At 64.0% G+C, this 115,343-nt stretch carries 94 protein-coding genes, 1 tRNA gene and 3 pseudogenes (2 of these 98 cut by a window edge); 42 read left to right on the top strand and 56 right to left on the bottom strand.

The features are described from left to right. From AABE10_RS03465 to AABE10_RS03430, 8 genes are all read right to left on the bottom strand, one after another. Positions 1–768, bottom strand: the 5' portion of a protein-coding gene (locus AABE10_RS03465; RefSeq protein ID WP_342931873.1) for a pilus assembly protein TadG-related protein. 489 nt of this gene lie to the left of the window's left edge; only the first 768 of its 1,257 coding nucleotides appear in the window; the start codon lies at positions 766–768; its stop codon lies off the left edge, out of view. A gap of 38 nt (positions 769–806) precedes the next feature. Beyond that, positions 807–1,109 (bottom strand): hypothetical protein, encoded by a 303-nt coding sequence (locus AABE10_RS03460; protein ID WP_342931872.1) that lies wholly within the window; start codon positions 1,107–1,109, stop codon positions 807–809. A gap of 21 nt (positions 1,110–1,130) precedes the next feature. Further along, positions 1,131–3,080: a type II and III secretion system protein family protein gene (locus AABE10_RS03455; RefSeq protein ID WP_342931871.1), complete on the bottom strand. Its 1,950-nt coding sequence runs from the start codon at positions 3,078–3,080 to the stop codon at positions 1,131–1,133. A 100-nt stretch (positions 3,081–3,180) separates the two neighbouring features. Beyond that, a complete protein-coding gene (gene cpaB, locus AABE10_RS03450) occupies positions 3,181–4,020 on the bottom strand; it encodes a Flp pilus assembly protein CpaB (RefSeq protein ID WP_342931870.1) in 840 nt (279 codons plus the stop codon). A 62-nt stretch (positions 4,021–4,082) separates the two neighbouring features. Beyond that, positions 4,083–5,510, bottom strand: coding sequence for an ATP-binding protein (locus AABE10_RS03445; protein WP_342931869.1), 1,428 nt, complete (start codon positions 5,508–5,510; stop codon positions 4,083–4,085). Between the two features lie 119 nt (positions 5,511–5,629). After that, a complete protein-coding gene (locus AABE10_RS03440; protein ID WP_342931868.1) occupies positions 5,630–6,178 on the bottom strand; it encodes an A24 family peptidase in 549 nt (182 codons plus the stop codon). Between the two features lie 120 nt (positions 6,179–6,298). Then, positions 6,299–6,484, bottom strand: coding sequence for a Flp family type IVb pilin (locus AABE10_RS03435; RefSeq protein ID WP_342931867.1), 186 nt, complete (start codon positions 6,482–6,484; stop codon positions 6,299–6,301). 2,581 nt (positions 6,485–9,065) lie between these two features. Beyond that, positions 9,066–10,028, bottom strand: coding sequence for a GlxA family transcriptional regulator (locus tag AABE10_RS03430; protein ID WP_342931866.1), 963 nt, complete (start codon positions 10,026–10,028; stop codon positions 9,066–9,068). Between the two features lie 185 nt (positions 10,029–10,213). Here AABE10_RS03430 and AABE10_RS03425 point away from each other — a divergent pair, with 185 nt between their 5' ends. The 4 genes from AABE10_RS03425 to AABE10_RS03410 all read left to right on the top strand — a co-directional run bounded on the left by AABE10_RS03425 (position 10,214) and on the right by AABE10_RS03410 (position 13,224). Further along, positions 10,214–11,404: an MFS transporter gene (locus tag AABE10_RS03425; RefSeq protein ID WP_342931865.1), complete on the top strand. Its 1,191-nt coding sequence runs from the start codon at positions 10,214–10,216 to the stop codon at positions 11,402–11,404. A gap of 54 nt (positions 11,405–11,458) precedes the next feature. Further along, positions 11,459–11,884 (top strand): cupin domain-containing protein, encoded by a 426-nt coding sequence (locus tag AABE10_RS03420; RefSeq protein ID WP_342931864.1) that lies wholly within the window; start codon positions 11,459–11,461, stop codon positions 11,882–11,884. 1 nt (position 11,885) lies between these two features. Then, a complete protein-coding gene (locus AABE10_RS03415; RefSeq protein WP_342931863.1) occupies positions 11,886–12,347 on the top strand; it encodes a carboxymuconolactone decarboxylase family protein in 462 nt (153 codons plus the stop codon). Between the two features lie 214 nt (positions 12,348–12,561). Next, positions 12,562–13,224 carry an HD domain-containing protein gene (locus AABE10_RS03410; RefSeq protein ID WP_342931862.1) on the top strand — a complete coding sequence of 221 codons (663 nt, stop codon included), beginning with the start codon at positions 12,562–12,564 and terminating at the stop codon, positions 13,222–13,224. A gap of 42 nt (positions 13,225–13,266) precedes the next feature. On the opposite strand, the gene AABE10_RS36360 is transcribed toward AABE10_RS03410, so the two are convergent. Next, on the bottom strand, positions 13,267–13,506 hold the full coding sequence (locus tag AABE10_RS36360) for a DUF4863 family protein (RefSeq protein WP_428983253.1): 240 nt from the start codon (positions 13,504–13,506) through the stop codon (positions 13,267–13,269). Here AABE10_RS36360 and AABE10_RS03400 point away from each other — a divergent pair. Beyond that, positions 13,475–13,606: pseudogene (locus tag AABE10_RS03400) on the top strand (IS6 family transposase); the annotation flags it as partial. The gene AABE10_RS36360 and the pseudogene AABE10_RS03400 overlap by 32 nt on opposite strands. 384 nt (positions 13,607–13,990) lie before the next feature. On the opposite strand, the gene AABE10_RS03395 reads toward AABE10_RS03400, so the two are convergent. Then, on the bottom strand, positions 13,991–14,881 hold the full coding sequence (locus AABE10_RS03395) for a LysR family transcriptional regulator (protein WP_342931861.1): 891 nt from the start codon (positions 14,879–14,881) through the stop codon (positions 13,991–13,993). 145 nt (positions 14,882–15,026) lie between these two features. On the opposite strand from AABE10_RS03395, the gene AABE10_RS03390 reads away from it, so the two are divergent. The 7 genes and pseudogenes from AABE10_RS03390 (at position 15,027) to AABE10_RS03360 (ending at position 22,353) form a co-directional block, all read left to right on the top strand. Further along, positions 15,027–16,154: a TauD/TfdA family dioxygenase gene (locus AABE10_RS03390; protein WP_342931860.1), complete on the top strand. Its 1,128-nt coding sequence runs from the start codon at positions 15,027–15,029 to the stop codon at positions 16,152–16,154. Between the two features lie 64 nt (positions 16,155–16,218). Beyond that, entirely contained in the window at positions 16,219–17,103 is an 885-nt protein-coding gene (locus AABE10_RS03385) for an isocitrate lyase/PEP mutase family protein (RefSeq protein WP_342931859.1), read from the top strand. Between the two features lie 65 nt (positions 17,104–17,168). Continuing rightward, positions 17,169–18,551, top strand: a complete 1,383-nt coding sequence (locus tag AABE10_RS03380) for an MFS transporter (protein ID WP_342932247.1) — start codon at positions 17,169–17,171, stop codon at positions 18,549–18,551. 46 nt (positions 18,552–18,597) lie between these two features. Further along, positions 18,598–18,786 (top strand): hypothetical protein, encoded by a 189-nt coding sequence (locus AABE10_RS03375; protein WP_342932274.1) that lies wholly within the window; start codon positions 18,598–18,600, stop codon positions 18,784–18,786. 195 nt (positions 18,787–18,981) lie between these two features. Continuing rightward, positions 18,982–20,024, top strand: a pseudogene (locus AABE10_RS03370) (CoA-binding protein); the annotation flags it as partial. Between the two features lie 197 nt (positions 20,025–20,221). Beyond that, complete coding sequence (locus AABE10_RS03365) at positions 20,222–21,517, top strand: MFS transporter (protein WP_342931858.1); 1,296 nt, start codon at positions 20,222–20,224, stop codon at positions 21,515–21,517. Between the two features lie 53 nt (positions 21,518–21,570). After that, a complete protein-coding gene (locus AABE10_RS03360) occupies positions 21,571–22,353 on the top strand; it encodes a substrate-binding domain-containing protein (protein ID WP_342931857.1) in 783 nt (260 codons plus the stop codon). A 40-nt stretch (positions 22,354–22,393) separates the two neighbouring features. On the opposite strand, the gene dctA is transcribed toward AABE10_RS03360, so the two are convergent. The 4 genes and pseudogenes from dctA to rpoD all read right to left on the bottom strand — a co-directional run bounded on the left by dctA (position 22,394) and on the right by rpoD (position 27,504). Then, complete coding sequence (dctA, locus tag AABE10_RS03355) at positions 22,394–23,701, bottom strand: C4-dicarboxylate transporter DctA (protein WP_342931856.1); 1,308 nt, start codon at positions 23,699–23,701, stop codon at positions 22,394–22,396. Further along, a pseudogene (locus AABE10_RS03350) lies at positions 23,698–24,655 on the bottom strand (LysR substrate-binding domain-containing protein). The gene dctA and the pseudogene AABE10_RS03350 overlap by 4 nt, the downstream one beginning before the upstream one ends. Before the next feature lie 516 nt (positions 24,656–25,171). After that, positions 25,172–25,259, bottom strand: a tRNA-Ile gene (locus AABE10_RS03345). A 199-nt stretch (positions 25,260–25,458) separates the two neighbouring features. After that, positions 25,459–27,504, bottom strand: a complete 2,046-nt coding sequence (gene rpoD, locus AABE10_RS03340; RefSeq protein ID WP_342931855.1) for an RNA polymerase sigma factor RpoD — start codon at positions 27,502–27,504, stop codon at positions 25,459–25,461. A 61-nt stretch (positions 27,505–27,565) separates the two neighbouring features. On the opposite strand from rpoD, the gene AABE10_RS03335 reads away from it, so the two are divergent. Then, positions 27,566–27,913 (top strand): hypothetical protein, encoded by a 348-nt coding sequence (locus AABE10_RS03335; protein ID WP_245763414.1) that lies wholly within the window; start codon positions 27,566–27,568, stop codon positions 27,911–27,913. Positions 27,914–27,937: 24 nt separating this feature from the next. On the opposite strand, the gene dnaG is transcribed toward AABE10_RS03335, so the two are convergent. The 4 genes from dnaG to AABE10_RS03315 form a co-directional block, all read right to left on the bottom strand. Beyond that, positions 27,938–29,821 (bottom strand): DNA primase, encoded by a 1,884-nt coding sequence (gene dnaG, locus AABE10_RS03330; protein WP_342931854.1) that lies wholly within the window; start codon positions 29,819–29,821, stop codon positions 27,938–27,940. Between the two features lie 118 nt (positions 29,822–29,939). Further along, positions 29,940–30,386, bottom strand: a complete 447-nt coding sequence (locus AABE10_RS03325) for a GatB/YqeY domain-containing protein (RefSeq protein WP_342931853.1) — start codon at positions 30,384–30,386, stop codon at positions 29,940–29,942. A gap of 310 nt (positions 30,387–30,696) precedes the next feature. Beyond that, positions 30,697–30,909: a 30S ribosomal protein S21 gene (rpsU, locus tag AABE10_RS03320; RefSeq protein WP_012403240.1), complete on the bottom strand. Its 213-nt coding sequence runs from the start codon at positions 30,907–30,909 to the stop codon at positions 30,697–30,699. A gap of 76 nt (positions 30,910–30,985) precedes the next feature. Continuing rightward, positions 30,986–32,221: an NAD(P)/FAD-dependent oxidoreductase gene (locus AABE10_RS03315; RefSeq protein ID WP_342931852.1), complete on the bottom strand. Its 1,236-nt coding sequence runs from the start codon at positions 32,219–32,221 to the stop codon at positions 30,986–30,988. Between the two features lie 135 nt (positions 32,222–32,356). Here AABE10_RS03315 and tsaD point away from each other — a divergent pair, with 135 nt between their 5' ends. Then, positions 32,357–33,382, top strand: coding sequence for a tRNA (adenosine(37)-N6)-threonylcarbamoyltransferase complex transferase subunit TsaD (gene tsaD, locus AABE10_RS03310; protein ID WP_342931851.1), 1,026 nt, complete (start codon positions 32,357–32,359; stop codon positions 33,380–33,382). 106 nt (positions 33,383–33,488) lie between these two features. On the opposite strand, the gene folE2 is transcribed toward tsaD, so the two are convergent. The 4 genes from folE2 to AABE10_RS03290 all read right to left on the bottom strand — a co-directional run bounded on the left by folE2 (position 33,489) and on the right by AABE10_RS03290 (position 37,639). Continuing rightward, the gene (folE2, locus tag AABE10_RS03305; RefSeq protein ID WP_342931850.1) at positions 33,489–34,295 is read right to left on the bottom strand and encodes a GTP cyclohydrolase FolE2; all 807 of its coding nucleotides are present in this window, start codon (positions 34,293–34,295) and stop codon (positions 33,489–33,491) included. 153 nt (positions 34,296–34,448) lie between these two features. Beyond that, entirely contained in the window at positions 34,449–36,347 is a 1,899-nt protein-coding gene (dxs, locus tag AABE10_RS03300) for a 1-deoxy-D-xylulose-5-phosphate synthase (RefSeq protein ID WP_342931849.1), read from the bottom strand. Positions 36,348–36,443: 96 nt separating this feature from the next. Beyond that, on the bottom strand, positions 36,444–37,325 hold the full coding sequence (locus AABE10_RS03295; protein ID WP_342931848.1) for a polyprenyl synthetase family protein: 882 nt from the start codon (positions 37,323–37,325) through the stop codon (positions 36,444–36,446). Beyond that, positions 37,322–37,639 carry an exodeoxyribonuclease VII small subunit gene (locus AABE10_RS03290; protein WP_342931847.1) on the bottom strand — a complete coding sequence of 106 codons (318 nt, stop codon included), beginning with the start codon at positions 37,637–37,639 and terminating at the stop codon, positions 37,322–37,324. Before AABE10_RS03290 ends, AABE10_RS03295 begins: the two co-directional genes overlap by 4 nt. A 286-nt stretch (positions 37,640–37,925) precedes the next feature. On the opposite strand from AABE10_RS03290, the gene AABE10_RS03285 reads away from it, so the two are divergent. Both AABE10_RS03285 and AABE10_RS03280 read left to right on the top strand, forming a co-directional pair. Continuing rightward, complete coding sequence (locus AABE10_RS03285) at positions 37,926–39,032, top strand: aromatic ring-hydroxylating dioxygenase subunit alpha (RefSeq protein ID WP_342931846.1); 1,107 nt, start codon at positions 37,926–37,928, stop codon at positions 39,030–39,032. Positions 39,033–39,142: 110 nt separating this feature from the next. Beyond that, the gene (locus AABE10_RS03280; protein WP_342931845.1) at positions 39,143–40,012 is read left to right on the top strand and encodes a sulfurtransferase; all 870 of its coding nucleotides are present in this window, start codon (positions 39,143–39,145) and stop codon (positions 40,010–40,012) included. A gap of 213 nt (positions 40,013–40,225) precedes the next feature. Here the strand turns inward: AABE10_RS03280 and AABE10_RS03275 are convergent, their stop codons facing one another. From AABE10_RS03275 to polA, 3 genes are all read right to left on the bottom strand, one after another. Then, entirely contained in the window at positions 40,226–41,098 is an 873-nt protein-coding gene (locus AABE10_RS03275; protein WP_342931844.1) for a dienelactone hydrolase family protein, read from the bottom strand. 245 nt (positions 41,099–41,343) lie between these two features. Next, positions 41,344–42,693, bottom strand: coding sequence for an NAD(P)/FAD-dependent oxidoreductase (locus AABE10_RS03270; protein WP_342931843.1), 1,350 nt, complete (start codon positions 42,691–42,693; stop codon positions 41,344–41,346). 245 nt (positions 42,694–42,938) lie between these two features. Further along, positions 42,939–45,686 carry a DNA polymerase I gene (gene polA / locus AABE10_RS03265; RefSeq protein ID WP_342931842.1) on the bottom strand — a complete coding sequence of 916 codons (2,748 nt, stop codon included), beginning with the start codon at positions 45,684–45,686 and terminating at the stop codon, positions 42,939–42,941. Between the two features lies 1 nt (position 45,687). Here polA and AABE10_RS03260 point away from each other — a divergent pair, with 1 nt between their 5' ends. Next, positions 45,688–46,431: a TIGR00730 family Rossman fold protein gene (locus AABE10_RS03260; RefSeq protein WP_087735609.1), complete on the top strand. Its 744-nt coding sequence runs from the start codon at positions 45,688–45,690 to the stop codon at positions 46,429–46,431. Positions 46,432–46,481: 50 nt separating this feature from the next. Here AABE10_RS03260 and AABE10_RS03255 read toward each other — a convergent pair whose 3' ends face one another. Beyond that, the gene (locus AABE10_RS03255) at positions 46,482–47,477 is read right to left on the bottom strand and encodes a transcriptional regulator GcvA (RefSeq protein ID WP_342931841.1); all 996 of its coding nucleotides are present in this window, start codon (positions 47,475–47,477) and stop codon (positions 46,482–46,484) included. A gap of 98 nt (positions 47,478–47,575) precedes the next feature. On the opposite strand from AABE10_RS03255, the gene AABE10_RS03250 reads away from it, so the two are divergent. Together AABE10_RS03250 and AABE10_RS03245 are read left to right on the top strand one after the other, a co-directional pair. Next, positions 47,576–48,184: a chromate transporter gene (locus AABE10_RS03250; protein WP_342931840.1), complete on the top strand. Its 609-nt coding sequence runs from the start codon at positions 47,576–47,578 to the stop codon at positions 48,182–48,184. Further along, positions 48,181–48,714, top strand: a complete 534-nt coding sequence (locus AABE10_RS03245) for a chromate transporter (RefSeq protein WP_342931839.1) — start codon at positions 48,181–48,183, stop codon at positions 48,712–48,714. Before AABE10_RS03250 ends, AABE10_RS03245 begins: the two co-directional genes overlap by 4 nt. A 60-nt stretch (positions 48,715–48,774) precedes the next feature. Here AABE10_RS03245 and AABE10_RS03240 read toward each other — a convergent pair whose 3' ends face one another. Next, a complete protein-coding gene (locus AABE10_RS03240) occupies positions 48,775–50,301 on the bottom strand; it encodes an AMP nucleosidase (RefSeq protein ID WP_342931838.1) in 1,527 nt (508 codons plus the stop codon). 244 nt (positions 50,302–50,545) lie between these two features. On the opposite strand from AABE10_RS03240, the gene AABE10_RS03235 reads away from it, so the two are divergent. From AABE10_RS03235 to AABE10_RS03215, 5 genes are all read left to right on the top strand, one after another. Next, complete coding sequence (locus AABE10_RS03235) at positions 50,546–50,953, top strand: hypothetical protein (RefSeq protein ID WP_342931837.1); 408 nt, start codon at positions 50,546–50,548, stop codon at positions 50,951–50,953. Positions 50,954–51,202: 249 nt separating this feature from the next. After that, positions 51,203–52,198, top strand: a complete 996-nt coding sequence (locus AABE10_RS03230; RefSeq protein WP_342931836.1) for a homoserine kinase — start codon at positions 51,203–51,205, stop codon at positions 52,196–52,198. After that, positions 52,189–53,001, top strand: coding sequence for a BPSS1780 family membrane protein (locus AABE10_RS03225; RefSeq protein WP_342931835.1), 813 nt, complete (start codon positions 52,189–52,191; stop codon positions 52,999–53,001). Before AABE10_RS03230 ends, AABE10_RS03225 begins: the two co-directional genes overlap by 10 nt. A gap of 160 nt (positions 53,002–53,161) precedes the next feature. Then, complete coding sequence (locus AABE10_RS03220; RefSeq protein ID WP_342931834.1) at positions 53,162–53,617, top strand: MarR family transcriptional regulator; 456 nt, start codon at positions 53,162–53,164, stop codon at positions 53,615–53,617. Positions 53,618–53,694: 77 nt separating this feature from the next. Next, positions 53,695–53,964, top strand: coding sequence for an FAD-binding domain-containing protein (locus tag AABE10_RS03215; protein WP_342931833.1), 270 nt, complete (start codon positions 53,695–53,697; stop codon positions 53,962–53,964). Between the two features lie 133 nt (positions 53,965–54,097). On the opposite strand, the gene AABE10_RS03210 is transcribed toward AABE10_RS03215, so the two are convergent. Continuing rightward, positions 54,098–54,274: a DUF3563 family protein gene (locus tag AABE10_RS03210; protein WP_342931832.1), complete on the bottom strand. Its 177-nt coding sequence runs from the start codon at positions 54,272–54,274 to the stop codon at positions 54,098–54,100. Between the two features lie 106 nt (positions 54,275–54,380). Next, positions 54,381–55,565, bottom strand: coding sequence for an extracellular catalytic domain type 1 short-chain-length polyhydroxyalkanoate depolymerase (locus AABE10_RS03205; protein WP_342931831.1), 1,185 nt, complete (start codon positions 55,563–55,565; stop codon positions 54,381–54,383). Between the two features lie 355 nt (positions 55,566–55,920). Here AABE10_RS03205 and AABE10_RS03200 point away from each other — a divergent pair, with 355 nt between their 5' ends. The 4 genes from AABE10_RS03200 to AABE10_RS03185 all read left to right on the top strand — a co-directional run bounded on the left by AABE10_RS03200 (position 55,921) and on the right by AABE10_RS03185 (position 58,922). After that, positions 55,921–56,631, top strand: coding sequence for a phosphatase PAP2 family protein (locus AABE10_RS03200; protein ID WP_342931830.1), 711 nt, complete (start codon positions 55,921–55,923; stop codon positions 56,629–56,631). Between the two features lie 108 nt (positions 56,632–56,739). Further along, positions 56,740–57,519: a molybdate ABC transporter substrate-binding protein gene (gene modA / locus AABE10_RS03195; protein ID WP_342931829.1), complete on the top strand. Its 780-nt coding sequence runs from the start codon at positions 56,740–56,742 to the stop codon at positions 57,517–57,519. A gap of 25 nt (positions 57,520–57,544) precedes the next feature. Beyond that, the gene (gene modB, locus AABE10_RS03190; protein ID WP_342931828.1) at positions 57,545–58,219 is read left to right on the top strand and encodes a molybdate ABC transporter permease subunit; all 675 of its coding nucleotides are present in this window, start codon (positions 57,545–57,547) and stop codon (positions 58,217–58,219) included. A gap of 1 nt (position 58,220) precedes the next feature. Next, complete coding sequence (locus tag AABE10_RS03185; protein WP_342931827.1) at positions 58,221–58,922, top strand: ATP-binding cassette domain-containing protein; 702 nt, start codon at positions 58,221–58,223, stop codon at positions 58,920–58,922. A gap of 57 nt (positions 58,923–58,979) precedes the next feature. Here the strand turns inward: AABE10_RS03185 and AABE10_RS03180 are convergent, their stop codons facing one another. Continuing rightward, on the bottom strand, positions 58,980–59,813 hold the full coding sequence (locus AABE10_RS03180; protein ID WP_342931826.1) for a TOBE domain-containing protein: 834 nt from the start codon (positions 59,811–59,813) through the stop codon (positions 58,980–58,982). 94 nt (positions 59,814–59,907) lie between these two features. After that, positions 59,908–60,291: a tautomerase family protein gene (locus AABE10_RS03175; protein ID WP_342931825.1), complete on the bottom strand. Its 384-nt coding sequence runs from the start codon at positions 60,289–60,291 to the stop codon at positions 59,908–59,910. Positions 60,292–60,387: 96 nt separating this feature from the next. Here AABE10_RS03175 and AABE10_RS03170 point away from each other — a divergent pair, with 96 nt between their 5' ends. The 3 genes from AABE10_RS03170 to AABE10_RS03160 all read left to right on the top strand — a co-directional run bounded on the left by AABE10_RS03170 (position 60,388) and on the right by AABE10_RS03160 (position 63,006). Then, complete coding sequence (locus AABE10_RS03170) at positions 60,388–61,239, top strand: LysR family transcriptional regulator (protein WP_342931824.1); 852 nt, start codon at positions 60,388–60,390, stop codon at positions 61,237–61,239. 631 nt (positions 61,240–61,870) lie between these two features. Then, entirely contained in the window at positions 61,871–62,308 is a 438-nt protein-coding gene (locus AABE10_RS03165; RefSeq protein ID WP_342931823.1) for an MbcA/ParS/Xre antitoxin family protein, read from the top strand. Further along, positions 62,305–63,006 carry an RES family NAD+ phosphorylase gene (locus tag AABE10_RS03160; protein WP_342931822.1) on the top strand — a complete coding sequence of 234 codons (702 nt, stop codon included), beginning with the start codon at positions 62,305–62,307 and terminating at the stop codon, positions 63,004–63,006. The genes AABE10_RS03165 and AABE10_RS03160 overlap by 4 nt, the downstream gene beginning before the upstream one ends. Positions 63,007–63,069: 63 nt before the next feature. On the opposite strand, the gene AABE10_RS03155 is transcribed toward AABE10_RS03160, so the two are convergent. From AABE10_RS03155 to AABE10_RS03140, 4 genes are all read right to left on the bottom strand, one after another. Beyond that, on the bottom strand, positions 63,070–63,807 hold the full coding sequence (locus tag AABE10_RS03155; RefSeq protein WP_342931821.1) for a metallophosphoesterase: 738 nt from the start codon (positions 63,805–63,807) through the stop codon (positions 63,070–63,072). Between the two features lie 315 nt (positions 63,808–64,122). Then, positions 64,123–65,610, bottom strand: a complete 1,488-nt coding sequence (locus tag AABE10_RS03150; RefSeq protein WP_342931820.1) for a cytochrome c — start codon at positions 65,608–65,610, stop codon at positions 64,123–64,125. An 18-nt stretch (positions 65,611–65,628) separates the two neighbouring features. Then, positions 65,629–67,230, bottom strand: coding sequence for a GMC family oxidoreductase (locus AABE10_RS03145; protein ID WP_342931819.1), 1,602 nt, complete (start codon positions 67,228–67,230; stop codon positions 65,629–65,631). Positions 67,231–67,387: 157 nt separating this feature from the next. Then, positions 67,388–68,104 (bottom strand): sugar dehydrogenase complex small subunit, encoded by a 717-nt coding sequence (locus AABE10_RS03140; RefSeq protein ID WP_428983252.1) that lies wholly within the window; start codon positions 68,102–68,104, stop codon positions 67,388–67,390. 483 nt (positions 68,105–68,587) lie between these two features. Here AABE10_RS03140 and AABE10_RS03135 point away from each other — a divergent pair, with 483 nt between their 5' ends. From AABE10_RS03135 to treY, 8 genes are all read left to right on the top strand, one after another. Further along, complete coding sequence (locus tag AABE10_RS03135; RefSeq protein ID WP_342931818.1) at positions 68,588–69,253, top strand: DUF1345 domain-containing protein; 666 nt, start codon at positions 68,588–68,590, stop codon at positions 69,251–69,253. Positions 69,254–69,784: 531 nt separating this feature from the next. Next, positions 69,785–73,234 (top strand): maltotransferase domain-containing protein, encoded by a 3,450-nt coding sequence (locus AABE10_RS03130; RefSeq protein WP_342931817.1) that lies wholly within the window; start codon positions 69,785–69,787, stop codon positions 73,232–73,234. Beyond that, positions 73,224–76,679, top strand: coding sequence for a maltose alpha-D-glucosyltransferase (treS, locus tag AABE10_RS03125; RefSeq protein ID WP_342931816.1), 3,456 nt, complete (start codon positions 73,224–73,226; stop codon positions 76,677–76,679). Before AABE10_RS03130 ends, treS begins: the two co-directional genes overlap by 11 nt. Then, complete coding sequence (glgB, locus tag AABE10_RS03120; RefSeq protein ID WP_342931815.1) at positions 76,672–78,897, top strand: 1,4-alpha-glucan branching protein GlgB; 2,226 nt, start codon at positions 76,672–76,674, stop codon at positions 78,895–78,897. Before treS ends, glgB begins: the two co-directional genes overlap by 8 nt. A gap of 806 nt (positions 78,898–79,703) precedes the next feature. Continuing rightward, positions 79,704–81,917: a glycogen debranching protein GlgX gene (gene glgX, locus AABE10_RS03115; RefSeq protein ID WP_342931814.1), complete on the top strand. Its 2,214-nt coding sequence runs from the start codon at positions 79,704–79,706 to the stop codon at positions 81,915–81,917. A gap of 104 nt (positions 81,918–82,021) precedes the next feature. Next, positions 82,022–83,926 (top strand): malto-oligosyltrehalose trehalohydrolase, encoded by a 1,905-nt coding sequence (gene treZ, locus AABE10_RS03110; protein ID WP_342931813.1) that lies wholly within the window; start codon positions 82,022–82,024, stop codon positions 83,924–83,926. 29 nt (positions 83,927–83,955) lie between these two features. Next, the gene (gene malQ, locus AABE10_RS03105) at positions 83,956–86,112 is read left to right on the top strand and encodes a 4-alpha-glucanotransferase (RefSeq protein WP_342932245.1); all 2,157 of its coding nucleotides are present in this window, start codon (positions 83,956–83,958) and stop codon (positions 86,110–86,112) included. After that, the gene (treY, locus tag AABE10_RS03100; protein WP_342931812.1) at positions 86,109–89,066 is read left to right on the top strand and encodes a malto-oligosyltrehalose synthase; all 2,958 of its coding nucleotides are present in this window, start codon (positions 86,109–86,111) and stop codon (positions 89,064–89,066) included. The genes malQ and treY overlap by 4 nt, the downstream gene beginning before the upstream one ends. A 557-nt stretch (positions 89,067–89,623) precedes the next feature. Here treY and AABE10_RS03095 read toward each other — a convergent pair. Then, positions 89,624–90,967, bottom strand: a complete 1,344-nt coding sequence (locus AABE10_RS03095; RefSeq protein WP_342931811.1) for a hemolysin family protein — start codon at positions 90,965–90,967, stop codon at positions 89,624–89,626. Positions 90,968–91,081: 114 nt separating this feature from the next. Further along, positions 91,082–91,882, bottom strand: coding sequence for a HAMP domain-containing sensor histidine kinase (locus tag AABE10_RS03090; RefSeq protein ID WP_342931810.1), 801 nt, complete (start codon positions 91,880–91,882; stop codon positions 91,082–91,084). A 127-nt stretch (positions 91,883–92,009) separates the two neighbouring features. Here AABE10_RS03090 and AABE10_RS03085 point away from each other — a divergent pair, with 127 nt between their 5' ends. Both AABE10_RS03085 and AABE10_RS03080 read left to right on the top strand, forming a co-directional pair. Continuing rightward, positions 92,010–92,351, top strand: a complete 342-nt coding sequence (locus tag AABE10_RS03085; protein WP_342931809.1) for an FKBP-type peptidyl-prolyl cis-trans isomerase — start codon at positions 92,010–92,012, stop codon at positions 92,349–92,351. Positions 92,352–92,392: 41 nt separating this feature from the next. Beyond that, the gene (locus AABE10_RS03080) at positions 92,393–93,163 is read left to right on the top strand and encodes an AraC family transcriptional regulator (protein WP_342931808.1); all 771 of its coding nucleotides are present in this window, start codon (positions 92,393–92,395) and stop codon (positions 93,161–93,163) included. Between the two features lie 75 nt (positions 93,164–93,238). Here AABE10_RS03080 and AABE10_RS03075 read toward each other — a convergent pair whose 3' ends face one another. From AABE10_RS03075 to AABE10_RS02990, 18 genes are all read right to left on the bottom strand, one after another. Beyond that, a complete protein-coding gene (locus AABE10_RS03075; protein ID WP_342931807.1) occupies positions 93,239–94,429 on the bottom strand; it encodes an O-succinylhomoserine sulfhydrylase in 1,191 nt (396 codons plus the stop codon). Between the two features lie 301 nt (positions 94,430–94,730). Then, positions 94,731–96,281, bottom strand: a complete 1,551-nt coding sequence (gene purF, locus AABE10_RS03070; protein ID WP_342931806.1) for an amidophosphoribosyltransferase — start codon at positions 96,279–96,281, stop codon at positions 94,731–94,733. 132 nt (positions 96,282–96,413) lie between these two features. Then, positions 96,414–96,908, bottom strand: coding sequence for a CvpA family protein (locus AABE10_RS03065; protein WP_342931805.1), 495 nt, complete (start codon positions 96,906–96,908; stop codon positions 96,414–96,416). A gap of 7 nt (positions 96,909–96,915) precedes the next feature. Further along, positions 96,916–97,842, bottom strand: coding sequence for an SPOR domain-containing protein (locus AABE10_RS03060; protein ID WP_342931804.1), 927 nt, complete (start codon positions 97,840–97,842; stop codon positions 96,916–96,918). A gap of 26 nt (positions 97,843–97,868) precedes the next feature. Beyond that, the gene (gene folC / locus AABE10_RS03055) at positions 97,869–99,179 is read right to left on the bottom strand and encodes a bifunctional tetrahydrofolate synthase/dihydrofolate synthase (protein WP_342931803.1); all 1,311 of its coding nucleotides are present in this window, start codon (positions 99,177–99,179) and stop codon (positions 97,869–97,871) included. A 132-nt stretch (positions 99,180–99,311) separates the two neighbouring features. Further along, entirely contained in the window at positions 99,312–100,184 is an 873-nt protein-coding gene (gene accD / locus AABE10_RS03050) for an acetyl-CoA carboxylase, carboxyltransferase subunit beta (RefSeq protein ID WP_342931802.1), read from the bottom strand. Between the two features lie 85 nt (positions 100,185–100,269). After that, positions 100,270–101,082 (bottom strand): tryptophan synthase subunit alpha, encoded by an 813-nt coding sequence (gene trpA / locus AABE10_RS03045; protein ID WP_342931801.1) that lies wholly within the window; start codon positions 101,080–101,082, stop codon positions 100,270–100,272. Between the two features lie 37 nt (positions 101,083–101,119). Further along, on the bottom strand, positions 101,120–102,031 hold the full coding sequence (locus AABE10_RS03040) for a site-specific DNA-methyltransferase (protein WP_342931800.1): 912 nt from the start codon (positions 102,029–102,031) through the stop codon (positions 101,120–101,122). A gap of 11 nt (positions 102,032–102,042) precedes the next feature. Continuing rightward, complete coding sequence (gene trpB / locus AABE10_RS03035; protein WP_342931799.1) at positions 102,043–103,236, bottom strand: tryptophan synthase subunit beta; 1,194 nt, start codon at positions 103,234–103,236, stop codon at positions 102,043–102,045. Between the two features lie 58 nt (positions 103,237–103,294). Beyond that, complete coding sequence (locus AABE10_RS03030) at positions 103,295–104,050, bottom strand: phosphoribosylanthranilate isomerase (protein ID WP_342931798.1); 756 nt, start codon at positions 104,048–104,050, stop codon at positions 103,295–103,297. Then, positions 104,047–104,859: a tRNA pseudouridine(38-40) synthase TruA gene (gene truA, locus AABE10_RS03025; RefSeq protein ID WP_342931797.1), complete on the bottom strand. Its 813-nt coding sequence runs from the start codon at positions 104,857–104,859 to the stop codon at positions 104,047–104,049. Before truA ends, AABE10_RS03030 begins: the two co-directional genes overlap by 4 nt. Then, positions 104,859–107,210 carry a FimV/HubP family polar landmark protein gene (locus AABE10_RS03020; RefSeq protein ID WP_342931796.1) on the bottom strand — a complete coding sequence of 784 codons (2,352 nt, stop codon included), beginning with the start codon at positions 107,208–107,210 and terminating at the stop codon, positions 104,859–104,861. The genes truA and AABE10_RS03020 overlap by 1 nt, the downstream gene beginning before the upstream one ends. 147 nt (positions 107,211–107,357) lie before the next feature. Next, entirely contained in the window at positions 107,358–108,479 is a 1,122-nt protein-coding gene (asd, locus tag AABE10_RS03015; RefSeq protein ID WP_342931795.1) for an aspartate-semialdehyde dehydrogenase, read from the bottom strand. Positions 108,480–108,785: 306 nt separating this feature from the next. Beyond that, positions 108,786–109,853, bottom strand: a complete 1,068-nt coding sequence (gene leuB, locus AABE10_RS03010) for a 3-isopropylmalate dehydrogenase (protein ID WP_087735653.1) — start codon at positions 109,851–109,853, stop codon at positions 108,786–108,788. A 79-nt stretch (positions 109,854–109,932) separates the two neighbouring features. Further along, on the bottom strand, positions 109,933–110,586 hold the full coding sequence (leuD, locus tag AABE10_RS03005; protein ID WP_342931794.1) for a 3-isopropylmalate dehydratase small subunit: 654 nt from the start codon (positions 110,584–110,586) through the stop codon (positions 109,933–109,935). 73 nt (positions 110,587–110,659) lie between these two features. Then, positions 110,660–110,824: an entericidin A/B family lipoprotein gene (locus tag AABE10_RS03000; RefSeq protein ID WP_342931793.1), complete on the bottom strand. Its 165-nt coding sequence runs from the start codon at positions 110,822–110,824 to the stop codon at positions 110,660–110,662. Then, positions 110,821–112,230 (bottom strand): 3-isopropylmalate dehydratase large subunit, encoded by a 1,410-nt coding sequence (leuC, locus tag AABE10_RS02995; protein ID WP_342931792.1) that lies wholly within the window; start codon positions 112,228–112,230, stop codon positions 110,821–110,823. Before leuC ends, AABE10_RS03000 begins: the two co-directional genes overlap by 4 nt. 192 nt (positions 112,231–112,422) lie before the next feature. Then, complete coding sequence (locus AABE10_RS02990) at positions 112,423–113,667, bottom strand: DUF1479 domain-containing protein (RefSeq protein WP_342931791.1); 1,245 nt, start codon at positions 113,665–113,667, stop codon at positions 112,423–112,425. Positions 113,668–113,814: 147 nt separating this feature from the next. Between AABE10_RS02990 and AABE10_RS02985 the strand changes: the two genes are divergently transcribed. Further along, positions 113,815–114,777, top strand: coding sequence for an AraC family transcriptional regulator (locus AABE10_RS02985; RefSeq protein ID WP_342931790.1), 963 nt, complete (start codon positions 113,815–113,817; stop codon positions 114,775–114,777). A 77-nt stretch (positions 114,778–114,854) separates the two neighbouring features. Here the strand turns inward: AABE10_RS02985 and gltA are convergent, their stop codons facing one another. Next, on the bottom strand, positions 114,855–115,343 hold the 3' portion of the coding sequence (gltA, locus tag AABE10_RS02980; RefSeq protein ID WP_342931789.1) for a citrate synthase. The gene runs 813 nt beyond the window's last position; the window shows 489 of its 1,302 coding nt (coding positions 814–1,302); its start codon lies off the right edge, out of view — the gene reads right to left on this strand; its stop codon occupies positions 114,855–114,857.

The raw sequence follows: 115,343 nt of genomic DNA, 5'->3' as shown, positions 1-115,343 counted from the left end.
GTAGATACCGAAACGGGTGTTCCAGGCGTCGTCCATGCTCTGGATGTTGCCGGTCTTGCCGACCTGCGTCCCGAGTGTCGGCAACGTGCACTGTCCCGAACCCGTGAGGAGCGCTTTCATGTCCGGCACACTCTGACCGGGATACGCGACCCACATGAAGTTGCCGGTCAACTGATTGTCCGAACCGACCTTGCTGGACATCCAGTCTCCAACGTTGTAAGAGCTGCCGGCTGCCGGCTTGCAGATGGCAACCGGCAGCGCGCAGGTCGTCTGAGATTGCGTAGTCGACGCCACGGCGGTCGCCGCAACCGCCGATGTGCCAAGCGTGGCGTTGACCACCTGCATGAACCAGTTCGCAATACCCGTGCGGCTCACCGTACAGCGCACGTAACCGATGTTTGGCACGTCGGCCGGCGTGAACTTGCCCTTCGTCTGATAGGTCCCGGCGAACTGCGTGCTGAATGTGACCTCGACGTTGGACACGTTTTCGCTCTGCAGCAACACGCGGTTGCTCGCCGCCACGGTCATCCCTGCCGCCTCGGGCGCATCCAGCGACGCGGCTTTCGTCAGGTCGCGCGCCGCTGCCAGAGCGCACGCATCCGCAGCGTTGGACAGTTCGCTTTTCGCGACGTATAGCTTGCCCAGATCGAGCGCAATACCGGCGAAAGCGACAAGCACCGCGAGTGTGAGTGCGACGATGATCGCCACGATGCCGCGCTCACGCCGATGCGCAGCACCGTATGCACCAGAACGATTGACGCGACGCATGACGATCTCCCGAAGCTGTTGTGATGGGGCCGCCGCTGTTATTGGCCCACGGTGCCATTGCCTACGCCGATCACGAATGCATTCGGCGTCGGCACGACTTCCTTGAATGACTTGTCGTAGTTGGCCATCGCCGATGCCGCGGACTTGCCATCCACGCCCTGCGCCGACGGCGCGTGCTCTGCCGCGTGCGGGTCGATGATCTGCGCCTGAGTGACCGTCTTCAGCGCTTCACCCATATGCGCATCCCAGATCGGCGTGCTGGACATGCATCCACCCAACGCGCCACCGAGCGACACCACGAGCGCTACGCGACGCGCGAAAACAATATGTTCGAGTTTCATGAGATTCCCCTTGGCGTGACTTCAGTGGTCCAGCGCATGGCCTGAAGCATCAGTGACCGTGACACCCTGCCCCTCGCGTGCCGCGATCCGGCTGGCGGCACTCTCGATGCGGGCAATCCGCGCGGCCTGTTCGTCCGTCAGCGGAACCTGCGCTGAACGTTGAGCCGGAGGCTGAGCTTTCTCCGCCGGCGCTCCGGCGCCGGAGAAGGCCGGCTGCGCGGGTGAACTCGACGTGGCCTGCGTGTCGTGCGGCGGCAGTGCATTCGTCATGGGTGCCGCGGGCGCCTGAGGTACAGGCGCGGGTGCGGGCACAGGCGCTGGCGCTGGCGCATGGCCCGGCTCGGTCGCGGCGGGCGCGGCGGAATACTTGCCGTGGCGGCCTTCCATGTTGCCCGTCGCGTACACGTCGACTTCATTCGTTTGCGAGAACGAGTCCGTCGGCAGCGGCAGGTTCGCGGTTTGCAGCGGCTTCACGAGATGCGGCGTGACGATGAACACGAGTTCCGTCAGATCTTGCTGGAACGACGTGCTGCGAAGCAACGCGCCGAGAACGGGCACTTCGCCAAGTCCGGGAACGGCTTTCAGCGCGCCCGTCACGTTGTTGCTCAACAGTCCGCCGATTGCGAACGACTCGCCGTCGTGCATCTGAACAACCGTCGAAGCGCGGCGCGTGTTGATCAGCGGCAGGATCGAAAAGCTGCTGTTGGTGGACGACGAGACCGTTACGCCCGTAGGTGACAGTTCCGACACTTCCGGCGCGACCTTCAGGTTGATACGTCCTCCCGCCAGGACGGTCGGCGTGAACTTGAGTCCGACGCCGAACTCTTCCTCCTGCAGCGTGATGCTCGATACGCCGTTTCCACTGCTTTGCGGAATGGGAATGAAGATCTTGCCGCCCGAAAGGAAGGTCGCTTCCTGACCGCTGATCGTCACGAGGTTCGGCTCGGCTAGAATCTTGATCAGGTTGTCGGTCTTTTGCGCATCGACGGCCAGATTGAACGGACGGTTGTTGGCCTTGCTGACGGCGAATGCGCTCGTCACGCCGGCAAGCAGGTTGCTCACCAGCGCACCCGTCCACGACCCGAAGCCGCCCTGGATATTGACGGCCGCGCCGAGCTGGTTGATCAGCGACTTCGACACTTCCGCCACCTTGACCTCGAGCATCACCTGCTGTGGCGTATCGACGGACATCATGTTGATCACGCTGGCCGGCTTGCTCGTGCTCGAACTCTGCTGACTTATGCTCGATGCCCCGTTGCCCGAGTTTGCCGAGGCCAACTGCTGTTGTTGCGTGGGTTGCGAGTCCGCGAAGGCCTGCGCGATCTGCATCGCCTGTTGCGCAGCGGGCGCACTCGACACGTGACCGCCGAGCACCAGGTTGCCGGCAGCCGTCGACACGCGGATGCCCCGCTCTTCGGGCATCAGCTGTCCGAGTGCCTGCTGCAACCCATTGGCGTCGATATTGACGATCACGTTGATCATCTGGCAGCCGCCGCTCTTGCCTTGCACGATCATGTTGGTCGTGCCGATCGTCATGCCGACGACGTAGAGCGTGCGCGGCGACACCAGCGCGGCCTGCGCGATCGTCGGATTGCCGAGCGTGCGGTTGCGCGCGGGCTCCAAAAGGGGCACGAGAACCGATTTGCCGACGGGCACGTTGACCGTCGTTTCATCGCGGATTTCGCCTGTGCAGCTTGGGCCGCGCAGAGGCAACGGTCCGTTTGCCATGCCCGCGGCGCCTGCAACGCCAGCGGGCCCACCCATCGCGAGTGTCATCGGCATCGCGCCGCGGCCTGCCGGCAACGGCGGAGTCGCGCCGCGCTTCGCCATCGTCGGAAATTCGAACACCTCTTGTGCCTGGACAGTCTGCGCACCGACCAGTCCGAGGCAAACCATCGCAGCGATCGCCTTGCTGCCCAGTGAGCAACGCTGCTTGATGCCGCAGGAAGAAAATCCTGGTTTCGTTTTCATTTCGTCATGCCCCCGTTATCTCGATGCGAACAATCGAGAGTTGCGTTCTTGCCTTGTTTTTGCCCGTCGCGGCGCCCCGGTCAGAACAGCCGCAACCGGTCTAGAAACATTCGACGCTGCCCAGCACGCCCGACAGCACGCCTATGCAGTCGCGCGGCGCAGCCGGACGTGCCGCGTAGTGCGCGCGCACCGGGCGAACGGGTGCGGGTGCCGAGGCCGTCGCCGGAGCCGAAGCACCGAGCAGCGTGAATTTGGTCGCGCCCGTCGTCGGCAGCGTTGCCGTGTCGACCTGGTTGCGCAACACGAGCGACAACGTCCCCACACTGCGCGCCAGATCGAGCTTCTCCGCCTGTTCGGGCGTGACTTCGAGCGTGACGGCGTTGACTACTTTCGGCTTTGTCTCGTCGCGGCCGACTTCCTGAGCAACAGCCAGCACGAGGATCTTCTCGAGCACGATCTTCGAAATGCTCTCGTCCTTCGAGCCCTTGTCGCTGCCTTTGTCCTGCTGCGTGCTGACGATGATGTCGACGTAGTTGCCCGGCAGCGCGAAGCCCGCGACGCCGATCACGTCGTTCACACGCACTGTGATGGCGCGGCGACCTTCCCCGATGACGGCCGAGAGTCCGCCCTGCGTGCCGACGGGCGTGAGTTTGCCTTCGAGAATCGGCTCGCCCCGCAGCACGCTGTTCTTCATCACGCGCCCGTCGAGCACCTGGCCATCGGTGAACGCGCCGGGCGGCACACTGCCAGATGGCCAGTCCACCATCTTGATGAATTCGGTATTCAGCCGTTGTCCGAGGTTGATGTCGACGGCCGCGACAGCAACCTTGGCCGTCATGCCCGACGACCTGTCCATCAGCCAGCGCGATGCCATTGCTACCGCACCGAGCCCGGCAACTGCGGCAACCAGCAGCATCACTAAAGCGCGTATGTTCTTCATGACGAATCTCCCGATACCTGACCTGTTTCCCGCTTAGGGTTTCCGGCCGTTTAACCGGTCCATTAACCGGCCGCTGATTTTTTTGCGCCCCGCTCCGCGGCGCCCTGCTGTTGCGGCGGCGGCGCATCGTGCTCGCCGGCGACCGCGAAATAGGCGTTCCACGCGCGCAGCAGATTCAGCGCATCGGCGACGGGCGGCTGATCCAGATACTTCGCGTTGGCGAGCACGATCCGCAGAAGGTCGCCTGGATAACAGGCGAGCAACGGCCGGCCCGACGTCATGTGCAGGTGATGGACGAGATATGCGAATGCATCGTCGTCCGAAACGACATCGAGCTCTTCGCAGCGACGCTCATACACGGCCCGGTACTCGGCGACATCGAGCGGACCAACGTAGAGCTTGCAGCCGAGGCGGCGGAAGAAAGCCTCGTCGCCGAGATCGCCCGGCGCGAAGTTGCTGGAGAACGCGACCCAGACATCGAACGGCAGCGAGAAGCGCAAGCCCGTATGCAAGGTGAGCATGTCGCGGCCGCGGTCGAACGGCACGATCCAACGGTTGAGCAATTCGGCCGGCTCGACACGCTGACGTCCCAGGTCGTCGACCACATACAGCCCGCCGTTTGCCTTCACGTGCGGCGGCGCCTGATAGAAGCCGCTCGCTGCGTCGTAGCGCAACTCGAGCATGTCGAGCGTGAGCTCGCCACCCGACACCACCGTGGGACGGCGGCAAATCTGCCAGCGCGCATCGGTGGGCGCGCCTGACCCGGAGTCGTGAGCCGCGCCAGTGACGGGTTCGTGAATCAGCGGATCGAAAATCTGGATCACTTCGTTCTCGACCGCGATCGCATAGGGCACGGCAACGCGGCCCGGCAACAGCTTGCCCAGTCGCTCGGCTAACGAAGTTTTTCCGCTTCCCGGCGGACCGAAGAAGATCACCGGCTTGCCGCTGTTCACGGCGCCGCCGATATCGTCGAGCAAGGTCGTTCTGACGATCAGGCCCGCGAACGCCGCGCGCACCTGATGACATGTCACGTGCATCCGACGCACCGATTGCCGTTGCAGCATCGCTTCGTACGAAGCGAGCGACACGGGCGCCGGGCCGACGTACCGGCAGCGGCTCATGAACTCGGACGCGCGCTGGCGCCCGCCATCCGTCAGCTGCATGTCGACGTCGAGGTCGCTTGCGCCGCGCCGGACTATTTCAAGAATCCGCTCGCGCACGCCAAACGACACGACGCTATCGAGCACGCTCGCGCCGAGCTTCAACCGCTGCACCAGTTGGGACAGCGACACCTTGCCCATCACGAATGCGGACTTGGCAACGAGTTCGAGAAGGAAGGTCTGGTCGAGGCCCGTTTCAGCGATGGTCCGCGGCGCGCGGACCAGCAGGCTCGTGCCGGCATGGTCTGCATCCGACCGTGCGCGGCTTGCGTCATGGAGGCGCGTCACGTCGGCCGACGCTTGCGGCGCCGTTGGTTGTTCGTCTTTCACGTTGTACCCCCGAATGGGTCTCGTGCATTGCACGAAATCTTTCTGCCTGCTATCTGTTCTGCTGTCTCTTGGTTCTCTTGCCCCTCGACGTGGGCTCTCTTTCTGAATCCGGCCGCGTATCAACCGAGGCTCTGCGCCGAGTGCAGGGCCATGATGCCGAGCGTGCCCAGCGCAATCGCAACGCCATAAGGCAGCGACCCGACCGAAGGAAATGCGGCGTCCTTTCCTGTTTCAGACAGCCTGCCGCTCAGCTCTCTCCCCGAAAGCAGAATGGTGAGCATGTTGGTGGCGGTCGACTTCAATGCGCGCTTGAAGATCACCACCGTCAGCCCCCAGACGCCGCCGACGATGCAGGTCACCAGCACGATTTCCAACGCCGGCTGCGGTCCGACGAACGCGCCCACGGCCGCCATCAGTTTCACGTCGCCTGCACCCATGCCGCGCAACATATAGAGCGGAAGGAACAGGCATCCGCCCGTCAGCAAACCTAGCCCCCAGGACACGTACCCCTGAGCTGCGCCGTGCTGCCACCACTGCACCGCAAGCGCGAGCGTCAGCCCCGCCAACACCAGCCAGTTAGGAATGCGGCGCGAGTGCAGATCTGTGCCTGCAGCCGTTGCCACCAAACCCAGCAGACACACGCCGACCGGAAATTCAAAAGCGTTCATGGCGTTCCCCTGTTTCCATTTCGGCGTTGGTTAAGAACGAGCAGCCCTGAATCAGGCAGGGACTGCTCTTTGAATGGGCTACTAGTGCCGCGACTTCTCGATGACCAGATCGAGCGGCCTTTACGGATTGGCGGCTTTCAATTTGCCGCTGATGTAGTCGAACGTACTGCTGATTTGTTGTCCCAGAGACGTGGCAGCCAGAATGATGCCGCACGCAATCAGCGAAGCCAGCAGGCCATATTCGATTGCCGTCACACCGTCTTCATCACGCGCAAAGGCACGGATCAGGTCGAGAGTTTTTTGCATTTGAAGCTCCTTTGAAAAAGAAGTTTTTTACTCAGGTACACTAAATATGCCCGCTGCGGGACCGGACATTGGTGAAGGCTGCAAACTGCACAGCCGGTTTTGGCCTGGCTGACCGGTTCGGTACTGGAGCGCCTCGCTAACGATGCGCTCCAGCCCGCCCCCTCCCCAACGCCACTCTCTTCGAACCGAATGCCGATCCAGACAGGCATTACAGTTCCTCGAACTTCGCCACCATCGGCAAACAAAACCGAAAGTGCCGAAGTTTTCCGACGCTACAGAACCTAACTCCCCCGTCAGCTGTTCTGCGGCACCGCAATCCGGACGCTGTTATTGCCAGAATCATGTGCGTCGCCGGTGCGGGACATATAGCCAGAACGGTGCCATCGCCGGCGAAAGGCTTGCTGGCATTGGTTCATTCAGCCAAACGAACGACCTCTCAGTGCGTCCGCCACGACGAATGTTTCACAAGTGAAAATGCGCAGAGGCGCGGCGTTGGTGAATCGCGCAGACACCAATGTGAGGAGGCGAACAGAAAAAGTCTGAGGAAACGCTCAGACAGCGCGCAGGTAGTGGCTTGCTGCCGAGGCAGTTCGCGCATCTGTAAAGGCCGAACCCAGCTATTGGGGGCGAGGAACGGCGGCAAGAAAAGTCCCGTGCCGGGACGATCGCGAAAAAGCCTCAAAGTCACAATTTGTTACAGATCCGATACGCAAACCTAGTCGCAAAACGTGGGATTGCGCCGGGAGTAGTTAACATTTCCAGGTACTTATTACCTGAAAACGATATGGCAGCGCTTCCAGTTGGTATGATTATTGGTAGTTACACCGATGAATACGCGTTTTCATGCCTGAATACACCATGTCGACCTTGCGCCGTCACATTTCGTTACAGGGTTGATACACGAAAGGTAATCCTTGCTGTTTAGAGCCGGAACTCACAATAGGCCGTGCACGATTTACCGGAATGCTTAAATCGTATGCCGGGCGGGGCTCAAGGCGTTCAGGCGCGATTGAGGCCTGGTTTGGCGAAGTGAATCGATTCGGTATGCGATGCCGATTGAAGCGAACGGGAAAATTCAAGATGGCAGTTCTCTGGATCGCACGGAGCCCTCTCAGCATCCCCGGTTTCGGCTCCCGCCCCTTCTCGATGCCCGCTCTCACGTGAACCGCGGAACGAACTTCGCCCTGATCCTCGCCGCGGCGAAGCGCGCGCAGGTGGCACACATCATCGACGCAGCGGCTGCGGGCGACGTGTACGAAAGCACGGCTGAGGTCCGCACGTGGGCAACACCACTCGTATCCGCGGCATAGCGTGGAGCGCGTTCTGCTCGATCCGCTGGACGAGCGACAGGTCTATGTTCTGCTGGCGCGCGGGATACACCGTGATGGGCGCGATCGTTATCCCTCTGCCAGAACCCTTTGGCAATAACGGGTACGGCTCGACGAATTGCAGTCGATCGGGTTTCCGAACCTGCGCTCATTGGTGCCGAGACGCGGGCACAATGAACGCCCCGAGCCAAGCATAAGAACGGACCATGTCGCTGTTCTCAGCGGCACCAGACCTGATTGCATCCGCATGCATCGGATGAACGAGATGGCCCGACAAACAAAAGGCGTTATTTACGCCGAGCTCGACAGGAGGTGAAGCATTCCCAAGGCCGCGTGCGAACTGATACGCACACACGTTGATTCCCGCATCGATGCAAGCCGAAATAGCGGGCTGAGCAGCTCAGTAACACGCTGTTGGGTTCTTCGATTGGCAAAAAATGATTCTGCCATTCCCATTCAAACGAATAAGAATGCGCATAGATCAATAACCGTCGCCCTCATGGAATCGAGACGTGCACGGGCCTAAAAGTGGATTGCGGGAATGATCCAGGTTTGCGGAAATCTGTTTGTGCCGTTAGCTCAAAGGCGTCCGCGGATTAAAACAATAAGCTGGCCGTTCATAGGGCTCAGGCGGCTCGCTGAGACCTCGTCGAAAAGCATAAATTGGCCAATCGGTCGGAACTAAAGCATAAGTTGTCTAAAGGAATATCTCGCTACGCAGCAGGGGCATTTTGCCAGGCAAAGAACGCGTGAAGCCGCACCGGCATTGCTCAAGGCAGCGAAGAGAGCCGACTTCCCGCTTGGATGCGCCGCCAGCGCCTAACAGTTGGCCGCGAGCGCCTGTTCAAACTTGCGATGCTCGTCACCTCGCCTTGGATTGATGAAGCTTGACGTCGAATTCTCTTCTTCGGCGTTAGCTCCAGCGGAAGGATGACAGTGTATTTGGACTTTACACGCCCGAAGGAATTCCGACGAACACCACAAGTGCAGCAGGAAGGACCCGTTGATGACGCCGACTCCCCGTCACGCGCTCGCGGCAACGCTTTTGACGCACAGCACGCGCCCCCAAACGAGAGACTCATCGAAACCGTCCTTCGAGCGACCGCGATACGCACGTTAACGCTCTTGCATCAATGCTTCCAAAAATCGCATTTCCACTTTTTGTGCCGTAGCTGCCACCGAAGCGAACCGCACCTGCTCAGGCATACGCAGCTGTGAAGGGACCCGAGCATATCGTGCGGGAGCCAGTACGGTCATTGTCGAGTGTGTTCCATCGACCCGCGGTTCTTCCTGCCGAACCGACGGACCACCTGGGGCGGTTGCCCAACAGTCCGCAGGAACGCTCGCCTCATTCGCTCCCGATCAGAGAAGCCGACCTGGTCCGCGATCACGTCCAACGATAAACGTCCTTTTTCCAACAGCAGCCTCGCCGCTTCCACGCGCAAATGTTCGACGGCTTTAGCAGGCGATTGCCCCGTTTCAGCACTGAAAGCGCGACTGAACTGACGTGGGCTCAGGCCTGCGACGTTGGCCAGCTCCTCGACGGTCAGTGCATTGCGCAGATTGGCGTTCGCATAGTCGATCGCCTTCTGGATCCGGTCGGACTTGGGCTCGAGGTCGAGCAACGTCGAGAACTGCGATTGCCCGCCGGCACGGCGATGATAAACAACGAGTTTGCGCGCCACGGCGCGTGAGACTTCCTGGCCATGATCCCTCTCGATCATCGCAAGCGCCATGTCGATCGTGGCCGTCATGCCTGCCGACGTCCAGACGGGTCCATCGACGATGAAAATCTGGTCGTCTTCGACCGCTATCGTGGGAAAACGGCGCTGCAGATCGTTGGCAAAGCGCCAATGCGTCGTCGCCCGACGACCGTCCAGAACGCCTGCTTCGGCGAGAATAAAAGCGCCTGTGCATGGCGCCGCGATGCGCCTCGACGTTCTCACGGCGCGCCTGACGAATGCAGTCAATGCGGCAGAGACGATGTCGATCTCGACGCCAGAGCCGAACATCACCGTGTCGAACCCGGCGTCGCTGAACGGCTGCGTTTCGACACGGACGCCTGCCGAAGACATGACGAGTCCGCCCTCTTCGGACAGGACTGTCACTTCGTATGCCTGCTCCCCAAGGACAACGTTCGCCAGTTCAAAAGCAGTCACTGCCGCGAAGCCCAACAGATAGAAGTTCGGGAAAACCACGAAGCCGATCGTGTGCATAGCTCGCCCAGGTCATGACATGAATTGCGGGTATATATGACATTTGAGACATGGTCAACGACGATTATTCTCTTCCCATACCGTTCCGGCGCGAACAGCAGTCCGGGCTGACGGAGGCTTCACGCCAGTCAGTTCGCGGCGCGTATTCGAGCTGAACCTCAACCGCTTGTCGCAAGAACGTTCGTATGGATCGTCGACTGTTGATACTGGCCGTGGGCATGTTCGCAATGGGTACCGACAACTTCGTTGTCGCGGGTATCCTCCCTGGCGTCGCTGCATCACTGAATACATCCGTCAGCCTCGCTGGACTGATGGTCACCTTCTACGCGTTGACCTACGCGGTGGCAGCCCCAATGATGGCAGCACTGGCGGGCGGATGGCCGCGCAAGCTTCTGCTGGTTTCCGCGCTCGGCGTTTTCGTCGCCGGTAACGCGCTCAGCGCGGTCGCCATGGACTTGCACTGGGTGCTCTTCAGCCGGGCGCTGTCGGGGTTCGGCGCAGCGCTGTTCTCCCCTACCGCATTGGGCGTTGCCTCTGCGCTTGCATCGCCTGAAAAACGCGGCCGTGCGTTAGCGGCTGTGACAGCTGGATTGACGGGTGCAACAGCACTCGGTTCGCCGATCGGCACGTTTATCGGCGGATTCGGAAGCTGGAGAACGACACTCTGGTTCGTCACGTTGCTCGGGGTTGTGGCCATGATCGGCGTCTGGGCGATGCTGCCGTCCGTTCCCCGCCCTGCATCCATCACATTGCGTGAACGGCTTGCACCGGTGCGCGACATGCGCATCGCGCTAACCTTGCTCACTTCGTTGTTCGCGTTCGGCGGGTTCCTGATGGTCTACACGTATGCGGGCGTGGTGCTACAGCGTGTAACGCACGGCGACGAACGCATGCTTGCCGCCCTGTTTTTGCTTTGGGGCGTCGCGGCGACGGCCGGGAACGTCCTGGCAGGCCAGCTCGTGGACCGCTTCGAAAGTCGCAACATCATCAATGCAATGCTGTGGGTTGCCATCGTCAATTTCTGTGCGTTGCCGTGGGCATCTGCACATGCGTTCAGCGCTGCCGCCGCGCTTGCGATCTGGGGCGTATGCGGATGGCGGCTCATCGTTCCCCAGCAGCATCGGCTGGTACAACTCACGCCGGGCGTAGCACCACTGCTGCTCGCGCTCAACAATACGGCGACGTACATCGGACTCGCCTGCTCCGGCGTGCTTGGCGGTGTCGTGCTTCCGTCGATTGGCGGACGGTACCTCAGTCTTGTTGCGGCCGCGCTGATTGCAATTGCTTTCGTGCTCGCCGAAGCCGCGCATCATCGGATGAGCATGTCATCCATACAGCAACCCGCGACAGCCAATCGCGAGACAGAGTCCGCCTGATCGGACACGAACACCCTGGTAAAAACCATCGTCGCCTGAACGGCCCTTACTGTCATGAACACACGATCTTTCATTGGTGCGGCGTGCGCCGCGTTTGCCTTATTTGCCGCCGTGCCGGCTACCGCACAAGGTACGGGTGAAACAGTCACACCGAACTTCAACCGAGCAATACCCAACATCCCCGGCAAGTCGCTCGTCGCGGTCGTCGTCGACTATGCGCCGGGTGGCGCTTCTCCGCCGCACGTTCACGCCAGCTCGGCGTTTATCTACGGTTACGTCGTCTCGGGCGCGATCGAATCGCAAGTGAACGATGGGCCTGTACGCGTCTATCGCGAAGGCCAGAGTTTCTATGAGTCGCCCGGCGCACGTCATCGCATCAGCCGTAATAACAGCAAGACGCGCCCCGCCAGGCTGCTTGCGGTATTCATCGTCGATACCGACGATCAAATCCTGACTACACCCATCAAACATGGAGAGTGACATGAAACGTCTCGACTACAACCGGGTTGCACCAGCCGGCATCAAAGCCCTTGGAGGCGTGTACGGATACGTGATGCAGAGCGACCTTTCACCGATACTGGTCGATCTCGTCTATCTGCGGGTTTCCCAAATCAATAACTGTGCGTACTGCCTGGATATGCACACCCGCGATCTGCTCAAACGCGGACAAAACGTGGAGAAGCTCGCACTGGTACAAGCATGGGCCGAAGCCGGCAAGCTCTTCGATGAACGCGAGCGTGCAGCCCTGGCGTGGGCGGAAACTGTGACGCGTGTCGCTGACACGGGCGTTCCCGATGACGCATACGAAGCTGCACGAAAGGTATTCGACGAACGCGAAATCGTGGATCTGACGATCGCTATCGGCTTGATGAACGCATATAACCGCATGGCAATCAGCTTCCGGAACACGCCGCAGGCCGCGCTGGATGCGGGAAAATCGTGAATCTTGTGCCTGTTTTATGACCTGAGAGAAGCGCAGGATCTTCGATATAAATCGGCCAATCGGTTCATCCCGAATCAAAAGTTTTTGGTGTAACGATTCAGAACCGAAATACACGATCAACTTATCTGGTGTGCGCTTCTCACTCAGGTGTTCTGCTTTAACGCACAAGAGATGTTCGAAGGATACGCCAGCCCTCCATAGATGGACTGACCAGATGAAGAAAGATAGAACTGTGCCAACGACCGGAATTTCTGGCGTCACGGTCCCTGACAGCAAATTGGCGCGCGAGGTCACGCAGCTAATTCGCGACACCGAAAGTGAATTGCTGTTTAACCACTCCACTCGCGTGTACCTTTGGGGCGCTCTGCTCGGGAAACGAAAGGGCCTGACCTTCGATCCGGAGTTGCTTTACGTCGCAGCTATGTTCCACGATATCGGTCTGACATCGATCTATCGTGAGAGCCAGCTTCGCTTCGAGGTGGATAGCGCGAACGCCGCGCGCGACTTTCTGCGAACCCATTACATCTCCGAGGGAGACATAGATAACGTTTGGACTGCCGTTGCTCTCCATACGACCCCGGGTATCCCAGAACACATGCACGGAGAAATCGCCCTGGTGCATGCCGGAGCGGGAATGGACGTAGCTGGACGTGGCTTTGAGCACTTCACGGACGAACAACGCGACGCAGTGATTGCTGCCTTTCCCCGCGGCACCGATTTTGCCACCAAGATGATCGATGCTTTCTATCGCGGCATGAAGCATCGACCCGGCAGTACGTTCGGCACGTTCAACGATGATTTCCTCGCCCGCAAGGATCCGGCGTTCGAGCGAGTGGACCTGTGCAGCATCATCTTGAACTCAAATTGGGAGCATTGAACTTCCCGCTCAACGCCCCGAGTTTGAGAGCTTTGGCGTTGTTCATCCATCGCAATGGACATCCTGGATGTCGTATGAAATGCGTCCAGACGGCAAGAACAGGAATGCGATCAACGCGCCACCCTTGGCATCCGGGTAAAGATGGCTACCTGGCGCCGGCGCGATCCAGCCAGCATGCCTCCACCCGAGTCTGGCGTTTACCCACTTCTTAAGAGTCGCCAGCTTATTCGCTTTGCCGAAAGCCCTTGAAATCGGGCATGGGGATTTTCGTGGTGCCCGCATTCTGTTGAGCGGCATTGAGCCCATGCACATGATCGCCAAGGGCCAAATGGAAGACTGTGGCGCCAGATACTCTCATGTCGAGCAGCTTTACTCGCTGGCAGCAAAAGCAATCCTACTCATTGGCACGCTCAGAGATGAACAGGACCGGATCAGTGCTGCGCTCGACCGTCTATTCGGCGCGTACTGATCCCACTTGATCATGTCCATAACGAGAAGGACCGCCGGACGCACGTCGGTGGCGCTGCGCTTGCTGCCGCCCTCGAACGACGTGCAGGATCAGGCAAACCTCATTTTTCCTCTGTCTGCAGACAACCGGGCGTCCGAACTGCCGCGTTCCATGTGCCGCGCAGGCAGCATCGGAGTTCGGCGGCCGAGCAATCCTTGGGTGACATCCGACGCATTCTCGCCGCACGCAGGGCGCCGTCCCTCATAAGCCCTACACTTACGCACGAGCGACATTAGCGATCGGATTGTCTGGACCGGACTACCTGTCGATCGGCCATAGGTGGTGGCCTCGTGTTCTCACGACGTGCTCCATCGCCTCGCGCAGCGCAAGCAGGCCGCGATGGTCCGCATCGTCCTTGCGGGTGACCACTGAGATCTGCAGCGAAGTGCCGAGACGCAAAATCTTGACGGGGTACATCTCGCATACGCCGGGGTCCATGATCTGCACGACCGACACGCCAAGCCCTTCGCTTACCATCGCGACAATGGCCGTCACGCTGTCGAGTTCAAGCGCGCTGCGCTTTGCCGGCATCAGCCGGCGCACGTAGCGCGCGGCCATGGCGCCCGTCGTCGTTTGCCGGTCATAGCGAATCCAGTCGTAGCGGGAAAGGAGATCCTGGGCCGTCGCGCCCCGCTCCTCCGGCGGTGCAATCAGCAGCAACTCGCGCGTGAGAAGCGGCGACCATGAAAGCCCTGCCACGCGCCCCGTCTCCGGCTGTGCGACCACGGCGGCGTCGAGCTGACCCGCCTTGACGTCGTCGGTGAGACCGGAACTGCGCCCGCGGCGCGGGCGCACTGCGAGTCGCGGATGCAGATCGCGCAGCCGGCGCATGGTGCCCGGCAACAGCACGGGCTGGATTGACTCGATGAGGCCAAGCCGCAGCGTGCCCTCCACCGCCGTCGTGTGGCGCCTGCGCATGGCGTCGATCTGATGGAGCCCGTCACGCATGGCCGCCATCACCTGATGCGCCGCCTCGGTCGCGCGCACCTGCAAGCCTGAGCGATGAAATAGCGGCCGACCGAGATACTGCTCGAGATGCTTCATCTGCATGCTCACCGCGCTGGGCGTGAGATTCATGACAGTCGCCGCGGCCGCGAACGAGCCTTCTGCGAGCACCGCTTCGAGCGTCGAAAACGCTTCGAGCTTCATCAAAAATCCTTATGAAAGCCTTGAAATAACGTCACTTTTGCTTACTATCCGCCGCGCCTATAATTTTTTCAAGACTTGCGCGGCCGGGCAGACCTGACAACGGTTCGGCCGCGCGCCCATTCCGGAAACCATGGAGACAGCGCCGTTGAATTCCTCTTCTCGACTTTCGAACCGTCCCACGGCATGGCTTGCCGCCGACGCAGAGCGTGAGACCTCGTGGATTCAGCGCCTTACCGCACAGGAGGTCGACGGTTTCGAAGCCGCCCTCGCGCACGCGAGCAAGCTGAACCGCCCGCTGCTCGACATGACACCCGACGACTTTCCGCTGGGCGACGCCGCACGCAACGCACTCGAACGCGCGATTGCGACGACGCAAGGCCGCTGGGGCATGTGCCTGCTTAAGGGTTTTCCCGTCGACCGCTGGACCGAAGAAGAAACGCGGCTCGCTTACTGGGGGATGGGCCTGCACATGGGCGTCGCGCGTACGCAGAACCGCGCGAGCGAGGTGCTCAACGACGTGCGCGATGTCGGTTCGACCTACAAGACGACGAATGGCCGCGGCTATAACACCAGTGCCTCGCTCGACTTCCACATGGATTCCAGCGACGTGGTGGGTCTTCTGTGCCGTCGCACCGCACGCAGCGGCGGCGAGAGCAAGGTTGTGAGTTCACTCGCCATCTACGACGAAGTCATGCGGCGCCGTCCGGACCTTGCGCAAGTGTTGCGCGGTCCGTTCTACTACAGCTATCAGGGCGCGCAAGATCCGGCACAGCGCCCGTGGTACTGCTGCCCGATCGTCGGCAGTGAGCCCGAATGGTTTGCCATGCGCCTGAACCGCAAGAACGTGATTGCAGCGCAGAGGGATTTCAATGACGTACCGCGTCTGACCGCCGCGCAAACGGAAGCGCTCGACCTGCTCGACGAGCTGATGCCCGATCCACGCTTCTGTTTTTCAATGTGGCTCGAACGCGGCGACCTCCAGTTGCTCAACAACTACGTCACCATCCATTCACGTACCAGCTTCGAAGATCACGAAGATTTCGACATGAAGCGGCATCTGCTGCGCCTGTGGCTCGCGGTGCCGGGCGCGCAGCCCTTACCACCCAGCTGGCGCGAGTATTTCGGCGACGTGCGGGCAGGCGCCGTGCGCGGGGGCCTGCGCGGCAGCCATCGCACGTCCCAGTTCGAAGCGTACGAAAAGCGCCAGGCCGCGTACATGAACATGACGCTGTCCGAATGGGCGCCATTTGAACGTGAGCCACAAACCGCCTGACTCGCGCAAGCCGCAATACCACTCGCGCGACTCACCGCGCGCGGCCACCAGGGAGGCAGTGACCTTGAACGAATCGCGAGGAGGCCGGGCCACGAGCCGGCTGCGACAGATGCTGAAGGATGGGCCACTCCTGGCTGCGCCTGGCGTCTACGATGGCATCACCGCGCGGCTCGCCGAACAGGCAGGCTTTCGTGCTTTGTACATGACGGGCGCGGGCACTGCGGCTACGTACGGCCTGCCGGATTACGGCCTGCTCACCATGACTGAGATGGCGGCGAACGCCGCGCGCATCGTCGCATGCACGTCCGTGCCGCTGATCGCGGATGCGGACACTGGCTTTGGCAACGAGCTCAATGTGACGCGTGCCGTGCACGCATATGAACAAGCGGGCGTCGCCGGAATCCACATCGAAGATCAGGTGTCGCCGAAACGCTGCGGGCATCTGGACGGCAAGGAGCTGGTTTCCGTAAAAGAGTTCGTTGCGAAGATCCGGGCGGCACTTGCCGCGAGGCGCGATCCCGACTTCGTCTTGATCGCGCGTACCGATGCAAACGGCGTGAATGGCCTCGACGACGCCATCTCGCGCGTGAATGCGGCACTCGATGCCGGCGCAGACCTGGCCTTTGTGGAAGCACCGCACGATCGCGACCAGATTTCGGCGATTGCGCGCTCCGTAAGGGGGCCCTGTCTCTTCAACGTCGTGCGTGGCGGCAAGAGCCCGGACATCTCTCTCCTGGAGCTCGAAGAACTCGGCTATCGTCTCGCGATCATGCCGAGCCTCTTGCTGGCGAGCGTCATGCAGACATGTGAGCGCGAGCTTGCCGCTCTCAGGGAAACTGGCGTTCCGCCTGCCTCAAGCACGGCGCTCACGGCAAAAGAGCGCTTTCGGCGCATGGGCGCCGAGGAGTGGGATGCGCTGCGCACGCGCTTTCTCGACCCACCTCGCTGAAGAGCTAGCCCGATACGACAATACAAGGACAGGAGACAAATGTGATTTCACCGGCATCTATCGGCATGCGTCTGGACGCATTGCCGATCAGCGCGTTCCACCGGCGCATGCTGTGGCTGATCGCAGCCGGCATGTTCTTCGACAGCTTCGACATCACGCTTGCCGGCTCGGTGCTTGGTGCGCTCGTACACAACGGCATGTCGAGCCTGACGCTCAATGGCTATTTCATTTCGAGCACGTTTATCGGCATGGCGGTCGGCGGCACGCTCGCCGGCCTGCTCGGCGACCGCTTCGGGCGACGCTTCACGTATCAGGCCAATCTCCTTGTGTTCGGGCTTGCGTCGATTGCGGGTGGTCTCGCCACCTCGATGAACTGGCTCATCGCGTTCCGGTTCATCATGGGCATCGGACTCGGCGCGGAGATCGTTGTCGGCTATTCGACCCTCGTCGAATTCACGCCACCGCGCGAACGCGGTCGCTATTCGGCCCTGCTTTCACTCGTCACGAATACGGCGCTATTTGTATCGTCTCTCACCGGCTATTTCCTGATTCCGCTTGCAGGCTGGCGCTCGATGTTCTTCATCTCCGGCGCGGGCGCCCTGCTCGTGTGGATTGCGCGCAAGTCTATGCCGGAATCGCCGCGCTGGCTTGCGACCGAAGGACGACTCGACGAAGCCGATCGCATCGTCACGCAGATTGAAGAGCAGGCGCACGGCAACGGTTATCGCGCGTCTGGGTTTGCGCAGACGGCGGCGGATGGAAGTGAGCCCGCGCCTCCGCTCTCGGTGCTCTTCACTCGCGAGGTCAGAACGCGCACGCTCGTAGGCTCGACGATATCTATCGTAATCGGCATTGCGATCTATAGCTTTGTCACGTGGGTGCCGACATTCCTGCTCAAGCAAGGGGTGAGTCTTTCTTCTTCGCTTGGTTACAGCATGGTGATGTCATTGGGCGGACCGGTAGGTGCGGGCATCGGCGTCCTGTGCACCGATCGGTTTGGGCGTCGGCGATGCGTGGCGATTGCGTCGCTTGCGGGCGCGGTGATGGGTGTTTGTTATGCGCTCTCGACTTCGCCGTGGATTGCGGCGGTAATTGGCTTTTTGCTGTTTTGCTGCCTTTACACGATTGTAGCGTTGGCCGTGGCCTGCTATATCCCGGAGCTGTTCGGCACGCGATACCGGTTGCGAGGCAACGGATTTTGCGCTGTGCTCGGCCGGATCGCTTCTTTTTGCGCGCCTGCGATTACATTAATGACTTATGAGGCCGGGGGCATCCGTTATGTTGCCTTCAGCGTAGCCACGTTGCTCGTGCTGCAGGCACTGGTCGTCATGGTGTTTGGCGTGGAGACGCGGTCTCAGTCGCTTGAAGTCATCGAAGATCGGAATACGGCTGAGCGTGCTGGGAATTGCGCTACTGCGGAGGCTGCCGTATCAGCTTCACGCCAATAGATCCAGTTACTCGCGCCGCGCAGGGCACTGTCAGGTTATTGGAGACGTGACGGTAGAACAAAGCGATGAAAAAACGAAATCGCTTGTTCACGGCCACCGCTTCCCTGCTGTCAACATCAGCTGCGCGGTTCGCAGGTACTTCCGGTTCAGCCTGAGTCAGCGCGACATCGAGGAGTCTTTGCTCGAGCGTGGCGTCGTGGACACGTATGAAACGATCTGCGTAAGCGCGCTGTGATCGCATCGTCCGCGTCGCCGCTTTCGCCGCTCCCGTGTGTGGACCCTCGACGTTGTGAGCGTCGCCTGGAAGATGCCGCGGCGCATATCACCACCCGGATGGCCGTCTCCCAAGCAGAGAAGGGCGCGAGCGACCTGTCGGCTTCACGGCTCCCTCCTCACGCTATCGCGACCTTCTCGCCGGATCGCGAATGGCTCGGCAATCATCCGGTGGCTGTCGTGCGGCCCAGGCCATCCGCGTTCGGAAGCAGTACTCGCGGCCATCACGACGACGCTCGCGTGGGGCCCGCTCATGCGCAAGCGCATCTCGCACCTGACGGCGGAAAGTCTGCCGTGGTGGATGAAGCTCTTCGGCACCATGATCGGTGCCTCGGCGGACGCATCGCGCCACGGTCCCGACGGCTTTTGCGGCTTTGCCACCGAAGCGTTGCTCGGCGAACGCACCCTGACCGAGATCGCCTTTGCGACACTCCTCAACCTGAAACCCACGGCCGACGATCTGTTCGCCTTCAAGACCCTCGTCGGCTTGTTGCTGACAAACGGACCGGGTGCGATCTCGGCACAGGGCGCGAAGGGGGCGGTATCCGCCGATGGCCCCGAGAGTCCCGAGCGCGTCCAACTGAACAAGGCGCTGGTGGGGTTCCTCACACACACTGGCTATACGCATGGCGGCAACGGTTACGAAGGGATCGCGTTCCTCAACGAGGCATTCCGCGGCAGCGACCTCGATGATCCTTCCGATGCGCACCACACCGTCGACCTCGAAGCGCTCGCGCGGAGCTCCGTTGAGCGCTACGCGCAGTACAAGGCGCGCCAGAAGCACGTGGGAAGCCTCGATATTGCCAAATTCCCGGGTGTCAATCATCCCGTCTTCAAAGACAAGCCCGTGAATCACGACCCGCGCGAAATCTTCATCGCCGACCTCTATGAAGCCCGTGGCGAGTACAACGTGTTCCATGCTTATTACCGCGCACTGGTGCAGGCGCTTTTCGACGCCGGAGTATCGCGTAACGTCTATTGCGTCAATGTCGACGCCTCATCGCCGCGCTGCTGCTCAAGATGCTGTGGGAGCCGCTCAGGCGCGGAGAGTTCAGCGAGGCGGATCTCGAAACCGCCGCGTTCACGATCTTTCTCTATCCACGCATGCTCGGCTGCGCCGCGGAAATCGACGATCACTTGAACCGTGGACGCAATATGGATACCCGCACGGCCGCTTCGCAGTGCCACTTCGTGGCGTGACCAAAAGTCTGTGACGGGCCGCCGCCGCGTGCTCGCGTTACAAGCCGCGGTGGTGTCAGCGGGCCCTCGATTGATAACGACCGAACATCAATCGTTCCGAAAATTGCACTTATCGTTTTACCGGGGCCGGGCGAACATTGCCAAAACCACAATCGACCGGACCACCGCGTATTTTCTGGATCTCAGGAGACATCTTGATGCACCCATCGTCTAGCCTTTCGACCGGACGTTCGAAGGCCGCTGCGGTTTTCCGCGTAACGGCCGGGAATTTTCTGGAGCAGTTCGACTTCTTTCTGTTCGGCTTCTACGCCACGCAGATCGCCAACGTCTTCTTTCCGGCATCGAGCGAATTTGCTTCGCTGATGATGACGTTTGCGGTCTTCGGCGCCGGCTTCCTGATGCGGCCGCTGGGCGCGATCGTGCTTGGCGCCTACATCGACGATGTCGGCCGCCGCAAGGGCCTCATCGCCACGCTCTCCATCATGGCAAGCGGCACCATCCTGATCGCGTTCGTACCCGGCTACACTACGATCGGACTTCTGGCACCCGCGCTCGTGCTGCTCGGGCGGCTGCTGCAAGGCTTCTCGGCGGGCGCCGAACTGGGCGGCGTGTCGGTGTATCTCGCCGAGATGGCCACGCCCGGCCGCAAGGGCTTCTTCACGAGCTGGCAGTCCGCGAGCCAGCAGGTGGCGATCGTTGTCGCTGCGGGCCTCGGCTTCGCGCTCAATCAATCGCTGAACGCGGCGGCGATCGCGGCGTGGGGATGGCGCGTACCGTTCTTCGTCGGCTGCATGATCGTGCCGTTCATCTTCATGCTGCGCCGCAATCTGGAGGAAACGCACGAGTTCAAGGCGCGCCAGCATCGTCCTGGCATGAAGGAAGTGTTCGGCACGCTGGTCCAGAACTGGGCCGTCGTTGTCGCCGGCATGATGCTGGTGGCGATGACCACCGCGAGCTTCTACCTCATCACGGTCTACGCGCCGACCTTCGGCAAGTCGGTCCTGCACCTGAGCACCGCCGATAGTCTGCTCGTCACGCTGTGCGTCGGCGTGTCGAACTTTGTGTGGCTGCCGGTTGGCGGGGCACTCTCCGACAAAATCGGCCGCCGGCCGCTCCTTGTCGGCATGACGGTGCTCGCCATCGCGACGGCATACCCGGCACTGTCGCTGCTCGCTCACGCGCCGAGCTTCGTCAACATGCTGCTCGTCCTCCTCTGGCTCTCGTTCATGTACGGCATCTATAACGGAGCGATGGTCGTCGCGCTCACGGAAGTGATGCCAGTGCAGGTACGCGTCGCTGGCTTCTCGCTCGCCTACAGCCTCGCTACCGCCGTGTTCGGAGGCTTCACGCCCGCGATCTCGACGGCTCTCATTCACATGACGGGCGACAAGGCGGCGCCTGGCTACTGGATGAGCCTGGCCGCATCGTGCGCCCTTTTGGCGACGTTCGCACTCTATCGCCGCCGCGCAGTGACGCTGACCCCGGCGCACTGATGCGCATCTCGTTGCGCAAGCGTCTATCACCGCAATCCGACACGACTCCGATCATGAGAAACCTGCTTCTGAAACTTTGCGCGGCAGCGCTCGTTGCAACCTCGGCCGCTGCGGCGAACGTACAGGCCGCCGACCTGCACGTCATGAGCTCGGGCGGCTTCACCGCCGCGTACAAGGTGCTCGGTCCCAGGTTCGCGTCCCAGACGAACAACACGCTCGACACCGCGCTCGGGCCCTCGATGGGTAAATCGCCCGAAGCGATCCCCAACAGGCTCGCGCGTGGCGAGCCTGCGGACGCCGTCATCATGGTCGGCTACGCACTTGACGAGCTGATCAAGCAAGGTAAGGTCATCCCCGGATCGCGGGTCGAGCTGGCCGATTCGCGCATCGGCATGGTCGTGCGCGAAGGTGCGGCGAAGCCCGACATCGGCTCGGCCGAAGGCCTCAGGCAGACCCTGCTGCATGCGAAGTCGATCGCCTACTCGGACAGCGCGAGCGGCGTCTATATCGAGCGAGAGTTGTTCAAGAAGCTCGGCATCCAGGACCAGGTCAGGTCGAAGGCGAAGATGATCCCGCGGATTCCAGTGGCGTCGGTGGTGGCGAACGGTGACTACGAAATCGGCTTCCAGCAGGTGAGCGAGCTGCTGCCCGTACAGGGCGCGACCTTCGTCGGGAAGATTCCCGAGTCTCTGCAGTCCGTTACGCGCTTCGCCGCCGGCATCCCCGTCGGCGCGCAGCATCCCAAGGAAGCGAAGGCGCTGCTCGACTATCTCGCTTCACCCGATGTCCAGGCAGAAGTGAAATCGACCGGGCTCGATTCCGTTTCCGCGCATTGAGGCAGCACCATGGGAAGGCTCGCCCCAGCCAGCCTTCGCGTCACCCTGCGGTGTCCGTCGCGGCGTCGTTGGCACCGTCCGGGCAGCCTGGCTCGACCACCCTGAGCATCTGCGCGAGACGCGCACGATCGCACGCGCCTTCCCACAGCGAAACAAAGATCACTGCGCAGGCGTTGCTGATCACGCTCGTCAGGGCACGCGCCTCGGACATGAAGCGGTCGATGCCCACCAGAAGCGCCACCCCGGCAACGGGCAGATCGGGAATCGCGGTGAGCGTAACGACGAGCGCGACCAGCCCGCTGCCGGACACGCCGGCCGCCCCCTTTGAAGTGAGCAACATGACGGCGAGCATCGTCGCGATCCGCGGCGCGGAAAGCGGCACATCGCACGCCTGCGCGATGAACAGCGAGGCGAGCGTCAGATAGATTGCGGTGCCGTCCAGATTGAACGAATAGCCCGCAGGCAGCACAAGCCCCACGACTCCCTTGTCACAACCGAGCGCCTCAAGCTTCGCGATCAGGCGCGGCAGTACCGGCTCCGTCGACGACGTCGCGAGTACGATGAGCAATTCCTCGCGCATGTAGCGCAAGAGTCGCCAAAGCGCGAAGCCGTGCAGCCGCGCGAGGGGCGCGAGCACCAGCGCAACGAATAACAGGCATGCCACGTAGAAGGACACCATCAGCATGCCGAGCGAGCCGACCGAGCGGATGCCAAAGCGCCCGACCGTGAAAGCCATCGCACCGAATGCCCCGAGCGGCGCGAGTCGCATGATCATCGCGAGGATGCGAAAGAGCATCTGGGCGACGCCGTCGATAAGGGCTAGCACTGGCCGGCCAGCCCGCGGATATGAATTCAGCGAGAACCCGAAGAGCAGCGAAAGCATCAGCACCGGCAGCACTTCGCCCTTCTCGAAGGCGCCTAGCATCGTCTCCGGGATCATGCTCAGCCCGAACGCAACAAGCCCAGGCACCTGCGCGTGCTTCGTGTATTGCGCGAGGATGCCCGAATCCAGATGATGCACGTCGATGTGCATGCCGGCGCCAGGTCGCAGCATGAACGCGGTGACGAGTCCGATCGCGAGCGCGACGGCCGTCAGAAGATAGAAAAGTGCCAGCGCCTGGATGATCGTGCGCCCGATGGCCTTCCCGCTGGTAAGCGACGTGATGCCGGAGACGATCGTGCAAAAGACGATCGGTGCGATCATCATCCGCACGAGGCCGACGAACGCGTCGCTGAGGGGCTTGAGCAGCGCACCCGCTTGCGGCCAGAAATGGCCGAGCGTCATGCCGAGCACCATGGCCAGCACGACCTGCACATAGAGCAAACGAAGCGGTCTTGCCAACCTCACGATGCCGTCTTCCTTCTTGTCTTCGCCGTGGTCGTCGCAGTATTGGCCACGGCATCGCCGCTTGCGACGCCCCCGCGCTTCGTCTCGATGATGATCCGGTGAAACTCCTGTGCGGCCGGTGTAAGCGGCCGTCCGCGCCGCCTCACGATTCCCACGCGTCGTTTCACCACCGGTTCGACGAGCGGCACGCTCGTGAGGATGGGATGCTCATGTCCGGGCATGGCCATCGACGGCACCGCGGCGACACCGAGCCCCGCTTCGATCAAACCGAGCATCGTCGTGACGTGCCGCGTCTCGCAGACGCTCGGCGCTCGCGGCGCCACCGCCGAGAGCGCCTGGTCGAGCAACAGGCGGTTACCGGAAGTCTTGTCCACCGAGACGTATTCGTGCTCGTAAAGCTCGTTCCAGGTCACGCGCTTCTTGCGCGCGAGGGGGTGGTCGCGGCGGCAGGCAGCAACAAACCGCTCCTGGAGCAGCACCCTCAGCCTCCTGGCTGCCCATAAAGCTCACGCCGAAATCAGCCTCGCCGCTGATGACGGCGCCAAGCACCTCGTTCGCGCTCGAATCAAGCAGCTTGACCCTGATGCGTGGGAAGCGGCGATGATAGTTCGCGATGACGTTCGGTAGAAAGTAATACGCCACCGAAGGCACGCACGCGATGGTCACATGACCCAGGCGGCTCGATGAAACATCGCGGATGCCGAGCAGCGCGACGTCGAGATCATCGAGCAGTTGCTCCGCGCTCGGGGCGAACACGCGGCCGACGCTGGTGAGCGTGACGCTGCGCGTAGTGCGCTCGAAGAGACGCACGCCGAGCGCCTCCTCGAGCTTGTCGATCCGACGACTTAAGGCAGGCTGGGAGATGCTGACCGCCTCGGCGGCCTTTCGGAAGCTTCCCAGCTCAACCACCGCGCGAAACGCCTGCAAGTCATTCAAATCGAAGTTAACGCCCACGGGCCGGCCTCCGCATCTTGAATGCCGAGTATTTTGCATGATTCAGCCGAGAGCGCCCATCGAGGACCACGCCCGTCTGCGCAGCCCTTGATGGGTACCACGGACGCGAGGCGCGCCGGGCCGGTTTCACACGGTCGGCCGTCATTCGTTGTTCGGGACGCAGCTGTCTCTTCATGGCCGATTGCCGCCCGACGAGGTTGTCCGGAACCTTATAGCCGCAAGCTAGCTTTGGTCTTCTGCGACAGTGGCCCGAGAAGTTCTGCAGACGTCAGCAGCAGCATGCCGTGCCTCCAATCGGTCGCAAGGTACCAGCTCACCGAGTCCAAAAGAAGAAAAGCCGACAAACAGCCGGCTTTTTCAACGTCACGTCCACATCGGTATGACGCGGACAAAACTTTCTGCCCTGTCATCGCATGCCGATAACGCATAACGTGGCCCATCGGACAATAAAGCATAACCCGTCCAGGTGGCCAACTTATGCTTAACGGCATATATTCGCGGGAGCCTTGTGGGGCTTGGTGGGCCGGGTGGGATTCGAACCCACGGTGTCCTTTCGGAGGCGGATTATGAGTCCGCTGCCTGCAACCAGCACGGCGTCCGGCCCAACGATGTTGCTTCGCGACGGAAGCTGGAGGGGACCAACAAAAAGACCCGGTCTGAAGGCCGGGCCTGTTTGTTGATTGGCCGACATACTACACGAAAAAAGGGCTTCCGTGATCGCTTCGCTGAACAAAGCGATCGGGAAGCCCGATGCGCAGATCAACTCAACCAGCAACCAACGTACGCACCTCGGTGCACGTCGATCAGTTGCCTTCGAGGAACGACTTCAGCTTGTCCGAGCGGCTCGGGTGACGCAGCTTGCGCAGCGCCTTCGCCTCGATCTGCCGGATACGCTCACGCGTCACGTCGAACTGCTTGCCGACCTCTTCCAGCGTATGGTCGGTGCTCATTTCGATGCCGAAACGCATGCGCAACACCTTCGCTTCGCGCGGCGTCAGCGAATCGAGCACGTCCTTCACGACATCGCGCATGCTCGCGTGCAGCGCGGCGTCCGATGGCGCAACCGTATTCGTATCTTCGATAAAGTCACCGAGATGCGAATCGTCGTCGTCGCCGATCGGCGTTTCCATCGAGATCGGCTCTTTCGCGATCTTCATGATCTTGCGGATCTTGTCTTCCGGCATCTCCATCTTCTCGGCCAGCGTCGCCGGATCCGGCTCGAGGCCGGTTTCCTGCAGAATCTGACGCGAGATGCGGTTCATCTTGTTGATCGTTTCGATCATGTGCACCGGAATACGGATCGTGCGCGCCTGGTCCGCGATCGAGCGCGTGATGGCCTGGCGGATCCACCACGTCGCGTACGTCGAGAACTTGTAGCCGCGGCGATATTCGAACTTGTCCACTGCCTTCATCAAGCCGATGTTGCCTTCCTGGATCAGATCGAGGAACTGCAGGCCACGGTTCGTGTACTTCTTCGCGATCGAGATCACGAGACGCAGGTTCGCCTCCGTCATCTCGCGCTTCGCCTGACGGGCCTTCAGTTCGCCCGCCGCCATCTGACGGTTGGTTTCCTTCAGGTCCTTCAGCGGCAGCACCACGCGCGCCTGCAAGTCGAGCAGACGTTGCTGCTGTTCGCGGATAGCGGGCACGTTACGCGACAGGATCGCGCTGTACGAGTGATTCTCGGCGACGATCTTGTCGGCCCATTCGAGGTCCGTCTCGTTGCCCGGAAAACGCGCGATGAACTCGGCACGCGGCATGCCACACTTGTCGACCACCGTATGCAGGATCTGACGCTCGACCTGGCGCACTTCGTCCACCTGCGCGCGCAGCGTGTCGCACAGACGCTCGACGGTACGCGCGGTGAAGCGGATCATCATCAGCTCATCCTGAATCGTTTCCTGCGCCTTCAGGTAGGACTTCGACTTGTAGCCTTCCTTCTCGAACGCGCGGCGCATCTTGTCGAACCATTCGCTGATCAGCGCGAATTTTTCGAGCGACAGACGCTTCAGTTCTTCGAGTTGCGCGGCGTTGGCCGTCGCTTGCGCAGAGCCGTCGTCGTCTTCCTCTTCTTCCTCGTCGGCCTCTTCCTCTTCTTCGTCTTCGTTTTCGATCGCTTCGGCTTCCTGCTCGGAGAAGCCGTCCGCGTCTTCCGCGTTCGCGTCGATCAGGCCGTCGACGAGCTCATCGATGCGGATCTCTTCGTTCGCGACGCGCTCAGCCATTGCGAGGATATCCGCGATCGTGGTCGGGCACGCGGAGATGGCCATCACCATGTGCTTCAGGCCATCTTCGATACGCTTCGCGATTTCGATTTCGCCTTCGCGCGTGAGCAGCTCGACGGTGCCCATCTCGCGCATGTACATACGCACCGGATCGGTCGTGCGGCCGAATTCGGAGTCGACGGTGGAAAGCGCGACTTCCGCTTCCTCTTCCACTTCATCGTCCGACGAAGCGTTGGGCGCGTTGTCGTTCAGCAGCAGCGTTTCGGCATCGGGCGCCTGCTCGTAAACGGCGACACCCATGTCGTTGAACGTGCTGATGATGCCTTCGATCGCCTCGGTTTCTGTGAAGTTGTCCGGGAGGTGGTCGTTGATCTCGCCATAGGTCAGGAAGCCGCGCTCCTTGCCGAGCTTGATCAGCGCGCGCAGCTTCGAGCGACGCTCTTCAAGCTCCTCGACGGTGCCAGGCTGCGATGACGCGAACGCGTCCTTGAGCAGCGCCTTTTCCTTAGCGCGGCGGTCGCGTGCCCGGGCCTTTTCGCCTTTGCCCTGAGCGGGGGTTGCAGCTGCTTCTTCGCTCTGGGTTGCGTCGTCATCGACGGATACTTCGTTCAGCTTTTTCGTCATGGAGTTCGCCATACCGGCTGTAGTCTCGACTGCCGGCTGCTGGACAACAGCCGGTTGAACCGTGGATACCAAAGACTCGCGGGGAGCCGCATCGTCCTGCGCGACATCCGCTTCCCTTTCGCTTCTGACTCCTTGCCGCTTCGCAACCGACGCCACCGACTTCGATGTCACCGATGCCGCTCTCGCGGCCGAAGAGGTCGAGGCTTTCTTCCGGGCTACTGGCGTGGCGGTTTCGGCAGACGCCTTTCTGGCGGAAGAAGCCGGCCTGGCTGCACTGACCCTGGTGGTCTTTTTCGGCTCCTCCGAGCCTTTGCCTGTCGCCCTTTTTCCGCCTGTAGTCTTTACCATTGCAATCGCCTTTTATCGCCTTTGCCTGGAAAACAAAACCGCTGAGAACCTTTTATTATAGCACCCGGGTTTCAGCCCTTCCCTTTCACTGTCCGAGCTGACGCTTCATGTCAGCGCGCTTTTTCATCAGCTCCGTCAATTCCGAAAACTCCTCGGGGGTGTGCCTCGACTGACGCGACAATTGATCCAGCCGCTCGCAATACGCGTCATAGCGCATCTTCAGAATGGCGGCTTTCAATTCCTCACCGGCAAGGCGCTCGTGCTCACGTCGCTCCTCGGCGACCGTCGCGTCCTCGGGATTTTTCAACAGCAGATCCCGGACGTTTTCATCATAGTCCAGAATTTCGCGGAAGATTTCCTCGAAGGTGGGGGCGTTCGCGCCGTTTCGCAACAGATCGGACAACAACTGAAATTCCGCCGTGTCGCCCAGCCCGCGCGCGTGCGTCGTCACTTCCTCGAACAGTTCGCCGTGCCGCGTGACCTGTAGCAGCGCCTGCTCTTCCTCTTCGTCGAGCGCCGCGACGATGCGCGGATGCATCACCAGATTCCGCAGCGCCCGCTGCTCGATGCCCGTGACGCTGCGGCGATCTTTGCGGGCAGGCGCGCTGCGTGCTACCGCCGCAATCCGCGCATCGACTTCGCATAGCGCGGCCACTTCGTCGAACGGCACATCGAGCCGGTCCGCGAACATATGCATGATCTGCGCGCGCAAGGCGTTTGCGGGCAGCATCTGCAAGAGCGGCTTCGCGTCGAAGAGCGCTCGCGCGCGTCCTTCGGGCTGATCCAGTTCCTTGCCCGCCAGCACCTCGTTCAGCAGGAACTGCGACAGCGGCATCGCACGGCGCACCTGTTCCGCGAAGGCGTCGGTGCCGAATTCGCGGACGTAGCTGTCGGGGTCGTGTTCGGCAGGCAGGAACAGGAAGCGGATCGTGCGGTTGTCGGCGGCATGCGGCAGACATGCGTCGAGCGCGCGGCGCGCGGCGCGGCGGCCCGCCGAATCGCCGTCGAAACTGAACACGACCGTATCCGTCTGGCGCATCAGTTTCTGCACATGAATCGGCGTGCAGGCGGTGCCCAGCGTCGCGACGGCGTTCTCGAAGCCAAGCTGCGCGAGCGCCACGACGTCCATATAACCTTCGACGACCAGCACGTAGCCCTGTTCGCGGATCGCGAGCCGCGCCTCGAACAGGCCATACAGCTCGCTGCCTTTGTTAAATAGTGGCGTTTCGGGCGAATTCAAATACTTGGGCTCGCCGCCGTCGAGCACGCGACCACCAAAGCCGATCACTTGACCCTTCACGTTACGGATCGGGAACATCACGCGTTCGCGGAAGCGGTCGTAGCGCCGGTTCTGACCCTGGGCATCCGACTTCTCGCTGACGATCACGAGGCCCGCGTCGACGAGGGCATCATCCCGATAGTTGGGGAATGCCGCTTCGAGGTTCTGCCAGCCGTCGGGCGCATAGCCGAGGCCGAAGCGTTTCGCGATTTCGCCCGTCAGACCGCGCTTCTTGAGGTACTGGATCGCGTTCGGCGCGCCGCGCAACTGTGTGCGATAGAAGTCGTTGGCCGTCTGCATCACGTCGGTCAGCGCCGTCGCGACGGCCTTCGATACGGCGGGCGCATAGCCTTCGCCCGCCGAACCGCCGCCGCCTGAGCCGGCGCGCATCGGCGAGGGCTCCTGCGGCACGGTCAGACCGACAGATTGGGCCAGGTCGTTGACGGCTTCCGGGAACGACAGCCCGGCGTGCTCCATCAGAAAGCCGATGGCCGTACCATGCGCGCCGCAGCCGAAGCAGTGATAGAACTGCTTAGTCGGACTAACGGTGAACGAAGGACTCTTTTCGTTGTGAAACGGACAGAGTCCCATGAAGTTCGCGCCGCCCTTTTTCAACTGCACATACCGGCCGACCACGTCGACGATATCGACGCGGTTCAGCAGGTCTTGCAGGAAGGAATGCGGGATCACAGTGGAGACGCGGCCTTAAAAGGAGTGAGGCACTGGGGTAAGGCGCCGGCGCAAGACATAGCCGCCGTGCGTGCAGCCGCAGAACGGCAAGCACGCACGGAGAAGACCGACGGCCGGCTTATTTCGACAGCCTGGCCTTGACCTGCGCGGATACGGCCGTCATGTCGGCGCGGCCGGCAAGCTTCGGCTTCAGCACGCCCATCACCTTGCCCATGTCCTGCGGACCGGCGGCGCCGACCTGCGCGACGGCCGCCTGCACTTCGGCGGCGATTTCCGCGTCCGACAGTTGCTCGGGCATATAGGCGCTCAGCACGGCCAGCTCGGCCTGTTCCTTTTCGACGAGATCGGCGCGGCCGGCCGTTTCGAACTGGGCGATTGAATCCTTGCGCTGCTTGATCATCTTGTCGATGACGGCCGTTACGCCGGCATCGTCCAGTTCCACGCGATCGTCGACTTCACGCTGCTTGATGGCAGCGAGCAGCAGCCGGATCGTGCCGAGGCGCTCGGTTTCGCGCGCGCGCATCGCTGCTTTCATGTCGTCGTTGATTCGGACCTTGAGACTCATCGTTCACCTGAATGCGTGGAGTTAAAAAAGCGGGTGAAGACGCGGTGCAGAGCGCAAAAACCCGCTTGGGATCGTTCCTCAAGCGGGTTAGTACCCGGGCTGAAACCCGGGTTGTTCCAGATACGCAGTGAATTCGCTGATTTTGCGCATCTGGATACGGCCTTACGGAACTTCGACCGACGCGGCCCGGAGCCGTTTGAGACCTTTCGAGGCCGGTAGCCGCAGCGCCCGGCACGCCTATGCGCCGTCACTTTGTGTGGGCCGCTGCTTTCGCGGAAACATCGGGCGAGAGCCGCGACTTCACGTTGAATCAGTAAAACTTCTTGGGCAGTTGCTGGCTGCGCAGGCGCTTGAAATGGCGCTTCACTGCAGCCGCTTTTTTCCGCTTGCGCTCAGACGTCGGCTTCTCGTAAAACTCGCGCGCACGCAGTTCGGTCAGCAGGCCGTTCTTTTCGATCGTGCGCTTGAAACGGCGCATCGCGACTTCAAAAGGCTCGTTTTCTTTTACGCGGATAGTCGTCATCTTTCAATAACGGAGCTTGGCAAAGAAGGGAAAGTATAGCAGGTGTTTCGCACAATCGTATGACGGTGTCAAGCCCTTATTTTGCGAGCGCCTGGCCATGCGTTCCGACGTATTCGGCGGCCGCCTGGCCTGCCGCGACGCCCGATGCCCACGCCCACTGGAAGTTGTAACCGCCGAGCCAGCCCGTCACGTCGACGGCCTCGCCGATGAAGTACAGGCCGGGCACGCGCGCGCTCATCATCGTCGCCGACGATAGCTCTCGCGTATCGACGCCGCCGCGCGTCACCTCGGCTTTCTTGTACCCTTCGGTGCCGTTCGGCGTGAGCGTCCAGCGCGACAGCGCCTCGCCGACCCGCCGCAGCGACTTGTCGGGCAGATCGGCAAGACGCGCTTCGGCGGGCACGCCGTGCGTTTGCAGCCAGACGTGCGCGAGGCGCGTCGGCACCCATTCGGCGAGCAGATTCGCGATCTGCCGCTTCGTCGCGCTTTTCGCCTCCAGTAGCGCAGCGACGGCGTCCTGCTCCGGCAGCAGGTTGATGTGCACGGGCTCACCCGGCTGCCAGTAGCTCGAAATCTGCAGCACGCCGGGACCGGACAGCCCGCGATGCGTGAGCAGCAGGTCTTCGACGAACTCGCCACCCGACTTCTTCGCGCCCGTCGCCAGATGCACCTCCAGCGACACGCCCGAAAGCTCCGAAAACGGCTGCCAGTCGGCGGGAGCAAACGTGAGCGGCACGAGAGCCGGACGCGTATCGATCAGCTTGTGTCCGAACTGCTTCGCGAGACGATAGGCGAAATCCGTCGCGCCGATCTTCGGAATCGAGAGCCCGCCCGTCGCGACGACGAGAGCGCGGGCGCGGATCGGACCGGCGTGCGTATCCAGTGTGAAGCCTTCGGCATCGGCATGGCGCACCTGTTCGACGGCGAGCGGCCGGCGCCACGCGATATTGCCGGCGTCGCATTCGCTCTTCAGCACGTCGATGACGGCGTCGCTCGACTGATCGCAGAACAGCTGGCCCTTGTGCTTTTCGTGCCATGTCACGCGATATTGCTTGAGCAGCGCCATGAAATCGCGCGGCGTGTAGCGCGCCAGCGCGGAACGGCAGAAATGCGGATTCGCCGACAGGTAATTCGCCGGCCCGGCGTAGAGATTCGTGAAGTTGCAGCGGCCGCCGCCCGAAATGCGGATCTTTTCGGCGAGCCGCGCCGAGTGGTCGATCAGCACGACGCGCCGGCCGAGCTGTCCCGCCACCGATGCGCACATCATGCCCGCCGCGCCCGCGCCGATTACGGCGATATCGAAGGATTCCATGGGGCTGCATTGTACCGGCGCGACGGGCGGCTCCGGCGCCGCAACGCGCGCGCTGCTATACTTTCAGGTTCCTTTTTGATGTTTCAGGCGCCGTTTTTCCGGGCGCCCCGACTGTCTCCGAATGGCGTTCGAATCATGCTCGTTCTCGGCATAGAAAGCTCCTGCGACGAAACCGGCCTCGCGCTCTACGACACCGAACGCGGCCTGCTCGCGCACGCGCTGCATTCGCAGATCGCGATGCATCGCGAATACGGCGGCGTGGTGCCGGAACTGGCGTCGCGCGACCATATCCGGCGCGCGCTGCCGCTGCTCGAAGAAGTGCTGGAGCGCTCGGGCGCCGCGCGCGGCGACATCGACGCGATCGCCTATACGCAAGGCCCGGGTCTCGCGGGCGCGCTGCTGGTCGGCGCGAGCATCGCCAATTCGCTCGCGATGGCGTGGAACAAGCCGACCATCGGCATTCATCACCTGGAAGGGCATTTGCTGTCGCCGCTGCTGGTCGATGCGCCGCCGCCGTTTCCGTTCGTCGCGCTGCTCGTGTCGGGCGGCCATACGCAACTGATGCGCGTCACCGACGTAGGCGTCTACGAGACGCTCGGCGAAACGCTCGACGACGCCGCCGGCGAAGCCTTCGACAAAACCGCGAAGCTGCTCGGCCTCGGCTATCCGGGGGGACCGGAAGTGTCGCGGCTCGCCGAATTCGGCACGCCGGGCGCGGTCGTGCTGCCGCGTCCGATGCTCCATTCCGGCGACCTCGATTTCAGCTTCAGCGGCCTGAAGACGGCCGTGCTGACGCACGTGAAGAAACTCGGCAGCAATGTCTGCGAGCAGGCCAAGGCCGATCTCGCGCGCGGCTTCGTCGACGCAGCCGTCGACGTGCTCGCCTCGAAGTCGCTCGCCGCGCTGAAGAAAACGAAGCTCAAACGTCTCGTGGTGGCGGGCGGCGTCGGCGCGAACCGGCAGTTGCGCGAGGCGCTGTCCGCGGCGGCGAAGAAGCGCGGCTTCGACGTGCACTACCCGGACCTGTCGCTGTGCACCGACAACGGCGCAATGATCGCGCTCGCGGGCGCACTGCGGCTGCAACGCTGGCCTACGCAAGCCACAAACGATTACGCGTTCACTGTGAAGCCGCGCTGGGATTTGTCGTCGCTGGCGCGCTGAGGCGCTTACCTCGCAAAGCCGTCAACGGCGCCGTCGCGCGACGCACAACGTAAAAACGGCCGCTCATCGCTGAGCGGCCGTTTGTCTGTCAAACGCAAAGAAGTGGTCAAGCCTTGCGCTTGTCGTTCTCGATCACCGCATACGCGCTGTGATTGTGGATCGACTCGAAGTTCTCCGCTTCGAGCACATACGCGACGATCCGCCGATCCGCGTTCAGACGTGTTGCGACGTCGCGCACCAGGTCTTCGACGAACTTCGGATTCTCATACGCGCGTTCAGTCACGAACTTCTCGTCGGGACGCTTGAGCAAGCCCCACAACTCGCACGACGCCTCTTCTTCCGCGATACGGATCAGATCTTCGACGGGCATGTCGTCGACCAGCTCGGCGTCGATCGTCACATGCGAGCGCTGGTTGTGCGCGCCGTACTCCGAGATCTTCTTCGAGCACGGGCACAGGCTCGTCACGGGCACCAGCACCTTCAGGAACAGACGCGTCGCGCCGTCGCGCGAATCGGCCGTGAGCGTCACTTCGTAGTCCAGCAGACTTTGCACGCCCGACACGGGCGCCGTCTTGTTGACGAAGTACGGGAACGACACCTGGATACGCCCAGCCGGCGCCTCGAGCTTTTCGAGCATGGACGCGAGCATCGCGCGGAACGCGGACGCATCGAGCGGCGCCTTGTTCTCTTCGAGCAGCGCGACGAAGCGCGACATGTGCGTGCCCTTCACCTCGGCGGGCAGATGGACATCGAGATTCCACGTGCCGATGGTCGGCTGAACGTTTCCGTCCGGCGTGCGGACCATCAACGGATGACGCACCGCCTTCACGCCGACCCGTTGAATCGGAATCTGGCGGGTGTCGAGCGTGCTTTGCACGTCGGGCATCACGAAGGCGGGGTTCATCTGGTTCATGTTCTTATCCTCAACTGACAGCTGACAGCGCGAATCAACGCGCAAAATGACAACCGCCGGCTTGCGCCGGCGGAGCCCGGCGGGCACGCGACCCGCCGATTCATATTGGAGTAGATGCAACGAGCCGCTTAATCGTTCCGGCGGCCCGCCATGTTAAGCGACGCGTTTCACCGACTTGCCGCTTGCGTGCTCCACAAATCGCTCGCGGATGGACTTCGCGATGCCTGCGGCGTCGAGGCCGCACGAGGCGAGCAGCTTGGCCGGATCTCCGTGGTCGATGAAGCGATCGGGAAGCCCTAATTGTAGTACGGGCCGGATAACCCCACTGTCCATCATGGCTTCCACGCACGCGGAGCCCGCGCCGCCCATCACACTGCCCTCTTCGACCGTGACGATCGCGTCGTGGCTTTCGGCCAGCTCGCGCACGAGGTCGGCGTCGAGCGGCTTCACGAAGCGCATGTTCGCGACGGTTGCATCCAGCTGCTCCGCGGCTGCCACCGCCGGCGCGACCATCGTGCCGAACGCGAGAATCGCAATGCGCTTGCCGGCCGGCTGCGACGTCTCGCGGCGCACTTCGCCCTTGCCAAGCGGAATCGCGGCCATCTGCCTGACCGTCGCGACGCCCGTGCCCGCGCCGCGCGGATAACGCACGGCGGTCGGGTTCGGCTGCTGAAGCGCCGTGTACAGCATCTGACGGCATTCGTTTTCGTCCGATGCCGCCATCACCGTCATGTTGGGGATACAGCGCAGGAACGCGAGGTCATAGGCGCCCGCGTGCGTCGCACCGTCCGCGCCGACGAGGCCCGCGCGGTCGATTGCGAACACAACGGGCAGGTTCTGCAGCGCGACGTCGTGGATCAGCTGGTCATACGCGCGTTGCAGGAACGTCGAGTAGATCGCGACGACGGGCTTCATTCCTTCCGTCGCGAGGCCGCCTGCAAACGTCACCGCGTGCTGCTCGGCGATGCCGACGTCGTAGTAGCGATCCGGGAAACGCTTTTCGAACTCGACCATGCCCGAGCCTTCGCGCATCGCGGGCGTGATGCCGACCACACGGGAATCGAGTTCCGCCGCGTCGCACAGCCATTCGCCGAATACCTGCGTGTACGTCTTTTTTGCAGGCGTCGTCGACGGCTTGATGCCCTCCGCCGGATTGAACTTGCCGGGACCGTGGTACAGCACGGGATCGGCCTCGGCGAGCTTGTAGCCCTGGCCTTTCTTCGTCACGACGTGCAGGAACTGCGGGCCGCGCAGTTCCTTGATGTTCTGCAGCGTCGGGATCAGCGAATCGAGATCGTGGCCATCGATCGGTCCGATGTAGTTGAAGCCGAACTCTTCGAAGAGCGTGGCCGGGACGATCATGCCCTTCGCGTGTTCTTCGAGCTTGCGCGCGAGGTCGAGCACGGGCGGCGCGTGGCGCAGCACGCGTTCGACGCCTGCGCGCGCCGCTGCATAGAAGCGGCCCGACATCAGGCGCGCGAGATGACGATTCAGCGCGCCGACGGGCGGCGAAATCGACATGTCGTTGTCGTTGAGGATGACGAGCAGCGGCACGTCGTCTTCGACGCCGGCGTTGTTCATCGCCTCGAAGGCCATGCCCGCCGTCATCGCGCCGTCGCCGATCACGGCGATCGCGAAGCGGTCTTCACCGCGCAGCTTGCTGCCGATCGCCATGCCGAGGGCTGCCGAAATCGACGTGCTCGAGTGCGCGGTGCCGAACGTGTCGTACGGCGACTCGTCGCGGCGCGGGAAGCCCGAGATGCCGCCGAGCTGGCGCAGCGTCGACATCTGGTCGCGACGGCCCGTCAGGATCTTGTGAGGATAGGTCTGATGACCCACATCCCAGACGATGCGGTCGCGCGGCGTGTCGAACACGTAGTGCAGCGCGATTGTCAGTTCGACCGTACCGAGGTTGGACGACAGGTGGCCGCCCGTCTGCGATACGCTGTCGAGCACGAAGGCACGCAACTCGTCGGCAAGCGGTTGCAACTGGCGGCGATCGAGGCGGCGCAGGTCCGCGGGGTCGTCAATGGTTTTCAGCAAGTCGTACATCGTCGTTCCATTGTAGGAAAACTTACGCGCCCGCACTTCATTCGCGCACACCCGAATGCTCTTGTGCGGGCGGCGGGCTTTCGCGTTACAGCCACTTCAGCTGACCCGGTTCACCACGAGATCAGCCAGCTCGGCGAGCCGCTGTGCGCGGGCGCCAAAGGGGGCAAGGGCTTCGTGCGCATCGCTGCGCAGTTGCGCAGCCAGCGCGCGCGATGCGTCGAGCCCGATGATCGACACGTAGGTCGGCTTGCCGTCCTTCGCGTCCTTGCCGGCCGTCTTGCCGAGCGTCGCGGAATCGGTCGTGACGTCGAGAATGTCGTCGACGACCTGAAACGCAAGACCGACAGCAGCCGAATAGGCGTCGAGCGCCTGCAGCGTCGTCGCATCGGGCGTTCCACCCGTCAGCGCACCCATCCGGACGGCCGCGCGCAGCAGCGCGCCTGTCTTCAGGCGGTGCATCGTTTCGAGCTGCGGACGCGTCAGCGTCTGTCCGACGCTCGCCAGATCGATCGCCTGGCCGCCCGCCATGCCGACCGAGCCGCTCGCGAGCGCCAGTTCGCGCACCAGCGCGGCCTGCTGCGCGGGCGCGAGCACATCTGATGTCAGCGCAACGAAAGCTTGCGACTGCAGCGCGTCACCGACCAGCAGCGCCGTCGCTTCGTCATACTTGACGTGCACGGTGGGCTTGCCGCGGCGCAGTTCGTCGTCGTCCATGCAGGGCATGTCGTCGTGAACGAGCGAATAAACGTGGATCATTTCCAGCGCCGCCGACGCCGCTTCAAGGCTCGCGGCCGTCGCGCCCGTCAGCTCGCCCGCCGCATGGCACAGCAGCGGGCGCACCCGCTTGCCGCCGCCCAGCACGGCGTAGCGCATCGCTTCATGCAGCGTCGCCGGCTCCGTCGACGCCGACGGCAAGTATTGGTCGAGTGCGCTCTCTACGCGGTCCAGCACCGAGCGCATCCATTGTTCGAATGTCATAGATCGTCTCCGCTGTCGGCAGCGGTTGTACCTGTTGTGTTCACGGGAAGCGGCTTGAGCGTCTCGCCATCCAGGACGCGCACCTGCTGCTCCACCTTTTCGAGTTGCTGCTGGCAGAATGCCACCAGCGCTGCGCCGCGCCGATACGCGGCCAGCGACTCTTCCAGGTTGAGGCTGCCGCCTTCCATCCGCCCGACGAGCCCTTCCAGCTCAGCCAGCGCCGCCTCGTAGCTCTCGGGCAGCGGGGTCTGGTCGGAACCTTCGGCGCTGGCGGGGGACAAACCCGTCGTCTCGGTCGGTGCGGTCTTCGCCATGAATCGTCGCAAAATTAAAACAAGTCGGACATTCTACGGCAAAAGGAACCTTCTCGACCTGCAAGCGCACCAATCGGGGCAGGCGCGACGCTTGCACAACACTTCTGGCGACAAAAAAGAATCCAGCGTTTTGCGCCAGAAATCGCGGCCTTCTACGACATTTTTAACCCAAATCAGGTACTTAAGCGCCCCAAGGAGGGGGAAACAGGTATAATCGCGGGCTCCCTAAATCGAATCTTCGATGGTTGGGTTGTTCACTGCTTTCACGTCTTCATCGGGAGTGGGAATGTCCAATCTGAGCAATGCATTGCAGCTGAAGGCTATCCACAGCCAGCTGCCAGTCACGGCTTACTTTGACCAGGCGCTTCACCAGCGCGAACTCGAAATCCTTTTCAAGAAAGGTCCTCGCTACGTCGGGCACGAACTCATGGTTCCCGAAGCGGGAAACTATTTCGCCTTGCCTGGCGAAAGCGAAGGACGCGTGCTCGTTCGCAATCAGCAATCGCAAATCGAATTGCTGTCGAACGTGTGCCGCCATCGCCAGGCGATCATGCTGAACGGCCGCGGGCAGACGGAGAACATCGTCTGTCCCCTGCATCGCTGGACGTACGATCTGAACGGCCAGCTGCTCGGCGCGCCGCATTTCGCCGACAATCCCTGCCTGAACCTCGGGGCCACGCCGCTGCAAAGCTGGAACGGCCTGCTGTTCGAGTCGAAGGGTCGCGACGTCGCGAAAGATCTGGCGCGTCTCGGCACGGCGAAACACTTCGATTTCGCGGACTACATGTTCGATCACGTCGAAGTGCACGAGTGCAACTACAACTGGAAGACCTTCATCGAGGTCTATCTGGAGGACTACCACGTCGTGCCGTTCCATCCGGGCCTCGGCAGCTTCGTCAATTGCGACGATCTGAAGTGGGAGTTCGGCGAGTGGTACAGCGTGCAGACGGTCGGCGTGCACAACGAGCTCGCGCGTCCGGGCAGCCCGACGTACCGCAAGTGGCACGACGAAGTGCTGCGTTACCGCGAAGGCAAGATGCCGGAGTTCGGCGCGATCTGGATGGTGTACTACCCGGGCATCATGATCGAGTGGTATCCGCATGTGCTCGTCGTGTCGTGGCTGATTCCGCGCGGTCCGCAGAAGACGACTAACGTCGTCGAGTTCTATTACCCTGAGGAAATCGCGCTGTTCGAGCGTGACTTCGTCGAGGCGGAGCGCGCCGCGTACATGGAAACGGCGCGCGAAGACGACGAGATCGCCGAGCGCATGGACGCCGGACGCCGCGCGCTGCTGGAACGCGGCGAATCGCAGGTCGGTCCGTATCAGAGCCCGATGGAAGACGGGATGCAGCACTTCCACGAGTTTCTGCGGCGCCAGCTCGGCACGGTCTGAGCATTCGTCGGACGGCTATCGGCAAAGGAAGACGGGCTTCGGCCCGTCTTTTTTTGTTTAGACTACCCATATCGTTCGGCGCTGCCGATGCCAGTCTCTCAGGAGCCGTCATGCCACACACTCACTACACCACGCTGATCTCCGCCGATAACCTCGCTGAACGTCTGGCTGCCGCGCCGGGCAGCGTCTTCATCGCCGATTGCCGCTTCGATCTCGCCGACACCGACGCCGGCGAGAAGGCCTATGCGGCGGGCCACCTGCCGCACGCGCACTATCTGCATCTCGACCGCGATCTGTCGGGCCCGAAGACGGGCACCAACGGGCGTCACCCGTTGCCGGATCGCCAGAAGCTCGTCGACCGTCTTGCCGAACTCGGCCTCAAGCAGGGCCAACAAGTGGTCGCCTACGACGAGCAGGGCGGCATGTACGCCGCGCGTCTGTGGTGGCTGCTGCGCTGGCTGGGTCACGATTCCGTCGCGCTGCTCGACGGCGGGCTTCAGGCGTGGAATGCGGCCGGCCAGACATTGACGCACGACGCGCCGCCCAAAGTCACGGGCGACTTCAAGGCGGGCGCACCGCTTGCCGTGACCGTCGACGCGCAGGCCGTCGAGCGCAACATCGGCACGCATGAGCGCGTGCTGATCGACGCGCGCGCCGCGGATCGCTATCGCGGCGAGAACGAAACGCTGGATCGCGTCGGCGGCCACATTCCGGGCGCGCGCAACCGCTTCTTCAAGGACAACCTGACCGCGGACGGCCGCTTCAAGTCGGCGCACACGCTGCGTGACGAATTCAGCGCCGTCATCCCGGGCGTGGCCGCCGAGCACGTCGTGCTGCAATGCGGCTCGGGCGTTACTGCGTGCCACAACGCCCTCGCGATGGAGATCGCGGGACTGCATGGCGCAGCGCTGTATCCGGGGTCGTGGAGCGAATGGAGTTCCGATCCGGCGCGGCCGGTGGCGACGGGCGCCAATCCTTGAGTCATCGCTAGCCCTTCGCTGATCACGGCGCTTTTGCCGTGGTCAGCAACTTGGCGCGTCGTCGATATCCGCGCGGCGCGGCGTGCAAGCGGCGAAAGACAGCGGGACAGCATGCGGCATCGACATAAAGCCGACTTCATAGGCATCCGACGTTACCGCAACGCCGCCGCAGCCCGATCGCGCGAAATCCGCACCTCGGGCGCAACAGCACGATCAGCCGACACCATGCTGCCTGAACCACGCAAGCGCCCGCTTCCAGCCGTCCTCGGCGTCGGCCTGCCGGTAGCTCGGCCGATAGTCGGCAAAAAACGCATGCCCCGCGTCGTCGTAAACGACGAACTGCGCGCCCCGCCCCGCCTGCGGCCCTTGCGCGATCGCCTGCTTCATCTTCTCCAGCGAGTCTTGCGGAATGCTCTGATCCTGCCGTCCATACAGCCCGAGCACGGGCACCTGCAGATCGGACACGCGATCGATCGGATTGGCGGGCGTCATCGGCGTCTGGTCGCCGACCACACGCCCATACCACGCGACGGCCGCCTTCAGCCGCGGATTGTGTTCCGCGTACAGCCACGTGATGCGCCCGCCCCAGCAGAAGCCGTTGACGCCAGCCCGGTTCACATCGCCGCCGTGCTGGCCGGCCCATTTGAACGTCGCGTCGAGATCGGCGAGCACCTGGGCATCGGGCACCTTGCTCACGACCTCCTCGTTGAGCTGCTGCATCGACGGATACTTCGTCGGATCGCCCTGGCGTACGTACAGGTTCGGCGCGACGGCCAGATAGCCCTGCTTTGCGAAGCGTCGGCAGACATCCGCGATATGCTCGTGCACGCCGAAGATCTCATGGATCACGATGATCACGGGTAGATGCGTCTTGCCCTTCGGCTGCGCGCGGTACGCAGGCACCAGCGTATCGCCCGAATGGATGCCGACCTCGCCCGCATCGAGCCCTTCGGTATCGGTGTGGATGGTCTGCGCGGACACGGGCAGCACGCACGCCGCAAAGCCGCTGCCGAGCGCCGCCTTGATGAAGGTGCGCCGATCGAAGGGTACGCGGGGAACGAGACTGTCGACTTCTGGCTTCAGCATGCGGTGCTCCTTGATGAAAGGACAAGGGTGAACGGCAAGGAAGGCAAGCACAGATGTTGCAGCGACGGGAGCAAGTGCTCGGCATGGCGCTGGAGTCGGCGCCAAAGCACTTACTCCCGCCGAGAGCCAAAGCGCGAACTCCCATCGACCGCCCTGCATGCGACCGCAGTAGGCGCTCAAGCACCAACTCCAGCCGACACAGCATACGCGCAAGCGCTTCCTGTTGCAGAAGCATCGACCGGCAATCAGTGCAGCTTCACGCGCGGCAGCGTCGTGCGCCGCAGCCAGTGCGCGAACGTATCGAGCACCATCCGCGCGTAGCCATGCAGCGCCGCGATGTGCAGCCGGTACAGCGACATGTACATGAAGCGCGCGAAGAGCCCTTCGATCAGCATGTTGCCGCCGATTACGCCGCCCATCAGGTTGCCGACCGCGCTGAAGTGCCCAAGCGACACCAGCGAGCCGAAGTCGTGGTAAGTGAACTCCGGCAGCGGCCGGCTTTCGAGCATATTGCCGAACGCGCGCAGCAGAAAGCTCGCCTGCTGATGCGCGGCCTGCGCGCGAGGCGGCACGTTGCGCTCGTTGCCGGGCCACGGGCAGGCCGCGCAATCGCCGAGCGCAAACACGTTGTCGTCGATTTCGGTCTGCAGCGTGCGGCGCACCTGCAACTGGCCGAGCCGGTTCACGGGCAAGCCGTCGAGCTGGCTCAATACGGGCGGCGCCTTGATGCCCGCTGCCCACACGGTCAGATCGGCGCGCACGGTCTTGCCGCTTGCCGTGCGCACGAGGCCCGGCGCGACTTCCGCAACCGTCTCGCCCACCATCAGCTTGACGCCGAGCTTTTGCAGCAGTTCGGCCGTCGCCGTCGATACGCGCTCCTGTAGTGCCGGCAAAATGCGCGGCCCCGCTTCGATCAGCACGATGCCGACGTCATGGCGCGGATCGAGCTTGTGCAGCCCGTAAGCGGACAACACCTGCGCCGTATTGCGCAGTTCCGCCGACAGCTCGACACCCGTTGCGCCGCCGCCGACGATCGCGACCTGGATGCGCGGCTCCGTCGATGTCGGCGTGCCGGGATTCGACTCGACGGGCTCGTGCGCCTGATGCTCGGCGCGCATGCAGGCGGCAATGAGGCGCTTGCGAAAGCGCTCGGCCTGCTGGACGGTGTCGAGCGCGATCGAATATTCCGGCGCGCCCTTCACGCCGAAAAAATGCGTCGTGCTGCCGATCGCGATGACGAGCGTGTCGTATTCGAGCGCGCGTTCGGGAAGAAGCTCGACGCCGTCGTCGTCGAGCACGCGGCCAAGCGTGATGCGTTTCGCCGCGCGATCGAGCGCGGTCAGTTCACCCTGCTGGAATTCGAAGCCATGCCAGCGCGCCTGCGCCGCGTATTCGAGCTCCTGCGTGAAAGGGTCCATGCTGCCCGCCGCCACTTCATGCAGCAGCGGCTTCCAGATATGCGTCGGATAACGGTCGACCAGCGTGACCTGCGCGAGCGGCACGCCATTGCTCTTCTTGCGCGCATAACGATCGCCGAGCCGCGTCGCCAGCTCGAGACCGCCCGCACCACCACCCACGACGACAAAACGATGCATCAGGACTCTCCGTATGAAACGACAAGTTGTGCGTCGGTGCGGCTCGCTTCGCGCGTGTGCGGCCGCGTTTGTTTTTTATTCGCGTTCTGTCGATTGTCGGCGACCAGCGGGACAAGTCACAAGTCCGTCATCTGCGACTGTGACTTGCGAACGACGTTGCCCCGCTCGCTGTCCCGCTCATTGTCAGTTGACCTGGAGAAGCAACAATGCTGTGTCAGTGTGTCGTGGCACGCAGGACTGACATGTCAGTGCGCTTCTTCCCAGTTCGCGCCCGCGCCCACTTCGGCGACGAGCGGCACCTTCAGTTGTGCGACGCCGCACATCAGTTCCGGCAAGCGCTTGCGGACATCGGAGAGCTCGTCGTCCGGCACTTCGAGAATCAGTTCGTCGTGTACCTGCATGATCATGCGCGTGCCGATGCCCGACTCCTCGATCCACTTTTGCACGGCGATCATCGACATCTTGATCAGATCGGCGGCCGTGCCCTGCATCGGCGCATTGATTGCGGCTCGCTCCGCGGCCTGACGGCGCGGGCCGTTGCCGCCGTTGATCTCGGGCAGCCAAAGACGCCGGCCGAACACGGTCTCGACGTAGCCCTTCGCCTTCGCGCTCGAACGCGTGTTCTCCATGTACGCAGCAACGCCCGGATAACGCGCGAAATAGCGGTCGATATAGAGCTTCGCGGCATCGCGCGTGATGCCGAGGTTCGATGCGAGACCGAACGAGCTCATCCCGTAGATCAGGCCGAAGTTGATCACCTTCGCGATGCGCCGCTGATCGTTCGACACTTCAAGCGGCGTCACGCTGAACACTTCGGATGCCGTAGCGCGGTGAATGTCTTCGCCCTGCTTGAACGCGCGCAACAGCGCTTCGTCGCCGGAGATATGCGCCATGATCCGCAACTCGATCTGCGAGTAGTCCGCCGACACGAGCTTGTGACCCGGCGGCGCGATGAACGCTTCACGAATGCGGCGGCCTTCGCCCGTGCGCACAGGAATGTTCTGCAGATTCGGATCGTTCGATGCGAGCCGCCCCGTGACCGCGACGGCCTGCGCATAGTTCGTATGCACGCGGCCCGTGGTCGCGTTGACCATGCGCGGCAGCTTGTCGGTGTACGTCGATTTCAGCTTCGACAGGCCGCGATGCTCGAGCAGGATTTTCGGCAGCGGATAATCTTCAGCGAGCTTTTGCAGGACTTCTTCATCGGTGGACGGCGCGCCGCTCGGCGTTTTCTTGATGACGGGCAACTCGAGCCTTTCGAAAAAGATCTGCCCGATCTGCTTCGGCGAGCCGAGATTGAATTCGCCGCCTGCCAGCTCATACGCCTCTTTCTCGAGTTCGACGAGACGCGTCGCGATTTCGTTGCTCTGCACACGCAGCTTTTCCGCATCGATCAGCACGCCGTTGCGCTCCATCTTGCGCAGCACGCGCGACGTCGGCACTTCGATGTTCCGGTACACATGATCGAGCGACACTTCCGCGGCGATCTGCGGATACAGCGCATGATGCAGACGCAACGTGATGTCGGCATCTTCGGCCGCGTATTCGGAGGCCTTGTCGAGCGGCACTTCGTCGAAGCCGATCTGCGATGCGCCCTTGCCCGCCACGTCTTCGTACTTGATCGTCGCGAGGCCGAGATGGCGCAACGCGAGGTTGTCCATGTCATGCGGACGATGCGATTCGAGCACGTACGACTGCAACAGCGTGTCGTGCTCGATGCCGTTCATCGCGATGCCGTAGTTCGCGAGCACCTGCTCGTCGTACTTCACGTGCTGGCCGACCTTCTTCTTGTCCGCGCTTTCGAGCCACGGCTTGAGCTTCGCGAGCACTTCGTCGCGCGGTAATTGCACGGGCGCATCCGGCCCGCGATGCGCGAGCGGAATATACGCGGCCTTGCCCGCTTCAACCGCAATCGAAATGCCGACGATCTGCGCGACCATCGGGTCGAGCGACGTGGTCTCCGTATCGAACGACGTGATCTCGGCGGCGTCGAGCTTCGCGAGCCATGCGTCGAACTGTTCCCACGTCTGCACGGTGTCGTACGCGCGCGCGCTCTCGCCGTCGACGGTCGGCGCAGGCGGCACATCCGTCTCGGGCCCTTCGACGGCATCGGCGATTTCCACTTCGCGCAGCCACGTCTTGAAGCCGTGACGCGTGAAGATATCGCGCAGCTCTTCGCGCGCTTCGGGGCGCGTCGCGAGCGTCTCTTCGAACGAGTTCACGTGCTCGGTCAGATCGCATTCCGTTTCGACCGTGACGAGCTTTTTCGCCATCGGCAGGAAGTCGAGCGCACGTCGCAGATTGTCTCCTACCGCACCTTTGATTTCATTCGCGTGTGCGACGATGCCATCGAGGGTTCCGAATTGCGTGAGCCATTTGAGCGCGGTTTTCGGGCCGCATTTCTCGACGCCCGGCACGTTGTCGACGGTATCGCCGATCAGCGACAGGTAATCGACGATGAGTTCGGGCGGCACGCCGAACTTCGCAACGACGCCCTCGCGGTCGAGCTTTTCGTTCGTCATCGTATTGATGAGGGTGACATGATCCGTCACGAGCTGCGCCAGATCCTTGTCCCCCGTGGATACGATCACCTTCATGCCACGCTGCTCCGCGCGCCGCGCGAGCGTGCCGATCACATCGTCGGCCTCGACGCCTTCGATCATCAGAAGCGGCCACCCGAGCGAGCGCACGGCGACGTGAATCGGCTCGATCTGCTTGGCCAGATCTTCGGGCATCGACGGACGATGTGCCTTGTATTGCGGATACCAGTCGTCGCGAAACGTCTTGCCTTTGGCATCGAACACGCACGCGCTATACTCTGCCGTAACTTCCTTGCGCATACGGCGCAGCATGTTGATGATTCCGTAGAGCGCACCTGTTGGTCCGCCATCTGGACCGCGCAGATCAGGCATCGCATGGTAGGCCCGGTACAGATAACTCGAACCGTCAACCAATAGCAGGGTCTTACCTTCCAGGTTCTGTTCTTCAGGCATTATGACTAAGAGAAAAGTGATTCCGAGTCTGCGATCGCTCGCAGATCAAGAGCGCGCAACAGCCAAGAAGGCCCGCGCATCGTGGCAGATGTTCACGATTATGGCAGAGTTTATCGAGGCGACCGAGTACCTGTCGGAGATCCGCCCGGCTGTGAGCATCTATGGTTCGGCACGTCTCAAACCGAACTCGCCGTACTACAAACTGGCCACTACGATTGCACGCAAGCTCTCTGACGCAGGCTTCGCAGTGATCTCCGGCGGCGGCCCCGGCATCATGGAAGCGGCCAACAAGGGCGCGCATGCGGGCAAGGCACCGTCCGTCGGCCTGAACATCGAATTGCCGCACGAGCAATCGGGCAACCAGTGGCAGGACATCTCGCTGCGCTTCCGTCACTTCTTCACGCGCAAGGTCACGTTCGTAAAGAACTCGGATGCCGTCATCGTGATGCCTGGCGGCTTCGGCACGCTCGACGAACTCGCCGAAGTCCTCACGCTGATTCAAACGAAGAAGTCGCGCCACGTGCCCATCATTCTTGTCGGCGCGGAGTTCTGGAAGGGTCTGCTCGGCTGGTTCGAAGCGCAACTTGTGCCGATGGGCCTCATCAATCCCGAGGACATGAACCTGATGCAGGTGATCGACGAGCCCGACCAGGTGCTCGAAGCCGTGCTCGCGTTCTATGAAGAGCGCGAAGAACCCGAAGCGCATCCCGTCAAGTCGGACGAAGACCGGATGTTCTACCTGTGATCGTCTGATGCGTGATGGCGGACAATGCGTTGCGTTGTCCGCCATCACGGCTATCGCGACGCGGCATGCGCATTGCCCGCCTTGCCGCGCGTCGTTGCCGGCTCAGCACCTTCTGCTCCCGTTTCTGTTCCTGTTTCTGTTCCCGTTTCAGCTTTCGTCTGCACCGCCTGTGCTTCGAGCCAGCGGCAAAACTGCCCGACGAGCGGCGCATTCGCCACTTCGCGCCGCGCGACCCACCAGTAGCCACGCGCGCCGATGCGCGGTCCTTTCAGCGGCATTACCAATCGCCCGGACGCCAGTTCGTCGTCGAGCAGCGGCGTCGGTCCGAGCGCGACGCCCAGGCCATCCACGGCCGCCTGCAACGCCAGATAGAAGTGATCGAACGACTGCTTCTTGCGGCACTTCGCGGTGACGCCCGCCGCGTGCAGCCAGTGCTGCCATGCGTCCGGCCGCGTATCCGAATGCAGTAGCACATGACGCGCGAGATCGTCGGCCGTATGGATCGGCAGGCGCTGCAACAGCGCGGGACTGCACACGGGCAGCTCGCTTTCTTCGAGAAACTGCCCGCTCGCGCAATTGGGCCAGTGCGCGGGCCCGCGCCGCACGGCGACGTCGAAGCTGTCGAGTGTTTCGACGGGCGCGTTCGACGTCGACAGCCGCAACTCGACGTTCGGCGCCATCCGCTGAAACTGCGAAAGCCGCGGCAATAGCCACTTCATTGCGAACGTCGGCAGCGCGTTCACGCGCAGCACGTGAACGACACCTGTGTCGCGCAACTGGTCGGTCGCGACGGCGATGCTGTCGAACGCGGCCTGCACTGTCGACAGATAGCGGCGTCCGTCTTCCGTCAGCCGCACGCGCTTGCCGACGCGATGAAAAACCTGCACGCCGACCCACGCCTCGAACGCCGCCACCTGACGGCTGATTGCACCGTGCGTCACATGAAGCTCATCCGCGGCGGACGTGAAGCTGTCGTGCCGCGCCGCGGCCTCGAAGGCGCGCAGCGCGGGGAAAGGGGGAAGCTTGCGGTTCGTCCTTGCATTCATCCTTGTGATTCTAGATCACAAGGATGTACCCGAGAAATCGTTTTGCGCCGCCCGCAATCGGCGCTAATCTTCACGCCTTGTACTGAATAGTGAACGCGATGGATCAGCACCCCGACGCGCCGGAGCATGCGCCCCCTCCGACTTCGCGCGAAATCTTCATGGGCTTTCTGGGCCTTGGGCTGACGTCGTTCGGCGGCGCGCTGCCGCTCGCGAGGCGGACCATCGTCGAACAGCGCCGCTGGCTGACGTCCGCCGAATTCACCGATCTGCTCGGTCTGTGCCAGTTCCTGCCGGGCGGCAACGTGATCAATCTGTCGGTGGCGCTGGGCATGCGCTTTCGCGGCCTGCGCGGCGCGCTGGCGGGCATTCTCGGCTTGATCGCCGGACCATCGCTCGTCGTGATCGCACTGGGCGTGATCTACGAGCGCACGCAAAACGATCCGCACATCCGGCATCTTTTCGCCGGACTCGCGGCGGCGGCAGCCGGTCTGCTGATCGCGATGGCCGTCAAGATCCTGCTGCCGCTGCGCCACGACCCGAGGGCCGCGACGATCGCCGCACTGGGCTTCGTCGCGATCGCATTGCTGCGCTTCCCGCTACTGCCGACGATGCTCGTGCTGACGCCGCTCAGTATCTACATCGCGTCGCGCGTGGCGAAAGCCGATGCCGCCGCTTTATCGTCACGCCAGAACGAGACTTCGAAATGACCGATACGTTGATCGCGCTCGCCGTCATCTTCAGCCAGCTGTCGCTGCTCGCGTTCGGCGGCGGCAACACCATCTTGCCGGAGATGCAGCGACAGGTCGTCGAGGTGCATCACTGGATGCCCGCGAGTGAATTCAGCGCGCTCTTCGCGCTCGCGCAGGCGGCGCCGGGGCCGAACATGATGGTGGTGACGCTCGTCGGCTGGCATGTGGCGGGATGGGCAGGAATGCTCGTGACGTCGCTCGCGAAGTTCGGACCGTCGTCCGTCGTCACGCTGCTTGCGATGCATGCGTGGAACCGCTTCAAGGACCGCCCGTGGCGGCGCATCGCGCAGAAGGGGCTCGTGCCCGTGACGGCGGGTCTCGTCGCGGCGAGCGCGGTTCTGATCGCGCAGGCGTCGGACACGTCGTGGCTCGCGTGGGTCATCACGGGCACATGCGCGGTGCTCGCGTTCAAGACGCGGATTCACCCGTTGTGGCTGCTCGGAGCCGGCGCGCTCGCGGGGCTCGCCGGACTCCCGTTCATCGGCTGACAGGCGCTCGCACGCGCTTACCGAGAACGCTACTGCTGAAACCCCACTACTGGAACCCCACTACTGGAACGCCACTTCGGCGAAGCTGCGCAGCTTGCGACTGTGCAGCTTGTGCAGGCCGTTGGTGCGCAGAATCTCCATCGCCTTCACGCCGATCTGCAAATGCTGGTCGACCTGCGCGCGGTAGAACTGGTCGGCCATGCCGGGCAGCTTCAGTTCGCCGTGCAGCGGCTTGTCGGACACGCACAGCAGCGTCCCGTACGGCACGCGGAAGCGGAAGCCGTTCGCGGCGATCGTCGCGCTTTCCATGTCGAGCGCGATCGCGCGGCTTTGCGACAGGCGCTGCACGGGCTCGCGATGATCGCGCAGTTCCCAGTTGCGGTTGTCGACGCTCGCGACCGTGCCCGTGCGCATCACGCGCTTCAGCTCCACGCCGTCGAGCTGCGTGACCTGCGCGACGGCGCGCTCCAGCGCGACCTGCACTTCGGCGAGCGCAGGAATCGGCACCCACAGCGGCAAGTCGTCGTCGAGCACGTGATCCTCGCGCACATAGCCGTGCGCGAGCACATAGTCGCCGAGACGCTGCGTGTTGCGCAGGCCCGCGCAGTGGCCGAGCATGATCCACGCATGCGGGCGCAGCACCGCGATGTGATCGGTAATGGTCTTCGCGTTCGACGGGCCGACACCGATGTTGATCATCGTGATGCCGCTGCCGTCCGCGCGCTTGAGGTGGTACGCGGGCATTTGCGGCAGGCGCGGCGGCGCCGTGCCTTCGTCTTCCTGCTCGCCGATATTCGCGTTGTACGTGATCACGTCGCCCGGCTCGACGAACGACGTGTACTCGCTGCGGTACGCGCGCAGATCGGCGGCGTCGGTCTTCGCCATCATCGTGCGGCCGAGCTTCACGAACTCGTCGATGTAGAACTGATAGTTCGTGTACAGCACATAGTTCTGGCAGTGCGTGGGCGACGTCGCCGTGTAGTGCTTGAGCCGATGCAGCGAAAAGTCGACGCGCGCCGCGGTGAAGAGTGCGAGCGGATGCGGCTCGCCGGGCATCGGCTCGTAGGTGCCGTTGACGATGCGGTCGTCGAGCAGCGCGAGATCGGGCGGGTCGAACACATCGCGCATCGAGAGCAGGCGCTCGCGGTCCAGATCGCCTTCGAGATGGATGCCCTCGGCGAACGCGAAGTGAATCGGGATCGGCTGATCCGACACGCCCACTTCGACGGCCACATGATGGTTCTTCACCAGCAGGCGCAATTGCTCGCGATAGTAGTTGCCGAACAGATCGGGCCGCGTCACCGTGGTCTCGAACACGCCGGGACCGGCGACGAAGCCATACGAGCGCCGCGAATCGACATGCGTGTTTGTTTCCGTGCGCACGCGCACGAACGGATAGCAGGCGCGCACACGGCGGTCGAACGGCTCGTTGCGCCGGAAACGCGCAAACGCATCGCGCAAGAACGACGTGTTCGCTTCATAGATGGCGGACAGGCGCGTGACGGCATCGGCGGCGTCGTCGAAGGCCTCGGTCGGGAACGCGTTAGCGGGCATGTGCACCGCGCGTTGATTGGTATCGTAGTTCATCTTCGTTCGCCTCGATTGATGCAACGACATTACCACGGAACCCACGCTTTCTGATGTCCGCGCGCCTGCTCATCGGCGACCTGCGCGATCAGGCGCGCGCATGATCGCGCGGGCCGCGCGACGCCTCGCACACGCGCCGCGCATGCCGCGCGGGAAGCGCGCAAAATAAGGCTATCGCCCGCTGCTCATGCCCGTGAGCAGCACTGGATTTGCTAGAATCGGGCCACCTTATCGGAGAAACATCATGAAGCCGCTCTTCCCCGCCGCAGTTGCGCTGGCGCTCGCCGTCAGCGGCGTGGCGATGGCTGCCCAGCCTGCCCCGTCCGCGAAAGACGCGCAGGCGGCCGCAGACGCACAAGCCGAAGCCAACGAACGCGCGGGCCTGCCGGATCTGAGAGCGATCAACCGTCCCGCGGCTGAGGTCAGTTCGAAAGTCGAGATCAACACGCCGCGTACGCCGAGCTTCTATGAGCGCAGCGGCAACGGCACCGAAATCACCGAATACCGCGATAAGGGCAAGCCCGTCGAAATCAACGTGCACTCGAACTTCGGCACGCGCTACCAGATGAGCGCGCCCACCGACACGTCGCCGAAGGTTTACGAATCCGGCAAGCCGCCCGCGCGCCTGCCGTCCGTGAACCTGCATTACTGATCGACGCAAGCCGGCGCGCCTATGCAAGCCGGCGCGCCTATTCGTGGCGGCGCACGCCGGCGTGCTTCAAGCCTGCTTAAGCCTGTTTCAAGCCCGCTTCGAGCAGATAGGCGCCGGCGAACATCGCATCCGGCGCCCGTCGCGACGACGCACACAGATGCACCGGGAACGCAACGACGCTTTCAACCCGCTTGCCCCGGCTCACACTGGCATCGCGCCAGCCGAACAACCTGATCCGACGTCCCACGCATGGCCGTTTTCACCGCTGTCACCGAAGCCCAGCTCGCAGACTGGATGCGCCACTACGATCTCGGCGAAGTCGTCGACTTTCGCGGCATCACATCCGGAATCGAGAACAGCAATTTCTTTCTGACGACCACGCGCGGCAAGTACGTCCTCACGATTTTCGAAAAGCTGACGGCCGGGCAACTGCCGTTCTATCTGGACCTGATGCGCCACCTGGCGTCGCATCGCGTGCCCGTGCCTGACCCGATGCCGCGCGACGACGGCGCGCTGTTCGGCATGCTCGACGGCAAACCTGCGACGATCGTCACGAAACTCGACGGCGCGCCAGAGCTTGTGCCCGGCGTCGCGCATTGCGTCGAAGTGGGCCAGATGCTCGCGCGGCTGCATCTGGCGGGCCGCGACTTCGCGCATCATCAGCCGAATCTGCGCAGCCTGCCATGGTGGCAGGAAACGGTGCCGAGCATCGTGCCGTTCGTCACCGATGCGCAGCGCGCGCTGCTCACGGAAGAACTCGCGCATCAGCAGGCGTTCTTCGCGTCGGCGGATTATGCGTCGCTGCCGGAAGGTCCGTGCCATTGCGATCTGTTCCGCGACAACGTGCTGTTCGCGCACGCCGCGCCCGATACGCATCATGAAGTCGCGCTTGGCGGCTTCTTCGATTTTTATTTCGCGGGCTGCGACAAGTGGCTCTTCGACGTCGCCGTGACGGTCAACGACTGGTGCGTCGATCTCGCCACGGGCAAGCTCGACGAAGCGCGCGTCGATGCGTTGCTGCGCGCGTATCAGACCGTGCGCCCGTTCACACCCGCCGAAAACCGGCACTGGGGCGACATGTTGCGCGCGGGAGCGTATCGCTTCTGGGTGTCTCGCCTGTATGATTTCCATATGCCGCGCGCCGCCGAACTGCTCAAGCCACACGATCCAGGCCATTTCGAGCGCATTCTTCGCGAGCGCCTCGCTGGTGTCGCCCTCCCTGGCATTCATACCTCATGCAACTGATCGAAGTCCCGGCGAAAACCGGCTACGTGTGGTTCCGTCAAGGAATCTGGCTCTTTCGCAAGAACCCGCTTGCGTTTCTCACGCTGTTTTTCGCGTATCTGCTCGCGATGACGGCCATTTCGCTGATCCCGATCATCGGCGGCGTGCTGCCGCTGATGCTGATTCCGGGCGTCGCGGTCGGCTTCATGGCGGCGTGCCGCGACACGATTGCGGGCAAGCCGGTGCTGCCGACCATACTCGTCGACGGCTTCCGCTCGTACGGCAGCCAGGTCGCGAAGCGTCTGCTGCTGCTCGGCATGCTCTACATCATCGCGATGGCGATCGTGCTGCTCGGTTCCGCGCTCGCGGACGGCGGCGTGCTGCTGCATCTGATGATCAGCGGCGAGTCGATGCAGCCCGAAGCCGTCGCGAACAGCGATATTCCGCTGGCCGTGCTGACGGCGCTCGCATTCTATGTGCCCGTCGCGATGCTGTTCTGGTTCGCGCCGATCCTCACCGCATGGCACGACGTGCCGACCATCAAGGCGATGTTCTTCAGCATCGTCAGTTGCTGGCGAAATCGCGGCGCATTCACCGTGTACGGCGCGTTGTGGTTCGCCGTCGCGACGACGGTGTCGATCGGACTGTCCGCGCTGCTACAGGCGATCGGCGCTGGCGATCTCGCGCTCGTGATCCTGATGCCCGCGTCGATCATCGTCACGACGATGCTCTACTGCTCGTTCTATGCGACGTATCGCGGCTGCTTCGGCGTGCAATCGCCCGGACAGCCGCTGCCGCCTGCGCCTTCTTCGCCGTCCTCCTAAGAGTCGCCTTCGTAAGAGCCGTCTTCGCAAGAGCCGGCTTTCTTCGAACCTGCGATGCGGCGTGGGTTTCCTGCCCGTCGGATCACTCCGTCGTGCCGTTTTTTGCGGCACAATAGTTTGCACACAATCCATTCGCACGCTTCACTTCAGGGGGACGGATATGACCCAGCGCACCGCTTTTCCCGTCACGCTCGACGAGCAACTCTGCTTCGCGCTCTATTCGACGTCCCTTGCGATGACTAAAGCGTACAAGCCGATTCTCGACCGGCTCGGACTCACTTACCCGCAATATCTGACGATGCTGATCCTGTGGGAAAGCGACGACGTCACGGTGAAGGACATCGCCGCGCGCCTGAATCTGGATTCGGCGACGGTCACGCCGCTGCTCAAGCGGCTCGAAGCGCAAGGCTATATCGAGCGCCTGCGCGGCACCGAGGACGAACGGCTCGTCTTTATCCGGCTGACGAAATCGGGCGTTGCGCTGAAACGCACTGCACGCGATGTGCCGGGCGAAATCTTCTGCGCGACCCAGCAGACACCCGGATTCCTCACGCGGCTGCGCGATGATCTGACGCAATTGCGCGGCACCTTGACCGACTACCTCGAGCGCTCCTGAGACGCGGGCCGGCCGCGGCTGCCGCGCTTATCGACAATGTCTATTGCATCGCCTATTGCATCGACAGCGAATATAGTTTGCACACTAACGATTTGTACGATATCTTTGTCGCGTGCCAGTCCGATAGCGATGCGCGCCATTGTGGCGAACACAACGGCTGGCAGCGAACGGGATCGACGGGGGGCGATGCGCAGCCGTGGTTCCCGATCTTCAACCCGCTGACGCAATCGGAAAAAACTCGATCCGCAACGGCGCTTTATCAAAGCTTCTTGCCCGGAACTGGAGAACGTGCCCGCGAAGGGATTCACGCGCCCTGGCGGGCGGCGCCCGACGATCTGAAGAATTAAGGCGTGGCGCTGGGAAGGATTATCCGCAGCCTGCCGTCGATCATGCAAAAGCGCGCCAGGCGACGCTGGCGCGCTACGCTCACGTTGAGCGCGCGTTTCTGTCCGGCTCACACGCCGGCCAGCGCGAATCTGCCTAGTTCTGGCTCATCCACGACGGATGGCGCATTTGCGACTCGCGATCAATCTTGCGCATGCGGAACTCGAGGTCGTACAGATCCGAGGCTTCAGCCAGGTAGGCGTCGTTGCGCTCTTTGACGCGCTCGTCGTAGGACTTCGTCAAAAACAGGAAAAAGCGGCTGATCAGATACATGGTGGACCTCGAATGTGGCGTTAGGTGACTGACACCTAGGGATAACCCGTATTATAGGGAAAACCCTAGGTGCACGCCAGCGCCCGATTCGAAGTGTGGCAATTTGTCAACTGACGCGGGGACGGACGCCTTCCGCGGCGCGCACAGCCGTGCGCGCCGGCTCGGCGCGGCGCTGATGCTTGAAGAAATCCCACAACAGTCCGCTCGCATCCGGCCCTTTCGATGAGTGGAACGGGACGGCATCGTCGCCGCCGCTCCATGCGTGGCCCAGCCCCTGCACGCGGCACAGCCGAACGACGCGCCGTCCACCGCGCGTGTAGTCGCGCGTGATGACGGTTGCCTTGCGGTCCTCCTTCACGTCGCCGACCTTGCGCACGCCTTGCGCATCGACGATGCCGTTCAACCGCAGGAACTGCTCGGTCAGCTGTTCCGCGTTGACGGGCGCGACGACATGATCCGACTCGCCCTGCAGGATGATGGCCGGCATGCCCGGATACGACGTGACGTCCGCCACGGCGTCGACGAGCGTCACCGGGTCCTGACGCGTGCCGCGCCGCATGACGTCCATTGCGGTGATGCCCGAGTGCGCCTCGCCGAACGCTGGTCCCGAATGCAGCGCGACGGCCGCGAAACGGTCCGGGAAGTGCAGCGCCAGCAGCGCCGCGAGTCCCGCGCCCGCCGACAGCCCGGCCACGTAGACCCGCTCGCGGTCGAAACCGTACGACTCGACGAGCGCATCGACGAGCGATACCACGGAGCGCGCCTCTGCCCGGCCGGCGCGGTCCGTATCGTCGTACCAATGCCAGCAGCGATGCGCGTGCGCGTGCTTCGACTGCTCCGGGTATACAACCGCGAAGCCGTAGCGATCGGCGAGCAGATTCATGCGCGTGCCTTCGGCAAATTCGTCGATCGACTGCTTGCAGCCGTGCAACATCACGATGAGCGGCACGTGTTTGAGCGGCTTGCCCGCGGGCAGATACAGCCCGTATTGCAGATGATTGACGAGGCTGCCCGGCGCGGCAGGCGCCGAATGGAACGAGCGGGTCCACGTGCCGCCCGCCCATGCGGCGGCGCGCGGCCGCACGCGCGACTCGCGCGCGCCGCGCTGCGGCACGTCGCGGGTGACGGTCTTGCGCACTTTCACCGAAGGCTTGGCGACGGGCGACGCAGGTCGCGTCACCGCGCGTTTGGACTTGGGCGCACGCTTCAACGTCGCGCGGGCGTGCTCCGTCTGGATCGCAAAAAGGCGTTTGAGGCCGCCTAGCCAGATCTTCGTGAAGCTTTTTGGCATAGGATTTCTCGCAAATAGGGATCAATGCTGTCCGCTTCAAAAGCGGACTTGTGCGATGCACAATAACACCAATCTCGGTGCGATGCTGAACGTTGGCCGATGTGGATCTAGCGAAAAGCCCGTCCCCGCGTGCTTTTCATCAGACGATTTCCGAATTGTCCTAGCATCTGTCACTTATCGCGTTTCCGTTTGCGACTTGGGCCGAACCGCTCCCTCTATACTTGTAGAATACGCGCCGAGCGCAAGTGCTCAGGGAAATGTGGAATCTGATCCCGCACTGCCGCACGGCGCCCCGAATCTTCCGGCCGCTGGCCCGCAACACGCGGCGCCCGGTTATATGTCGTCAAGAATGCCCATGCTTCACCTGCCATATCACTTCTGGTATCTGATCACGAGCTTCGGCGGCGCCGGACTGACGCTGCCGCTCGCCTTGGCCATCGCGCTGTGGCTGGCCGTTGGCTATTCGTGGAAGCTCGGCGCCGGCTGGCTCTTTCTCCTCGGCGCGGCCGTCGCGCTGGTCACGGCGACGAAGGTGGCGTTTCTCGGCTGGGGCGTCGGCGTGCCCGTATGGGACTTCACCGGCCTCAGCGGACACGCGATGCTCGCCACCGCCGTCTACCCCGTCGCGGCCTTTCTCGTGCTGCTGCCTGCGCCGTCTGCTGTGCGTATGGCCGGCGTGGCGCTGGCGCTGCTCGGCGGCGCGCTGGTCAGCTTTTCGCGCATCGTCATCGAGGCGCATTCGCCTTCGGAAGCGATCACGGGCTGCATCGTCGGCGCGCTGACGGCGCTCGTGTTCATCCGCATCGCGTGGAACGCGACGCCGGGGCGCATGCCGATCGTCCCCGTCGCGCTGAGTCTGATGCTCATCGCGCTCGGCCTGCACAACGTGCACGTGCCGACGCACCGCTGGGTCACGCACATCGCGCTGAAGGTTTCCGGCCACGACCGGCCGTTCGTCCGTGGCTGCTGGCGGGGGCTGCGCGATACGAGCGTGCCTGTCGCGCTGTTCTCGCCGTTGCCGAATACGCGCAACGTCGCAGTGCCGCTGCAGGATTCCGACGCATAGAAATTCGCCATTGCGGCCCCGATATGATCAACATGTCGAGCGCTATAACCGAACATATATTACGATGGCGTTTTCCACGCGTTTCCCGCCAGCCGGCGCCATGCATCCATGTTCACCACGTCGATCCACCGCTTGCTGAAGCCCGCCATGCTCGCCGCGAGCGCGCTGTCGTTCGCTTTCAGCGCTCAGGCTCGCGCGGACGAGATCATCGTCTCCGCCGCCGCCAGCCTGACGAACGCGTTCAAGGGCGTCGGCGACGCGTACCAGCAGCAGCATCCCGGCACGAAGCTGCTCTTCAACTTCGGCGCATCGGACGTGCTGATGCAGCAGATCACGAAGGGCGCGCCCGCCGATGTATTTGCTTCCGCCGATCAGAAAGCGATGGACAAGGCCGTCGAGCAAAAGGTGATCGTGACGTCGACGCGCACCGACTTCGCCGCGAATTCGCTCGTGCTGATCGTGCCCGCGGACAGCAAGCGCGCGCCCTCGACGCTGAACGAGCTGACGACGGCGAGCGTAACGCGCGTCGCATACGGCGATCCGGCGTCGGTGCCTGTGGGCCGCTATACGGAAGGCGCGCTGAAGGCGGCGGGCGTGTGGGACGCCGTCAGCGCGAAGGGCGTGCTCGCGGCCAACGTGCGCCAGAGCCTCGATTACGTGTCGCGCGGCGAAGTCGACGCTGGCTTCGTATTCGGCACCGATGCCGCCGTCATGCCCGACAAGGTCAAAGTCGCGCTGACCGTGCCGACGACCACGCCGATCACTTACCCGATCGCGCAGGTCGAAGGCAGCAAGCATGCCGCCGATGCGCGGTCGTTCATCGCGTTCGTGCTGTCACCCGCCGGTCAGGCCGTGCTGGCGAAATACGGCTTCAAGCCGGCGCACTGAGCGGGCCAACCATCGCGCCGACATCATGGAACAGGCCTGGATTCCGCTGCTGCTGTCGCTGAAGGTCGCCGGTTGGGCGACGGCGCTGAACGTCGTGCTCGGCGTCGCGCTCGGCCTCGGCCTGTCGCGCTGGCGCTCGGGCGCGCGCGACGTGATCGATTCTTTGCTGACGCTGCCCCTCGTCATGCCGCCGACGGTGCTCGGCTATTACCTGCTGGTGCTGCTCGGCCGGCGCGGCGTGATTGGCGTATGGCTCGACCGCTTCGATATCCAGCTGGTGTTCACGTGGCAGGGCGCGGTGATCGCGTCGATGGTCGTGGCGTTTCCGCTCGTGCTGAAGTCCGCGCGCGCGGCGTTCGAATCCGTCGATCCGCAGCTCGAGCGCGCGGCGCGCACGCTTGGCGTCAGCGAGGCGGCCATTTTCTTTCGCGTGACGCTGCCGCTCGCGTCGCGCGGCATTCTGGCGGGCGCGTTGCTCGCGTTCGCGCGCGCGCTCGGAGAATTCGGCGCGACGCTGATGATCGCCGGCAATCTGCCGGGCCGCACGCAGACGCTGTCGGTGGCCGTCTACGCCGCCGTGCAGGCCGGCGACGACGGCACGGCCAATTTCCTCGTGCTCGTCACGTCGATTACCTGCGTCGCGATCCTGCTGCTCGCGGGCCGGCTCGTGCCGCAACACTCGCTGATGACTTCCCGCTGACATGCCGCTTTCTGTCGACATCCGCAAATCCCTGCACACGCCCGAGCGCCAGTTCACGCTCGACGTGTCGTTCACCGCGAGCGCGCAGCGCATCGTGCTGTTCGGGCCGTCTGGCGCCGGAAAGAGCCTGACGCTGCAGGCGATCGCGGGCCTGCTGCGCCCCGACGAAGGCAAGATCACGCTGCACGGCGACGCGCTCTTCGACAGCGCGCGCGGCATCGACCAGAGGCCGCAGGCGCGCCGCCTCGCGTATCTCTTTCAGGATTACGCGCTGTTTCCGCATTTGAACGTGCGGCAGAACATCGGCTTCGGCATGCACGCAGGCTGGCTCAATCCGGGCCGGCGCTTTTCGCATCCGCAGATCGATTACTGGCTCGATGCGCTGGACCTGAAAAGCGTCGCCGGGCACCATCCGGCGCAGCTTTCCGGCGGCCAAAAGCAACGCGTGGCGCTGGCACGGGCGCTCGTCGCGCAGCCGCGGCTGCTGCTGCTCGACGAGCCGTTTTCCGCGCTCGATTACGCGCTGCGCGAGCGCATGCGGCGCGAGCTGTGCGATCTGCAGACGCGGCTCGACATTCCGATGCTGTTGATCACGCACGATCCCGACGATGTCGCCGCTTTCGGCGATCAGGTCGTGCAGGTGTACGACGGCAGCGTGCGCGAAAACGCGCCGTTCAAGGGCTACGCGCGCACGCTTTCGTGAGGGGGCAGCAGGGCGGGACTGCGCCCGGCAAGCGCGGCGCTATCGGCCCATCACGCTTCAAGCAGTAGTCACGCCGAGAATCACGCTCGACGCCTTGAACGCGGCCACGAGCGCCTCGCCTTCGGCGACGCGCAGTTCGTCGACGCTCTCGTTCGTGACGACCGCCGTCACGACGGCGCCGCCTTCGAGCGCGAGCGACACCTCCGCGTTGACAGCCCCGCGCTGCACCGCCGACACCTCGCCGCGCAGCCGGTTGCGCGTCGACAGCCGTTGCGCGGTGCCGTCGTCCGCAGCCAGCAGCACCGACGACGCCTTCACGAGCGCGACGGCTTCCCCACCGACCGCGAGCCCGAGCATCTCCGTGCTTTCGTGCGTGACGATCGCGACGATGACCTGTCCGCCGGGCAGCGCAAGCGATACTTCATCGTTGACGGTACCGCGCTGGATCGCGCTGACCTTGCCGTACAGCTGGTTGCGCGCGCTCGTTTTCATGCCGATGCGGCCGATCAGCTGCCAGTCGTCGCTGAATCCGGCAATCGCCGCGCCAGCGCGCTCCAGAAACAGCCGGTGCTCGCGCTCGACCGCGCGAAACGTGTCGATCAGCGTTCGCGCGCGCGGCGTGAGCGTCGTGCCGCCGCCGCCCTTGCCGCCCGTCGAGCGGACGACGAGCGTCTCGCCGGCGAGGTTGTTCATTGCGTCGATGGCGTCCCACGCGGCCTTATAGCTCATGCCGATGGCTTTGGCCGCGCCCGTGATCGAGCCCGTTTCGCCGATTGCCGCGAGCAGCGCGATGCGTTGCGCGCCGCCGAGCGTCTGTTCGCCGGAACGAAACCAGACGGAGCCGCCGAATTGCAAAGGGTCGTGGGAAGCGTCGTTGTGATCGGTCGTCATGGCTCGCGCGCGTCGGCAAATGGCTGTCAAGGGTGCAAGCCATTATAGCGACGCGCACTTCGCCGAAAGCCCGCGAGCGGCCGCGCGAAAGCGCTCAGAGCGCGTACTGCGCGATTCCGTTGCCGAACGACCAGTTCTCCTTCAGCACCTCGACGATATTCACGAACACATCCTCGCGACGCACGCCCGGACTCTCGGCGAGGTTGTCGGCGATGCGTTGATAGAGCGCCTTCTTCTGCTCGACAGTGCGCGTGTTGCTCGCGGCGATCTGGATCAGCACGAAATCGTCGCTGCGCTCGATGTCCAGATAGTTGCGCCCGTAGACGAAGTTGCTCGCGTCGTGCTCGCTGATGACCATGAAGATGTCGTCTTCGGGCACGTTGAAAACGTCGATCAGCGCGCGCTGGATGCCCTGCGTGAGCGCTAGACGGTAGTCAGCCGGCTTGCCGGCGCGCAGCGCGATTCGGGTGAGAGGCATGATGAACTCCTGAGTGAAGAGAAGGTGCATTCAGCTTAGATCGCGCCTATCATAATGAACAGACATGCATCGATATTTCATCCATTTACCTTTGAAATGAAAGTACTCGATCTCGACGCCGTGCGCGCCTTCGTTCTCGTCGCCGATTTGCGCAGCTTCACGCGCGCCGCGGATGCGCTCGACACCACGCAATCCGCCGTCAGCCTCAAGCTGAAGCGGCTGGAAGCGCATGTCGGCAAGCAGTTGCTGGAGCGCACGCCGCGCGTCGTGCGGCTATCGGCGGATGGCGAGGCGTTCGTCGAAGGCGCGCGCGATCTGCTGACGGCGCACGATCGGGCGCTCGGCTCGCTGTCCGTGGACCGGCGGCGTCTTGCGTTGGGGTTGAGCGAACATGTGGCGGGCATCGATCTCGCGGGGATGCTCGTGCGCGTCAATGCGCACGATCCGGGGCTCGTGCTGGAACTGCATATGGGAATGTCGGCGGCGCTGCTTCAGCAGTACGACGAGAGGCGGCTTGACGCCGTGGTCGTGCGCGCCGAGCCCGACGACATGCCGCGCGAGGACGGCCAGTTGCTTTTCACGGAGCCGCTGTCCTGGCTCGCGGCGCCCGAATGGCTGCCGCGCGCGGGCGAACCGCTCCCGCTCGCGCTGCTTGCCGCGCCGTGCAACGTACGCTCGGTCGCGTTGCGCACGCTCGATGGCGCGGGCATCGCGTGGCGGGAGGCGTTCGTCGGCGGCGGGGTGCCTGCCGTGGGCGCGGCGGCAGCAGCGGGGCTCGCAGTGTCGCCGCTCGCGAGGCGCGTCGCGCCGCGCGGTCTCGTCGATTCGGGTGCGCGTCTCGGCTTGCCGCCGCTGCCGGAATCGCGCGTGACGCTGCACTCGCGGGTACGCGACGCGCGCTCGGCGGAGACGCTGCGGATCGTGACGAACGGGCTGACCGCCCAATGATGCTTATTTGAGGATGGGTGGAAGCTCGCGTGGCATCGCGCCGCCGCCGTTGGCTTGAGTCGCTGGAACGTCGGCTGTTTGCGAGGGCTCGGGCCTGGGCGTGGCCACGGCGACGGCAGGGTTTGCGCGCGCAGCTTGGGCCTGGGCGTTGGCGTGGGTTTGTGCTGGGGCGTGTGCTGAGGTTTGTGCTTGGGCGTGCGCCTGGACTTGTGCCTCGCGCGCCGCTACGCGCGCTCCGCCCGCGTGCGCCGTTTTCACACCAACGTCGGCAGTCACGCTACCGGCCTTTTTCGGCGGCATTTTCGCGCCCGGCTTAGCGGCTGTAACTTTCGCGCGCGGCGCAGCCGCATGTCGATGCGCATTCTTCGCCGCGCCAGCACCGGCGGGCGCCGCGTGCTTCGACTGCGCGACGTGCTGCGCGCCCGGCGCGGCTTCGGGCGGATTCCACACTTCCTTGTATTCGGCGCACGCCGCCATCGACGCGCACAGCAAACCGACCGCCACTCCCGCTCTGAATCCGAACGACACCGCCGCCTCCGCGCAAAAACTCGTGGCGCGGATTATACACGCGGACTTGCATTAATCCACATATGGACTAATATCTATAAAACGTTCAAATCAGGACTCCATCATGTCTTCCGCCGCCCACATCTCGAGCGCCGAACGACCGCTGCGACGACCGCCCGCCGAACCTTCGGTGGCGGACATGTCCGCCGCCGGTCTGCGCGCGTTCTTCAACATTGCGCGCGACTGGGAATTGAGCGCCGACGAGCAAATCACTCTGCTCGGCTCGCCCGGCCGCTCGACGTTCTTCAAGTGGAAAAACTCGCCGCAAACGGCGCGCCTCGCCCGCGACACACTGGAGCGGCTGTCCCTTCTGCTCGGCATCTACAAGTCGCTGCAAATCCTGCTGCCGCAGCCTGCCGCCGCCGATGCGTGGATCAAGCGCCCTAACAGCGCGCCGCCGTTCGGCGGCCGCCGCGCGCTCGACCGCATGCTCGCCGGCAATATCAGCGACCTCGTCGCCGTGCGCCAGTATCTCGACGCAATGCGAGGCGGCTGGGCGTGACAGAACCGCAATGGCAAGACCGCTGGCGCGTGGCATCGCTCGCCTGGACGCCCGCGTACCGCGTGATTCCGACTCGCTTTCCCGCCGTCAACCTGTTCGACCGTGTCGCATCGCCCGAAGACTTCGACGCGCTCTACGCGCTCGAAGCGCTGACCAACGACCGCGTGCGCACGGAAATCGGCGATCTCGATCTCGTGCCGCGCGACGAACGGCGCTTCGGCCCCGGCTACGGGCCGATCATGGCCGCACTCACGCATCTGAACCCGCAGGGCAGCCGTTTTTCCGACGGCACGTATGGCGTGTTCTACTGCGCGCGCTCGCGCGAAACGGCGATCGCGGAGACGCGCTATCACTCGGGGCTCTTTCTCGCCGCGACCCAGGAGCCGCCGATGCGCCAGCAGATGCGGCTCTACACGGTGATCGCGCAGGGCGATGTCGTCGATCTGCGGGACATGGATTCAGCCGAAGCATCGGTGCTGTCGCCGAACGACTACGCGCCCGGCCAGGTGCTCGGCCGCGCGATCCGCGAGGCGGGCGCGCCGGGTATCGTGTATCCGTCGGTGCGGGACGCGGGAGGCGAATGTCTCGCCGCGTTCAGGACGATGCTGCTGCGCGACTGTCATCACGCGGCGTATCTGGAATACAACTGGAACGGCAGCACCGTCGATATGGTGTTCGAGCTAAGCCGGGTCGGCTGATACAGGGTCGGCTGATGCATACGGCACGGCCGTGTACGGCATGGGCTTCGACGGGGCGGGCGTCTACGGCAACGCGAGCGCCGAAGCCCCGGCCGAGCGCGCCAGATCGACCGTGACCGACCAGCGCGTCGTCGTGCGCGCTTCGACGATCGTCAGCTTGCCGCCCGGCCCGAACGCGCCCGTGTCGATGAACACCTGTGCGCCGAACTGCTGCACCTCGCGCACGGGCGTATGCCCGCAATACGTCAGCGACAGGCCACGCTGGCTCGCCGGATCGGACGTGCCCATCGCGAGGCTGCGGCCCCACAGCAGTTGCTGGCGAGTCTCGTCGGAGAAATGGTTTGCGTCGAGTTCGGCGTCGGTGCCGAGAAACTCAGCGTGCAGCAGGTTGAAGCGGTCGCTGCCCGAGCCGATCACGCGCACGAGCGGCAGCGCGCGCAGACGCTGCGCATACGCGCGCAACCGCTCCATCGGCACATGCGCGCTCCACAAGCCGCCGATGCCGTACCACCACTGCTTCTTCAGCCTGCCTTCAGCGACGGCGCACAGCGCGTCCTCGTGATTGCCGAGGACAGCGTAGAACCACGGCTTGTCGAGCAGCGCGAGCGCCTCTTCCGATTGGGTGCCGCGATCGACCAGATCGCCGACTGAGAACAGCCGGTCGCGCGACGGATCGAATTCGATCTCGCGCAGCAGAAAGCGCAACGCATCGACGCAGCCATGCAGATCGCCGACCACGAAATCGCGTCCATTGCGATTGACGTCGTGATGTTGGACGGTGGTGACAAGTGTGGAGTCCATGACGCAATGATAGTGCGAGCATGCAAGCACTGTATGCGCGGCATCCCGCGTTCGTGCGCCTATCGCCTGTCGTCGGCAAGACACGCGACGGACGTCGTAGCGGGATTCGCGCGCCGCGCGCCGCGCGGCTGCGTCGCAGTCGCACTACCGGCACTACCGGCACTACCGGCACTACCGGCACTACCGGCACTACTGGCACTACCGGCACTACCGGCACTACTGGCACTACTGGCAGTACTGGCACCACTGGCCCACTGGCACTACCCGCACTACCCGCACTACCCGCACTACTCGCACTACTCGCACTTCATGCCGTCACTGCGGTGTCGCACGCAGCGTGCCGATCTGCTCGACGCTGACGGTCGATTGCGGATTCCCAAACCGCTTCGTCACGTAATTCGTGATCGCGGCGATCTGCTCGTCGCTCAGATCGCGGTCGAATGCCGGCATCAGCGCATCGGCGGCCTGGGTCCTGCGGCTCACGCCGTGCAGGATCACCATCGCGAGATTGTTCGCGTCGCTCGCGCCCGACACCGTGTTATGGATCAGCGACGGATACGCGCCCGGCGCGCTCGCGCCGACGCCCTCGCCCGTCCAGTTGTGACACGTCGCGCAGTTCGCGAGAAAGAGTTGCGCGCCGTTCACGCCGTTCGTCTTCGTGCCGCGCAACGCGACGACGTCGCTCGCCGGCGCGCCCCATCCGGCCCGCGCGCGCGACTCGCCCGTGTCGACGGGCTTGATGGCGCGCAGATACGTCGCAATCGAACGCAAGTCTTCCCGGTCCAGATACTGCGTGCTGTCCGCGACCACGTCGGCCATCGGCCCCGCCGCATTCGCGAGGCCGGGCGCAACGCCCGTCGACAGATAGCCGATCACATCCTGATCCGTCCATTCGCCGATCCCGCTCGTCTTGTGCGGCGTGATGTTGTACGCGTGCCAGCCGGCCAGGATCGCACCTGAGAATCGTTCGCTCGTCTTGAGCCCTTGCGTGAAGTTGCGCGGCGTATGGCACTCCTCGCAGTGCGCGAGCCCCTGCACCAGATACGCGCCGCGATTCCATTCGGCGCTTTGCTTCGGGTCGGGCACGAAGCGGCCGTCGTCGAAGTTCAGCAGATTCCAGAAGAACATCAGCCACCGCAGGTTGAACGGAAAGCTCAGGCTGTTCGCGGGCGGCGTGTAATGGACGGGCGCCACCGTGTTCAGATACGCGCGAATCGCCTGCACATCCAGCTCGGTGACTTTCGTGTACTCGACATACGGGAACGCCGGATAGAGCCGCTCGCCTTCCTTGCCGATGCCTTCGTGCATCGCGCGCATGAAGTCGGCGTCTGTCCAGTGGCCGATGCCCGTGTCCGCGTCGGGCGTGATGTTCGGCGTGTAGATCGTGCCGAACGGCGTATGCATCGCGAGGCCGCCCGCGAACGGACGGCCCGTGTCCGACGTGTGGCACGCGATGCAGTCGCCGACGCGCGCAAGGTACTCGCCGCGCTTCACGAGATCGGCGCCGAAGCTCGCGTTGCCGGCGGGAGCAACGGGCGGAGCAACGCCAGGACTGAGCGCAGCGCCTTGCGCGATGGCTTCCGCAAGCGGCGATTCATCGTTGTGACGCGGGACCGCGTCGTACACTTCGAGCCACGCGAGATACAGCGCGAACAGCGCGAACGCCGCGGCGAGCGCCGCCATCTTCCAGATCCGGCGACGGCTTTCGAGCGCCGCGCGCCGGCTGCCCGCAAAGACCGTCGCGTCCAGGTTGCCGGTGCGTTCGCCTGGCTTGCGCGCGCGGGACATGTGCTGGTTCATCATGTGTCTTCGTGCGTTGGGTCAGAGTTCGCGCTTGAGCTTGTCGGCAAGCTTCAGCGACAGCGCCGCGATCGTCAGCGTGCAGTTCACGGATCCTGCGCCCGGCATCACGCCGCTGCCCGCGAGGAACAGGTTCGGATGATCGTGTGTGCGGCAGTCGGGATCGACGACGGAATCGGCGGCATCGCTGCCCATGATCGTCGTGCCCATGATGTGATTGTTCGGCGCGAACGTATCGTCGAACGACACCTCCGTGCCGCCGAACAGCCCCGCTATCTGCGCATACAGTTCGTGCGTGTGCGCGGCGCTTTTCTTCACGTAGTCGTTGATCGAGTAGCAGATCTCGGGCTGCGCGATGCCGAGCGCGTCCTTGTGATCGGCGGAAGGCACGACGCGGTTCTGCGGCTCGGGCAGATGCTCGTGGAAGCTGTTGATGACGACGAGGCGCGACGCGCGGTCGCGAATCTGCCGGTCGAGTTCGGCGCCCGTCAGGCCCTGTCTGAGCAGCGCCGACGTGATCGCAATCGTCGGCACGCCGTTCGACACATGCAGTTTCTTCGCCGCATAGTCCGAGCGGAACGCGCCGTCGCGGAAGTTCACCACCGACGTCATCTCCATCGGCCCGCGCCCCGGCCACAGCGACTCGTTCGCAAGAAAGGCGATGCCCGTGCCCGGATGGTCCATCAGATTGCGGCCGACCTGATCGGAGCTGTTGCCGATGCCGTGCGCGAACTTGTCGGACGTCGACATCAGCATCAGCTTCGGCGTCTCGATGCCGTTCGCGGCGAGCACGAACAGCTTGCCGGTGACGCGCGTGCTGTTGCCGTTCGGGTCCTTGTAGTGGACAGCCGTGACAAGCCCCTTGTCGTCCGCTTCGATCCGGTAGACGACGGCTTGCGCAATCAGCTTCGCGCCCGCGCGCTCGGCCTTGCTGGCATGCACGATGCCGTTGTACATCGCGCCGATAGGACAGATCGGCATGCAGTTATTGTTGCCGCAGCAGGTGGGCCGCGCGTCGTACGGACGGCTGTTGCGCGCGACGGGCTCGGGCACGACCTTGAAGCCGTTCGCGTTCAGCACGTCGGAGAAGCGCTGGTCCATGTACGACAGCGGCAGGCCCGCCATCGGATACGGCTTCGAGCGTGGCGAGCCGAGATCGATCGACGGGTCCGGCCCGGACACGCCCAGTTGCACCTCGGCCGCGTAGTACCACGGCTCGAGCGTTTCATACGGATACGGCCAGTCGCGGCCCACGCCGTACCGCTGCTTCAGTTCGAAATCCGATGGCAGCAGACGCCACGTCGCGGCGGCCCAGTGCCAGGTGGTGCCGCCGACCAGCCGCAGATACTGCGAGTTATACGGATAGTCGCCCTTCTGGATCAGATAGTCGTTGGCGGGCGAGTACTGGGGATGCGGCGCATAAGGCGTCGACGGATACGGCGTCGCGAAGTCCAGTTTCGCGGGCGAATTGCGAAAGTTCTCGACGATCTGCCCGCGCTGCAGACGCGGACCGGCTTCGAGCAGAATCACCGACGCGCCCGCGAGCGCCATCTGATGCGCGACGAGACCGCCCGCCACGCCCGAGCCGACTACGACGACGTCGGCGGAATTTGCGTTTGCCATCCTTGCCCTCTTGTTTGCCTTCTTTGCCTTCCACGGCTGGCTTGATCCGCAGGCTTATGTGTTGTTCACGGGTGTGGCAACCCGTCCGGGAGCCCCGCCGCGCGCCTCGAAGGCGAGCGGCGTGCGAGACGAACAGGTGACGCTGCATGCGCAGCGCTCACGCATTCGCGGGCTTCCGGGTCCAGTAAAACGGCACGTCGCGGCAATACGACGGAATAGTCAGGATGTCCTTAACGGGCTCGAACATCAGTGCGCTTTCATACGCGATCACCTGAACGTTCGGCGAATCGCCGACGAGCCCCAGATACCACGCTCGCGTGATTGCGCTGACGGTCTTCGCGAGATTCGGCTGTTCGGCCTGCAATGCCTGCGTGACGATATCCGACGGCACGCCGCCATGGGTTTGCAGCCACGCGTTGAGCGCCGCGACGTTCTGCGCGAGCTGGCTGTCTGACTTGGACAACGCTTCGTAAGCGCGCTTGCCGAGCACGGGATCGAAGCTCGTGCGCCCCGTGAGCTTGCCCGACAGCGCGATGAACGCATCGAAGCCGCCGCCCGCGGGCAGCGTATCGGCGAAGGCAGGCGAGATGCCCGCAAGGTGCGAAAGGCTCGCAAGGCCCGCAATGCGACCGATGCCGCGCGCGGCGCGATGGCTCGCCGCCGACGAAAACGCAAAGCCTGCCGCCGATGCGAGCGCACCGAGCATCCACGCGCGACGGCGCGGCGAGCGCGCGATGAAATCAGAAGACGAACCCGGGCGGAGACGGGCACCGCCGTGCGCGCCGCCGATGCCCGCCGCTTGAGCCGCCTCATGAACCGCCTCGCCGGCGTGTGCGCCGTCCGTGAGCGCGGCGTGTCGTTCAACATCTGTCATTGGGGGCTCCAGATGATGTTTATCGTTCGACGGGCGTGCGCCGTTCGGCCAATAGCCGAACCCTGCGAGCACGCCGTGCGTCCACCCCAATACTGATCTTGCTGGTCTTTCGCCGCTGTCTTGCGGTCTCTAATAGTCCGGCGAGTCGGGCGCATGCGAGCGCTTCGATCGAGAACCGTCCGGCGCGGCGCCAGCAATTGCGTTGCCCATCCGGTAGTTCCGGCGATGCCCGATCGCGATCGACCTCGACGGCGCGTTGCGTGCTTCTAGCGTTCAGCTTCGTGCTTCCTTTGCGCCCCGGGACAAGGCAACGCACTTCGTGAAAGCCGCATGCAAGGCCATTGAGCAAAACTGCGGGAAAACTATAACGTCCAGCTACCCTTTTCGACAAATCATGCTGCATGCAAACGTAGAATCGCCGCAACCATTGGCATCGCTTCGCGACATGCCTTCGTCACAACATCCTGCCAGGAGCGCGCGCCCATGAACGTCTATCCGCAGGTATTACGCAACCGCCCGCGCATGATGGCGGGCCTGCTTGTCGGCGTGCTGTTCGGCGCGCTGCTCGCGGGTATGCAGATGCGCCCGATGATCCGCGTGCTCCTCTCGTGGGACGTCGCCGTATGGACCTATCTCGCGCTGATGTGGATCGAGATGGCGCGCGCCGGTCACGACCGCGTGCGCGAAATCGCGCAGCGCGAGGACGAGAACGCGACGGTCGTGCTGTCCATCATCTGTCTCGCGACGGTGGCGAGCATCGCGGCGATCGTGCTGGAGCTGGCGTCATCGAAAGGCGGCTCCGGCGCGCCGGGCATCGGCCTGTCGCACTACGTCGTGACGGGCGTCACGCTGATGGGCGCGTGGTTCCTGATACCGACCATCTTCACGCTGCACTACGCGCGCCTGCATTTCGCAACCGACAAGCAGGAAACGGCACTGAAGTTTCCCGATCACAAGCTCGATCCGAACTATTGGGACTTCCTGTACTTCTCGTTCACGATCGCCGTCGCGTCGCAGACATCGGACGTCGTGCTGCGTTCGCGAGACGTACGCCGAGCGACGCTCGCGCAATCGGTGCTGTCGTTCTACTTCAACGTGGCCGTGCTCGGGCTGTGCATCAACATGGCGGCGGGACTGCTCGGCTCGTAGCCGCATGCTCGCGGCAGCGGCGCCTGGTGCCCGACGCTTCGCGCTTCGCATGCCGCGCCGGGCCGCCGCGCATCCGGGCGGCGATGCCGAAACAGCTTGCCGTGTAACAGCCGGCGCACGACACGCCCGATTTACACGTCCGCCCGTCGAGCCTCGCATCGCCATTCATATCAACGCCGATGCGAGCGCCTTGTTTCAACGGACCCTATGCGCCCACGCCAGCCATCGTGCTCGCGCACGTCGCGCTGCCAGTCACGCCTGCTCTGCGCCGCTTTCTGGCATAGCGCTTGCTCCTTTACCGCCTGCCGACGCGTGCCGGACCGACGACATCACACGCATTCCGTTCAGATCGGCCAGTCCGAATCGGACGCTTTGAACTGGCGCGCGGCATTTCGCTCAATGCACTACATTGAGCAATACGCGCCGTCGCAGGACGCATCGCGCGGCATCCGGCTCTGAAGCCTAATAGGCGGTCGTGATCGTACGAATGTGCATCCACGCCGCAAAGCAGGACGAATCTGGAAACGACCGATGGAAGCTCCTCACGCTTATGCGCCGCGGATCTACTTTGTTCATTCCCCCCTCGTCGGACGGCTGGATGCGTGGCCCGCGCAGTTCGAACATGCCGCCGCGCTCGGTTTCGATCATGTGCTGATCGGCGGACTGTTTCAGCCGGGACAGGCGGGGCACGCGCAGATCGTCAGCGATCATGCGCGGCTGCATCCCGCTTTCGCCACCGATCAATCCGCGCCCGACGTGCTGCACCGTCTCGCCGAGTCCGCGAGCCAGCATGGGCTGACGTTGCTCGTCGATCTCGTGATCGATCGCGCGGCCGCCGATGGCCAGCTCTATCATCAGCATCGCGACTGGTTTCATCCGTTCGAGCCGGAAGAAGCGCGGCTCGATCCGCGTCACGCGCGCCATGAAGACAACGTCGCGTATGCGAACTTGAGCAACGAGCAGGCCGCCGCGCCGCTGATCGACTGGTGGGCGCATACGCTCGATGCGCTCGCGGAAACGGGCATCGGCGGCTTCCGTTTCGATTCGCCGCATCGCGTGCCCGCGTTCGCATGGCGGCGTCTCGAACATGCCGTGCGCTCGTCGCACCATCCGTCGACGCGCTTTCTCGCCGCAACGCCCGGCCTCGCGCGCGCGGACATCGCGGCGCTCGAAGGCGTGGGCTTCGATGCCGTGTTCACGTCGTCGCGCTGGTGGGACTTCCGCGCGCCGTGGCTCTTCGACGAGCACGCAGTACTGATGCGCGTCGGCTCGCCCGTCGCCTTTCCCGAAGCGCCGTACGGCACCCGGCTCGCCGCCGACCTCTCGGACGTGCACGACTCGGCCATCGTCGAGCGCGCGTACCGGCGCGCGCTGCTGACGGCGGCATCGACGGGCACCGGCTGGCTGATGCCGATGGGCTTCGAGTACGGCATCGCCGAGCCGATCTCGCACACGCTCGGCAACGCCGACGAGTACGCGAGCAAGCGCGGCGCGGCGCGCTTCGATCTCTCCGAGCGCGTGCGCCACGCGAACGCCGTTTCGCGCGACACGTGGGCGTTGCAGACGAACGGCGAGCTGCGCGCGCTGTCGGGCCCCGACACGCACGCGGCGATCCTGCTGCGCGGCGATCAGCGCGATCTGCGCGACGCAGGCGAGGCCGTGCTGATCGCGATCAATCCCGAACTCGGCATGCCCGTGCATGTCGATCCCGCGCGCTTTCTCGACGGCGTGCCCGGCAGCTTCACGCGCTTCGTTCCGCTCGGCACGGAGACGCGCAGCGCGCCGCAGCCGCTCGGCGCCTTCACGCTCGCGCCGGGCGCCTGCCGCCTCATTCGCGCCGTCGCCGAAAAGCCCGTTGTGCTCGCGCCGCCCATTGACAAGCAGAACACCAGGACCTCGGGACACAAGAGCGTGCTGGATGCGATCGCGACGTCGCGCGTGGCGATCGAAAGCGTGTCGCCCGCCGTCGATCATGGTCGCTTTCCGGCGAAGCGGATCGTCGGCGAGCGCGTGCCCGTCACGGCGGCCGTGTTCGCGGAAGGGCACGACAAGATCGCGGCCGCCGTCATCTGGCGCGCCGCCGATGAAACGGCATGGCACGAAGTGCCGATGACGCCCGCGCAGCCCGCCGGCAACGACATCTGGGAAGCGCGCGTTCCGCTCGAACGCGTCGGGCGGCACGAGTTCACGGTGATCGCGTGGCGCGACGATTTCGCGTCGCTCGTCGATCACATGCAGAAGAAGCTGAAGGCCGATCAACCCGTCGATCTCGAACTCGAAGAGGCGAAGCATCTGTTCGCGCTCGCATTGGCCGAAGCGGAAACGGCCGAGGGCTCGCAGCCGCAGCAGCTCGAAGCGATCACGAAGGAATTCATGAAGGCCGGCACGGCCGAACGGCTCTCAATCGTGCTCGCGCCGACGACGGCGCAGGCGTTCGCGGCCGCGCGTCACCGGCCGGGCCTGTCGCGCGATCCCATCGTGTACCGGATCGACGCGGAACGCGCGCAGGCGCGCTTCGGCAGCTGGTACGAGATATTCCCGCGCTCGATGAGCGACGACGCGCATCGTCACGGCACGTTCGACGACGTGATCGCGAAGCTGCCGCGCATCCGCGACATGGGCTTCGACGTGCTCTACTTTCCGCCGATCCACCCCATCGGCCTCGCCAATCGCAAGGGGCGCAACAATACGCTGACAGCGAACGCGGACGACGTCGGCAGCCCATATGCGATCGGCGGCGAAGCGGGCGGCCACGATGCCGTGCATCCGCAGCTCGGCACGCTCGACGACTTCAAGCGGATGCTCGCCGCCGCGCACGACGAGGGCCTCGAAATCGCGCTCGATTTCGCGATTCAATGCTCGCCCGATCACCCGTGGCTCAGGCAACATCCGACATGGTTCGCTTGGCGTCCCGACGGCACGCTGCGTTACGCGGAAAACCCGCCGAAGAAGTATCAGGACATCGTGAACCCGGACTTCTACGCGCGCGACGCGAAGCCCGATTTGTGGATCGCGTTGCGCGACGTGATCCTGTTCTGGATCGATGCGGGCGTGCGCATTTTCCGCGTCGACAATCCGCACACGAAGCCCTTCCCGTTCTGGGAATGGATGATCAACGACGTGCGCTCGCGTCACCCGGACGTGATCTTTCTTTCGGAAGCATTCACGCGCCCGCGCGTGATGGCACGGCTCGCGAAGCTCGGCTTCTCGCAGTCGTACACGTACTTCACATGGCGCGAGTCGAAGCGCGACTTCACCGAATATCTGACGGAACTCACGCAGACCAATTTGCGCGAATTCTTCCGGCCTAACTTCTTCGTCAACACGCCGGATATCAACCCGCGTCACTTGCAGGCGCAGGGACGTCCGGGCTTTTTGATCCGCGCTGCGCTCGCGACGATGCTCTCGGGACTCTGGGGTGTCTATAGCGGCTTCGAGCTGTGCGAAGCGGCCGCGCTGCCGAACAGCGAAGAGTATCTGGATTCGGAGAAGTACCAGATCCGCGCATGGGACTGGAACAGGCCTGGCAATATCGTCGGCGAGATCACGGAACTGAACCGCATCCGCCGCATGAATCCGGCGCTGCACACGCATCTGAACGTGACGTTCCTGCCCGCGCACAACGATCACATCCTGTTCTTCGAGAAAGCGACCGAGGCGCGTGACAACGTGATCGTCGTCGCGATCAATCTCGATCCGTACAACGAACAGGGCGCCGATATGGAGCTGTCGTGGGCGACGTTCAACCGCTGGGGCCTGCACGATCACGCAGCCATCGACGTGATCGACCAGATGACGGGCGAGCGGTTTCAATGGCATGGCAGATGGCAACACGTGCGGCTCAATCCCGGCTTGCGGCCTTTCTCGATCTGGCGCATCGCGCCGGCGGGCGGCCTGCCGCGCGACGAGGTTCCCGAAGAAATGGAACCGACAGCCAACGACACTCTGATCAACGAATTGCAGGTGCGATATGAAACGTGACGATCCCGCGGAAAGCACGTCGCAAGCGCATATCACCGATACGACGGCCGCCGCGCCCCAGAAGCCACGCAAGGCGCGTCGCGGCAAGGTCTCGATGCTCGCCGACGATCCGCTCTGGTACAAGGACGCGATCATCTATCAGGTGCACATCAAGTCGTTCTTCGATGCGAACAACGACGGCGTCGGCGATTTTCCGGGCCTGATCGCGAAGCTCGACTACATCGCCGAACTCGGCGTGAGCGCGATCTGGCTGCTGCCGTTCTATCCGTCGCCGCGCCGCGACGACGGCTACGACATCGCCGATTACCGGAACGTGCACCCCGATTACGGCTCGATCAGCGACGTCAAGCGCTTCATTCAGGAAGCGCACGCGCGCGGCCTGCGCGTGATCACCGAGCTCGTCATCAACCACACGTCCGATCAGCACCCGTGGTTCCAGCGCGCGCGCCGCGCGAAGCCCGGCTCGAATCATCGCAACTACTACGTGTGGTCCGACACGGACAAGAAGTACGAAGAGACGCGCATCATCTTCATCGACACGGAGCCGTCGAACTGGACGCACGATCCCGTCGCGGGCCAGTACTACTGGCATCGCTTCTACTCGCACCAGCCCGACCTGAACTTCGACAACCCCGCCGTGATGCGCGAAGTGCTGCAGGTGATGCGCTTCTGGCTCGACATGGGCATCGACGGTCTGCGGCTGGATGCCGTGCCGTATCTCGTCGAACGCGAAGGCACGAACAACGAGAATCTGCCGGAGACGCACGCGATCCTGAAGAAGATTCGCGCGACCATCGACGCCGAGTATCCGAACCGGATGCTGCTCGCCGAAGCGAACCAGTGGCCGGAAGACGTGCAGGAATACTTCGGCAACGAAGACGAATGCCACATGGCGTTCCACTTCCCGCTGATGCCGCGCATCTACATGTCGATCGCGAGCGAGGACCGCTTTCCGATCACCGACATCATGAAGCAGACGCCGGATCTCGCCGAAACGAACCAGTGGGCGATCTTCCTGCGCAACCACGATGAACTCACGCTCGAAATGGTCACGGACTCCGAGCGCGACTACTTGTGGAACACGTATGCGAGCGACAGGCGCGCGCGGCTGAACCTCGGCATTCGCCGTCGTCTCGCGCCGCTGATGGAGCGCGACCGCCGCCGCATCGAATTGATCAACTCGCTGCTGCTGTCGATGCCGGGCACGCCCGTCATCTATTACGGCGACGAGCTCGGCATGGGCGACAACATCCACCTCGGCGACCGCGACGGCGTGCGCACGCCGATGCAATGGTCGTCCGACAGAAACGGCGGCTTCTCGCGCGCCGACCCCGAACAACTCGTACTGCCGCCCGTGATGGGCTCACTGTATGGATTCGATGCCGTCAACGTGGAAGCGCAGAGCCGCGATCCGCATTCGCTGCTCAACTGGACGCGCCGCATGTTGTCGACGCGCCGCTCGAAGCATACGTTCGGACGCGGCACGATCCGCTTCCTGAAGCCGAGCAACCGCAAGATTCTCGCGTATCTGCGCGAGCTGCCCGGCGAGCCGCCCATTTTGTGCGTCGCGAATCTGTCGCGCGCGCCGCAGGCCGTCGAGCTCGATTTGTCCGAATTCAACGGCGCCGTGCCCATCGAGATGACGGCGGACTCCGTGTTCCCCGCGATCGGCCAGTTGACCTATCTGCTGACGTTCCCGCCATACGGCTTCCTGTGGTTCCTTCTTTGCGAAGGCGGAGGCCGCCCGACATGGAGCCAGCCGCCGTCCGAACCTCTGCCCGATTTCGTGACCATCGTGATCCGCGAAGGGCAAACGGGCCCGACGCCCGAGAACGTGCGGCTGCTCGAATCGGAAGTGCTGCCGTCGTGGCTCGGGCGGCGGCGCTGGTTCGCATCGAAGGATCAGAAGATGCATGCAGTGCGGCTCGCCGCGCTCACGACGATTCCAGAAGCGGGTTTTGCGTTCACCGAAATCGAAGCGGATGTCGGCAAGCACACCGAGCGTTATGTGCTGCCGATCGCGATCACGTGGGGCGCCGACACGACGACGCCGCTCTTCATGCAGCTCGCGCTCGCGCGCGTGCGGCGCGGCCGCAATGTCGGCCATCTGACAGATGCGTTCTCGCTGCCGCAATTCGCATACGGCGTGCTGCGCAAGTTGCGCGAGCGCGCCGCCGTGCCGACCGTGCAGAAGAGCACGATCCACTTCGTCCCGACGGACCGTTTCGCCGAACTCGATCTCGGCGACCAGCCCGAAATCCGCTGGCTCGCGGCCGAGCAGAGCAACAGCTCGCTCGTGATCGCCGACAAGATCGTGCTCAAGCTCGTGCGGCGCCTGCTGAAGGGCACGCATCCCGAAGCGGAGATGAGCCGCCATCTGACGCAGCTCGGCTACGCGAACACGGCGCCGCTGTATGGCGAAGTCGTGCGCATCGATCCCGAGGACGTGCCGCATACGCTGTGCATTCTGCAAGGCTTCGTCGACAACCAGGGCGATGCATGGAACTGGGCGCTCGACACGCTGCGCCGTTCCGTCGACGAACTCGCGCTCGCCGTCGAAAGCGGCGATCCGAATCAGGCGAGCCAGGACCGCGTGAACGAGGAAGAAGCGATAGAAGGCTACGCGTCGTATATGGGCATCATCGGCAAGCGTCTGGGCGAACTGCACGTCGCGCTCGCGACGCCTTCCGACAACGCCGCGTTCGCGCCCGAGCCCGCCGACGCGGGACACGTTCAGGCGTGGATCGACGGCACGCAGAAGATGCTCGCGGCCGCGCTCGAACTGCTCGAAAAAAACGTCGAGCATCTGACGGAAGACGGCGCGCTGCTCGGGCGCAGCATTCTCGATCGCAAGGACATGCTCGTCGAAGCCGTCGCGAATCTCGTCAAGCCCGACGCGCATGCGTTGCGCACGCGCATTCACGGCGACTTCCATCTGGGCCAGGTGCTGGTGTCGCAAGGCGACGCGTTCCTGATCGACTTCGAAGGCGAGCCCGCGCGCGAACTCGAGGAACGCCGCGCGAAGTCGAGCCCGTTGCGCGACGTGGCGGGCCTGTTGCGGTCGCTGTCGTATGCGAGCGCCGCCGCGCAATCGTCGACGGAATCCGCGCCGCAAATCACGGCCGACCGCAAGCGCGCCCTCTTCGACCGTTTCCGCCAGGCCGCCGCCGAAGCGTTCCTCGACGAGTATCGTGCCGCGACGCAAGCCGCGTCGCAGCCGCTCGTCGCGCCGGAGCACGAACAGGCGCTGCTCGACCTGTTCCTGATCGAGAAGGCAGCCTACGAAATCCGCTATGAAGCGGCCAACCGGCCTGCGTGGCTCAGCTTGCCGGTGCGCGGGCTCGCGGCGCTGACGAGCCGTCTGCTCGGCGACACGGGCGCGCCGCCGGAATCGCCCGACGACGCTTCCACGCCTCCCGCCGCATCCGAGGGTGACTATGAGTGAGCAACACGACGTTCAGCTTGAAGCGGCCGGTCTGCATCGCGTGGACCTGGATGCGCTCGTCGATGCGCGCCATCACGATCCGTTCTCGCAGCTCGGCATGCATCACACGAGCGCCGGTGCCGTCGTGCGCGCGATGCTGCCTAACGCGGCGCGCGTGTCGGTGATCGCGCGCGACGACGGCAGACTGCTCGGCGAACTGGAGCAACTGCATCCGGGCGGCCTGTTCGCCGGTCGCGTCAGCGAGGCCGTGCCGTATCGCTTGCGGATCGACTGGCATGGTGCCGTTCAGGAAATCGAGGACACGTATTCGTTCGGCCCCGTGCTCGGCGACGAGCCGCTGCAGCGCGTCGCGTGGGGCGATCCATATGCGGTGCTCGAGTGCCTCGGCTCGCGGCCTTATACGATGGACGGCGTGCCGGGCGTGCGCTTCGCCGTGTGGGCGCCGAATGCGCGGCGCGTCTCGGTGGTGGGCGACTTCAATTCATGGGACGGCCGACGGCATCCGATGCGGATGCGTCATCAGGCGGGCGTGTGGGAGCTGTTCGTGCCGCGCATCGGCGCCGGCACGCGCTACAAGTACGAGATGCTGACGCGCGACGGCCATCCGTTGCCGCTGAAGGCCGACCCTTGCGCGATGCAGACCGAGAAACCGCCTGCGACGGCCTCCATCGTTGCGCATGTCGATGACGTCGAGCGCTTTGCGTGGACGGACGGCGACTGGATGCAGACGCGCGCCGCGAAACAGACGGTGCAATCCGCGATCTCGATCTACGAGGTGCATGCGGAGTCGTGGCTGCGCATCGCCGAGGAAGGGCATCGCGGGCTCGACTGGTCCGAGCTCGCGGACCGCCTGATTCCATACGCAAAGGAAATGGGCTTCACGCATATCGAGTTCATGCCGATTGCCGAGCATCCGTTCGGAGGATCGTGGGGTTATCAGCCGTTGTCGCAGTTCGCGCCATCCGCGCGCTTCGGCACGCCGGAGCAGTTCGCGGGCTTCGTGAACCGCGCGCACGAGGCGGGGCTCGGCGTGATACTCGACTGGGTGCCCGCGCACTTTCCGAACGATTCGCATGGGCTCGTGCAATTCGACGGCACCCCGCTCTACGAGCACGCCGATCCGCGCGAGGGCTATCACCAGGACTGGAACACGATGATCTACAACCTCGGACGCAACGAGGTCAGCGCGTTCCTGATCGCATCGGCGCTTGCGTGGCTCAAGCGTTATCACGTCGACGGATTGCGCGTCGATGCCGTGGCGTCGATGTTGTATCGCGATTACTCGCGCGCGGCGGGCGAATGGGTGCCGAATATCTATGGCGGCCGCGAGAATCTCGAATCGATTGCGTTTCTGAAGCGGCTGAATCATGAAGTGCAGCATATGCCGGACGTGCATGGCGCGATCACGATTGCGGAGGAGTCGACGGCATGGCCGGGCGTGACGGCGCGCACGGAGGACGGCGGACTCGGCTTCCAGTTCAAATGGAACATGGGATGGATGCATGACACGCTGCACTACATGCACGAGGACCCGATCCATCGCCGATGGCATCACCACAACATGACGTTCGCGATGGTGTATGCGTACTCCGAAAAGTTCGTGCTGCCGCTCTCGCATGACGAGGTCGTGCATGGCAAGGGATCGTTGCTCGGCAAGATGCCCGGCGACCGCTGGCAGAAGTTTGCGAATCTTCGCGCGTACTTCGCGTTCATGTGGACGCACCCGGGCAAGAAGCTGATGTTCATGGGCGGCGAGTTCGGGCAGATGGCCGAATTCGATCACGACGGCTCGCCGCATTGGCATCTGCTCGACGACGACTTGCATCATGGTGTGCAACGGCTGGTGCGCGATTTGAACCGGCTGTATCGAGAGGAGCCTGCGTTGCATCGGCTCGATTCCGAGCCAGGCGGGTTCGAGTGGATCGTCGGCGACGATACGGAGAACTCTGTTTTTGCGTGGCGGCGCGTGGATGGCGCGGGACGCGAGGTCATTACCGTTTGCAACTTCACGCCGGTGCCGCGGCAGGGGTATCGGATCGGCATGCCGCGTCCGGGGCGTTGGGTCGAAGTCGTGAATACCGATGCGGGTGTTTATGGCGGATCGAATGTGGGGAATGCGGGTGTGATCTATACGGAGGAGGTGGCGGCGCATGGACGGCCGCAGTCGGCTTCGTTGATCTTGCCGCCGTTGGGGAGTGTAGTACTCCGGGCAGATTGAGCGTTGGTTTGTTTTTGGCTCGCCGCCAGCATGGTTTGCTTCGCCCTTCGCGGGCATCCGCGATGCGTTTGGTTGCCTTGCCCTTCGCGGGCATCCGCGATGCGTTTGGTTGCCTTGCCCTTCGCGGGCATCCGCGATGCGCCTCGCGGCGCGGGCGTTGCCCCTGTGCGGGGCGGCACCTACTTTTCTTTGCCGCCGCAAAGAAAAGTAGGCAAAAGAAAGCGGGCTAACGCCGCCCGCACTTGACGATTACCCACGGGCTGTCAGCGGCCCCGTGTTTTATGCGGCAGTGCACTCGCTCATGTTCGTTGCCAACGCTCCAACCAAACGCCTCACCCGCTTCACGCACGCGTGGCACGACTAAGGGCATCGAACGTTTCAGCGCCGCATGTCGGTAGTGAATGTGGGTCGCTGTATCGACAGGACACCGCCCGCATTTGTAGACGCATCGCGTAGCGAGGGTTTCCTGTTGGTGCGAATGCCTGCACAGAGTTTGCCGCAAAGGGGCCGGGGATATTCGATGTCGGGAGCCGAAATTCGGATGTGCGATGCAGGTGAGGCGCTTGATCGTGCGTTGGCAACGAACATGGGCCGGTAGATTGCGGTGTGAACGATGGGGACGTTGAGGGCCCGTGGGTAGTCGTCAAGCATTGGCGGTGTGCGCGGCTTTCTTTTGCCTACTTTTCTTTGCCGCTGCAAAGAAAAGTAGGTGCCGCCCCGCACAGGGGCAACGCCCGCGCCGCGAGGCGCATCGCGGATGCCCGCGATAAGGGCAAGGCAACGCGTCGCAGACAAAAAGGAAAACCATGTCCCATGTACTACCAGACCGACTGTTGCCGGGCAACCCATACCCCCTGGGCTCGAGCTGGGACGGCTTGGGCGTGAACTTCGCGGTGTTCTCCGCGAACGCGCAACGAATCGAGCTGTGCCTGTTCGAGCCGACAGGCAGAAAGGAACTCAAACGCTACGCACTGCCCGAATGCACCGACGAAATATGGCACGGCTACCTGCCCCACGCGCACCCGGGCACCGTCTACGCATTCCGCGCACACGGCCCCTATCAGCCGCAAAACGGTCATCGCTTCAATCCGCACAAGCTGCTGCTCGATCCCTACGCGAGAAAGCTCATCGGTCAGTTCAGATGGTCGGACGCGCTCTTCAGCTATCGCGTCCATTCGAACAGAATGGACCTGTCGATCGACCGGCGCGACTCGGCGCCCGCCATGCCGAAGTGCGTCGTCGTCGACGAAGCATTCGACTGGTCCCACGACAAGCGCCCCAACGTGCCGTGGAACGAAACCGTCATCTATGAAACGCACGTGCGCGGCGCATCGATGCTGCGCAAGGACCTGCGCGCGCCCGAACGCGGCACCTTCGCCGCGCTCGCATCGCCGGAGTTCATCGAGCATCTGCTGAGGCTCGGCGTCACGGCCGTCGAATTGCTGCCCGTCCACGCGTTCCTCAACGACCGCTTTCTCGTCGAGCGCGGACTGCGCAACTACTGGGGCTACAACACGGCCGCGTTCTTCGCGCCGGAGCCGTCGTATCTGTCCGCGCATCGGCTCGACGAAATGCGCATCGCCGTCCGTCAACTGCACGCGGCGGGAATCGAGGTGATACTCGACGTCGTCTACAACCACACGTGCGAAGGCAATGAAATGGGCCCCACCGTGTCGTGGCGCGGACTCGACAACGCCAGCTACTATCGCCTCATTCCCGGCGACGAACGGCATCACATCAACGACACGGGCTGCGGCAACACGCTCAACCTGCCCCACCCGCGCGTGCTGCAAATGGTGATGGACTCGCTGCGCTACTGGTCGACGGCCTTCAATATCGACGGCTTTCGTTTCGATCTCGGCGTCACGCTCGGACGCGAGCACTCGGGCTTCGATCCGGGCTCGGGCTTCTTCGACGCGTTGCGCCAGGACCCCATCCTCGCGCAGCGCAAGCTGATTTCCGAGCCTTGGGACATCGGCCCTGGCGGCTATCAGCTCGGCAATCATCCTCCCGGCTTCGCGGAATGGAACGACCGTTTCCGCGATTCCGTGCGCCGCTTCTGGCGCGGCGACGCCGGCATGCGGCCCGATCTCGCCGCGCGTCTGACAGGATCGGCGGATCTCTTCAACCGGCGCTTTCGCAAGCCGACGGCGTCGATCAACTTCGTCGCGTCGCACGACGGCTACACGCTCGCCGATCTCGTCTCGTACACGCAAAAGCACAACGAGATGAACGGCGAGAACAACAACGACGGCCACAACGAAAACTGCAGCTCGAACTGGGGCATCGAAGGCCCGACCGACGATCCCGCCATCGCCGAAACGCGCGAACGCGTCGCGCGCTCGCTGATCGCGACACTCTTCATCGCGCTCGGCACGCCGATGATGCTCGCCGGCGACGAAATGGGCCGCACCCAGCGCGGCAACAACAACGCGTACTGCCAGGACAACGAAATTTCGTGGATGGACTGGGAACGCGCGGCGCTTCCGCACGGGCGCAAAATGACCGCGTTCTTCGCGCGCATGATTGCGTTGCGCAAACAGCACCCGCTGTTGCGCGAAAACCGCTTCCTGTTCGGCGACCGTGAGGTGCTGCCCGGCCTTTACGACGTCGGCTGGTTCGACGAACACGGCGAGGCGCTCACGATCGAAGCATGGCAGGACCCCGAAGGCCGCGCGTTCACGCTGCGGCGCGCGGGCCCGGGCCTGAACGAAGAAACGGAAGTATTGTTGATGATGTTGAACGCGTCGGCGGCGGCCGTGCGCTTCACGCCGCCCCCGCCGCACCTGGAATGGCACGTGCTCATCGATACATCTGACCCGCAAGCGCCGCCCGCCCCCCTCGCGGCGCCCGATCTGGAAGTCGCGGCGCACAGCATGGTCGTGCTCGCGGCACAGCCCACGGGCGACGCGGACTGGCAGGCGAGCTGGCGCGCGGGCGCGCAGTACGGGCCGCGTCTGTTGACGGCGCTGCCGCCGGACCCCGGCACGTCGATGCCGGACCCGGAGCCATCCGAATGAACGCGCGAACGAGCGCACGAACGCACGAATGAACACGCGAACGGGCCCGTCAATGAGCACACAAATGAGCACATCGATGAGCACGCCGATGAATGGTGACAATCATGCATGAACGTCCGATCGACCCTCACGCGCATCATCACGCGCACTGCCTGCCGTTCGGCGCGCAACTGCTCGGCGCGGCGAGCGCGAAGCCGCGCACGCGCTTCAGGCTGTGGGCGCCGTCGTGCGCGAAGGTGCAGGCGATGATCGAAAGCGGCCCCGCGCAGGGCCTGCTCGACATGAACGCGACGGGCAACGGCTGGTTCGAGACGGAAGCCGGATGCGGCGCGGGCACGCTGTACCGCTACAAGCTCGACGGCGCGCTGATGGTGCCGGACCCCGCGTCGCGCTTCCAGCCGCGGGACGTGCACGGTCCGAGCGAAGTGATCGACCCGCGCGCGTACCGTTGGCAGCACACGCACTGGAGCGGGCGCCCGTGGGAAGAAACGGTGCTGTACGAGCTGCACGTCGGCGCGCTGGGCGGTTATGCGGGCGTGACGAAGCGCCTGCCGGAGATTGCCGCGCTCGGCGTCACCGCAATCGAGCTGATGCCGCTCAACGACTTTCCGGGCCAGCGCAACTGGGGCTACGACGGCGTGCTGCCGTTTGCGCCCGACTCCGCGTACGGCCGCCCCGACGATCTGAAGGCGCTGATCGACGCTGCACACGGACTCGGCCTCGCCGTGTTCCTCGACGTCGTCTACAACCACTTCGGCCCGGACGGCAATTACTTGCAGCAGTATGCGAAGCCCTTCTTCCGCGAAGGCACGCATACGCCGTGGGGCCCCGCGATCGACTTCGAGCGCAGCGAAGTGAGCGAGTTCTTCAGCGACAACGCGCTGTACTGGCTCAACGAATATCGGATCGACGGCCTGCGCCTCGACGCCGTTCATGCAATCGACAACGACGCGTGGCTGCGCAGTTTCGCCGATCACGTGCGCGCGCATGTGCAACACGGACGTCACGTGCATCTCGTGCTCGAAAACGAGCGCAATACGGCGAACCTGCTCGACACGCACTTCACCGCGCAATGGAACGACGACGCGCACAACACGCTGCACGTGCTGCTGACAGGCGAGCACGAAGGCTATTACGCCGCTTACGCCGATCAGCCGATCCACAAGCTCGCGCGGATACTCGGCAGCGGCTTCGGCTATCAGGGCGATCCTTCGCCGATTCATCACGGCAAGCCGCGCGGGCAGCCGAGTGGCCATCTGCCGCCCACGTCGTTCGTGACGTTCCTGCAGAACCACGACCAGATCGGCAATCGTGCGATGGGCGAGCGTCTGCGCGCGCTGTGCGCCGACGACGCGCTGCTCGCCGCAACGGGCCTGCTGCTGCTGTCGCCGCAAATTCCGCTGCTGTTCATGGATGAAGAGTACGGCTCGAAGCAGCCGTTCCTGTTCTTCACCGACTACACAGGCGATCTCGCGAACGCGGTGCGCGAAGGACGGCTCAAGGAATTCGCGCGCTTTTCCGCGTTCGCCGATGAAAAGCGCCGCGCGCAGATTCCCGATCCGAACGATCCGCAGACGTTCGCGAAGTCGTCGCCGCTCGCTGCCTGCCGCAGCGATACCCCTGACGACAAGGAAGCGTTCGAATGGATGCACTTCTACAAGTCGGCGCTGGCCGTGCGCGCGAAGCTGATCGCGCCGCGCCTGAAGCGCGCGAAGCCGCTCGGCGCGGCCGTGCTGAAAGCGGACGGCGGACTCGATGCGAACGCGCTCGTCGCGCGCTGGAAGCTCGATGACGGCGAGACTCTGTCGGTCGCGCTGAATCTCGGCAACGAAGCGGTGGGGCTCGAAATACAGCCCGAGGGCAAGGTGATCTTCGAGACGCCGCCGCGCGCGCGCGATCGCGTCGATGCGGGCGAGCTGCCGTCGAATGCATTCGTTGCATGGATGACGGGCGACGTCAGCGAGTACGCGGTCAGCCACGACGCGCGCACGAACGCCACTGAGGAGTGACACGCTTGGCCACTACCCGACGCCCCGCCATGCCCATCGACAGCCTCGCCGCGCGCGCAGGCTTCGAAGTCGAATGGGAAGACGCGCATCGCAGGAAACAGCGCGTGCCCGACAGCACGCTCGCCGCGCTGCTCGATCGAATGGGCCTGCCCTGCGCGAGCGCCACGCAGGTCCGCCAGAGCTCGGCCGCGCTCGAAGCCGAACTGTCCGGCCGCAAGCTGCCGCCGCTGATGACGGTCGAATGCGGACGCGGCATCGCGCTGCCCGCCGCCGCGATCAAGTCGGGCAGCCACTACCGGATCGAACTGGAAAGCGGCTCGCTGATCGACGGCCGCTTCACGGCGCCCAGGGGTGAAGCGGCGCTGCTCTCGCCGATCGACGAGCCCGGCTATCACACGCTCGTGCTCAACGATCACCGGATGACGCTCGCCGTCGCTCCCGCGCGCTGCTACACCGTCGCCGATGCGTGGCACGCGATGCACGGCGACGACGCCAGCCCGCAGCCGCTGTGGGGCATCGCCGCGCAGATCTATGGCTTGCGCCGGATCGGCGACGGCGGCATCGGCGACTACACGGCGCTCGCGACGCTGGCTATCGAAAGCGCGAAACGCGGCGCGCATGCGCTCGCGATCAGCCCGACACACGCGATGTTCAGCGCGCTGCCGCAAAGCTTCAGTCCGTATTCGCCGTCGTCGCGTTTGTGGCTGAACGTCACGCATATCGATCCCGCCGCCGTGTTTGGCGCGCAGGCCGCGCAAGCCGCGCTCGATGCAGCGGGCGCCGCCGACGCCTGGACGCAACTGGAGCCGCAGCCGCTGATCGACTGGAAGGCGGCGATCCCGCTGAAGCTCAAGGTGTTGCGCGTGCTGTTCGAGCGCTTCTGCGCAAACGACCGCGCGCGGGATCTGCCGCGCGCGCTCGAATTTCATGGCTTCTGCGAGCGCGGCGGCCGCGCGCTCGAAGACCACGCGCGCTTCGAAGCGCTGCATGCGTTCCAGTTGCAGCACGGAGGCGAGGGCTACTGGCGCAAGTGGGACGAGCCGCTGCAAGACCCGCGCAGTCCTGAAGTCGAGGCGTTTGCGAACGAGCATCGGCATGAAGTCGAGTTCCATCTGTTCCTGCAATGGCTCGCCGCGAAGGGCCTGTCGCACGTGCAACACGCGGCGCGCGATGCGGGCATGTCCGTCGGACTGATCGCGGATCTCGCCGTCGGCTGCGACAGCGCGGGCTCTCACGCATGGTCGTATCGCGACGACATGCTGCAAGGCGTGTCCGTCGGCGCGCCGCCCGATCTGTTCAACCAGGCGGGCCAGGCGTGGGGCCTCACGACTTTCTCGCCGCGCGCGATGCGCAACCAGGGCTTCTCGGCGTTTATCGACATGCTGCGCACCGCGTTCGCATACGCGGGCGGCATCCGCATCGATCACATCCTCGGCTTGCGGCGGCTATGGCTCGTGCCCGAAGGCGAGCCCGCGAAGAGCGGCGCGTATCTGCGCTATCCGCTCGACGACATGCTGCGGCTGATTGCGCTCGAATCGTGGCGGCATCGCGCGATCGTGATCGGCGAGGACCTGGGCACCGTGCCGTCCGGCTTGCGCGAGCGGCTGACGGAGCACGGGCTTGCGGGTATCCGCGTGCTGTGGTTCGAGCGCACGAAGGACGGCAGCGGCTTCAAGCCGCCCGCCGAGTGGGACCGCGACGCCGTCGCGACGACGACCACACACGATCTGCCGACTGTTACCGGCTGGTGGCGCGGCGAAGACATCGTGTGGCGCCATCGCGTCGGGCAGACGGCTCCGCGCGCCGATGGCCGCGACCCCGTCGCGCTCGCGCAGGCCGAACGCGCCGGCGACCGCGCCGCGCTGTGGCAGGCGTTCCAGCAGGCGGGCATCGCCCCACGCGATGTCGCCGCGCCGCCGCCCGACGATGCGCCCGTCGACGAAGCGCTCGCCTTCGTCGCCATTACGCCGTCGCCGCTCGTCACATATCCGCTCGAAGACCTGCTCGGTCTCGCGGATCAGCCGAATCTGCCGGGCTCGATCGACGAGCATCCGAACTGGCGCCGGCGCGTGATGCAGCCGGTCGAAGCGCTCTTTGCCGATGAAACGTTTTGCGACCGCCTGCTCGCGATCGAGCGGGCGCGCACCGATCCAACCTCAGCATCTTCGTTGTCCGATACGCCATGACTGTCCCGCGCGCCACGCTCCGACTCCAGTTCCATCGCGGCTTCACATTCGACGATGCGCTCGCGCGCGTCGATTACTTCGCCACGCTCGGCGTGAGCCACCTGTATGCATCGCCCGTCACGACGGCGGCGCCCGGCTCGGTGCACGGCTACGACACCGTCGACTACAGCCAGGTCAGCGCCGAGTGCGGCGGCGAAAACGGCCTGCGGCGTCTCGCGGACAAGCTGCACGAACGCGGCATGGGCCTGATCGTCGACATCGTGCCGAATCACATGGGCGTGAGCCCGCACAACGCATGGTGGCAGGACATTCTCGAGTGGGGCCGGCACAGCGCGTATGCGCGCTACTTCGACGTCGACTGGCATTCGCCCGATCCCGCGCTGCGCGGCAAGGTGCTGATGCCGGTGCTCGGCGCGCCCTACGGCGAAGAACTGATGGCAGGGCGCATCGGGTTGCGCTTCGACGCCGCCAGCGGCCGCTTCCATATCGGCTATGGCGAGCACGCGTGCCCCGTGTGTCCCGTCGATTACGCGGCGATCTTGCAGTCCGCGGATCGCGCCGATTTGAGCGCGCTCGCCGAGCGCTTCGCTCCCGTGACGACGCAGCCCGCCGATCAGCCACGCGCCAACGAAGGCCGCGAGGCGCTCGTCGAGTTCGTGCGGCAGAACGGCGCGTCGGCGATCGAGTTCGTGCTCGAAACGTACTCGCCGCACGAGCCCGTCACGCGCGACCGGCTGCATCGTCTGATCGAGCGGCAGCATTTCCGGCTTGCATGGTGGCGCACGGCATCGGACGAAGTGAACTGGCGGCGCTTCTTCGATATCAGCTCGCTCGCGGCCGTGCGCGTCGAGCGCCCCGAAGTGTTCGACGCCGTGCACGCGCTGATCTTCCGGCTGTATGCGGATGGCGTGATCGACGGCGTGCGCGTGGATCATGTCGATGGGCTCGCGGAGCCGCGCGAATACACGCAGCGGCTGCGTCAGCGGCTCTCGGAGCTGCGCGAGGGCACGACGCCGTATATCGTCGTCGAAAAGATTCTCGGACGCGGCGAGACGCTGCGCGACGACTGGCCCGTCGACGGCACGACGGGCTATGACTTCATGAACGACGTCGGCGCGCTGCTGCACGATCCGGCGGGCGCCGCGCCGCTCGCGAACGCGTGGGCCGAACTGAGCGGCCGCCCCGCGAATTTCGCCGACGAGGCGCTGCCTGCGCGTCGCCAGATACTCGCGGAAAATCTGCCCGCCGAACTGGACCGCGTGGCGCGCGCGCTGCATCGGATTGCACGCGACAACCTTCCGACGCGCGATTTCACGTACACCGCGATCCGCCGCGTGACGAACGAACTCGCGGCGCACTTCCCCGTGTATCGCATCTATCCGCAAAACGGCTTGCGCAGCAGCGCCGACAACGCGTACTTCGACATCGCGCTCGATGCCGCGAAGCAAACGCTGTCGCGCGCCGATCATGGCGTGCTGGCGCAGGTCGATGCGTGGCTCGGCAGCGGCACGGACGAGAGCGGCAACGGACGTTCGGCTTCGCCGCAACAGTCGCAGTCTTCGCAGTCTTCGCAGACTTCGCAGTCTTCGCAGTCGCAGCAGGCTTCGCAGTCGCAGCAGTCCTCGCAGTCGCAGCAGGCTTCGCAGTCGCGGCAAGCGCTGCAATCCTCGCAAGCGCCGCAGGGCAATCCTGGCGCGTTCAATCACACGGCTTCGGCGCGCCGCACCGTGCAGACGGTGTTCTCGCAACTGACGGCGCCCGTCGCCGCGAAGGCGATCGAAGATACCGCTTGCTACCGCTATGGGCGTCTGCTGTCGCGCTGCGAAGTGGGCGCCGATCCGGGCGAATTCGCGCTGTCGGTCGAGCAGTTTCATGCGGGCAATCAGGAGCGCGCGCGGCGCTTCCCTCACGCGATGCTCGCGACGGCCACGCACGATCACAAGCGCGGCGAGGACATGCGCGCGCGGCTCGCTGTGGTGAGTGAAATCGCCGACGAATGGATCGCGACACTGCGCGCATGGACGACGCTGAACACGCCGCATCGCCGCGCGCTGAACGGCAATGACGACGACTGGGCGCCCGGTCCCGCCGCCGAGGCGATGCTGTATCAGACGCTGGTCGGCTGCTGGCCGCCGGGTCTCTCACCCGACGACGACGCGGGCATCAAGGCGCTCGCCGAACGCGTCGCGCAATGGCAACTGAAGGCGCTGCGCGAAGCGAAGTTGCGCACGACATGGCTCGCGCCCGATGAAGCGTTCGAGAACGGCTGCCGCGAATTCCTGTTCGACATCCTCGCGCCGCAGCGCCGCGACGGCTTCCTGCGCGAGCTGTGCGCGTTCGTTGCGCGCATCGGCCGCGCGGGCGTCGTGAACAGCTTGCAGCAGACGGTGCTGCGTCTCGCGTCGCCGGGCGTGCCCGATCTGTATCAGGGCACGGAACTGTGGGACTTCAGTCTGGTCGATCCCGACAACCGCCGGCCTGTCGATTTCGCGCAACGGCAAGCGATGCTCGCGGATGCGCCGCCTTCCGCGTATCTCGCGAACTGGCGCGATGGCCGCGTGAAGCTCGCCGTCATTCAGCGGATGCTCGCGTTGCGCATGCAGATACCGGAGCTGCTCAGCAAGGGCACGTATCTGCCGCTGACGGTGCAAGGCCGGCACGCGGATCGCGTGATCGCGTTTGCGCGGCGTCACGGCAACTGCTGGGCGGTGGTGATCGCGACGCGTCTGTCGACGGCGCTGCTCGACGCCGACAACGACGTGCCGCTCGTCGATCCGATCGACTGGGAGGACACGGCCGCGCAGATGCCCGAAGAACTCTTTGCGCGCGCGCTGTTCGACTGGGTGAGCCCCGCCGCGCCGAAGGTGGAGGACACGGGGCTGCTTTATCTGCGCGATGCGCTGACGACGATGCCCGTTGCCGTGCTCGTTGAGGATGGGGTGCCGCGTGTTTGAGCACGGGCACGGCGAACGACGTGTGGGACCGGTCGCGGGATAAAGTCAGGAATCTGTGGTGACAATGAAAGCCCTCGTCAGGGCTTTCATTTCGTTGGTCTTCGCGTTTTTCGCATTTCGCGGTTGCGCGCGCAAACAGCACATGAACTGACGAGAATCACGCACGTCTTGACGCAATGTGACAACTGCCCCGTATGCCATCGCCAGGATTGACGTGAACAATCACGGTGACGGAGGGGAATCGCACTCGTGAGCTACAACAGTCTTCATGTCCCGCTCGATATCGGGACGTGGCAATGCACGCTCGTGCTCGCCAGGGAGTTCTATAGCCTTTCATGCGGATTCTGGGACCCCTTTGCTAATTGGGATAAGCGCAGGGAACGGGAGCGTCAGATCGAGGACGACAAACGCACCTTCGATAGGTATTTCCGGCCCAACTGACATAGTGGCGGATCGAGTGGGATGGAACGAGCCGCAAAATAACCGATAAGCCGGCATGGCAACCTATTGGCGACCGCCGATGCCAGGGATTGCGAGTCGCCGCAGGCACCACGCGACTAGCCGCCCTCATCATCCAACACCTTCGGATAAACGCGCACCAGCACGATGCGTGGGCCCTTCATCCTCTTCACGACCACATCGAATCGGTCGAATTCGACGCGCTGCCCTTCTTCCGGCAGATCTCCGAGCGCATTGATCACGAGGCCGCCGACGGATTCCGCGCGGCCTTCGTCGATATCGATACCCAACGCGCGCTCCAGCGACACCACGGGTAAGCTGCCCTTGCCCATCAGCGTGCCGTCGTCCATGCGCGTCCAGTCGGCGTCGCCTTGCCGGAACTCGTCGTGAATCTGGCCGACCAGTGCGCCCAGCAGATTGTCGAGCGTGAGAAAGCCGATCGGCTTAGCGTTCTTCTGCCCGACGAGCGCAAGATGCGGCGCGCCCTTGCGAAAGCGCCGGAACAGTTCGAGCGCGGGCATGTTGGGCTTCACGTACTGCACGGGACGCACATAGTGCGACAGGTCATCGAGCGTGCTGCCCGCGTGACGCGCGAGCAGAAGGTCCTTCAAATGTATCGTGCCCGCGACGCGTTCGCCCGTTGCATCTTCGAGCAACGGATAGCGGCTGAAACGATGCCGCGCGACGATCTGCATGTTCTCGCGCCACGGCAGATCGCGGCGCAGGCTCACGAGTTCATGCGCGGGCCGCATCAGGTCTGACACGGTCATCCGCGAGAAGTCGAGCGAATGCGCGATCGTGTTCCATTCGTCCTGCGAATAGGCGTCCTTCGGCGCATCGAGTCCGTTCGCGACGCTCGCGTGGCGGCCGCGCAGAATCAGCTTGAGTTCTTCCGTCGAGTAGTGCGTGTCGCCACCGTGATCGGACGACAGTCCCGCGATGCGCAGCACGGTATTCGCGCTTGTGTTGAGCAGCCAGATCGCGGGGTACATCGCCCAGTAGAAACCGTACAGCGGTATCGCGACCCACAGCGCGATCTGCTCGGACTGACGGATCGCAAGCGACTTGGGCGCCAGTTCGCCGACGACGATGTGCAGAAACGAAATGCACGAAAACGCGAAGAACAGCGAGATGCCGTGTATCAGCTGCTCGGACTCGATGCCGAGCAAATGGAAAAGCGGGTTGAGCAGTTCCGCGAACGCGGGCTCGCCGATCCAGCCGAGTCCAAGCGACGCAAGCGTAATGCCCAGCTGGCACGCCGACAGATACGCATCAAGCCGCCCATGCACTTTCGCGAGCAGCTTGCCGCGCAGACCGTGCTTCTCGGCGAGCGTCCGGACGCGCGTCTGCCGTAGCTTCACGAGACCGAATTCGGCGGCGACAAAGAAACCGTTGAGGGCAACGAGCAACAACGCGCCGATGAGCGCGACGACCTGAATCAAAGCGGACAACTCCGGCAATAAAAGCCGTCAGTATAGAGCGCGAAAGGCGTGTGAAAGTGCGTGCCGCGCATCGATCGGCCATCCGGCCAGGTCATCGGTGCGTCGCGTGTGCCGTCATGCGCCTGCGAGCGGCACGCGCAGCTTCAGCGTCGCCGGCTGGCCATCGATCCATTCGCCCTGCTGGAATGCGCCGTCGTGCGCTTCGGCGACACGCTTGCACAAGCCGAGCACCCACGAGATGCGGCCAGCTTCGCGCGGGTGCGTCGCTTGCTCCCGCGCGAATTTTTCGAGCACATGCGGCAGCCCGGCATCCGTCAGCGCAACACGCGCGTGCGGCCAGGTGACGGTGGCCTCGAACGTCGCCGCATCGACGCGCGCACCAAGCGCGACCGTCGCGCCGCTCGCGCTCGCTTCGACGGCAAACGCGACGAGCAGCCACAGCGCGGCACCGAGTCGCTCCCGATCGCCATCCAGTTGCTGCGCATCGATCGACGCATCGACTTCGAGCGCGACGTTGCGCTGCGCAGCGAGCGCGTCGCGCACATCGCCGACTGTTTCGTCGACGAGCGGCCGCAACTCGAACGGCGCGCGGTTCAACGCGAGCGTCCGCGTTTCGGCGCGCGTCGCATCGACGATCGATTCGAGCAGCTTCACCTGCTGATCGACGCCGTTGCGGATTCCTTCGAGCGCGCGTTGCGCAGTGGCGTCGTTCGTGTCGATCTTGCGATCGAGCACATACGCCCAGCTATGGATCGCGTTCAACGGGCTGCGCAGATCGTGAGAGACGAGGGAGAGCACATGATCGCGCATGAAGAGCGCCGTTTCGGCGCAGCGTCGCGCGGTGCGATCGGCGGTGGCATGCATCCCCTGGTTGCTGCCGGAAGAAGACGGTGTAGACGTGGTCACGATCGACATCCTCGTTGGCGGTTCATCATCGGTTGCAGTCTGATCATTATAGGCTCAGGGCGTTCGCACGATCCTCGCGACAGCACGCCGACACGCCTACAATAACGGTTTCGAACGATTAACAAAGGAGCATCGCATGACCACTGTCACCACCGCCTCGGGCCTCAAGTACGAAGACCTGAAGGAAGGCACGGGCGCCGAAGCGAAGGCTGGCCAGACCGTCAGCGTGCACTACACCGGCTGGCTCACGAACGGCCAGAAGTTCGATTCGAGCAAGGACCGCAATGACCCGTTCGCGTTCGTGCTGGGCGGCGGCATGGTCATCAAGGGCTGGGACGAAGGCGTGCAGGGCATGAAGGTCGGCGGCGTGCGCAAGCTGACCATCCCGCCGCAACTCGGTTACGGCGTGCGCGGCGCGGGTGGCGTGATTCCGCCGAATGCGACGCTCGTCTTCGAAGTCGAATTGCTCGACATCTGAGCGTTTCTGCGCTCTTGAATTTTTGCTCTTGACGTCCTGAGATGAGCCACGCCGTCAACGACGCGCCCAGCGTTTCCCTGCGCCGTTACGGCGCGGTGGAAGCGTCGGACGTGCACGACTTCCATCAGATCGTGCTCGGTCTCGACGGCTCGATGGTGATGGCCGTCGACGGCGTCGCGCGCGAGATCGACTGCACGTCTGCGTGGCTCATTCCGGCGGGCTCGCGGCACGATTACGCGGGCGTCGGCGAGAACCGGCAACTCGTGCTCGACCTGCCCGCGTCGTCGGTTGCGGTGCCGCAGCGGCTCTTCGACAAGGCACGCGCGGTGGCGATCAATGCATCGCTCACGCAACTGGTTTCGCACATCGCGGGCCGCGCGACAGGCCACATCGACGGCGATGCCGCGTGGCGGCGCTTCAACTGGGATGCGGCGGCGCGTCTGTGCGCGGCGATCGTCGAGGAGACGGGCATGGCGAATGCTGCGCCCGGCGCGGGCCTGGACTTCGCGCGCATCGACGGCTGGCTGCGCGCGCATCTATCGGAGCCGCTACGTATCGCCGATCTCGCCACGCATTGCGGCTTTGGCATGCGGCGTTTTCATCAGCTGTTCATCGAAGCGTTCGGCGAAACGCCGCATCGCTATTTGCAGCGTCTGAGGCTGGATACGTCGGTCACGCTGCTTGCCGATCCGCGCCGCTCGCTGACGGACGTCGCACTCGAAGTGGGCTTCAGCGATCAGAGCGCGTACACGCACGCGTTCACGCGGCGCTATGGGATGGCGCCCGGCCAGTGGCGGGCGCTGTTGCACTGAACTTCGTTTGATGGCGATGGCGACGAACCGGACGCGATCGCGCGCCCGGCTCTCTTCAAACAATCAATCAAACGATCAGCCCGTCAGGCCGCGCGCCAGATCGCCGCGGATATCGTCGGCATTCTCCAGCCCCACGGCAAGGCGGATCAGCCCTTCCGTGATGCCCGCCGCCGCGCGCGCCTCGGGCGTGATGCGGCCGTGCGTCGTGGTCGCGGGATGCGTGATCGTCGTGCGCGTATCGCCGAGGTTGCCCGTGATCGAGCAGATCTTCGTGCTGTCGATCACGCGCCATGCGTTCTCGCGCATCTGCTCGGGCGTGTCGCCCTTCACTTCGAACGAGACGATCGCGCCGCCCGCCTTCTGCTGACGCTTCGCAATCTCGTACTGCGGATGCGATTCGAGGCCCGGATAGAACACGCGGTTCACGGCGGGATGCGAGTCGAGCCAGCGCGCGATTTCGAGCGCGTTCGCCGACTGGCGCTCGACGCGCAACGACAGCGTTTCCATGCCCTTCAGCAGCACCCACGCGTTGAACGCGGACAGCGTCGGGCCCGCGCTGCGCACGAACGGGAACACCTTTTCCATGATGAACTGCTTCGAGCCGACCAGCGCGCCGCCGAGCACGCGGCCCTGGCCGTCGAGAAACTTGGTCGCCGAGTGCATCACGACATCGGCGCCGAGCTTCAGCGGCTGTTGCAGCGCGGGGCTGCAAAAACAGTTGTCGACGACGAACAGCGCATTCGCGGACTTCGCGATCGTGCTGATCGCTTCGATGTCGGCGATTTCGGTCAGCGGATTGGACGGCGTTTCGAGAAAGAACATCTTCGTCTCGGGACGCACGGCGTTTTTCCACGCGTCGAGATCGGTCGGATCGACGAATGTCGTCGCGATGCCGAACTTGCTGAAAATCTGCGAGAACATGCCGAGCGTCGAGCCGAACAGGCTCTGCGAGCTGACGAGATGATCGCCCGCCTGCATCGCCGACATCACCACCGACATGATCGCGGCCATCCCCGATGCCGTCGCCATGCACGCCTCGCCGCCTTCGAGCGCCGCGAGACGATCCTGGAACATCGTGACCGTCGGGTTCGTGAAGCGCGAGTACGTGTAATAGTCTTCGGATTTCTTGAAGCGCTCTGCGGCTTCGGCGGCGCTCGCAAAGACAAAGCTCGACGTCAGAAAGATTGCCTCGGAATGCTCGCCGAAATCGCTGCGCAACGTGCCCGAGCGGACTGCGAGAGTGTCGAAGTTGAGGGAGTCGTCCATGTTCGTTCTGTTCCGTTTTTTCGAGGCGCATGCGCTTCCCAGGTTCCGCCAGGTTCGCGCATGCGAGAGCAACAAAAAGCCCGCTTTGCGTCGGCATAAGCGGGCTTCGTGTACGGGGATGCTGTGAGCGTCGATGGCTGCGCTGCTGGCCCCACCGTTCGCTTTAGCTGTTTTGGGTTTCCCCGCGTCCGCAAGCTGAGATCAAATCGACGCAAGCCCCGATAGTAACACTGCATGCGCCGTTCGGGACCGAAACACCGCGCGCGAGATTCGATCACGCCGATCCCGCGCGCGCGGCGATTTACTCCACCGACAGTTGCAGATGCAATTGCGAACGCGCGGTGCCGCCTTCGAGCGCTTCGCTCGCCGCGTCGCGGTCCGATTGCGCGGACGGCGCGAGGCGCGCGGTTTCGATGCGGTCGAGATATTCCGTCGTCACGTCGCCGGTGATGTAGTTGCCGTCGAAGCACGACGCCTCGAATTCCTTCAGCGCCGGGTTGATGTCGCGCACCGCGCTCTTCAACGCGTCGACGTCCTGGTAGACCAGGAAATCGGCGCCGATCAGGCGCGCCACTTCTTCGTCCGAACGGCCGTGCGCGACGAGTTCGCTGCGCGTCGGCATGTCGATACCGTAGACGTTCGGGTACTTCACGGGCGGCGCCGCCGACGCGAAGATCACCTTGTTCGCGCCCGCATCGCGCGCCATCTGCACGATCTCGTGCGAAGTCGTGCCGCGCACGATCGAATCGTCGACGATCAGCACGTTCTTCCCCTTGAACTCGATGCCCATCGCGTTCAGCTTCTGGCGCACCGATTTCTTCCGCACCGCCTGGCCGGGCATGATGAAGGTGCGGCCCACGTAGCGGTTCTTGAAGAAGCCTTCGCGGTATTCGACGCCCAGCTTCGCCGCGACCTGCATCGCCGCCGGGCGCGACGAGTCGGGAATCGGCATCACGACGTCGATCTTCACGTCCTTCGGCAGCTCGCGCACGATCTTCTCGGCCAGATAGTCGCCCATGCGCAGACGCGCGTTGTAGACGGGCACGCCGTCGAGCACGGAGTCCGGACGCGCGAGATACACAAGTTCGAAAATGCAGGGATTCAGGCTCGGATTCGTCGCGCATTGCTGCGCGTGGAAGTTGCCTTCGAAGTCGATGAAAATGGCTTCGCCCGGCGCGACGTCGCGGACGAATTCGAAGCCGATGCCTTCGATCGCCACCGATTCCGACGCCAGCATCCATTCCGTGCCCGACGCCGTTTCCAGCTTGCCGATGCACAGCGGACGGATGCCGAACGGATCGCGGAAACCGAGCAGACCGTAGCCGGAAATCAGCGACACGATCGCGTACGAGCCGCGCACGCGGCGATGCACGCCCGACACGGCCTTGAACAGCGCCGCCGGATCGAGCTGCAGACCCGAACTCGCCGTCTGCAGTTCGTGCGCGAACACGTTAAGCAGCACTTCCGTGTCGGAGTTCGTGTTGATGTGCCGGCGATCGACGCGGAACATCTCTTCCTTCAGCTGCGGCCAGTTCGTGAGATTGCCGTTGTGCGCGAGGATGATGCCGAACGGCGCGTTCACGTAGAACGGCTGGGCTTCTTCTTCGCTCGAGGCGGAACCCGCCGTCGGGTAGCGCACCTGGCCGATGCCGCTCGTGCCGGGCAGGCTGCGCATGTTGCGCGTGCGGAACACGTCGCGCACCATGCCGTTGGCCTTGTGCATGTGGAAAGTGCTGCCGTTCGCCGTAGCGATGCCGGCTGCGTCCTGACCGCGGTGCTGCAGGAGCAGCAGACTGTCATAGATCAGCTGGTTGACGGGAGACTGGGAAACTACGCCTACGATGCCGCACATGGCATGTCCTTCAAAGGGTACGAAATTCGATCAGGCGGTGCCGGGGAGGCAGCCGCGCGCGCCGTGGTTCTGACTGCCTCACCCATCGGCCCGCCTTGTCTGCCGCTTTCGTCCCTTGCGCGCAACGCTTCGTTACACGTGGACGTAGGCGGCGAGCGTCTCGGGAAGCAGAGGCTTCAACTCTCGAACGCCCTGCTCGGCGTAGGGCCGCAGCAGCGCGTTGCGCCAGAATTCCTGTCTGGGCAATTCGGTCAAGCCAGCGAGGGCGACCAGAATCAGCACCAGTATGACCCCGCGTACGAGGCCGAACATCAGTCCAAGCGAGCGGTCAATTCCGCCCAGGCCGGATACCTGCACCAGCCGGCTCAGCAGCGCATTCGCCACGCTCGCCACCAGTATCACGCCGATGACGATGGCTGCGAACGCGATCAGCCATTGCGTCAACGCGCCGCCCGGCCAGTTCGCCGGCACGTACGGCACCAGCAGGCCGACGAAGCGCGCCGCCACCAGAAACGCGACGACCCAGCCGATCAGCCCGAATACCTCGGACAGAAAGCCGCGCCACGTTCCGCGCAGCGCCGACAGGCCGATCACCGCCATTACAGCGTAGTCGAATGCGGTGAACATCGCCGGCTTACTGCGCGGTGCCGTTGTTCGCACCCGACGTCAGGCCCGCCTCGCGCACCTTCGCGATAGCCGCCGACGCCGCCGCGCGGTCCGCGAACGGACCGGCACGCAGCAAGGTGCGGGTCGAGCCGTCTGCCTGCTTGCGACGCTCCGTATATGCGGGCACGCCCGCCGCTTTCAACTTGCTCGCCCACGTATGCGCGCTGGCGTCGTCCTGGAACGCGCCCAGCTGGACGGCGAAACGGTTGCCGGGAGGCGCCGCGGGCGTGCCCGATTCGGTGCCGGAAGCGGCAATTTGCGTGGTGTCCGTGACGGCGGGCTTCTGTTCGGCCTTCTGCTCTGGCCTCGCGGCCGGCTTCGCTTCGGCTTGCGGTTTGGCAGCGGGCTTCGCGGCCTGAGCCGGCGTATTGTTCGCGACGACGGCGGGCGCCTGCGGCTTCGCGGGCGTCATGGCGATCGGCGCGCTCCGGCTGTCGTGCTGCGATGCGATGGCACCCGTTGCCGCCGTGCCCGACGCGGTGCGGGCAAGCCCGGATGCAGCCAGCGCGGCATCCGGAGCGGCGGGATTGTCGGGCGCGACGCCCGCTTGCGTGTCGGCGTCGTCTGCCGCACGCGACTTCGGGATCGGGCGGCTCGGAATGTCGATGGAAATGTCGTCGGTGACGGGCTTCGGATGCGAGTCGAGCACCATCGGCAGAATCACGACGGCGGCGATCACCAGCGCGATTGCGCCAACCAGGCGCCGGCGCGCGCGCTGCTTCTCGGGAAGCGTGGGGTCGAGCATCATCGCATCGGCGTCGCCGGAACGGTCGGTGCGGCGGCTGCGCCGTTCGACCCGCTCAGCGCGCTCGGCACGACTGCCGCGACTGGAACTGGAATTTGCGCCGCGCCGCGTAGGTGCGTCGTCTTTTTTGCCGAACGAGAAAATACCCATGAATGGCTTGGTCGAGGCCCGCGCGTTCAGTGTTGCTGCGATTTACGGTAGGCCATTACGCCTGCAACCGTATAGAAACTGCCGAAAACCACAATTCTATCATTGTCGGATGCCCGTTTTAGCGCATCCTGGAAAGCTTCTGCCGGTGTCGCAAAACGTGCGACAGTCGAGTCCGGCCCATCGACGACGCCGGCGTCGCGCAGCGCCGTTTCCAGTTCTTCGGCGCTCGCCGCGCGCGGCGTCGGCAGATCCGTCACGCACCAGTGGTCGATCTCGCCCTTCAGGTGCGCCACCACGCCCGCGATGTCCTTGTCGCGCATGGAGCCAAATACGGCGTAAGTGTACGGAAAATAGCCCATATTGCCGAGATTTTGGCCCAACACGGCGGCGGCATGCGGATTATGCCCGACGTCGAGCACGATCGACGGCTTGCCGGGCAGCACCTGGAAGCGTCCCGGCAATTCGACGTTGGCGAGACCCAGCCGGATATCCTGCGCCGACACGGGCAGACGGTCGCGCAACGCTTCGAGCCCCGCCAGTGCCGCCGACGTATTGATCAGCTGATTCGCGCCGCGCAGCGCCGGATAGGCGAGCGCCGAGCGGCGCATCGACGGGCCGATGTAGCTCCACTGCTGGCGCTCGCTGCCCGCCTGGCCTTCGTAGCGGAAATCGCGCCCGAAGAGCCACAGATCGGCGCCGATCTTCCCGGCATGCTCGATGAGCGTCTGCGGGGGAACAGGATCGGCGCAGATGGCCGGCTTGCCCGGACGGAAAATGCCCGCCTTCTCGAAACCGATTTTTTCGCGCGTATCGCCGAGGAAGTCAGTGTGATCGATGTCGATGCTCGTGATGATCGCGCAATCGGTATCGAGGATATTCACCGCGTCGAGGCGCCCGCCGAGCCCCACTTCGAAGATCACGACGTCGAGGCCGCGCTCCGCGAACAGATGCATGATCGCGAGCGTCGTGAATTCGAAATACGTCAGCGAGACGGGCTCGTGCAACGACCGGCGCGCCTGCTCGACTACGTCGAAATGCGGCAGCAGTTCGGCGTCCGTCGCCATCTGGCCATTGATCCGCGCGCGTTCGTTGAACGCGAGCAGATGCGGCGACGTGTGGCAACCGACGGAATAGCCGGCGCGCAGCAGGATCGACTCGAGAATCGCGCACGTCGACCCCTTGCCGTTCGTTCCGCCGACCGTGATGACCGGGCACGCAAACGACAATTGCAGCGCGTCGCGCACCTGGCTGATGCGGGCAAGGCCCATGTCGATGCCGACGGGATGCGCGGATTCCAGATGCGTGAGCCACGCATCGAGGGTGGGGAAAGTGGTCATCGGATGAAACTGAAGTGCGGATCGAAATTATCCTGGAAATGACAACGCGCCGCTTGATTACCTCTCGCGGCGCGTTGGTTTTTCTTACCGGCTGCGCGGTTCAATTGCGCGGCCGTTGGCGTGGACAAGCGATCAGGCGACGGCGTCGGCCGGCTGGCGCGTCAGCAGCGCCATGAGTTTCGCCAGCTCTTCGCGCAGCTTGCGGCGGTCGACGATCATGTCGATCGCGCCCTTTTGCAGCAGGAATTCGGCGCGCTGGAAGCCTTCCGGCAGCTTTTCGCGCACGGTCTGCTCGATCACGCGCGGGCCGGCGAAGCCGATCAGCGCTTTCGGCTCGGCGATCACGACGTCGCCCAGGAACGCAAAGCTCGCCGACACGCCGCCCATCGTCGGATCGGTCAGCACGGAAATGAACGGCAGCTTCGCTTCGGCGAGCCTGGTCAGCATGGCCGTGGTCTTGGCCATCTGCATCAGCGACAACAAGCTCTCCTGCATGCGCGCGCCGCCCGAAGCGGTGAAGCAGACGAACGGCACGTGCTGCTCGATCGCGTTCTGCACGCCGCGCGCGAAGCGCTCGCCGACCACAGAGCCCATCGAGCCGCCCATGAACGCGAACTCGAAGCACGCGACGACGACGGGCAGCGTGTGAATCGCGCCGCCCATCACGACCATCGCGTCGGTTTCATCCGTCTCGTCCATCGCCTCTTTCAGGCGATCCGGATACTTGCGGCTGTCCTTGAACTTGAGCGCGTCGACGGGGAGGATTTCCTGGCCGATCTCATAACGGCCTTCCGGATCGAGCAAGCCGTCGAGCCGTTCGCGCGCGCCAATCCGCATGTGGTGATCGCATTTCGGGCAGACATGCAGATTCGCCTCGACGTCATTGCGGTACAACACCGCTTCGCACGACGGACATTTGATCCACAGCCCTTCCGGAATGCCCTTGCGGCTTTTCGGATCGGTTTGCTTGATTTTCGGCGGCAACAGTTTGTCGAGCCAGCTCATGGTCATTCCTTCCAGGGTTCGCGATACGCAAGGCGGCGCGGTCCGATCCGCGCCGCCAGCGTAACGGCGACAAAATTATTGTTTATCAGGCAGTTGCGCCGACGCTGTCGATGGCCCGGCGAATTTCGGCGATGAAAGTCGTCAGCTTGCTGGCAGCGGACTCGGGTGCCGCTTCTTCGAGCAATTGCACGATACGGCTGCCGATCACGACGGCATCGGAAACCTCGGCGACCGCGCGCGCCGACTGCGCGTCGCGGATGCCGAAACCGACGCCTACGGGCAGCGGCACGCGCGACTTGATGGCCGGGATTTTACCCGCGATGCTCAAAACGTCCAGATTTGCAGCGCCCGTCACGCCTTTGAGCGACACATAGTAGACGTAGCCGCTCGCGATTTTACCAACCTCGGCGATGCGCTCGTCCGTCGACGTCGGCGCGAGCAGGAAAATCGGATCGATCCCGGCCGCCTTCATCTTTTCGGCGAAGTTAGCCGATTCTTCGGGCGGATAGTCGACGACCAGCACGCCGTCGACGCCCGCTTCCTTCGCAGCGGCTGCAAACGCGTCGGCGCCCATGCGCTCGATCGGATTCGCGTAGCCCATCAGCACGACGGGCGTTTTGTCGTCGGTTTCGCGGAAGCGCTTGACGTCGGCGAGCACGTGCTTCAGCGACACGCCCTTCGCGAGCGCGCGCTCCGACGACTGCTGGATCACGGGGCCGTCGGCCATCGGATCGGAGAACGGCACGCCGAGTTCGATGACATCGGCGCCGCCTTGGGCGAGCGCGTGCATGAACTCGACGGTGCGCGCCGGGTCTGGGTCGCCGGCGGTGATGAACGGGATCAGGCCTTTTTTGCCTTGCGCGGCCAGCGCCGCGAACGTCGATTGAATACGGGACATGGAATTTTCTCGAAGTCGATGAACTGCGCGACGTGACTCAAGCCGCCGGATCGGCGACGATTGCCTTGCCGCGAGGAACGGGCTTGGGTGGATTCGCCGCCAGGCTGACGCGTTCTCGCGCTATCGCGCAGTAACTTTCATTGATCTCATAGCCGACGAATTCGCGCTTCTGGCGTGCGCAAGCGACGGCCGTCGTGCCGCTCCCCATGAACGGGTCGAGCACGCGGCCACCCGGCGGACAACTCGCGAGAACCATCCGCTCGACGATTTCGAGCGGCTTCTGCGTCGGGTGCGCGACCCGCTCGGCGTGCTGCCGATGCAGGCGCGAGACCGACCAGACGTCCTTCGGGTTGTAGCCGAGCTCCAGCCACTTGCTGCCTTCGAACAACTTGCGCGAACGCGCCTTCTTCGTGGCGGCATCGTACGGGATGCGGACGGGGTCGAGGTCGAAATAATAGTCCTTCGACATTGCGAAATAACCGATGTTGTCGTGCACGGACGTGAAGCGGCGCGTCGTGCCGCCCATGCTCGGCACGCGCCGGTCCCAGATGATCTCGTTGATCATCGTGAGCCTGCTCTTCAGGAACACGAAGATTTCCGGCGCGTACTGCCACGTGCAGAAGATGTACAGCGAACCCGACGGCTTGAGCTTCGGAATGGCCAGATCGAGCCAGTCACGCGTCCAGGCGAGAAAGCTCTCGCCCGAGCGCATGTCCGAATCGTTGCCATAGTCCTTGCCCAGACCGTACGGCGGATCGGCGACGATCAGATCGATCGAGCCATCCGGCAGATTCGCTGCCTCGGTCAGAAAATCGCGGTTCAGAAGCTCGATGCCCGCCGGCAACGGCAGCAGCGATGCAGCGCCCGCGTGCAGCGACAACTCGGCGACGCCTGCTTCGGCGTCGCCGTTCAGCGCAGGCGGCTGCGGCTCCTCGAACTCGTCGCGCATCGTCTGGGCGCTCAGAACTCGATGCCCGATCGCTCGGCGACCGTGTGCATGTCCTTGTCGCCCCGGCCCGACAGATTCACCAAAAGGATTTGGTCCTTCGGCAGCGTCGGCGCGAGCTTCGCCGCGTATGCGAGCGCGTGACTCGACTCCAGCGCGGGAATGATGCCTTCGATGCGGCAGCAGTCGTGGAACGCCTTGAGCGCCTCTTCGTCGGTGATGCCGACGTACTCCGCGCGCCCGCTGTCCTTGAGCCACGCGTGCTCAGGACCGACGCCCGGATAGTCGAGGCCCGCCGACACCGAATGCGTCTCGATGATCTGGCCGTTCTCGTCCTGGAGCAGGTACGTGCGGTTGCCGTGCAGCACGCCCGGGCTGCCGCCGATCAGCGATGCCGCGTGACGCCCCGTATCGATGCCGTCGCCGGCAGCTTCCACGCCGATCAGCTTCACGGAAGTGTCGTCAACGTACGGATAAAAGATACCCATCGCGTTCGAACCGCCGCCAACGCACGCGATCACGGCGTCCGGCTGCCGTCCGGTCAGTTCGGGCATCTGCACCTTGCATTCGTCGCCGATCACGCGCTGGAAATCGCGCACCATCATCGGATACGGATGGGGACCGGCCACCGTGCCGATGATGTAGAAGGTATTTTCGACGTTCGTGACCCAGTCGCGCATCGCTTCGTTGAGCGCGTCCTTCAGCGTGCGCGAGCCCGATTCGACGGGCACGACGGTCGCGCCGAGCAGTTTCATCCGGTAAACATTGGCGGCCTGGCGGCGCACGTCCTCGGCGCCCATGTACACGACGCACTCCATGCCGAAGCGCGCCGCGATCGTAGCCGTGGCAACGCCGTGCTGTCCGGCGCCCGTCTCCGCGATGACGCGCGGCTTGCCCATGCGCTTCGCGAGCAGCGCCTGGCCGATCACGTTGTTCACCTTGTGCGCGCCCGTGTGATTCAGGTCCTCGCGCTTCAGATAAACCTGCGCGCCGCCGAGCAGTTCGCTCCAGCGTTGTGCGTGATAGACAGGGGAAGGACGACCGACGAAATACTTCAGTTCGCGCTCGTATTCGGCGATGAAGTCCGGGTCTTTCGAGTATTTTTCGTATGCTTGGCGCAGCTCGTCGAGCGCGTGAATCAGGGTCTCGGCGACGAACACGCCGCCATATTGGCCGAAGTGGCCACGTTCATCGGGTAAGTTGTACATATTCCGTCACTCTTCTCAGTGTGCCGCTGCCTGCGCGGTGCGCGACGCGGCCTGGGAATCATCCGGCGTCCGCTTCGCGCACCGCGCGCACGAACGCCGCCATCCGGGCGTGATCTTTCACGCCCTTTGCGCCCGGCACTTCGATGCCGCTGGAGACATCGACCGCGTACGGGCGCACGCGATGAATCGCTTCACTGACGTTTTGCGTGTTCAACCCACCACTCAAAACGGCCCGACGCGCGAGCTCTGCTGGAATAAGTGACCAATCGAAGACCTTCCCGCCGCCGCCATAGCCTTCGACATGAGTGTCGAACATGAGACCGTTGGCGGCTGAATAGTTAAGGGCTGATTTTATCAAATCGGCCGGTTGAGTATCGGGCGCAATTCGCAGCGCGCGCAACCAAGGCAAACCCGCAATGCCCGCCAGTTTCTCGCACTGCTCGGGCGTTTCGTCGCCGTGGAACTGGAGCATCGTCAGCGGCACGTTGCAGGTGACTTCGCTGAACCACTCCGGCGTCGGATTCACGAACAGCCCGACCACCGACACGAACGGCGGCACGACGCGCGTCATCTCGACGGCCTGCGCGACGCTTAGCGCGCGCGGGCTCGGCGGATAGAACACGAGGCCGATCGCGTCGGCGCCGAGTGCGACGGCATGCGCGACGTCGGCGGCGTTGCCCAGCCCGCACAGCTTGACGCGCGTGCGGTGCGGGACGATTTCGTCGGAGGGCGAGACGCTTTCGGCGGAGTTATCGTCGGATATCGCTGCGGAAACCGCAGAAACGGACGGATCGGCGGATTTGGCGGAAGTCATGAGTCAGTCCAAACAGTGCTCCACGGGACGCTGCCCGCCTGCGGCGCAGGCACAGCGAACTCCTCAGGATAGCCCACTTGTGCAAGATACAGCCCGTCGGGCATGAACGTAGGCGCGGCCTGATTCCGGTCGAGGCTGTCGAGCACTTCGGCGAGCCACGTTGCCGGATAGCGTCCGCGGCCCACGGCCACGAGACATCCCATCAGATTACGCACCATGTGATGCAAAAACGCGTTCGCCCGAAAGCGGAAATGGATAAAGTCGCCCTGCGGCCGGATATCGATCTGGTACAGATGCTTGACGGGTGTCTTTGCCTGGCACTCCGACGAACGGAACGCCGAAAAATCGTGCTCGCCGATCAGGCAGGTGGCCGCTTCGCGCATCGCGTCGATGTCGAGCGGCGTGTGGATCCAGCCCGCGCGGCCCACGAGCATCGGCGAGCGCACGGGATGCACGTACAGCGCGTAATAGTACGTGCGCTCGAAGGCGGAAAAGCGCGCGTGAAAGGCCTCGGGCATCGGCTTTGCCCACTGCACGGCGATCGTCTTCGGCAAAAACGCGTTCGTGCCGCGCACCCACGAAAATTCCGCGCGATTCAGTTCTGTATCGAAATGCACGACCTGCCCGAGCCCGTGGACGCCCGTATCCGTGCGCCCGGCGACGACTGTCTGCAGCGGCGTCTGCGCGAATTCGCGCAGCGCGCGCTCGAGCTCGTCCTGCACCGTCTTGCCGTGCGGCTGCGACTGCCAGCCGCAAAACGCTGCGCCGTCGTACTGGATGCCAAGCGCAATACGCTTCACGACAGACATCACGAAAGCGGCGCGAGCGTCGACAGCAACGCGCGTGCATGGGCGCGCGTCGCGGCATCGTTCGATTCGATCACTTCGTTGATCAGCGTGCGCGCGCCGACGACGTCGCCAAGATCGATGTATTCGACGGCCAGATCGAGCTTGTTGCGGGCGATCCGCGCGAGCTCTTCCGGCGTGAACGCGGGCACGGCCTGCGACGGGCCGGGCGGCAATTCGAGGTCGAAATCGAGGTTCAGCGCGCCGAACGGCGCGGCGCCCAGGCCCGCGACGGCAGCCGCACCTGCGGTGCCGGCGACGATTTCATCGGCGGCGGCGGGCGGCTCGGGCGCGTGCTCGGGGATCGCCTGCTGCGCCGTGATGTCCGGCGTCACGACGGGCTGCGTGGTCAGCGATGCAGGCGGCGTCGCGGTGTGCGCGCCGAGCGTCTCCGGCAAGTCGAACTCCGCTGCGGGCTCAGCGTGCTCGGCGCGCGGCGGCAACGCGAAATCGTCGAGGCCGTCGAGCGCGTGGATGGCGTCGCGCGGAAAATCCGCGATGGCGGGCCCCAGCGGCGGCGGCTCGCCTAATGGGAAACGCTCGGGCGTCGACGGCTCGTCGGGCAACGCGAGCGAGTCGTCGTCGGGCAGCGGCTCGATCAGTTGTTCGTGTTGAACGGCGGGTTCGGCGTGGCCCTGTTGAATCGGCGGCGTGGCGGGCGAGGTGGGCGGCTCGAAAGTCCGCTCGCGAAACGCCACGTCCGGCGTCGCGCCGAGATCCAGCTTGTGCGCTGCGGGCGCCGTTTCCGGCGCTTCTTCGGATGGCACTTCTTCGAATGCTTCAAGCGCCTGGTGCGCGGCCGGCTCGATGGACGCCTGAATCGGCGTTTCGTCGAGCGAGGGCTCGACGCGCGTCGTCTCAGCGGCGTGATCCGCCGTCTGCGCAACCTGTTCGCGCGCGGCCTGTTCCTGCGCGGCGGCCTCGGCGGCACGCGCTTCGTCGCGCGCGGGATCGAGCGACTCGCGCGGCAATGCGTCGGCGCCCAGCGATGCAGCCGCCGCCAGACCCGCTTCAGCCGACGCGGCGTCGAACGTTTCTGGCTCCGACTTCGCTTCGATTTCGGCGGCGGGCTCAGTCGGAGCGGTGTGCGGCGCTTGATGCGCGTCGGCGGGCGACGTCGATGGCGCGTTCGGCTCGGCAGGCGTTTCGTTGAGAACCCGGGCCGCATCCGGCGCGACGCGCGGCGTTTCATCGCCGGGAGCGGACGGCTCGTTTGCCGCTGCCTCGTTTGCCGACTCTTCGCGCGCGGCCTTCCGGCGCCGGCGCATCGTCAGACCGGCCAGCAGCGCCACAAGCGCCGCGCCGACGGCGGCCGCCACGCCCAGATACTCCTGCGGAATACGGGCGGATGCGCTGGCAGGATGCGCCGTTGCGGGTGCGGGTGTCGGAGCGGCGGGGGTCGCGCTGGCGGGCGCGCTGGCGCTACCCGTCGAACCCGACGGCTGTGTCGTGCCCGGCGCGGTCGCAGCGTTCCCGTTCGACGCCGGCTGCTTGCCGATGCCATGCTTCTGCAATTCCATCAGCACGCGGTTCTTCAGCGCCAGCAACTGCTGCAAGCTCGAAACCTGCGGATGCGGCTGTGACGCGGGCTGCGCGCCGGCGGCCGGCCCGCTGCTCTGGATCGAGCCCGTCCACCCGTGCGCGCCGCTCGCCGCCGATGCCGATGGCGCGGTCGTGCCCGCGGCCTGCGAGCCAGCCACCGGCGCCGTTTCGGTCGATGCTGGCACGCTGGCGCCTGGTGAAGACTGCGCCGCAGCCGACGACGAAGCGCCCGTTCCGGCGGCCGCGCTCGCGCCTATATCGGCGGGTGCGGCAGGCGTCGATGCCGCTGGTGCTGGCGCCGACGTCGTCGCCGAAGCGTTAGCCGCTGTCTGTGGCGCCGCGCCCGGTGCGGACGCCGCCCCCGCTGCCGCAGCTGCGCTGGCTGCCGCACCCGTCGCATCGACGGGCGGCAGGTTCAGGACGGCACCCAGCCGCAAGCGGCTCGGATCGTGCCCCATGAACGCGTTCGGATTCGCATCGAAAATCGCTTTAGCCGCGCGCGCCAGCACCGCGCGATCGTGCGATTGCGTGAGCGCGATCGCGGCATCGTTCAGCGATTGACCCGGCCGAACGGTGAATTGCGCTGCGCCGGCGTCCGTACCGGACGGCGCGCCGGCCGTCGCAGCGGCGCTCGCCGCGCCTGTCGCGGCTGTCTGCGCGAATGCCGCGCCGGGTGTCGAAAGTGCGCCGGCAAATACGATCGCGACTGCTGCCGCGATCTGATGCGAGCCGCTGCGCAAAGCGGCGGGAAGAGTCTGGAATCGGGCCGTCATCGGGACCTTTTTTGCATGGCCATGGGGCGCATGTTGAAGAGTGTTGGCGACAAGATTCGGTAATGCCCCAATGAAAAAAGCGCCGCGAGAATCGCGACGCTTTCTGGTTTTTTTACGCGTCGTTGAACTGATCGCGCGTAGTTTACTTTACTTGTCGAGCAGAATGCGAAGCATACGACGCAGCGGCTCCGCAGCGCCCCACAGCAACTGGTCGCCGACCGTGAACGCGGACAGGTATTCGCCGCCCATCGCCAGCTTGCGCAGACGGCCGACGGGAACCGTTAGCGTGCCCGTCACCACGGCGGGCGACAGATCGCGGATCGACGCTTCGCGTTCGTTCGGCACGACTTTCACCCAGTCGTTCGACGATGCAAGGATGCCGTTCACTTCATCGAGCGGCACGTCCTTCTTCAGCTTGATGGTCAGCGCTTGCGAGTGGCAGCGCATTGCGCCGATACGCACGCACAGACCGTCGACAGGGATCGAGCCGGGCTCGCCCATCGCGGGCTTGCCGAGAATCTTGTTGGTTTCCGCGCCGCCCTTCCACTCTTCCTTCGACATGCCGTTCCCGAGATCCTTGTCGATCCACGGAATCAGCGAGCCGGCGAGCGGCACGCCGAAGTGGTCGGTCGGCATGCGTTCGCTGTTCATCGCGGACAGCACGCGGCGGTCGATGTCGAGAATCGCCGACGACGGATCGGCCAGGTCTTCCTTCGCTGCGCCGTACAGCGTGCCCATCTGCTGCAGCAGTTCGCGCATGTTTTGCGCGCCCGCGCCCGATGCGGCCTGATACGTCATGGCCGTCATCCAGTCGACGAGGTTTTCGCGGAACAGGCCGCCCAGCGCCATCAGCATCAGGCTGACCGTGCAGTTGCCGCCGATGAAATTCTTCTGGCCCTTGACCAGCGCGTTCTTGATCACGTCGAGGTTGACGGGATCGAGAATGATGACGGCGTCATCCTTCATGCGCAGCGCCGACGCCGCGTCGATCCAGTAGCCGTTCCAGCCCGCTGCGCGCAGCTTCGGGAACACTTCGTTCGTGTAGTCGCCGCCCTGGCAGGAAATGATGGCGTCGCACTTCTTCAGGTCGTCGATGCTTGTCGCATCTTTGAGCTTGGTCTCGTTCTTGGCGAACGACGGCGCATTGCCGCCCGCGTTGCTGGTGCTGAAAAACACCGGTTCGATCAGATCGAAATCGCGTTCCTCTTGCATACGCTGCATCAGGACGCTGCCGACCATGCCGCGCCAACCTACGAGACCTACGTTCATGACTTACCCTTCGAGTGGACACTTCCCCGCAACTTTGCCCGGCGTGACCGCGCGGGGAAGATGGGCGGGCACGACGGACGATCAGCGCTTCGTGATCGTTTTCGGGGTAATCGTTTTGGTGGTAATGGCGAGCGCAACCACGCGGGCCGTTTTGCCGCGCAGTGTCGAAATCGAGGTGATTTGAGGAATCGTCGCCATCGTTGGAGTCTACACGAAAACCCGTTTTTGCGGCGCGCACGCCGCGATTTGCGTGAATCGGCGCGAAACCGGCCGATTCACGCGTATTTGCCTTTAAAACTGCGCGCGTTACAGCGCGGCGACGACGGCATCGCCCATCGCCGACGTGCCGACCTGCTGGCAACCCGGCGTGACGATGTCACCCGTGCGATAGCCCTGCTCCAGCACTTTCTTCACGGCGCTTTCGATGCGGTCGGCCTGCTCGGCCTTGTTCAGCGAATAACGCAGCATCATCGCGGCCGAGAGAATGGTCGCCAGCGGATTCGCGATGCCTTTGCCCGCGATATCGGGCGCCGAACCGTGCGACGGCTCGTACAGGCCCTTGTTGTTCTTGTCGAGCGACGCCGACGGCAGCATGCCGATCGAGCCCGTCAGCATCGCGGCCTCGTCGGACAGAATGTCGCCGAACATGTTGCCCGTGACGATCACATCGAACGACTTCGGCGCCTTCACGAGCTGCATCGCCGCGTTGTCGACGTACATGTGCGACAGCTCGACGTCCGCGTATTCCTTCGACACGTCGATCATGATGTCCTTCCAGAACTGCGACGTTTCGAGCACGTTCGCCTTGTCGACGGACGTCAGCTTCTTGCCGCGCTTTTGCGCCGCCTGGAACGCGACGTGCGCGATGCGGCGGATTTCGGGCTCCGCATAGCGCATCGTGTCGAAGCCTTCCTTCGCGCCTTCGAACAGACCGTCCGGCGCCTGGCGCACGCCGCGCGGCTGGCCGAAGTAGATGTCGCCGTTCAGTTCGCGCACGATCAGGATGTCGAGGCCCGAAACGATTTCCGGCTTCAGCGACGAAGCGCCCGTCAACTGCGGATAGCAGATCGCCGGACGGAAGTTCGCGAAGAGCTGCAGATGCTTGCGCAGGCCGAGAATCGCTTGCTCCGGGCGCAGCGAGCGCTCAAGCGAATCATATTTCCAGTCGCCGACCGCGCCGAACAGAATCGCGTCCGCTTCCTTCGCGAGCTTCAGCGTGGCTTCCGGCAGCGGATGGCCCGCCGCTTCGTAGCCCGCGCCGCCGACGGGCGCCTCTTCCAGCTCGAACTTCTCGCCGAGCACGTTCAGAACCTTGACTGCTTCCTTGACGATTTCCTTGCCGATGCCGTCGCCCGGCAACACTGCGATCTTCATGCGTATTCCTTGTTGATTTCCATCAGGCCTTCATTCGGCGCTTCAACGCGTGAGCGCGAGCGCGACACGAACGCGCGCTTCAGCGCACGAGGCGGTGATTCAGCCACGGCTGCTTCGCGATGCGCTCCGCTTCGAACTGGCGGATCTTGTCCGCGTGACGCAGCGTGAGACCGATGTCGTCGAAGCCGTTCAGCAGGCAGTACTTGCGGAACGCGGCAACCTCGAACGGGTACTCGGAGCCGCCGTCCGTCGTGCGCACGACCTGCTTGTCGAGATCGACGGTCAGCTGGAAGCCGGTGAACGCAAATGTTTCGTTGAACAGATGGTCGACCTGCTGCTCCGTCAGAACGATCGGCAACAGGCCGTTCTTGAAGCAGTTGTTGTAGAAGATGTCCGCGAAGCTCGGCGCGATGATCGCGCGGAAGCCATACTGTTGCAGCGCCCACGGCGCGTGCTCGCGCGAGCTGCCGCAGCCGAAGTTCTGGCGCGCGAGCAGTATCGACGCGCCCTGGTAGCGCGGCTGGTTCAGCACGAAATCGGGATTCAGCGGACGCTTCGAGTTGTCCTGACCCGGCTCGCCGTGATCGAGATAACGCCACTCGTCGAACGCGTTCGGACCGAAGCCCGTGCGCTTGATCGACTTCAGGAACTGCTTCGGAATGATCGCGTCGGTGTCGACGTTTTCGCGATCGAGCGGCGCCACGACGCCGGTGTGTACGATGAATTTTTCCATGACGCTTTCGCCTGTTCGAAGCCGGACGGCGCGCGCAGTGCGCGGCAAGCGCGTCCGGCGAATCAAAAACCGCTTACTTTTCCGCCTTGTTGCTGATCGACCCGCCCAGATGCTGCAGGTCTTCGCCAAAGCCATGCACCGTGTTGCAACCGGCGAGTCCGAGCAGCAGCCCGGCGAGCGTCGCGAGTGCGAATCGGCGCAGAAGTGCGATGCGATCGATGTTCATGTTGCGTGTCATCCCAGCTTGCGAATGTCGACGAAATGCCCTTCGATGGCGGCGGCCGCTGCCATTGCGGGGCTCACGAGGTGCGTGCGTCCGCCCGCGCCCTGACGGCCTTCGAAATTGCGGTTCGACGTGGACGCGCAACGCTCGCCCGGCTCGAGCCGGTCGGCGTTCATCGCGAGACACATCGAGCAGCCCGGCTCGCGCCATTCGAAACCGGCGTCGGTGAACACCTTGTCGAGCCCTTCGCGCTCGGCTTGCGCCTTCACGAGACCCGAGCCGGGCACGACCATCGCGAGACGGACGTTCGACGCAACGCGTCGGCCGAGCTTCCTCACGACCCACGCGGCCGCGCGCAGGTCTTCGATGCGCGCGTTCGTGCACGAGCCGATGAAAATCTTGTCCGGCTTGATCGATTCGATGGGCAGATTCGGTTCGAGCGCCATGTATTGCAGCGCGCGTTCCATCGCGTCGCGCTTCACCGGGTCTTTCTCTTTCTCCGGATCGGGCACGCGGCCGTCGACGGACGTGACCATTTCCGGCGACGTGCCCCACGTGACCTGCGGCACGATGTCAGCGGCGTTCAGCTCGACCACGCGATCGAAATGCGCGTCCGCGTCGGACATGAACTGCTTCCAGTACTCGACGGCCTGATCCCATTCGACGCCTTCCGGCGAGAACGGACGGCCCTTCAGGTATTCGATCGTCGTGTCGTCGACGGCGACCATGCCGGCGCGCGCGCCCGCTTCGATCGCCATGTTGCAGACGGTCATGCGGCCTTCCATCGACAGCGCGCGAATCGTCGAGCCGCCGAATTCGATTGCGTAGCCCGTGCCACCCGCCGTGCCGATCTTGCCGATGATCGCGAGCACGATGTCCTTCGCGGTGCAGCCGCGCGGCAACGCGCCTTCGACCTTCACGAGCATGTTCTTGCTCTTCTTCTGCAGCAGCGTCTGCGTGGCCAGCACGTGCTCGACTTCCGACGTGCCGATGCCGTGCGCCAGCGCGCCGAACGCGCCGTGCGTCGACGTGTGCGAGTCGCCGCAGACGATCGTCATGCCCGGCAGCGTCGCGCCCTGCTCCGGCCCGATGATGTGCACGATGCCCTGGCGCAGGTCGTTCATCTTGAACTGCGTGATGCCGAACGAATCGCAGTTCGAGTCGAGCGTATCGACTTGCAGCTTCGATATGGGATCGGCGATGCCGTGGCTGCGATCCGTGGTGGGAACGTTGTGATCCGACACAGCCAGATTCGCGCTGATGCGCCACACCGGGCGCTCCGCCATCTTCAGGCCTTCGAACGCCTGCGGGCTGGTCACTTCATGCAGCAGATGACGGTCGATGTAAAGAATTGCCGTACCGTCTTCTTCCGTGTGGATCACGTGCGTGTTCCACAATTTGTCGTAGAGAGTCTGTGCCATGGTATGCGGGGTAGTAATGACAACGGGCAGTTCGTGTCCGATCGATTATGCCACGCAGTTGGCGCCACAGGCTCGCCAGCTATCGAAAAAACCGATAAAAAACATGGGGTTGGCTGGTAGTGCCGATACCTGTATCGGCACTACCAGCGCCTCGCGCTTCGCATCCCTCGTTTCGGCGCCCCGCACGCTCGCTCAGAGATCGAACCCGAGTTGCGCGCGGCCGAGCGGCGTCAGATCGCTTTCGGTTGCGCGTCCGACGAAGTCTGTTTCGAAGTGATCGGACGGAAAATCGGGCGGGCTCTCGCCGCGCTGGAAGCTCGGCAACTGGCGCTTCTGATACGCCTCGTTCTTCGCGCACCAGGGCGCCGACGCGATATACATCACGTTGCTATAGCCGGTGCCGCGATGCGCGTCTTCGACGGAATGCACGACATCGCAGTGCCAGAAGACGGCGTCGCCCGGCTGCATGTGGGGAATTGGCGTGACGGCTTCGAGCAGCAATGCGTGCCATTCGCGCTTGATCGACAGCGCGCGCGACGGTTGGGCGCCGCACAACTCGTCGTCGGGGACGTCGTCCTGAAGCGCGCGCAGCAGGATGTAAGGCATCGCGTTCGCGATCGGGACCAGTTGCAGCGTGCCGTCGCCGGGACCTTGCGCCGTCAGCGCCGTCCAGCCCTGGAACGTGCGGAACATCGAGCACACGGCGGGCGACGGAATCTCTTCGGCATCGGGACGGAACGCGGCGTCGTAGGCATCGTACGCGCGCCAGTTGCCCGACAGCACGTGCCGATAGACCTTCCGGTAATTCGGATCGAGCCACCGCTCGACCGAGCCGCCATCGACGTGCGGCGACAGGCCCAGCGATTCCGATCCCGGCGGCCGCCGACGGATACGGTCCGCGTAGACGGGCACGCGATCGGGATCGAAGTGGCGCTTGCCTTCGCTTTCCGCGCGCCATAGCCGGTTGAGAAACACGCGCGTGTTCGTCAACTGCTCGGACTGCCGCGCGAGCGTCTGGGGTTTCGACCAGTACACGCCGTAAATCTGCGGCTTGCTCGACACGAGCGTGCCGAAGTACTTGTCCTCTGCGCGATGCGCGAGCTTGTCGTCGAGGCGGTTGCGCTCGACGTATTGCCCGATTTCGTCGTTCCATTCGCTCGCCTGCTGCGGATCGAACACGCGGCGCACGACACATGCGCCACGCTCCTTGATGCGCGCGACGACGCGAGGATCGACGTCGCCCGACGCAATAGACGCGTAGTCGAATACGGGTATCGCCTCCTCGCCGCGCTCGCGCTCGCGGCGAATCGCTTCGACCTGCCGGGCGATCGCGCCTTCGACTTCGCGGAACACCTTCGCATAGTCCGGTAGCGCATCGCGCAGCGCGCGTTTCGTGCTGCGAATCGCCTCGGGAATGTCGTCGATGATGAGTGGCATGGCATGTCTCCGTTGGGCTGATCCTGTACCGCCAGATTAGGCATCCTGGACGGACATCGGCGATGCAATCCAGCCATTTATCGATACAATCCGGACACGTAGCCAACGCCACCGTACCGCGCGAGCGACCATAGCCAGGAGCCGCCGATGAAGCCGCAATACGAACGCGTGACGATTCCCGACGGCTGCTCGGTGCGCGTCTATCACCGGCGGCTCGCGCAGATTCCGTTCGAATGGCATCACCATCCGGAATACGAACTCACGCTCACGCTGAACAGCCGGGGCCGCCGCTTTATCGGCGATCACGTCGACGACTATGCCGCCGACGATCTCGTGCTCGTGCCGCCCGACATGCCGCACACGTGGGCGTCGACGGCGCCCGTCGATGCGGCGCGTCCGCAGGTGGCGATCGTCGTGTGGTTCAGCGGCGATTGGGCGCGGCGCGTGGCCGACTGCTGCCCCGAGTTTGCGCCGCTTTCCAGGCTGTTGCGCCGCGCCGCGCCGGGCCTGCATTTCGATCCGGCCGCAACGGCCATGATGCGCGGGCAAGTCGATGCGCTGCTCGATGCGGAACCGCGCACGCGCCTTTCCGCCGTGCTCGACATCCTCGCCCGGCTCGCCGATGCCGGCGCGCAGCCGCTCGCGTCGCCGTCGGCGCACGCGGGCAAGCCCGACGAGATGGCTTCCGAGGCCGAGCGCCTGAACCGTGTGCTCGATCTCATCGACAGGCGCTTCGGCGAGCCGCTGCGTATCGCCGATCTGTGTGCGGTCGCGCATCTTTCCGAGCGCTCGCTGCATCGCCATTTCATGCGGCACGTCGGCGAAAGCGTGGGACGCTATCTGAGCCGCGTGCGCATCGGTTACGCGTCGCGTCAACTGACAGCGACGACGTGGCCCGTTTCCGTGATCGCGACGAAAGCGGGCATTCCGAATCTCGCCAACTTCAACCGGCAGTTCCTCGCGACGCGCGGCATGACGCCGAGCGCGTGGCGCCAGTTCTTCGAAACGCACGGACATGCACCCGCCGGCACGCCGCAGCCCCCGCTCGACGTGCGCCCGCCGTCGCTGGAGCAAACCGGCCGGCGCAAGCGAACGGCGCGCACAAAATAAAACACCCCAACGGCGAACCGTCGGGGTGTTTCGTCGATGCATTCGACGCGTGCTCGAGGCGCTATAGCGCCCGTTGTTTAGCGCTGAGCGATCGGCTTTGCTTCGCGCGGCGTTTCGCCGATGAAGAGCTGACGCGGACGGCCGATCTTCTGTTCGGGATCGGCGATCATTTCGTTCCACTGCGCGATCCAGCCGACGGTACGTGCCATCGCGAAGATGCACGTGAACATCGACGTCGGGATGCCCAGCGCGCGCTGCACGATGCCCGAGTAGAAATCGACGTTCGGGTACAGCTTGCGCGACACGAAGTACTCGTCTTCCAGCGCGATCTTTTCGAGTGCCATCGCGAGCTTGAACAGCGGGTCGTCGTGCAGGCCCAGTTCGTTCAGCACTTCGTGGCACGTTTCGCGCATCAGCTTCGCGCGCGGATCGTAGTTCTTGTACACGCGGTGGCCGAAGCCCATCAGTTTCACGCCCGAGTTCTTGTCCTTCACCTGCTTGATGAACTCAGGAATGTTGTCGACCGAGCCGATCTCTTCCAGCATGTTCAGCGCGGCTTCGTTCGC

Origin of the sequence: Paraburkholderia diazotrophica (assembly GCF_038900755.1) — a bacterium.
Lineage (GTDB): Bacteria > Pseudomonadota > Gammaproteobacteria > Burkholderiales > Burkholderiaceae > Paraburkholderia > Paraburkholderia diazotrophica_A.
The sequence above is the reverse complement of the archived record's forward strand: the minus strand, read 5'-3'. Positions and strand labels throughout refer to the sequence as shown.

Bases quoted from the DNA above. Each gene is read 5' to 3' on its own strand.
- AABE10_RS03060 (WP_342931804.1), bottom strand. From the start codon at position 97,842: ATGGGTATTTTCTCGTTCGGCAAAAAAGACGACGCACCTACGCGGCGC.
- AABE10_RS03205 (WP_342931831.1), bottom strand. From the start codon at position 55,565: ATGCCAAAAAGCTTCACGAAGATCTGGCTAGGCGGCCTCAAACGCCTT.
- AABE10_RS03140 (WP_428983252.1), bottom strand. From the start codon at position 68,104: ATGACAGATGTTGAACGACACGCCGCGCTCACGGACGGCGCACACGCC.
- polA (WP_342931842.1), bottom strand. From the start codon at position 45,686: ATGCCTGAAGAACAGAACCTGGAAGGTAAGACCCTGCTATTGGTTGAC.
- AABE10_RS03040 (WP_342931800.1), bottom strand. From the start codon at position 102,031: ATGCGCGACGAGTTCGAGGAGCCGCAGCCGCCTGCGCTGAACGGCGAC.
- dxs (WP_342931849.1), bottom strand. From the start codon at position 36,347: ATGTACGACTTGCTGAAAACCATTGACGACCCCGCGGACCTGCGCCGC.
- AABE10_RS03325 (WP_342931853.1), bottom strand. From the start codon at position 30,386: ATGAGTCTCAAGGTCCGAATCAACGACGACATGAAAGCAGCGATGCGC.
- AABE10_RS03250 (WP_342931840.1), top strand. From the start codon at position 47,576: ATGGATCAGCACCCCGACGCGCCGGAGCATGCGCCCCCTCCGACTTCG.
- modA (WP_342931829.1), top strand. From the start codon at position 56,740: ATGTTCACCACGTCGATCCACCGCTTGCTGAAGCCCGCCATGCTCGCC.
- AABE10_RS03225 (WP_342931835.1), top strand. From the start codon at position 52,189: ATGCAACTGATCGAAGTCCCGGCGAAAACCGGCTACGTGTGGTTCCGT.
- AABE10_RS03030 (WP_342931798.1), bottom strand. From the start codon at position 104,050: ATGACTTCCGCCAAATCCGCCGATCCGTCCGTTTCTGCGGTTTCCGCA.
- AABE10_RS03220 (WP_342931834.1), top strand. From the start codon at position 53,162: ATGACCCAGCGCACCGCTTTTCCCGTCACGCTCGACGAGCAACTCTGC.
- accD (WP_342931802.1), bottom strand. From the start codon at position 100,184: ATGAGCTGGCTCGACAAACTGTTGCCGCCGAAAATCAAGCAAACCGAT.
- AABE10_RS03260 (WP_087735609.1), top strand. From the start codon at position 45,688: ATGACTAAGAGAAAAGTGATTCCGAGTCTGCGATCGCTCGCAGATCAA.
- AABE10_RS36360 (WP_428983253.1), bottom strand. From the start codon at position 13,506: ATGCGGGCACCACGAAAATCCCCATGCCCGATTTCAAGGGCTTTCGGC.
- AABE10_RS03200 (WP_342931830.1), top strand. From the start codon at position 55,921: ATGCTTCACCTGCCATATCACTTCTGGTATCTGATCACGAGCTTCGGC.
- AABE10_RS03365 (WP_342931858.1), top strand. From the start codon at position 20,222: ATGCACCCATCGTCTAGCCTTTCGACCGGACGTTCGAAGGCCGCTGCG.
- asd (WP_342931795.1), bottom strand. From the start codon at position 108,479: ATGAACGTAGGTCTCGTAGGTTGGCGCGGCATGGTCGGCAGCGTCCTG.
- AABE10_RS03245 (WP_342931839.1), top strand. From the start codon at position 48,181: ATGACCGATACGTTGATCGCGCTCGCCGTCATCTTCAGCCAGCTGTCG.
- AABE10_RS03180 (WP_342931826.1), bottom strand. From the start codon at position 59,813: ATGACGACCGATCACAACGACGCTTCCCACGACCCTTTGCAATTCGGC.
- AABE10_RS03455 (WP_342931871.1), bottom strand. From the start codon at position 3,080: ATGAAAACGAAACCAGGATTTTCTTCCTGCGGCATCAAGCAGCGTTGC.
- AABE10_RS03270 (WP_342931843.1), bottom strand. From the start codon at position 42,693: ATGCATCGTTTTGTCGTCGTGGGTGGTGGTGCGGGCGGTCTCGAGCTG.
- glgX (WP_342931814.1), top strand. From the start codon at position 79,704: ATGTCCCATGTACTACCAGACCGACTGTTGCCGGGCAACCCATACCCC.
- AABE10_RS03295 (WP_342931848.1), bottom strand. From the start codon at position 37,325: ATGACATTCGAACAATGGATGCGCTCGGTGCTGGACCGCGTAGAGAGC.
- rpoD (WP_342931855.1), bottom strand. From the start codon at position 27,504: ATGACGAAAAAGCTGAACGAAGTATCCGTCGATGACGACGCAACCCAG.
- AABE10_RS03130 (WP_342931817.1), top strand. From the start codon at position 69,785: ATGGAAGCTCCTCACGCTTATGCGCCGCGGATCTACTTTGTTCATTCC.
- rpsU (WP_012403240.1), bottom strand. From the start codon at position 30,909: ATGACGACTATCCGCGTAAAAGAAAACGAGCCTTTTGAAGTCGCGATG.
- AABE10_RS03410 (WP_342931862.1), top strand. From the start codon at position 12,562: ATGAAGAAAGATAGAACTGTGCCAACGACCGGAATTTCTGGCGTCACG.
- AABE10_RS03395 (WP_342931861.1), bottom strand. From the start codon at position 14,881: ATGAAGCTCGAAGCGTTTTCGACGCTCGAAGCGGTGCTCGCAGAAGGC.
- AABE10_RS03235 (WP_342931837.1), top strand. From the start codon at position 50,546: ATGAAGCCGCTCTTCCCCGCCGCAGTTGCGCTGGCGCTCGCCGTCAGC.
- AABE10_RS03185 (WP_342931827.1), top strand. From the start codon at position 58,221: ATGCCGCTTTCTGTCGACATCCGCAAATCCCTGCACACGCCCGAGCGC.
- tsaD (WP_342931851.1), top strand. From the start codon at position 32,357: ATGCTCGTTCTCGGCATAGAAAGCTCCTGCGACGAAACCGGCCTCGCG.
- treY (WP_342931812.1), top strand. From the start codon at position 86,109: ATGACTGTCCCGCGCGCCACGCTCCGACTCCAGTTCCATCGCGGCTTC.
- AABE10_RS03075 (WP_342931807.1), bottom strand. From the start codon at position 94,429: ATGGACGACTCCCTCAACTTCGACACTCTCGCAGTCCGCTCGGGCACG.
- AABE10_RS03210 (WP_342931832.1), bottom strand. From the start codon at position 54,274: ATGTATCTGATCAGCCGCTTTTTCCTGTTTTTGACGAAGTCCTACGAC.
- AABE10_RS03460 (WP_342931872.1), bottom strand. From the start codon at position 1,109: ATGAAACTCGAACATATTGTTTTCGCGCGTCGCGTAGCGCTCGTGGTG.
- AABE10_RS03275 (WP_342931844.1), bottom strand. From the start codon at position 41,098: ATGCTGAAGCCAGAAGTCGACAGTCTCGTTCCCCGCGTACCCTTCGAT.
- AABE10_RS03280 (WP_342931845.1), top strand. From the start codon at position 39,143: ATGCCACACACTCACTACACCACGCTGATCTCCGCCGATAACCTCGCT.
- AABE10_RS03000 (WP_342931793.1), bottom strand. From the start codon at position 110,824: ATGACACGCAACATGAACATCGATCGCATCGCACTTCTGCGCCGATTC.
- AABE10_RS02990 (WP_342931791.1), bottom strand. From the start codon at position 113,667: ATGCCACTCATCATCGACGACATTCCCGAGGCGATTCGCAGCACGAAA.
- AABE10_RS03170 (WP_342931824.1), top strand. From the start codon at position 60,388: ATGAAAGTACTCGATCTCGACGCCGTGCGCGCCTTCGTTCTCGTCGCC.
- purF (WP_342931806.1), bottom strand. From the start codon at position 96,281: ATGTGCGGCATCGTAGGCGTAGTTTCCCAGTCTCCCGTCAACCAGCTG.
- AABE10_RS03175 (WP_342931825.1), bottom strand. From the start codon at position 60,291: ATGCCTCTCACCCGAATCGCGCTGCGCGCCGGCAAGCCGGCTGACTAC.
- treS (WP_342931816.1), top strand. From the start codon at position 73,224: ATGAAACGTGACGATCCCGCGGAAAGCACGTCGCAAGCGCATATCACC.
- AABE10_RS03020 (WP_342931796.1), bottom strand. From the start codon at position 107,210: ATGACGGCCCGATTCCAGACTCTTCCCGCCGCTTTGCGCAGCGGCTCG.
- AABE10_RS03090 (WP_342931810.1), bottom strand. From the start codon at position 91,882: ATGTCGATCGTGACCACGTCTACACCGTCTTCTTCCGGCAGCAACCAG.
- folE2 (WP_342931850.1), bottom strand. From the start codon at position 34,295: ATGAACCAGATGAACCCCGCCTTCGTGATGCCCGACGTGCAAAGCACG.
- leuC (WP_342931792.1), bottom strand. From the start codon at position 112,230: ATGGCACAGACTCTCTACGACAAATTGTGGAACACGCACGTGATCCAC.
- AABE10_RS03240 (WP_342931838.1), bottom strand. From the start codon at position 50,301: ATGAACTACGATACCAATCAACGCGCGGTGCACATGCCCGCTAACGCG.
- AABE10_RS03285 (WP_342931846.1), top strand. From the start codon at position 37,926: ATGTCCAATCTGAGCAATGCATTGCAGCTGAAGGCTATCCACAGCCAG.
- AABE10_RS03065 (WP_342931805.1), bottom strand. From the start codon at position 96,908: ATGTTCACCGCATTCGACTACGCTGTAATGGCGGTGATCGGCCTGTCG.
- cpaB (WP_342931870.1), bottom strand. From the start codon at position 4,020: ATGAAGAACATACGCGCTTTAGTGATGCTGCTGGTTGCCGCAGTTGCC.
- AABE10_RS02985 (WP_342931790.1), top strand. From the start codon at position 113,815: ATGAAGCCGCAATACGAACGCGTGACGATTCCCGACGGCTGCTCGGTG.
- AABE10_RS03380 (WP_342932247.1), top strand. From the start codon at position 17,169: ATGCGTCTGGACGCATTGCCGATCAGCGCGTTCCACCGGCGCATGCTG.
- trpA (WP_342931801.1), bottom strand. From the start codon at position 101,082: ATGTCCCGTATTCAATCGACGTTCGCGGCGCTGGCCGCGCAAGGCAAA.
- modB (WP_342931828.1), top strand. From the start codon at position 57,545: ATGGAACAGGCCTGGATTCCGCTGCTGCTGTCGCTGAAGGTCGCCGGT.
- AABE10_RS03430 (WP_342931866.1), bottom strand. From the start codon at position 10,028: ATGCACACGATCGGCTTCGTGGTTTTCCCGAACTTCTATCTGTTGGGC.
- AABE10_RS03315 (WP_342931852.1), bottom strand. From the start codon at position 32,221: ATGGAATCCTTCGATATCGCCGTAATCGGCGCGGGCGCGGCGGGCATG.
- AABE10_RS03420 (WP_342931864.1), top strand. From the start codon at position 11,459: ATGAACACACGATCTTTCATTGGTGCGGCGTGCGCCGCGTTTGCCTTA.
- AABE10_RS03165 (WP_342931823.1), top strand. From the start codon at position 61,871: ATGTCTTCCGCCGCCCACATCTCGAGCGCCGAACGACCGCTGCGACGA.
- AABE10_RS03150 (WP_342931820.1), bottom strand. From the start codon at position 65,610: ATGATGAACCAGCACATGTCCCGCGCGCGCAAGCCAGGCGAACGCACC.
- AABE10_RS03085 (WP_342931809.1), top strand. From the start codon at position 92,010: ATGACCACTGTCACCACCGCCTCGGGCCTCAAGTACGAAGACCTGAAG.
- AABE10_RS03360 (WP_342931857.1), top strand. From the start codon at position 21,571: ATGAGAAACCTGCTTCTGAAACTTTGCGCGGCAGCGCTCGTTGCAACC.
- trpB (WP_342931799.1), bottom strand. From the start codon at position 103,236: ATGTACAACTTACCCGATGAACGTGGCCACTTCGGCCAATATGGCGGC.
- leuD (WP_342931794.1), bottom strand. From the start codon at position 110,586: ATGGAAAAATTCATCGTACACACCGGCGTCGTGGCGCCGCTCGATCGC.
- AABE10_RS03135 (WP_342931818.1), top strand. From the start codon at position 68,588: ATGAACGTCTATCCGCAGGTATTACGCAACCGCCCGCGCATGATGGCG.
- truA (WP_342931797.1), bottom strand. From the start codon at position 104,859: ATGTCTGTCGTGAAGCGTATTGCGCTTGGCATCCAGTACGACGGCGCA.
- treZ (WP_342931813.1), top strand. From the start codon at position 82,022: ATGCATGAACGTCCGATCGACCCTCACGCGCATCATCACGCGCACTGC.
- AABE10_RS03425 (WP_342931865.1), top strand. From the start codon at position 10,214: ATGGATCGTCGACTGTTGATACTGGCCGTGGGCATGTTCGCAATGGGT.
- AABE10_RS03415 (WP_342931863.1), top strand. From the start codon at position 11,886: ATGAAACGTCTCGACTACAACCGGGTTGCACCAGCCGGCATCAAAGCC.
- AABE10_RS03255 (WP_342931841.1), bottom strand. From the start codon at position 47,477: ATGAATGCAAGGACGAACCGCAAGCTTCCCCCTTTCCCCGCGCTGCGC.
- leuB (WP_087735653.1), bottom strand. From the start codon at position 109,853: ATGAAGATCGCAGTGTTGCCGGGCGACGGCATCGGCAAGGAAATCGTC.
- malQ (WP_342932245.1), top strand. From the start codon at position 83,956: ATGCCCATCGACAGCCTCGCCGCGCGCGCAGGCTTCGAAGTCGAATGG.
- AABE10_RS03290 (WP_342931847.1), bottom strand. From the start codon at position 37,639: ATGGCGAAGACCGCACCGACCGAGACGACGGGTTTGTCCCCCGCCAGC.
- glgB (WP_342931815.1), top strand. From the start codon at position 76,672: ATGAGTGAGCAACACGACGTTCAGCTTGAAGCGGCCGGTCTGCATCGC.
- AABE10_RS03155 (WP_342931821.1), bottom strand. From the start codon at position 63,807: ATGGACTCCACACTTGTCACCACCGTCCAACATCACGACGTCAATCGC.
- folC (WP_342931803.1), bottom strand. From the start codon at position 99,179: ATGACCACTTTCCCCACCCTCGATGCGTGGCTCACGCATCTGGAATCC.
- AABE10_RS03435 (WP_342931867.1), bottom strand. From the start codon at position 6,484: ATGCAAAAAACTCTCGACCTGATCCGTGCCTTTGCGCGTGATGAAGAC.
- AABE10_RS03440 (WP_342931868.1), bottom strand. From the start codon at position 6,178: ATGAACGCTTTTGAATTTCCGGTCGGCGTGTGTCTGCTGGGTTTGGTG.
- AABE10_RS03230 (WP_342931836.1), top strand. From the start codon at position 51,203: ATGGCCGTTTTCACCGCTGTCACCGAAGCCCAGCTCGCAGACTGGATG.
- AABE10_RS03145 (WP_342931819.1), bottom strand. From the start codon at position 67,230: ATGGCAAACGCAAATTCCGCCGACGTCGTCGTAGTCGGCTCGGGCGTG.
- AABE10_RS03080 (WP_342931808.1), top strand. From the start codon at position 92,393: ATGAGCCACGCCGTCAACGACGCGCCCAGCGTTTCCCTGCGCCGTTAC.